The 114,072-nt window shown below is 61.2% G+C and carries 104 protein-coding genes, 1 tRNA gene, 1 pseudogene and 1 riboswitch (1 of these 107 cut by a window edge); of the genes and pseudogenes, 45 read left to right on the top strand and 61 right to left on the bottom strand.

Translation table 11 applies throughout. The features are described 5' to 3' along the window. The 9 genes from ftsA to LY631_RS06860 form a co-directional block, all read left to right on the top strand. A protein-coding gene (gene ftsA / locus LY631_RS06900) for a cell division protein FtsA (protein ID WP_274424407.1) crosses the window boundary here: on the top strand, nt 1-1,114 show its 3' portion. 197 nt of this gene lie to the left of the window's left edge; the window shows 1,114 of its 1,311 coding nt (coding positions 198-1,311); the start codon falls outside the window, past its left edge; the stop codon is at nt 1,112-1,114. A gap of 67 nt (nt 1,115-1,181) precedes the next feature. Further along, nucleotides 1,182-2,918: a cell division protein FtsZ gene (ftsZ, locus tag LY631_RS06895; protein WP_274424406.1), complete on the top strand. Its 1,737-nt coding sequence runs from the start codon at nt 1,182-1,184 to the stop codon at nt 2,916-2,918. A 260-nt stretch (nt 2,919-3,178) separates the two neighbouring features. Then, entirely contained in the window at nt 3,179-4,129 is a 951-nt protein-coding gene (gene lpxC / locus LY631_RS06890) for a UDP-3-O-acyl-N-acetylglucosamine deacetylase (RefSeq protein ID WP_274424405.1), read from the top strand. Nucleotides 4,130-4,299: 170 nt separating this feature from the next. After that, the gene (locus LY631_RS06885) at nt 4,300-5,166 is read left to right on the top strand and encodes an outer membrane protein assembly factor BamD (protein WP_274424404.1); all 867 of its coding nucleotides are present in this window, start codon (nt 4,300-4,302) and stop codon (nt 5,164-5,166) included. 10 nt (nt 5,167-5,176) lie between these two features. Then, on the top strand, nt 5,177-6,850 hold the full coding sequence (gene recN, locus LY631_RS06880; protein WP_274424403.1) for a DNA repair protein RecN: 1,674 nt from the start codon (nt 5,177-5,179) through the stop codon (nt 6,848-6,850). 98 nt (nt 6,851-6,948) lie between these two features. Continuing rightward, a complete protein-coding gene (gene ligA / locus LY631_RS06875; RefSeq protein WP_274424402.1) occupies nt 6,949-9,066 on the top strand; it encodes an NAD-dependent DNA ligase LigA in 2,118 nt (705 codons plus the stop codon). A 41-nt stretch (nt 9,067-9,107) separates the two neighbouring features. Then, nucleotides 9,108-9,551 carry a BA14K family protein gene (locus LY631_RS06870; RefSeq protein ID WP_274424401.1) on the top strand — a complete coding sequence of 148 codons (444 nt, stop codon included), beginning with the start codon at nt 9,108-9,110 and terminating at the stop codon, nt 9,549-9,551. Between the two features lie 153 nt (nt 9,552-9,704). Continuing rightward, complete coding sequence (locus tag LY631_RS06865; RefSeq protein ID WP_274424400.1) at nt 9,705-10,433, top strand: AzlC family ABC transporter permease; 729 nt, start codon at nt 9,705-9,707, stop codon at nt 10,431-10,433. Next, the gene (locus tag LY631_RS06860) at nt 10,430-10,729 is read left to right on the top strand and encodes an AzlD family protein (RefSeq protein WP_274424399.1); all 300 of its coding nucleotides are present in this window, start codon (nt 10,430-10,432) and stop codon (nt 10,727-10,729) included. Before LY631_RS06865 ends, LY631_RS06860 begins: the two co-directional genes overlap by 4 nt. Nucleotides 10,730-10,821: 92 nt before the next feature. Here the strand turns inward: LY631_RS06860 and LY631_RS06855 are convergent, their stop codons facing one another. Further along, nucleotides 10,822-12,648, bottom strand: coding sequence for an aminopeptidase P family protein (locus tag LY631_RS06855; RefSeq protein ID WP_274424398.1), 1,827 nt, complete (start codon nt 12,646-12,648; stop codon nt 10,822-10,824). 218 nt (nt 12,649-12,866) lie between these two features. Between LY631_RS06855 and LY631_RS06850 the strand changes: the two genes are divergently transcribed. Then, complete coding sequence (locus LY631_RS06850; RefSeq protein ID WP_274424397.1) at nt 12,867-13,043, top strand: hypothetical protein; 177 nt, start codon at nt 12,867-12,869, stop codon at nt 13,041-13,043. A gap of 58 nt (nt 13,044-13,101) precedes the next feature. Here the strand turns inward: LY631_RS06850 and LY631_RS06845 are convergent, their stop codons facing one another. The 4 genes from LY631_RS06845 to rirA form a co-directional block, all read right to left on the bottom strand. Then, a complete protein-coding gene (locus LY631_RS06845; protein ID WP_274424395.1) occupies nt 13,102-13,974 on the bottom strand; it encodes a 50S ribosomal protein L11 methyltransferase in 873 nt (290 codons plus the stop codon). 25 nt (nt 13,975-13,999) lie between these two features. Then, nucleotides 14,000-14,578, bottom strand: coding sequence for an SCO family protein (locus LY631_RS06840; protein ID WP_274424394.1), 579 nt, complete (start codon nt 14,576-14,578; stop codon nt 14,000-14,002). A gap of 11 nt (nt 14,579-14,589) precedes the next feature. Beyond that, nucleotides 14,590-14,742, bottom strand: coding sequence for a hypothetical protein (locus LY631_RS06835; RefSeq protein WP_274424392.1), 153 nt, complete (start codon nt 14,740-14,742; stop codon nt 14,590-14,592). A gap of 77 nt (nt 14,743-14,819) precedes the next feature. Next, nucleotides 14,820-15,284 carry an iron-responsive transcriptional regulator RirA gene (gene rirA, locus LY631_RS06830; RefSeq protein ID WP_274424391.1) on the bottom strand — a complete coding sequence of 155 codons (465 nt, stop codon included), beginning with the start codon at nt 15,282-15,284 and terminating at the stop codon, nt 14,820-14,822. A 197-nt stretch (nt 15,285-15,481) separates the two neighbouring features. Between rirA and LY631_RS06825 the strand changes: the two genes are divergently transcribed. Then, nucleotides 15,482-15,949, top strand: coding sequence for a MaoC family dehydratase (locus LY631_RS06825; RefSeq protein ID WP_274424390.1), 468 nt, complete (start codon nt 15,482-15,484; stop codon nt 15,947-15,949). 68 nt (nt 15,950-16,017) lie between these two features. Here LY631_RS06825 and maiA read toward each other — a convergent pair whose 3' ends face one another. From maiA to ehuB, 11 genes are all read right to left on the bottom strand, one after another. After that, nucleotides 16,018-16,668 (bottom strand): maleylacetoacetate isomerase, encoded by a 651-nt coding sequence (gene maiA, locus LY631_RS06820; RefSeq protein WP_274424389.1) that lies wholly within the window; start codon nt 16,666-16,668, stop codon nt 16,018-16,020. A gap of 144 nt (nt 16,669-16,812) precedes the next feature. Next, nucleotides 16,813-18,186, bottom strand: coding sequence for an aspartate aminotransferase family protein (locus LY631_RS06815; RefSeq protein WP_274424473.1), 1,374 nt, complete (start codon nt 18,184-18,186; stop codon nt 16,813-16,815). A gap of 12 nt (nt 18,187-18,198) precedes the next feature. Beyond that, on the bottom strand, nt 18,199-19,413 hold the full coding sequence (locus tag LY631_RS06810; protein WP_274424387.1) for a M24 family metallopeptidase: 1,215 nt from the start codon (nt 19,411-19,413) through the stop codon (nt 18,199-18,201). A 17-nt stretch (nt 19,414-19,430) separates the two neighbouring features. Next, nucleotides 19,431-20,915, bottom strand: a complete 1,485-nt coding sequence (locus tag LY631_RS06805) for an NAD-dependent succinate-semialdehyde dehydrogenase (protein ID WP_274424385.1) — start codon at nt 20,913-20,915, stop codon at nt 19,431-19,433. A gap of 116 nt (nt 20,916-21,031) precedes the next feature. After that, nucleotides 21,032-21,532 carry an Lrp/AsnC family transcriptional regulator gene (locus tag LY631_RS06800; protein ID WP_274424384.1) on the bottom strand — a complete coding sequence of 167 codons (501 nt, stop codon included), beginning with the start codon at nt 21,530-21,532 and terminating at the stop codon, nt 21,032-21,034. Between the two features lie 200 nt (nt 21,533-21,732). Beyond that, nucleotides 21,733-22,722 carry a cyclodeaminase gene (locus LY631_RS06795; RefSeq protein ID WP_274424383.1) on the bottom strand — a complete coding sequence of 330 codons (990 nt, stop codon included), beginning with the start codon at nt 22,720-22,722 and terminating at the stop codon, nt 21,733-21,735. Beyond that, nucleotides 22,712-23,731 carry a hydroxyectoine utilization dehydratase EutB gene (gene eutB / locus LY631_RS06790; RefSeq protein ID WP_274424382.1) on the bottom strand — a complete coding sequence of 340 codons (1,020 nt, stop codon included), beginning with the start codon at nt 23,729-23,731 and terminating at the stop codon, nt 22,712-22,714. Before eutB ends, LY631_RS06795 begins: the two co-directional genes overlap by 11 nt. Further along, complete coding sequence (gene ehuA, locus LY631_RS06785) at nt 23,731-24,507, bottom strand: ectoine/hydroxyectoine ABC transporter ATP-binding protein EhuA (protein WP_274424381.1); 777 nt, start codon at nt 24,505-24,507, stop codon at nt 23,731-23,733. The genes eutB and ehuA overlap by 1 nt, the downstream gene beginning before the upstream one ends. Continuing rightward, nucleotides 24,504-25,181 carry an ectoine/hydroxyectoine ABC transporter permease subunit EhuD gene (gene ehuD / locus LY631_RS06780; protein WP_274424379.1) on the bottom strand — a complete coding sequence of 226 codons (678 nt, stop codon included), beginning with the start codon at nt 25,179-25,181 and terminating at the stop codon, nt 24,504-24,506. Before ehuD ends, ehuA begins: the two co-directional genes overlap by 4 nt. 1 nt (nt 25,182) lies before the next feature. Then, nucleotides 25,183-25,905, bottom strand: a complete 723-nt coding sequence (gene ehuC / locus LY631_RS06775) for an ectoine/hydroxyectoine ABC transporter permease subunit EhuC (protein WP_274424378.1) — start codon at nt 25,903-25,905, stop codon at nt 25,183-25,185. Nucleotides 25,906-26,034: 129 nt separating this feature from the next. After that, nucleotides 26,035-26,892, bottom strand: a complete 858-nt coding sequence (ehuB, locus tag LY631_RS06770) for an ectoine/hydroxyectoine ABC transporter substrate-binding protein EhuB (protein ID WP_274424377.1) — start codon at nt 26,890-26,892, stop codon at nt 26,035-26,037. Nucleotides 26,893-27,108: 216 nt separating this feature from the next. Between ehuB and LY631_RS06765 the strand changes: the two genes are divergently transcribed. Both LY631_RS06765 and argE read left to right on the top strand, forming a co-directional pair. After that, complete coding sequence (locus tag LY631_RS06765) at nt 27,109-28,299, top strand: M24 family metallopeptidase (RefSeq protein WP_274424376.1); 1,191 nt, start codon at nt 27,109-27,111, stop codon at nt 28,297-28,299. A gap of 5 nt (nt 28,300-28,304) precedes the next feature. Continuing rightward, complete coding sequence (gene argE / locus LY631_RS06760) at nt 28,305-29,462, top strand: acetylornithine deacetylase (RefSeq protein ID WP_274424375.1); 1,158 nt, start codon at nt 28,305-28,307, stop codon at nt 29,460-29,462. A gap of 85 nt (nt 29,463-29,547) precedes the next feature. Here argE and LY631_RS06755 read toward each other — a convergent pair whose 3' ends face one another. Both LY631_RS06755 and deoC read right to left on the bottom strand, forming a co-directional pair. Further along, nucleotides 29,548-31,914, bottom strand: coding sequence for an aldehyde dehydrogenase family protein (locus LY631_RS06755; protein WP_274424374.1), 2,367 nt, complete (start codon nt 31,912-31,914; stop codon nt 29,548-29,550). Between the two features lie 12 nt (nt 31,915-31,926). Continuing rightward, entirely contained in the window at nt 31,927-32,991 is a 1,065-nt protein-coding gene (gene deoC / locus LY631_RS06750; RefSeq protein WP_445082847.1) for a deoxyribose-phosphate aldolase, read from the bottom strand. A gap of 212 nt (nt 32,992-33,203) precedes the next feature. Between deoC and LY631_RS06745 the strand changes: the two genes are divergently transcribed. After that, on the top strand, nt 33,204-35,690 hold the full coding sequence (locus LY631_RS06745) for a heavy metal translocating P-type ATPase (protein WP_274424373.1): 2,487 nt from the start codon (nt 33,204-33,206) through the stop codon (nt 35,688-35,690). Nucleotides 35,691-35,875: 185 nt separating this feature from the next. Beyond that, a complete protein-coding gene (locus LY631_RS06740; protein ID WP_274424372.1) occupies nt 35,876-36,454 on the top strand; it encodes a sigma-70 family RNA polymerase sigma factor in 579 nt (192 codons plus the stop codon). A 364-nt stretch (nt 36,455-36,818) separates the two neighbouring features. Here LY631_RS06740 and radC read toward each other — a convergent pair whose 3' ends face one another. From radC to phaC, 7 genes are all read right to left on the bottom strand, one after another. Beyond that, a complete protein-coding gene (gene radC, locus LY631_RS06735; RefSeq protein ID WP_274424371.1) occupies nt 36,819-37,589 on the bottom strand; it encodes a RadC family protein in 771 nt (256 codons plus the stop codon). A 32-nt stretch (nt 37,590-37,621) separates the two neighbouring features. After that, the gene (gene map, locus LY631_RS06730) at nt 37,622-38,449 is read right to left on the bottom strand and encodes a type I methionyl aminopeptidase (RefSeq protein WP_274424370.1); all 828 of its coding nucleotides are present in this window, start codon (nt 38,447-38,449) and stop codon (nt 37,622-37,624) included. Between the two features lie 4 nt (nt 38,450-38,453). After that, a complete protein-coding gene (gene sfsA / locus LY631_RS06725; RefSeq protein WP_274424369.1) occupies nt 38,454-39,155 on the bottom strand; it encodes a DNA/RNA nuclease SfsA in 702 nt (233 codons plus the stop codon). 177 nt (nt 39,156-39,332) lie between these two features. Beyond that, nucleotides 39,333-41,093, bottom strand: coding sequence for a gamma-glutamyltransferase (ggt, locus tag LY631_RS06720; RefSeq protein WP_274424368.1), 1,761 nt, complete (start codon nt 41,091-41,093; stop codon nt 39,333-39,335). A 241-nt stretch (nt 41,094-41,334) separates the two neighbouring features. Continuing rightward, nucleotides 41,335-41,410: transfer RNA gene (locus tag LY631_RS06715), tRNA-Glu, on the bottom strand. Nucleotides 41,411-41,496: 86 nt separating this feature from the next. Further along, a complete protein-coding gene (locus tag LY631_RS06710) occupies nt 41,497-42,711 on the bottom strand; it encodes a YcbK family protein (protein ID WP_274424367.1) in 1,215 nt (404 codons plus the stop codon). 148 nt (nt 42,712-42,859) lie between these two features. Then, complete coding sequence (gene phaC, locus LY631_RS06705; protein WP_274424366.1) at nt 42,860-44,677, bottom strand: class I poly(R)-hydroxyalkanoic acid synthase; 1,818 nt, start codon at nt 44,675-44,677, stop codon at nt 42,860-42,862. A 75-nt stretch (nt 44,678-44,752) separates the two neighbouring features. On the opposite strand from phaC, the gene LY631_RS06700 reads away from it, so the two are divergent. The 6 genes from LY631_RS06700 (at nt 44,753) to LY631_RS06675 (ending at nt 51,098) form a co-directional block, all read left to right on the top strand. Continuing rightward, nucleotides 44,753-45,133 carry a hypothetical protein gene (locus LY631_RS06700; RefSeq protein WP_274424364.1) on the top strand — a complete coding sequence of 127 codons (381 nt, stop codon included), beginning with the start codon at nt 44,753-44,755 and terminating at the stop codon, nt 45,131-45,133. A gap of 82 nt (nt 45,134-45,215) precedes the next feature. Then, nucleotides 45,216-46,433, top strand: a complete 1,218-nt coding sequence (locus LY631_RS06695; RefSeq protein ID WP_274424363.1) for an LL-diaminopimelate aminotransferase — start codon at nt 45,216-45,218, stop codon at nt 46,431-46,433. A 40-nt stretch (nt 46,434-46,473) separates the two neighbouring features. Further along, nucleotides 46,474-47,784: a homoserine dehydrogenase gene (locus LY631_RS06690; RefSeq protein ID WP_274424362.1), complete on the top strand. Its 1,311-nt coding sequence runs from the start codon at nt 46,474-46,476 to the stop codon at nt 47,782-47,784. Nucleotides 47,785-48,112: 328 nt separating this feature from the next. Then, nucleotides 48,113-49,297, top strand: a complete 1,185-nt coding sequence (locus tag LY631_RS06685) for a sensor histidine kinase (protein WP_274424361.1) — start codon at nt 48,113-48,115, stop codon at nt 49,295-49,297. A gap of 307 nt (nt 49,298-49,604) precedes the next feature. Then, complete coding sequence (locus tag LY631_RS06680; RefSeq protein ID WP_274424360.1) at nt 49,605-49,835, top strand: hypothetical protein; 231 nt, start codon at nt 49,605-49,607, stop codon at nt 49,833-49,835. Between the two features lie 471 nt (nt 49,836-50,306). After that, on the top strand, nt 50,307-51,098 hold the full coding sequence (locus LY631_RS06675) for a phytanoyl-CoA dioxygenase family protein (RefSeq protein WP_274424359.1): 792 nt from the start codon (nt 50,307-50,309) through the stop codon (nt 51,096-51,098). Nucleotides 51,099-51,376: 278 nt separating this feature from the next. Here the strand turns inward: LY631_RS06675 and LY631_RS06670 are convergent, their stop codons facing one another. Then, on the bottom strand, nt 51,377-51,844 hold the full coding sequence (locus LY631_RS06670; RefSeq protein ID WP_274424358.1) for a MarR family winged helix-turn-helix transcriptional regulator: 468 nt from the start codon (nt 51,842-51,844) through the stop codon (nt 51,377-51,379). 80 nt (nt 51,845-51,924) lie between these two features. Between LY631_RS06670 and LY631_RS06665 the strand changes: the two genes are divergently transcribed. Then, nucleotides 51,925-52,380, top strand: coding sequence for a hypothetical protein (locus LY631_RS06665; protein WP_274424357.1), 456 nt, complete (start codon nt 51,925-51,927; stop codon nt 52,378-52,380). 17 nt (nt 52,381-52,397) lie between these two features. Next, nucleotides 52,398-52,764, top strand: a pseudogene (locus LY631_RS06660) (antibiotic biosynthesis monooxygenase family protein). A gap of 62 nt (nt 52,765-52,826) precedes the next feature. On the opposite strand, the gene LY631_RS06655 reads toward LY631_RS06660, so the two are convergent. Continuing rightward, nucleotides 52,827-53,039 carry a hypothetical protein gene (locus LY631_RS06655; RefSeq protein ID WP_274424356.1) on the bottom strand — a complete coding sequence of 71 codons (213 nt, stop codon included), beginning with the start codon at nt 53,037-53,039 and terminating at the stop codon, nt 52,827-52,829. 581 nt (nt 53,040-53,620) lie between these two features. Here LY631_RS06655 and glpX point away from each other — a divergent pair. Then, the gene (gene glpX / locus LY631_RS06650; protein ID WP_274424355.1) at nt 53,621-54,598 is read left to right on the top strand and encodes a class II fructose-bisphosphatase; all 978 of its coding nucleotides are present in this window, start codon (nt 53,621-53,623) and stop codon (nt 54,596-54,598) included. A 59-nt stretch (nt 54,599-54,657) separates the two neighbouring features. Further along, complete coding sequence (recJ, locus tag LY631_RS06645; RefSeq protein WP_274424354.1) at nt 54,658-56,499, top strand: single-stranded-DNA-specific exonuclease RecJ; 1,842 nt, start codon at nt 54,658-54,660, stop codon at nt 56,497-56,499. On the opposite strand, the gene hisI is transcribed toward recJ, so the two are convergent. Both hisI and folE read right to left on the bottom strand, forming a co-directional pair. Next, complete coding sequence (gene hisI / locus LY631_RS06640) at nt 56,456-56,869, bottom strand: phosphoribosyl-AMP cyclohydrolase (protein ID WP_274424353.1); 414 nt, start codon at nt 56,867-56,869, stop codon at nt 56,456-56,458. The two genes, recJ and hisI, sit on opposite strands and share 44 nt — an antisense overlap. A gap of 14 nt (nt 56,870-56,883) precedes the next feature. Beyond that, the gene (gene folE, locus LY631_RS06635) at nt 56,884-57,552 is read right to left on the bottom strand and encodes a GTP cyclohydrolase I FolE (RefSeq protein WP_274424351.1); all 669 of its coding nucleotides are present in this window, start codon (nt 57,550-57,552) and stop codon (nt 56,884-56,886) included. A gap of 242 nt (nt 57,553-57,794) precedes the next feature. Here folE and LY631_RS06630 point away from each other — a divergent pair, with 242 nt between their 5' ends. The 3 genes from LY631_RS06630 to thrS all read left to right on the top strand — a co-directional run bounded on the left by LY631_RS06630 (nt 57,795) and on the right by thrS (nt 60,647). Continuing rightward, nucleotides 57,795-58,241, top strand: a complete 447-nt coding sequence (locus LY631_RS06630; RefSeq protein WP_274424350.1) for an iron-sulfur cluster assembly scaffold protein — start codon at nt 57,795-57,797, stop codon at nt 58,239-58,241. Between the two features lie 3 nt (nt 58,242-58,244). Then, entirely contained in the window at nt 58,245-58,568 is a 324-nt protein-coding gene (gene yidD, locus LY631_RS06625; RefSeq protein ID WP_274424349.1) for a membrane protein insertion efficiency factor YidD, read from the top strand. 108 nt (nt 58,569-58,676) lie between these two features. Then, a complete protein-coding gene (gene thrS / locus LY631_RS06620) occupies nt 58,677-60,647 on the top strand; it encodes a threonine--tRNA ligase (protein ID WP_274424348.1) in 1,971 nt (656 codons plus the stop codon). Between the two features lie 61 nt (nt 60,648-60,708). On the opposite strand, the gene LY631_RS06615 is transcribed toward thrS, so the two are convergent. Then, complete coding sequence (locus tag LY631_RS06615) at nt 60,709-61,686, bottom strand: hypothetical protein (RefSeq protein WP_274424347.1); 978 nt, start codon at nt 61,684-61,686, stop codon at nt 60,709-60,711. 88 nt (nt 61,687-61,774) lie between these two features. Here LY631_RS06615 and LY631_RS06610 point away from each other — a divergent pair, with 88 nt between their 5' ends. Beyond that, nucleotides 61,775-62,359, top strand: coding sequence for a nitroreductase family protein (locus LY631_RS06610; RefSeq protein WP_274424346.1), 585 nt, complete (start codon nt 61,775-61,777; stop codon nt 62,357-62,359). 5 nt (nt 62,360-62,364) lie between these two features. Continuing rightward, nucleotides 62,365-62,979, top strand: coding sequence for a flavin reductase family protein (locus tag LY631_RS06605; protein WP_274424345.1), 615 nt, complete (start codon nt 62,365-62,367; stop codon nt 62,977-62,979). A gap of 8 nt (nt 62,980-62,987) precedes the next feature. On the opposite strand, the gene LY631_RS06600 is transcribed toward LY631_RS06605, so the two are convergent. Both LY631_RS06600 and LY631_RS06595 read right to left on the bottom strand, forming a co-directional pair. Further along, nucleotides 62,988-63,866, bottom strand: coding sequence for an HpcH/HpaI aldolase/citrate lyase family protein (locus LY631_RS06600; RefSeq protein ID WP_274424344.1), 879 nt, complete (start codon nt 63,864-63,866; stop codon nt 62,988-62,990). Continuing rightward, on the bottom strand, nt 63,866-64,318 hold the full coding sequence (locus LY631_RS06595) for a MaoC family dehydratase (RefSeq protein ID WP_274424343.1): 453 nt from the start codon (nt 64,316-64,318) through the stop codon (nt 63,866-63,868). The genes LY631_RS06600 and LY631_RS06595 overlap by 1 nt, the downstream gene beginning before the upstream one ends. 117 nt (nt 64,319-64,435) lie before the next feature. On the opposite strand from LY631_RS06595, the gene LY631_RS06590 reads away from it, so the two are divergent. After that, nucleotides 64,436-65,572: a DUF2336 domain-containing protein gene (locus tag LY631_RS06590; protein ID WP_274424342.1), complete on the top strand. Its 1,137-nt coding sequence runs from the start codon at nt 64,436-64,438 to the stop codon at nt 65,570-65,572. 57 nt (nt 65,573-65,629) lie between these two features. On the opposite strand, the gene parE is transcribed toward LY631_RS06590, so the two are convergent. The 10 genes from parE to LY631_RS06540 form a co-directional block, all read right to left on the bottom strand. Then, complete coding sequence (gene parE, locus LY631_RS06585; RefSeq protein ID WP_274424341.1) at nt 65,630-67,696, bottom strand: DNA topoisomerase IV subunit B; 2,067 nt, start codon at nt 67,694-67,696, stop codon at nt 65,630-65,632. A 192-nt stretch (nt 67,697-67,888) separates the two neighbouring features. After that, the gene (gene gcvP / locus LY631_RS06580; RefSeq protein ID WP_274424340.1) at nt 67,889-70,690 is read right to left on the bottom strand and encodes an aminomethyl-transferring glycine dehydrogenase; all 2,802 of its coding nucleotides are present in this window, start codon (nt 70,688-70,690) and stop codon (nt 67,889-67,891) included. A gap of 8 nt (nt 70,691-70,698) precedes the next feature. After that, nucleotides 70,699-71,067, bottom strand: coding sequence for a glycine cleavage system protein GcvH (gcvH, locus tag LY631_RS06575; RefSeq protein WP_274424339.1), 369 nt, complete (start codon nt 71,065-71,067; stop codon nt 70,699-70,701). 5 nt (nt 71,068-71,072) lie between these two features. After that, nucleotides 71,073-72,176: a glycine cleavage system aminomethyltransferase GcvT gene (gene gcvT, locus LY631_RS06570; RefSeq protein ID WP_274424338.1), complete on the bottom strand. Its 1,104-nt coding sequence runs from the start codon at nt 72,174-72,176 to the stop codon at nt 71,073-71,075. Between the two features lie 146 nt (nt 72,177-72,322). Continuing rightward, nucleotides 72,323-72,408, bottom strand: a riboswitch (glycine riboswitch). 99 nt (nt 72,409-72,507) lie between these two features. Beyond that, nucleotides 72,508-72,891 carry a helix-turn-helix domain-containing protein gene (locus tag LY631_RS06565; protein WP_274424337.1) on the bottom strand — a complete coding sequence of 128 codons (384 nt, stop codon included), beginning with the start codon at nt 72,889-72,891 and terminating at the stop codon, nt 72,508-72,510. A 155-nt stretch (nt 72,892-73,046) separates the two neighbouring features. After that, on the bottom strand, nt 73,047-73,883 hold the full coding sequence (gene fghA / locus LY631_RS06560; protein ID WP_274424336.1) for an S-formylglutathione hydrolase: 837 nt from the start codon (nt 73,881-73,883) through the stop codon (nt 73,047-73,049). A 36-nt stretch (nt 73,884-73,919) separates the two neighbouring features. Then, nucleotides 73,920-74,189, bottom strand: coding sequence for a type II toxin-antitoxin system RelE family toxin (locus tag LY631_RS06555; protein WP_274424335.1), 270 nt, complete (start codon nt 74,187-74,189; stop codon nt 73,920-73,922). Next, on the bottom strand, nt 74,173-74,400 hold the full coding sequence (gene relB, locus LY631_RS06550) for a type II toxin-antitoxin system RelB family antitoxin (RefSeq protein WP_274424334.1): 228 nt from the start codon (nt 74,398-74,400) through the stop codon (nt 74,173-74,175). Before relB ends, LY631_RS06555 begins: the two co-directional genes overlap by 17 nt. A 54-nt stretch (nt 74,401-74,454) precedes the next feature. Next, the gene (locus tag LY631_RS06545; RefSeq protein ID WP_274424333.1) at nt 74,455-74,913 is read right to left on the bottom strand and encodes a YaiI/YqxD family protein; all 459 of its coding nucleotides are present in this window, start codon (nt 74,911-74,913) and stop codon (nt 74,455-74,457) included. Between the two features lie 12 nt (nt 74,914-74,925). Beyond that, nucleotides 74,926-76,053 carry an S-(hydroxymethyl)glutathione dehydrogenase/class III alcohol dehydrogenase gene (locus tag LY631_RS06540; RefSeq protein WP_274424332.1) on the bottom strand — a complete coding sequence of 376 codons (1,128 nt, stop codon included), beginning with the start codon at nt 76,051-76,053 and terminating at the stop codon, nt 74,926-74,928. A 155-nt stretch (nt 76,054-76,208) separates the two neighbouring features. Between LY631_RS06540 and LY631_RS06535 the strand changes: the two genes are divergently transcribed. The 3 genes from LY631_RS06535 (at nt 76,209) to dnaE (ending at nt 82,520) form a co-directional block, all read left to right on the top strand. Then, nucleotides 76,209-78,218 carry an acetyl-CoA carboxylase biotin carboxylase subunit gene (locus tag LY631_RS06535; protein WP_274424331.1) on the top strand — a complete coding sequence of 670 codons (2,010 nt, stop codon included), beginning with the start codon at nt 76,209-76,211 and terminating at the stop codon, nt 78,216-78,218. Further along, nucleotides 78,215-78,916 carry an HAD hydrolase-like protein gene (locus LY631_RS06530; protein ID WP_274424330.1) on the top strand — a complete coding sequence of 234 codons (702 nt, stop codon included), beginning with the start codon at nt 78,215-78,217 and terminating at the stop codon, nt 78,914-78,916. The genes LY631_RS06535 and LY631_RS06530 overlap by 4 nt, the downstream gene beginning before the upstream one ends. Before the next feature lie 76 nt (nt 78,917-78,992). After that, nucleotides 78,993-82,520, top strand: a complete 3,528-nt coding sequence (dnaE, locus tag LY631_RS06525) for a DNA polymerase III subunit alpha (protein WP_274424329.1) — start codon at nt 78,993-78,995, stop codon at nt 82,518-82,520. A gap of 35 nt (nt 82,521-82,555) precedes the next feature. On the opposite strand, the gene LY631_RS06520 is transcribed toward dnaE, so the two are convergent. Then, nucleotides 82,556-83,032: a DUF305 domain-containing protein gene (locus LY631_RS06520; protein ID WP_338000418.1), complete on the bottom strand. Its 477-nt coding sequence runs from the start codon at nt 83,030-83,032 to the stop codon at nt 82,556-82,558. Between the two features lie 139 nt (nt 83,033-83,171). Between LY631_RS06520 and LY631_RS06515 the strand changes: the two genes are divergently transcribed. The 3 genes from LY631_RS06515 to LY631_RS06505 all read left to right on the top strand — a co-directional run bounded on the left by LY631_RS06515 (nt 83,172) and on the right by LY631_RS06505 (nt 86,305). Then, nucleotides 83,172-84,407 carry a putative DNA modification/repair radical SAM protein gene (locus LY631_RS06515; RefSeq protein ID WP_274424328.1) on the top strand — a complete coding sequence of 412 codons (1,236 nt, stop codon included), beginning with the start codon at nt 83,172-83,174 and terminating at the stop codon, nt 84,405-84,407. After that, nucleotides 84,407-85,840 (top strand): UdgX family uracil-DNA binding protein, encoded by a 1,434-nt coding sequence (locus tag LY631_RS06510; RefSeq protein WP_274424327.1) that lies wholly within the window; start codon nt 84,407-84,409, stop codon nt 85,838-85,840. The genes LY631_RS06515 and LY631_RS06510 overlap by 1 nt, the downstream gene beginning before the upstream one ends. Nucleotides 85,841-85,918: 78 nt before the next feature. Then, the gene (locus LY631_RS06505; protein ID WP_274424326.1) at nt 85,919-86,305 is read left to right on the top strand and encodes a MerR family transcriptional regulator; all 387 of its coding nucleotides are present in this window, start codon (nt 85,919-85,921) and stop codon (nt 86,303-86,305) included. Here LY631_RS06505 and LY631_RS06500 read toward each other — a convergent pair whose 3' ends face one another. Beyond that, nucleotides 86,306-86,785 (bottom strand): methyltransferase family protein, encoded by a 480-nt coding sequence (locus LY631_RS06500; protein ID WP_274424325.1) that lies wholly within the window; start codon nt 86,783-86,785, stop codon nt 86,306-86,308. A 22-nt stretch (nt 86,786-86,807) separates the two neighbouring features. After that, nucleotides 86,808-87,779: a heparan-alpha-glucosaminide N-acetyltransferase gene (locus tag LY631_RS06495; protein ID WP_274424323.1), complete on the bottom strand. Its 972-nt coding sequence runs from the start codon at nt 87,777-87,779 to the stop codon at nt 86,808-86,810. A 150-nt stretch (nt 87,780-87,929) separates the two neighbouring features. Between LY631_RS06495 and LY631_RS06490 the strand changes: the two genes are divergently transcribed. Together LY631_RS06490 and LY631_RS06485 are read left to right on the top strand one after the other, a co-directional pair. Beyond that, on the top strand, nt 87,930-88,763 hold the full coding sequence (locus LY631_RS06490; RefSeq protein WP_274424321.1) for an aldo/keto reductase: 834 nt from the start codon (nt 87,930-87,932) through the stop codon (nt 88,761-88,763). A gap of 201 nt (nt 88,764-88,964) precedes the next feature. Continuing rightward, a complete protein-coding gene (locus tag LY631_RS06485; protein WP_274424320.1) occupies nt 88,965-89,624 on the top strand; it encodes an OmpA family protein in 660 nt (219 codons plus the stop codon). A 50-nt stretch (nt 89,625-89,674) separates the two neighbouring features. Here the strand turns inward: LY631_RS06485 and LY631_RS06480 are convergent, their stop codons facing one another. From LY631_RS06480 to LY631_RS06465, 4 genes are all read right to left on the bottom strand, one after another. Next, nucleotides 89,675-90,613, bottom strand: coding sequence for a pseudouridine-5'-phosphate glycosidase (locus LY631_RS06480; protein WP_445082846.1), 939 nt, complete (start codon nt 90,611-90,613; stop codon nt 89,675-89,677). After that, nucleotides 90,614-91,555: a carbohydrate kinase family protein gene (locus LY631_RS06475; protein ID WP_274424318.1), complete on the bottom strand. Its 942-nt coding sequence runs from the start codon at nt 91,553-91,555 to the stop codon at nt 90,614-90,616. A gap of 79 nt (nt 91,556-91,634) precedes the next feature. Beyond that, nucleotides 91,635-92,264 (bottom strand): exopolysaccharide biosynthesis protein, encoded by a 630-nt coding sequence (locus LY631_RS06470; protein ID WP_274424317.1) that lies wholly within the window; start codon nt 92,262-92,264, stop codon nt 91,635-91,637. Nucleotides 92,265-92,325: 61 nt separating this feature from the next. Next, complete coding sequence (locus tag LY631_RS06465) at nt 92,326-92,970, bottom strand: DUF1638 domain-containing protein (protein WP_274424316.1); 645 nt, start codon at nt 92,968-92,970, stop codon at nt 92,326-92,328. A gap of 47 nt (nt 92,971-93,017) precedes the next feature. On the opposite strand from LY631_RS06465, the gene LY631_RS06460 reads away from it, so the two are divergent. After that, nucleotides 93,018-93,182, top strand: coding sequence for an entericidin (locus LY631_RS06460; RefSeq protein ID WP_445082845.1), 165 nt, complete (start codon nt 93,018-93,020; stop codon nt 93,180-93,182). Nucleotides 93,183-93,216: 34 nt separating this feature from the next. Here LY631_RS06460 and LY631_RS06455 read toward each other — a convergent pair whose 3' ends face one another. Then, complete coding sequence (locus LY631_RS06455) at nt 93,217-93,918, bottom strand: corrinoid protein (RefSeq protein WP_274424314.1); 702 nt, start codon at nt 93,916-93,918, stop codon at nt 93,217-93,219. 287 nt (nt 93,919-94,205) lie between these two features. On the opposite strand from LY631_RS06455, the gene LY631_RS06450 reads away from it, so the two are divergent. Next, entirely contained in the window at nt 94,206-95,834 is a 1,629-nt protein-coding gene (locus tag LY631_RS06450) for a trimethylamine methyltransferase family protein (protein ID WP_274424313.1), read from the top strand. Between the two features lie 35 nt (nt 95,835-95,869). On the opposite strand, the gene bmt is transcribed toward LY631_RS06450, so the two are convergent. Further along, on the bottom strand, nt 95,870-96,889 hold the full coding sequence (bmt, locus tag LY631_RS06445; protein WP_274424312.1) for a betaine--homocysteine S-methyltransferase: 1,020 nt from the start codon (nt 96,887-96,889) through the stop codon (nt 95,870-95,872). Nucleotides 96,890-96,974: 85 nt separating this feature from the next. Continuing rightward, a complete protein-coding gene (locus LY631_RS06440; RefSeq protein WP_274424310.1) occupies nt 96,975-97,835 on the bottom strand; it encodes a helix-turn-helix domain-containing protein in 861 nt (286 codons plus the stop codon). Nucleotides 97,836-98,001: 166 nt separating this feature from the next. Here LY631_RS06440 and LY631_RS06435 point away from each other — a divergent pair, with 166 nt between their 5' ends. Together LY631_RS06435 and LY631_RS06430 are read left to right on the top strand one after the other, a co-directional pair. Next, complete coding sequence (locus tag LY631_RS06435) at nt 98,002-99,012, top strand: fatty acid desaturase (protein ID WP_445082855.1); 1,011 nt, start codon at nt 98,002-98,004, stop codon at nt 99,010-99,012. A gap of 45 nt (nt 99,013-99,057) precedes the next feature. Then, the gene (locus LY631_RS06430; protein WP_274424307.1) at nt 99,058-99,861 is read left to right on the top strand and encodes a phosphate/phosphite/phosphonate ABC transporter substrate-binding protein; all 804 of its coding nucleotides are present in this window, start codon (nt 99,058-99,060) and stop codon (nt 99,859-99,861) included. Nucleotides 99,862-99,878: 17 nt separating this feature from the next. On the opposite strand, the gene LY631_RS06425 is transcribed toward LY631_RS06430, so the two are convergent. After that, nucleotides 99,879-102,470: a GcvT family protein gene (locus tag LY631_RS06425; RefSeq protein ID WP_274424306.1), complete on the bottom strand. Its 2,592-nt coding sequence runs from the start codon at nt 102,468-102,470 to the stop codon at nt 99,879-99,881. 102 nt (nt 102,471-102,572) lie between these two features. Then, nucleotides 102,573-104,150 (bottom strand): trimethylamine methyltransferase family protein, encoded by a 1,578-nt coding sequence (locus tag LY631_RS06420; RefSeq protein WP_274424305.1) that lies wholly within the window; start codon nt 104,148-104,150, stop codon nt 102,573-102,575. A 341-nt stretch (nt 104,151-104,491) separates the two neighbouring features. Between LY631_RS06420 and LY631_RS06415 the strand changes: the two genes are divergently transcribed. Continuing rightward, a complete protein-coding gene (locus LY631_RS06415) occupies nt 104,492-105,877 on the top strand; it encodes an aspartate aminotransferase family protein (RefSeq protein WP_274424303.1) in 1,386 nt (461 codons plus the stop codon). 238 nt (nt 105,878-106,115) lie between these two features. On the opposite strand, the gene mmsB is transcribed toward LY631_RS06415, so the two are convergent. From mmsB to LY631_RS06395, 4 genes are all read right to left on the bottom strand, one after another. Next, on the bottom strand, nt 106,116-107,003 hold the full coding sequence (gene mmsB, locus LY631_RS06410) for a 3-hydroxyisobutyrate dehydrogenase (protein WP_274424302.1): 888 nt from the start codon (nt 107,001-107,003) through the stop codon (nt 106,116-106,118). A 111-nt stretch (nt 107,004-107,114) separates the two neighbouring features. Further along, nucleotides 107,115-108,284, bottom strand: coding sequence for an isobutyryl-CoA dehydrogenase (locus LY631_RS06405; protein WP_274424301.1), 1,170 nt, complete (start codon nt 108,282-108,284; stop codon nt 107,115-107,117). 101 nt (nt 108,285-108,385) lie between these two features. After that, nucleotides 108,386-108,817 (bottom strand): VOC family protein, encoded by a 432-nt coding sequence (locus LY631_RS06400; protein WP_274424300.1) that lies wholly within the window; start codon nt 108,815-108,817, stop codon nt 108,386-108,388. 253 nt (nt 108,818-109,070) lie between these two features. Beyond that, nucleotides 109,071-109,856, bottom strand: a complete 786-nt coding sequence (locus LY631_RS06395; protein WP_274424299.1) for a TSUP family transporter — start codon at nt 109,854-109,856, stop codon at nt 109,071-109,073. Between the two features lie 272 nt (nt 109,857-110,128). On the opposite strand from LY631_RS06395, the gene LY631_RS06390 reads away from it, so the two are divergent. Further along, on the top strand, nt 110,129-110,506 hold the full coding sequence (locus LY631_RS06390; RefSeq protein ID WP_274424298.1) for a hypothetical protein: 378 nt from the start codon (nt 110,129-110,131) through the stop codon (nt 110,504-110,506). A gap of 28 nt (nt 110,507-110,534) precedes the next feature. Here LY631_RS06390 and LY631_RS06385 read toward each other — a convergent pair whose 3' ends face one another. The 3 genes from LY631_RS06385 to LY631_RS06375 are packed head-to-tail and all read right to left on the bottom strand — an operon-like array spanning nt 110,535 to nt 113,973. Further along, nucleotides 110,535-112,166: an ABC transporter ATP-binding protein gene (locus LY631_RS06385; RefSeq protein WP_274424297.1), complete on the bottom strand. Its 1,632-nt coding sequence runs from the start codon at nt 112,164-112,166 to the stop codon at nt 110,535-110,537. Further along, nucleotides 112,163-113,032, bottom strand: coding sequence for an ABC transporter permease (locus LY631_RS06380; protein ID WP_274424296.1), 870 nt, complete (start codon nt 113,030-113,032; stop codon nt 112,163-112,165). The genes LY631_RS06385 and LY631_RS06380 overlap by 4 nt, the downstream gene beginning before the upstream one ends. Beyond that, nucleotides 113,029-113,973, bottom strand: coding sequence for an ABC transporter permease (locus LY631_RS06375; RefSeq protein ID WP_274424295.1), 945 nt, complete (start codon nt 113,971-113,973; stop codon nt 113,029-113,031). Before LY631_RS06375 ends, LY631_RS06380 begins: the two co-directional genes overlap by 4 nt. Between the last annotated feature and the right edge of the window lie 99 nt (nt 113,974-114,072).

The following is a 114,072-nucleotide window of genomic DNA, read 5'->3' as shown; positions in this document are numbered from 1 at the left end:
GGGTGTGATCGTTGATCTCGACAGGGCCGAACAGGCGATTCGCCTTGCCGTGGATGCCGCGGAGCGTATGGCCGGGCTCACCATCGATTCCCTGATCGTGAATGTCTCGGCCGGCCGGCTGAAGAGCGAGCAGGCATCCGCCACGGTCAAGCTGGGCGGGCACGAAGTGGCCAAATCGGATGTGAACCGGGTTCTCTCCGCAGGAGCGCGGCAGGCGCTCCGGGTAGAGCGTGAGGTGGTCCATTCGCTGCCCGTTGCCTTCTCGCTGGATTTGGAGGGCGGTATTCGCGATCCGCGCGGAATGGTGGGTGACATGCTGGGGGTCGACATGCATGTCGTGACCGCCGACGCTGTGCCGCTGCGCAATCTGGAGCTTTGCATAAACCGGGCTCACCTCGCCGTCGAACGGATGGTGGTCACGCCCTATGCCAGCGGGCTTGCGGCGCTAGTGGATGACGAGGCGGAGATGGGCGCGGCCTGTATCGACATGGGCGGCGGCACAACGACGATTTCGGTTTTTGTCGATGGCAAGTTCGTGCACGCGGACGCGCTGCCTATAGGCGGCAATCATGTGACGATGGATATCGCGCGCGGCCTGTCCACCCGGCTCGAGGACGCCGAGCGGCTGAAAGTGATGCACGGTTCGGCGCTGCCAGCTGGAGATGCGGATCGCGATACGGTGACCATTCAGCCCATGGGCAGCGACGAGGACGAGCAGCCCTTGCAGGTACCGCGTGCGGCCATGACGCGCATCGTGCGCGCCCGTGTAGAGGAGACGCTGGAACTCGTGCGCGACAGGCTCAATCGCTCGGGCTATGGCAGCCTCATCGGCCGCCGAGTTGTGCTGACCGGCGGGGCGAGTCTGCTGACCGGCCTTCCGGAAGCGGGGCGCCGTCTGCTGGGGCGCAATGTCCGCCTGGGCCGGCCGCTCGGCGTGGCCGGTCTTCCGGAAGCGGCGAAGGGAGCCGCCTTTGCGGCGCCAATCGGCCTCTTGATCTATCCGCAGGTGGCGGAGTTCGAGAGTCGCGGAACAAAGGGGGGCATTTTCATGCGCGCCACGGGAACGGCCGGCCCAATCCACCGGGTCGGCCAATGGTTACGGGACAGTTTCTGATGGGAAATGACGTAGAGTTATCAGCCGCAGCGGCGAGGCGGCAGGAAAGGCGAAAAGGACGAGGACAATGACAATCAATCTTCAGAAGCCGGATATCACTGAGCTAAAGCCGCGGATCACCGTTTTCGGTGTTGGCGGCGGCGGCGGTAACGCTGTCAATAACATGATCACGGCCGGGTTGGACGGCGTTGAATTCGTCGTGGCGAACACGGATGCCCAGGCGCTGACCACATCCAAGGCCGAGCGACTGGTCCAGCTTGGCGCGGCAGTAACGGAGGGGCTCGGGGCCGGTTCGCAGCCGGAAGTCGGCCAGGCGGCCGCAGAGGAATGCATCGACGAGATCATGGACCACCTCTCGAACACGCATATGTGCTTCGTGACGGCCGGCATGGGCGGCGGCACGGGCACGGGCGGCGCGCCGGTTGTAGCGCGCGCGGCGCGTGAGAAGGGCATCCTGACTGTCGGCGTGGTGACGAAGCCTTTCCACTTCGAAGGGCAGCGGCGCATGAAGATCGCCGACTCCGGCATCGAAGAGCTCCAGAAGTGCGTCGATACGCTGATCGTCATTCCGAACCAGAATCTCTTCCGGATCGCCAATGACAAGACCACCTTCGCCGACGCCTTCGCGATGGCGGACCAGGTGCTCTATTCGGGCGTTGCCTGCATCACCGACCTGATGGTGAAGGAAGGCCTCATCAATCTCGACTTCGCCGATGTCCGCTCGGTGATGCGCGAGATGGGCAAGGCCATGATGGGTACGGGCGAGGCCTCCGGAGAAGGGCGTGCGATGGCAGCGGCCGAGGCGGCGATTGCCAATCCTCTGCTCGACGAGACGTCCATGCGAGGCGCCAGAGGCCTGCTCATCTCGATCACCGGCGGGCGCGACCTCACCCTGTTTGAAGTCGACGAGGCGGCAACCCGTATTCGCGAGGAAGTGGACCCCGAGGCCAACATCATTCTTGGTGCCACCTTCGACGAGGATCTGGAAGGTGTCATCCGCGTCTCGGTAGTGGCTACCGGGATCGACAAGGCCGCGACGGAGATTTCCGCGCCGCCTTCCGCCGTGCGACAGCAGCCTCGCGCCGAGCAGATGCAGGAAACCCAGCGTCCGAGGCCGGCAACTGGTACGGAGACGGAAATTCCGGCGTCGCAACCCGCTCCGAACAGGGCCGCGCCGGCACAGGAGCCGGCGGCGAATACCGCGCGTGCGGCCAATTCAAGCGGTGGTCAGGAGTTTCAGCCGCAGAGCAAGCTATTCCGGCAAAGCGTTCCGCAGCCCGTTGAGGCCCAGCCCAGGCAGGCCGCGCCTCAGCCGTCCACACCGAGCCTTCAGCCGGTCGCGGCCCAGGGTGGCGGTGCCGCGCAAGCTGTGCGAGCGGAACCGGTTCAGCAAAACGAACGCGGTTATTCCGAACCTGCACCGCAGCAGCAGCAGCAGGAGCAGTCTTCCGCGCAGCCGCGGATGCCCCGGGTGGAAGACTTTCCGCCCATGGTGCAGGCCGAGATGAATGCGGGTGCGGAACGCCAGGTCGTTCAGGAGCACGAGGAGCGCGGTCCCATGGGCCTGCTCAAGCGGCTGACCAACGGACTGTCCCGGCGTGAGGACGAAGGCTATTCCGCGCCGCAGCCGCCTCAGCCGAAGCTACGTGAGCCGGAGCAGCGGCGCTCGAATAATGAGAGCCAGCTCTATGCACCGCGGCGTGGCCAGCTTGATGAACATGGCCGCGTGAGCGAATCGCCCCGTGCTTCAAAGGAAGAGGATCATCTTGAAATTCCCGCCTTCCTGCGTCGCCAGGCTAATTGAAGGCGGTAACGGAATGTAACGGAATATTAAAGGCGGGCGTTAAGGTGCCCGCCTATTTTCGTGAAAACGAAAATATTACAACGTTTTATCCCGGATGAAGAGGACCTCGCACCCATAACTGGGTTTAAGAAAGCGTGATTTGGAGCGACCGCGCCGGAGCACTATGTTCCAAAAACCTTTGCGGGGTGTGGGCGCGCAGGTATTCTGCTGAACGAAGAGTCGTCCATGAGAAAAGAAAACAGATATCATGGACGAAGTTGATGGGGGCTAATTTGCTCGAATATCAAACGACGCTCGAATCGTGTGTGTCCTTGTCCGGCGTCGGCGTTCACACGGGCAAATCCGTGTCGATCCAGTTCAATCCGGCTGAAGCCGACACTGGTGTTGTCTTCCAGAGGACGGACGCGCAGGCCACAGGGCAGACGATTCGCGCTTTGGCGGCCGAAGTGGTGGAGACCGATCTTTGCACAGCTCTGGGTGATCCCGCTGGCGATAATATCGCCACGGTCGAGCACCTGATGGCGGCCCTTTCGGCCATGGGGATCGATAATGTTTCGATTGAGATCGATGGCCCCGAAGTGCCGATCATGGATGGAAGCGCGAAGGCTTTTGTGGACGCATTCCAGCAGGCCGGCATCCGAATGCTTTCCGAAAAGCGCCGTTACATAAGGGTTCTCAAGCCCGTGCGCATCGACAGTGGAAGTTCCTGGGCGGAATTCCGTCCACATAACGGCACGCGCTTCGAAGTCGAGATCGATTTTGAGAGCCCGGCCATCGGCCGTCAGGCGCTCTCCGTAGACCTGAACGCAGACACCTTTGCGCGAGAGGTCGCGTTGGCGCGGACCTTCGGGTTTATCAAGGACGTTGAGTGGCTCTGGTCTGCCGGTTTTGCGCTCGGTTCATCGCTGGAGAATTCCGTCGTGATCGGTGAGAATCACCGCGTCATCAATATGGAAGGGCTGCGCTATCCGGACGAGTTTGTGCGGCACAAGATGCTGGACGCTGTCGGGGATCTGGCGCTGGCCGGTGCGCGCTTCATCGGGTGCTTCCGGTCCTATCGCGGCGGGCACAGGTTGAATGCTGCGGCTTTGCGTCACCTGCTGACGGATTCCACGGCTTTCGAGATTGTCGAGACGACGCGCCGCAAGAGTGGTCGTGCAGCGGAACTGATTGCCGTGAATGCGCCCGTCCATGCGCCCTGGGCGCTGTGATCCGCGGACACGCTTTCATTAGCAAGGTTCGATCCTTCCTCTGCCCACAGGATATGCTGACTGCGCCATAAAATTGTTCCATTACGGCCCGATAGCGTTGCCGCACCTCGCTCTTATGCATTAAGACTGCTTGCACATTAACCAGATCAGGCCAGGGGAACGGGTTAAGAATGTTTTCATTAAGCGCTGCCAGCAGATTTCGCCGGCCACGGCCCCGTTTCCTGGCCATTGCAGCATTGACCCTCCCTTTGATGGCTGCCGGATGCAATTCGAACGAGGAGATCGACGTCACCGCCCTGGTTGCGGAAACCGAGCCTGCGGACGTGTTGTTCAATCAAGGTCTGGCTAATCTGGAATCAGGACGGCTTGATGAGGCAATAGCGAAATTCGAAGCGATCGACGAACAGCATCCCTATTCTGAGTTTGCGCGCAGGGCGTTGCTGCTGAGGACATTCGCCAACTACCGCAAGGGCGATTACACAGAAGCCATCAATAATGGCCGGCGGTATGTGACGCTGTATGCTACCGACGATGATGCAGCCTATGCGCAATATCTCGTAGGGCTTAGCCACTTCAGGCAGATCCCGGAGACCACGCAGGACCAGCAGGAGGCGCGCCGGACTATCGAGGCGATGGGGCAGGTGGTGCAGCGCTGGCCCGATTCCGAATATGTCACCGACGCCGAGGACAAGATCCTGTTTGCGCGCGACCAGCTCGCCGGCAAGGAGATGCAGATCGGTCGATACTATCTGGAGCGGCATGAATATACCGCCGCTATTCGGCGTTTCCGCGGGGTTGTGGAGGAATATCCAGATACTCGCCATGTCGAGGAGGCGCTGGCGCGCCTTGTGGAAGCCTATTACGCAATGGGAATCCAGTCGGAAGCGCAAACCGCAGCCGCGGTGCTGGGCCATAACTTCCCGGAAAGCGAATGGTATGAAGATTCCTACGCGCTTCTGCAATCGGGCGGTCTCGAGCCGAGGGAAAACAACCAATCGTGGATTTCCAGGGCTGCGTCCGTGATCACGGGAGGCTGACCCACGGGCCATGCTCTCTCACCTGTCAATCCGCGATATCGTTCTGATCGATCGGCTTGACATCGATTTTTCGGCGGGGCTCTCGGTGCTGACCGGCGAAACCGGTGCCGGCAAATCCATTTTGCTTGATGCCCTATCATTGGCGCTCGGTGCGCGGGGTGATGCTTCGCTGGTGCGGCATAGCGCGAACCAGGGGCAGGTGACCGCCGTCTTCGACGTGCCGGCCGTTCATCCCGCGAGAGAAATCCTCCGTGAGAACGCATTCGACGATGATGGTGATATCATCCTGCGCCGGGTACAGACCGGCGACGGGCGCACGCGCGTTTTCATCAACGATCAGCCGGCAAGCGTCGCTCTGACGCGCCAATTGGGCCGTACATTGGTGGAAATCCACGGACAGCACGACGAGCGTGCGCTGGTCGATACCACCGTTCATAGAGACCTTCTCGACGCCTTTGGCGGACTTGGGGAGAACGCCAAGGCTGTGCGTATGGCGTGGCGCGCCTGGCGGGAGGCCGAGCAGACGCTTTCACGCCATCGAGCCAAGGTTGAAGCCGCCGCGCGTGAGGCGGATTTCCTCAGGGCGTCGGTCGAAGAGCTCGCCAAGCTCGATCCCCAGGCCGGCGAGGAGACGGAACTGGCGGATGAGCGCGCGCGCATGATGCGCGCCGAGAAGACAGCAGCCGATATAGCGGATGCGCAGGAGGTGCTTTCTGGAAGCAACTCGCCGGTGCCCACCCTGGCAAGCCTGCTGCGGCGGCTCGAGCGCAAGGCGCAGGAGGTGCCTGGGCTGCTGGACGAAATCATCGAATCGCTGGATGCCGCGCTACTGTCTCTCGACGGTGCGCAGAGCGCGGTGGATGCAGCCATGCGCGCCACCGAGTTCGATCCCGAACGGCTGGAGCAGGCGGAGGAACGGCTCTTTGCACTGCGTGCGGCGGCTCGCAAGCACAACGTCGCGGTCGACGATCTGGCCGAGCTTCGTGACCGGATGGATGCCGACCTCGCCGATCTGGATGCCGGCGAGGAACGACTAGGCCAGCTTGAAGCGGAAGCAGCGGAACGCCGCGTCGCCTATGACGAAGCGGCTGCCCGGCTTTCCGAGGCGCGGCGGCAGATCGCCGGCAGTCTGGCGGAAACGGTCATGGCCGAGCTTCCCGCGCTGAAGCTGGAGCGCGCGCGCTTCATTGTGAACATCGACAGCGAGCCCGACGAGCGCATGGAAGAGGGGATAGACCGGGTCGAGTTCTGGGTTCAGACCAATCCCGGCACGCGGCCGGGGCCGATGATGAAAGTCGCTTCCGGCGGTGAGCTTTCGCGTTTTCTCCTGGCGCTCAAGGTGGCGCTTGCCGATCGCGGCTCAGCTCCGACGCTCGTCTTCGACGAAATTGACACCGGCGTCGGCGGTGCCGTTGCGGATGCGATCGGGCAGCGCCTGGCACGCCTTGCGCAGGGTATTCAGGTGCTTTCGGTGACGCACGCGCCGCAGGTTGCCGCCCGCGCAAATGCGCATTACCTCATCTCCAAATCGGGGGACGAGCAGGTCACCACCAACATCATCCAGATGGACAACGCGTCGCGGCAGGAGGAAATCGCGCGCATGCTGGCCGGCGCTACGGTGACCGAGGAGGCCAGGGCTGCTGCCGAGCGCCTGTTGCAGGAGAACGCTGCGCTTGCGCAGTAGTGCTTCGTCAGCAGCCGCAATTCGGCATGCTATGCGCGCTTGAGACTGACGCCCGAAACGCAATATGTTGTCGGCGCTACCTGAGTCCGGGACCGACTATGACTATTGCAGATATCCCTGCCGACGAACTGACCGAAGAACAGGCCAAAGAAGAACTCGCGCGCTTGGCTCGGGAGATCGACAAGCATGACCGGCTTTATCACACCGAAGACAAGCCGATCGTCAGCGATGCGGAATACGATCTTCTGCGCCGGCGCAATCTCGCGGTAGAGCAGTGCTTTCCAAACCTGATCCGGGAGGATTCGCCGTCGCGGCGCGTCGGCGCCCCGGTCTCTGAGAAGTTCGAGAAGGTGCGGCACAAGGTGCCGATGCTATCGCTCGACAATGCTTTTTCCGATGACGACGTGGTGGATTTCGTCGCCCGCATCCGCCGTTTCCTGAAGCTCGAGCCGCATTCACCGATCGCGATGACGGCCGAGCCCAAGATCGATGGTCTTTCGCTCTCTTTACGTTACGAAAACGGTCGGCTGGTTTCCGCCGCGACGCGCGGTGATGGGCAGGTGGGTGAGAATGTGACGGCCAATGCGCGGGCCGTCGCCGACATTCCCAATGTGCTCTCCGGCGACTGTCCGGATATCATCGAGGTGCGCGGTGAGGTCTACATGACCCACCGCGACTTTCTGGCCCTTAATCAGCGCCAGGAGGCGGAAGGCAAACAGACCTACGTCAACCCGCGCAACACGGCGGCCGGCTCTCTGCGCCAGCTCGATCCGGCGATCACGGCGGCCCGCCCGCTCAAGTTCTACGCCTATGCCTGGGGGGAGGTGAGCGAGATGCCGTCCGAGACCCAGATGGGCATGGTCGAGGTGCTGAAGAGCTGCGGCTTTCGCACGAACGACCTCATGTGCCTCTGCGAGACGGCCCGCGAGCTGCTCGAGCACCATCACAAGATTGAGGAGCAACGGGCGACGCTAAGTTATGATATCGATGGTGTCGTGTACAAGGTCAACGATCTTGCTCTGCAGCAACGATTGGGCTTCGTCTCACGCAGCCCGCGTTGGGCCATCGCGCATAAGTTTCCTGCCGAGAAAGCATCCACCATCCTGCGAGGTATTGATATCCAGGTGGGTCGGACGGGCGCACTGACGCCGGTGGCGCGGCTGGAGCCGGTCACGGTCGGCGGTGTGGTCGTCACCAATGCCACGCTGCACAATGCCGAGGAGATCGAGCGGCTGGGCATCAAGATCGGTGATACAGTGACGGTGCAGCGGGCGGGTGATGTGATCCCGCAGATTCTAGGCTATGTCGAGGAACGCCGGCCCCCGGATGCGGTGGGGTTCGAATTTCCAAAAGTTTGCCCGTGCGAGCTCAAGACGCCCGTGGTGCGCGATTCCACCGTCGGAGGCGGTGAAGGCGTGGTACGGCGTTGCTCGGGCGAATTTGCCTGTCCGTACCAGCGGATTGAGCATCTGCGCCACTTCGTCTCCCGCCGTGCCTTTGATATCGAAGGGCTCGGCGAAAAGCAGATCGAGTTCTTCTTTCGCGATCCCGACCTGCCGGTCAAAAGCCCGGCCGACATCTTCACCCTCGCCGAGCGTGACGAGAAAAACCTCAAGAAGCTCAAGGATAAGGAAGGCTGGGGTGCGGTTTCGGCCGGCAACCTCTTCGAGGCCATCGAGGTACGACGCACGATCCCGCTCGACAGGATGATCTACGGTCTCGGCATCCGCCATGTGGGCGACAGGACGGCGATGACCTTGGCGCGGGCCTATGGCACGTGGCAGGATTTCCACGAGGCCGCCTTGGCGATCGCAAATGGGGATCTGTCCGCGCGTGAGGAAATGGACGCGCTGGAGGATATCGGCGATGCGGTGATCGATGCTGTCGCCAATTATTTTGCCGAAGAGCACAATTGTAAGCTGGTCAGCGATCTTGCGGCACAGGTGAACGTGCAGGAAACTGAGCGGCCGACGAGCGATTCACCCTTTGCCGGTAAGACGATCGTCTTTACCGGCGCGCTCGAACGCATGTCGCGCGACGAGGCAAAGGGAATGGCCGAGCGGCTTGGCGCGAAGGTGGCGGGTTCCGTTTCCAAGAAGACCGATCTCGTGGTGGCCGGACCGGGGGCCGGGTCGAAACTGAAGAAAGCGGCTGAACTCGGTGTCGAGGTCATCGACGAGGACGCCTGGTTTGCGCAGGTGGACGGATCAGGATAGAGTCCTAAATGAAGGGCTATTGACAGACCGAGGAGGTCGAGATGAAAAAGTATGTCGCAACGCTGTGCGCGGCGGCCATGTCGCTTTCCGTCGTAGGTACTTACACCGCGCCTGCGATATCTGCTCCGATGTATCAGGTGCCTCAGACGGCTCCCGTGAACAGTAACCTGGTCGAGGAGGTGAACCACCGCTCCAGACATCGTGGTCACAATCACCGCGGTTCTAGGCATCGCGGCTATAGGCATCGTGGTCATAGACACCGCCGCAGCCGGCGTGACAATACGGGCGCGCTTCTCGGCGGGCTTGCGGCGGGTGCCATCCTTGGCGGACTGCTGTCCAATCAGCCTTCGCGCGCAGCGCCCGTCTATCGTAGCGATCCGCATGTGCAGTGGTGTATGCAGCGTTACCGCTCGTACGATGTGCGCACGGATACCTTCCAGCCATACAACGGCCCGCGCAGGTACTGTAACTCGCCGTATCGGTGACGGAGTCACACAAGGCGGATTTCGCCCCGGCGCGGACAGGTTCCGCGCCGGGATTGCGATTCTACCGGTCATTTGTCCTTATGGCTGGTTCAATGGAATTGATGTGACTGGTCAGCCTTCCTGACCTATGCTGCCCAGGCAGGAGGTTTCCCCATGACGGCTGACAGTTATGCCGCGCCACGCCAGCGGAGCGATTTCCTGCGCGGCCTTCTCGCGAGCCCGCCCGTTGTTGTCGCTGCGGCTCCATTTGGCGTGCTGTTTGGCGCGCTGGCTGTTGAGAACGGCTTCACCACCTACGAAGCGATTCTGATGAGCGCCACGATCTATGCCGGCGCCAGCCAGATGGTCGGGATCGATCTCTTCGGGACCAAAGTGGCGCCTTGGCTGATTGTTCTGTCTATTTTTGCGGTTAATTTTCGCCATGTACTCTACTCGGCGACGATCGGCCGTCAACTTTCCGGTTGGACAGTGTTCCAGCGCTATTTTGGCTTCTTCTTTCTGGTCGACCCACAATTTGCCGAGGCCGAGCAACGTGTGGAGCAGGGCAGGGGCATCAGCTTTTCCTGGTATATGGGAATGGCCCTACCAATCTATATTTTCTGGGTCGTGAACAGTTGGCTCGGTGCGCTGTTCGGCAGCCTTATTCCAGATCCGCATGCGCTGGGCATCGATTTTCTGCTACCGATCTATTTCCTTGGGCTCGTTATGGGTTTCCGGAAGCGCCCGCTCTGGCTGCCCGTCGTTGGCTTGAGCGCGATTGTCTCAATCATTGCATACCGGACGGTGGGCTCACCCTGGCATGTCTCTATCGGTGCGCTCGCCGGTATTCTTGTCGGTGCGCTTTTTCCCTCCCCCCTGCCGCTTCAGGAGGACGATGAATGAGCACCACTTTCTGGGTTATTATCGCCGGTGCCGTACTCACCTACGCCACGCGGGCCGGTGGGCATCTGGTCCTATCTCGGTTCGAGCGTATCCATCCGCGCGTGGAAGCGGGCCTGAATGCCGTTCCTGCTGCTGTTTTGACAACGCTTGTCGCTCCGGCGGCCGTTAATGGTGGCACGCCGGAATTGGTTGCCCTTGCCGTCGGCGCGGCAATTTCTCTCGCGGGTTGGGGTATGCTGCCCATGTTCATGACGGCGGCGGCCGTTCTCATCCTCCTCCGGCATTTGCTAGGGTAAAGAACGGTTCGCGAAGCGGACGAGAAGCCAACGGTTTGGCTTCAAGCAGCGAACGCCCGAGGCTAACGCGAATTTGGCGCGGGCTGCTGTGACTACAGCGGTGCAGTCGCCTCCTTCAGCCAGTCTGCCGTCTTGCCATCCACCAACGGGCTGATCTCGTCGAAAACACGTTGGTGATAATCGTTCAGCCAGGTGCGTTCGTCGTCACTCAGGAGCGCGGTTTCGATCAGGCGGCGGTCGATCGGTACAAGCGTCAGTGTCTCGAAACCGTGCATCTCCTTTTCGCCGCCCGGAATGGCTTCCGGAGGCGAGACGACGATCAGGTTCTCGATCCGTATGCCATAGTGGCCTTCGCGGTAAATGCCCGGTTCGTTGGACAGAATCATGCCCGTGCGCAGCTTCTCCTTACCGGTCTTTGCAATACGCTGCGGGCCTTCATGCACCGACAGGTAGGAGCCGACGCCGTGGCCCGTGCCGTGGCCGTAATCCAGGCCGGCCTTCCACAGCGCGACGCGTGCGAATGCATCAATGTCCATCCCGCGTGTGCCTTCCGGAAAGCGCAGCATCGAAAGCGCGATCATGCCCTTGAGCACGAGCGTAAAGCGATGGCGCATCTCCTCTGTCGGTTCGCCGAGCGCAACCGTCCGCGTCACATCCGTCGTGCCGTCTTCATACTGCCCGCCGGAATCGATTAGAAAAAGCTCTCCCGCCGCCGCACGGCGGTTCGTCTTTTCGGTTACGCGATAATGGATGATAGCGCCGTTCGGCCCGGCGCCCGAAATCGTGTCGAAGGAGATGTCTCGCAGCGGCATCTGCATCTCTTCGCCGGCGCGACGGCGAAAGCCCTCAAGCTCCTTGACGACGGTGATTTCGTCCAGTTCCTCCGGCTTTCGCGAATCCAGCCAGGCGAGAAAACGGGCAAGCGCTGCGCCATCGCGCAGATGTGCGTCGCGCGCGCCTTGGAGTTCCGTTTCGTTCTTCGTCGCGCGGGGCAGGGCGGCCGGATCGGACACGCTCACAACTGAGCCGCCGTTGTCCTCCACCACAAGGCGTAATTGCTCCGCCGCAATGCCGCTGTCGAGACCGATCTTCGCGCCGTTTTCCGAAAAGCCTGCAAGCGTTGACTCCAGTTCGGCGGGCGGATGCAGTTCGGCAAAGTCGCGAAGATAGCGCTCCGTCTCACCGGAGAGCTTCTTCGGGTCCAGAAAAAGGCGTGGTTTGCCTTCCGCCGAGAGAATGGCGAACCCGAGGGCAAGCGGTGTATGCGGGACATCGCTGCCGCGGATATTGAAGCTCCAGGCTATAGAGGACGGATCGGTGAGGACCATGTGGTCCGCTCCTCCCTCCTTCAGCGTCTCGGCAAGCCGCGAAAGCTTGTCGGCAGCGGCCTCTCCAGCACGCTCCAGCGGGTGAATGCGCACGGGCTCGGCAGGTGGTGCCGGCCGATCATCCCAAATGGCGTCGACAGGATTGCGTTCGAGCGGCATTAACTCCGTGCCCGCTTCCTCCAATGCCTCTCGCAGTGCCTTGATCTCGCCGATCGTATGCAGCCACGGGTCGAAGCCGACGCGCGAGCGCTTCGGCAGGTTTGCCTTCATCCACTCCCGCGGCGGATTGTCGATCAGGCTTTCGATTGTGAACAGCTCCGGATCGGTCTGCTCCTTCGCTTGCAGCGTATAGCGACCGTCGACGAACAGGATGGCTTTATCGCGCAGGATAAGCGCCGCGCCGGCGGAACCGGTGAAGCCTGTCAGCCATGCCAAACGCTCGGAGCACACCGCCACATATTCGCCCTGATGCTCATCGCTGCGCGGCACGAGCACACCGTCAAGGTCGTGCTCCGCCATCAGCTTGCGCAGGCGTTCTATGCGCGGCTTGGCGTGGGTGGGGTCGGCAGTGCTGTTGAAAATCTGGAACATAAAAAATCCGATTTAGGGGCTGACGATAAGCGGAAACTAAACTGCTGAGCCGATGCGGGCAATGTACCATTCAGTCTTGTTGATGCTGCAGTGCAGTATCTTCCTTCGCATATGCGAAGAGTGAATGGCAGACATGCATAAACCGCGCTGGTTATTCGGACAGTAATGCTTACCTTTCCGGGTGTGGAGGATGACCTCTATAAGGAAAGGGATTTCAAGTGAGCGCGAAAAGAGGATTTTTCCGTAACGCAATGGATGCTCTGATGGACGCGCGCCAGCGGCAGGTGCGGCGTTACGTCAACGGCGCACTCCTGATGCTTGACGATGAGACGCTGCGGGCGCACGGCTATACCCGTGAAGAGCTGCGCCGCAATGGCGCGTCCACGATATACTAATTTACCGCCGATCACTTGTGCCGGGCGGCTGTTTGCACAGCCGCCTTTTTCTTTGCCGTCAGCGCTTCAGGTGGAGGGTCGCCCAGCCGTCCCGATGCAGCGTTTGCATATGCCGGAAGCCCTGATTGACATAGGCGGCGATGACCGCGCGGCGCTGACGGTCGAGAATGCCCGATAAAATGAGAGAGCCTTGCGGCGCCAAGTGGCGTGCCATTCCGGGCGCCAGCTTCATCAACGGGTTAGCCAGAATGTTCGCCACGATGAGATCGAAAGGGCCTTTGGTGGCAAAGGCCGGGTGATGAAAACCGGACGCGGTCGCCGCGCTGATCAAGCGGCCGACCTCGTTCACACGCGCGTTTCCCTCTGCAATGCTCGTGGCGACGGGATCAATATCCGTCGCGAGGGTCGGGGTGCGCGCGAGCTTCGCCATGGCGATGGCAAGCACTGCGCTGCCGGTCCCCAGGTCCAGCGCGTTGCGCGGCCGTTCACGGCGCACCACCTGCTCTAGCATTTCCAGGCAGCCCGCCGTGGTGCCATGATGGCCGGTGCCGAACGCGAGTCCCGCCTCGATTTCGATGCCAATTTCACCGGGGCGCCGCCGGTTACGCTCATGCGCGCCGTGCACTAGAAAACGTCCTGCGCGCACCGCGTGCAGTCCTTCAAGCGAAAGCGCCACCCAATCGACGTCCGGTAGTTCTTCGGCCATGATTTCCGCCTGCTCGGGCAGGGCGGCAAGGGCGTTGGCGATGCGTTCGCGGATCGTCTCCGAGTTCTCGATCGCATAGGCCGAGATCTCGTGAACATCGTTTTCTTCGTCGACCTCGAAGGTGGCTATAGCGAGTCCATCGTCCTCGAATTCGGACTCGAGAATCTCATAGGCACGACGGGCGAGAGCGCCCTGATACTGGAAATAAAAGCGGATCTGAGGCATGGGTCCGGAACTAGCGAAGGGACGGTCAGCCCTCGTTTACCAGCCGGTGCAGCTTGGCGATAGCCGTGTCCGGATTTTCTTCATAGGCGATCGTGCCGAAGAAATCCCCCTGCCGGTCGAACAGCATGATCGATGCGGTGTGGTCCATGGTGTAGTCACCGTTTTCCAATTCCACCTTGCGGGCGAAAACATGAAAATCCTTGATCATGGCGGCGACACTCTCCGGATCACCGGTGATGCCGGTAATCCGATCTGAAACATTCTCCAGATAGGTCTTCATCACCTCCGCCGTGTCCCGCTCAGGATCGACGGAAACGAAGAATGCATCCACCTCCTCGCCGCTCTCTCCCATCTGGTCCAGCCAGCCGTCGAGCTCAAAAAGCGTCGTCGGGCACACTTCGGGGCAGTGGGTGAACCCGAAAAACACTGCCGTCGGGCTGCCCTGGAAGGCCGCCTCGGTGATCGTTTCGCCATTATGATCGACGAGCTCGAAGGGAGCGCCAAAGGCGACCGCTGAATTCTGATTACGGTACCACTCGAAAGTCAGTACCCCAACCGCGACGACTACGAGGACAAGGATACCGGCGAGAATGTAACGCATCATGGGTGATTATCCTAGAAACACCAGGCAAGCCCTGTCTGGGCAAGCGAAAGAAGAAGCGCTGGCCCGTTCTCGAGCCACATCGCCAATCCAAGCCCGGCCGTGGCCGACAGCGCGAGCGCTATGGCGACCGGCGCGAAGAATGCCTGGACGGTGCGCATATTCATGACAAAAGAATAACCCTCGTGAACGAGGAAGCAAACATGCAAACTGTCGCAAGCGCTCGTTGGGTTGTGACGGGCTGCTAACTGGCCGCTATCGTGCGCTCTTCCGGTGTTTCGATGCCCAGCAGGTCGCGCATATTCGGCCGCGCATCGACGAGGTCGCGGATCGAATAGGAAGCGAGCACTTCAAAGAAGGCGCCCAGGGCGTTGCGCAAAGCCTCGTTCAGGCCGCAGCTATCGACGAGCGGGCACTCCGCCGAATCGTTCTCAAAACATTCGGCCATCGCAAAGCTGTCTTCCGTTGCCCGCACGACCTCGAACAGATTGATTTCCTCGGCGGGCTTGGCCAGGCGCACCCCGCCATTGCGACCGCGCACGGTTTGAACGAACCCGTTCTCGACCAATGGCTGGAGAATCTTGAACAGGAAGAGGTCGGAAAGCGAATAGGCCCGTGCGATATCCGGAATCCGGCTCAGTTGTCCCTCGTTGGCGGCACAATACATGAGAATACGGATAGCGTAGTTGGTCTGCCGGGTGAGACGCATGGAATCCCTTTCGATCGCGATCGTAGGCCCAATATGGCGTATAGTTTAGAACGTTTCCAGAGATGAAATGAAAAACGTGATGTTATTGCTCAGGAATAACCGCTCTGCATGGGCGGAGACGTGACTTGACGCAGCTTACCCCCTCCGTCACCACGTCTCCAGGTTCTAAGGGCTTAGTTGAAAACGTGGAGGTTAGCATGACGGACAAGCGGGAAAGCGTCGAGACACTACGAGCGCTAGTCGGGGAGGAACTGGGCGTCTCGAGCTGGATAACGATCGATCAGGCCATGATCGATCGCTTTGCCGAAACCACCAACGATCATCAATGGATCCATGTGGACCAGGAGAGAGCCCGCCGTGAAAGCCCTCTCGGCGCAACCATTGCGCATGGCTATCTCACGCTCTCCCTGATCTCTTCTCTGTCATACGAGATCGGCGCGTGGCCTCGGGAAATCGGAACCATAATCAATTACGGTCTCGACCGGGTTCGCTTTATCACGCCGGTCAAGGCTGGAGCCCGCGTTCGCTTGCGCTCGCGCTTAATGTCCATCGACGAGCGCTCCGAGGCGCAGTTTCTGGTCAAAACCGAATCCACAATGGAGGTGGAAGGTGAGGACAAGCCGGCGATGATCGCCGAAACCCTCGTCCTTTTCATGCCCGACTAGAACGAAATTCGCAGCCTCGCGCCCACGGTCTGTTTGGACCGGCGTCTGTGCTCATCTGAGGCGCCAGTCTACTCTGCATCCGGTTGGTTCTTGGGCGCGGCCTCGGTGAAGGCGGGCAGCGCCATGCAGGCTTCATGAATGCGTCGGATTGTCGGGTAAGGCGACATATCGACATTGAAGCGGGCATTATTGGCGACCTGCGCTACCAGGCAGATATCAGCCATGCCCGGCTGCTCTCCGTGGCAAAAGGTTCCGGTTTCGGGGGCTGAGGTCAGCATCTGCTCCATGGGCCGAAAGGTTTCATCGACCCAGTGGCGAAACCATTCCGCCACTGCTTCGTCATCCGCACCGAAACGGCTGCGCAAGCTGTTCAGCACGCGCAGATTGTTCACTGGGTGAATTTCGCACGCGATCATCTGCGAGAGCATGCGCACACGCGCCCGCCCGTGTGGATTGCCTGGCAGAAGCGGCGGCTCCGGCACCATCTCGTTTAGAAACTCCATGATCGCCAGCGATTGCGTCACCACCGTCTCGTCGTTCCAGACGAGAGCGGGCACGAGGCCCTGCGGATTGACGGATAGGTAGTTCTCGCCGCGATGTTCGCCATGGCGCAGATGATGCGCGACGTATTTGTAGTCGACACCCTTCATGGCGAGCGCGATCCGCACCCGATAGGACGTCGAAGAGCGGAAGTAGTTATGCAGGACAATTTCGCTCATGGCGCTCTGCTTTCGGCATGATCTCTTGAATTTGGAAAGAGAAGCAATGACCGAACAGGCGGCACGAGGCAAGGGCTGCGCGTAACGGCCCCCCGCCGTAGCGGTAGGGGGCCGCAATTACTCGCCGCACGAGTGTACGTCTATTCAGTCCTTGAAGACCGTCTTGACAGCCTTGGCGGTCGCTTCAACGACCTTGTCCGCCTCTTCGCGCGACAGGCAGAGCGGCGGAGCGAAGCCGAGAATGTCGCCCTGCGGCATGGCGCGGCCGATGACGCCCTCGCTCAACAAAGCGGCGGCCATCTGCGGGCCGATCTTCTGCGAGGGATCAAAGGCGCGGCGGCTTTCCTTGTCCTCGGTGAATTCAACCGCGCAGAGCATGCCTTCACCGCGCACCTCGCCCACATGGGCGTGATCACCGAGGGCATCCTTCATCGCCTGGACGAAATAGGCACCAGTCTCGCCGGCGTTCTCCACCAGCCCGAGGCTGTCGACCAGCTTCAGATTGGCGATACCGGCGGCCGCGCCGATGGGGTGGGCGGAGTAGGTCCAACCGTGACCGATAGGGCCGTTCTCGTCCGTGCCGCGCTCCAGCACGTCCCACATCTTCTTGCCGACGACGGAGCCGGAAAGCGGTGCATATGCCGAGGTGAGTCCCTTTGCGATGGTGATGAGGTCGGGCTCGATGTCGTAGTGCTTGGAGCCGGTCATGGAGCCGAGGCGGCCGAAACCGGTTACGACCTCGTCTGCAACCAACAGGATGTCGTGCTTCTTCAGCACCTTTTGGATTTCCTGCCAGTAACCGGCCGGGGGAGGCACGATGCCGCCGGTGCCCAGTACAGGCTCACCGATAAAGGCCGCAATGGTGTCGGCGCCCTCACGCTCGATCAGTGCTTCAAGCTCAGCCACGAGATGGGCCGTGAAGGCTTCCTCGCTCATACCGGGGTCCGGGCGGCGATAATAGTACGGCGCTTCCGTGTGCAAAACCTGCGCCAGCGGCAGGTCGAACTTCTTGTGGAACAGCTCAAGCCCGGTGAGCGAGCCGGTCATCAGGCCGGAACCGTGATAGCCGCGCCAGCGCGAGATGATCTTCTTCTTCTCGGGACGGCCGAGAATGTTGTTGTAGTACCAGATCAGCTTGACGTTGGTCTCGTTCGCGTCCGAGCCGCCGAGGCCGAAATAGACCTTCGACATCGATTCGGGCGTCCGGTCGAGGATCATCTTGGCCAGGGTGATGGACGCCTCGGTGCCGTGGCCGACATAGGCGTGATAGTAGGCAAGTTCCTTTGCCTGCTCGGCGATGGCATCGGCGATTTCCGTGCGGCCATAGCCGACATTGACGCAGTAGAGCCCGGCAAAGGCATCGAGCAGGCGCTTGCCGTCGCGATCCTCAATATAGACGCCTTTACCGCCGGTTACGATCCGGTTCTGGCTTTCGCCGCGGGCATGCTGGGCGAGATGGGTGGAGGGGTGGAAGAAAGTCTCCCGGTCCCATTGATCGAGTTGGTCATTTTTCAGCAGCATGGCGGTCTCCTATTTTATTGTTGGTCCGAGAGGTGTCTTCGTCAGCACCTCTACCCCGTTTGGCCCCAGCAGGACGATATTCGAGACAAAAAAGTCTCCCATCCCCGTGCCCATGAGCCAGGAAAGAATGTGGAAGGACATGCCTTCGTTGATTTCGAGATCGGAATCATGCCGCAGCCCCGTCACCCGGTTTCCACCGGTCCAGGAAGGCGGAAAGCCGATGCCGACACAATAGCCGCAATGGTGGCGGCGGTGGTGTTCAAGGCCGGCCCGGTCAACGACGGCTTGCCAGGCGGCATAAACATCTCGGGCAAAAACACCGGGGCGCAGCGCCGCCAGCACTGCGTTAAAGGCGTCGCTTGCCACCTCAGCCATGCGGGCGTCCTCGTCCCGGATCGAGCCGACATGAACCAGGCGGCCAAGCGGTGAGTGATAGCGGCCCACGCAACCAGACAATTCGATGAAGACCGGTTCACCCGCACGGTAGGTACCGTTGCCCCAGGTCGCGTGCTCCTCGCCAAGCCTTGCGCCGGGCCGAATGAACGGGCCGAAACCGGGCGTGTCGCCACCGGCGCGGATCATGGCCGCATGGCACTCGGCTACAACGGCTCGCTCGCTGGCGCCATCCTCGATCGCGTCAATCGCGGCTTTCGCGGCAATATCCGAAACACCGGCCGCCTTTCGCATCAGTCTCTGTTCGGCGGGTGATTTGACGAGCCTCAGCTTGTCCACGAGCCCGGTGATATCGACCCAGTGAACGTCGGACAGGCTTGCGCGCAGAGCGTAGCCGAAACCATATGGGTGGCCGGAAGACCAGGTTTCCACGCCGATGCGCATAGAGCCGTCGCTTTGCTCCTCGATCTCGGCAACCACCTGTTCCAGGGCAGCGCGAGAACGGTCTTTTGCTTTGCGCGTGTCCTTCAGAAGCCGCACCGCCAGGTCCGCGGCCGTTTCGTTGTCTGTATGGCCTTCGAAAAGGGCATTGCGCACTTGCCGCTCAATGGAGACGCGCTCCATCGAACGGGTGATGAGCACCATCTCGCCCTCCATGGGGACGACGAGCAGATGCGGCGCAAAATAGCCCCAGTGGTCGAGCCCGGTCAGATAGAAGATGTTCTCCGGCGTGGACAACAGCAGCATGTCCAGCCCGCGCTCTTCCATTGCGCGGCGCACCGCCTCAAGCCTTCGGCCGAGTTCCTCATCGGTGAACGGGTTCGCGAACATTTCCGCTCGTCTCCGGCCTAGCGCGTGTCGGCGCAGACATACTTGACGTTGGTGAACTCTTCCATTCCGAGGCGGGAGCCTTCGCGCCCAAGTCCGGCCTGCTTGATTCCGCCGAAGGGTATGGGCGCGCCGGTGATCTTGGTGCGGTTGACAGCCACCATGCCGAATTCCAGCTCCCTGGAGAAGCGGGCGATACGTGTGGGGCTTTGCGTGTGGACATAGGCCACGAGACCGGTTTCGGTGTCGTTCGCGCGGGCGAGCACATCGTCCTCGTCATCGAACGGTGTGAAGCCGGCCACCGGGCCGAAGGTCTCCTCGCGGAAGATCTGCGCATCTTCCGGAACATCTGCCAGGACCGTGGGCTGGAAGAAATTCTCGCCTGCTTCGGCGCGTTTCCCGCCGACGACCAGACGTGCGCCTTTCTCCAGTGCGTCGGTCACATGTTCTTCCTGCTTACCAACCGCCCGGCCATGGATCAGCGGGCCGATATCGGGATCGGAAAGCCCGGGACCGACGGTGAGCTCACGCACTTTGTTGGCGAACGCCTCCACAAAGTCGTCATAGATCGCCCGCTCGATATAAAAGCGGTTCGCTGCCAGGCAGTCCTGGCCGGAGGTCGCAAATTTTGCGATCATGGCGCTCTCCACCGCGCGGTCCAGGTCGCAGTCGGCGAAGGCGATGAATGGGGCATGCCCGCCGAGCTCCATCACCAACTTTTTGACGGTGGGGGCGGACTGACCATAAAGCAGGCGGCCGATCTCGGTCGAGCCGGTGAATGAGAGAGCGCGAACCTTGGCCGATGCGGTCATGGCCCCGACGACCTCGGATGCCTTGCCGGTCAGCACGTTGAACCCGCCGGCGGGAATGCCCGCGCGTTCGGCGAGTTCGGCCAGGGCCAGCGCCGAGAACGGCGTTTCGGAGGAAGGGTGTGCAACCACGGTGCAGCCGGCGGCAAGCGCGGCGGCCGCCTTGCGGGTCAGCATGGCGGAAGGAAAGTTCCAGGGCGTAACCAGCCCCGCCACGCCGATGGGCTCGCGTGAAATGCGCATCTCCGCATCCGGCAGGTGCGAGGTCACGCTTTCCACGTTCATGCGCTTGGCTTCCTCGGCATAGAAATCGATGAAGGACGCCGCATAGTCGATCTCGCCACGGGCTTCGGAAAGAGGCTTGCCTTGTTCGAGGACCATGAGATGGGCAAGATCCTCCTTCGCATCAACGATCAGCTCGTACCAGCGGCGTAAAAAGGCGGCGCGTTCCTGGGGCAGAAGCCTGGACCAGTCGGCAAACGCCTTGTGTGCGGCGTCGATGGCCTCGTCCATCTCCGCTGCGCCAAGCGCGGGCACGCTGCCGATGCGCGCGCCGTCGGCTGGATTGATCACGTCGAGACTTGCGTCGAAGGTCGCGGCGACCCAACGCCCGTCGACATAGGCGTATTCGCGAAAGAGCCGCGGATCCTGAAGGTCGGAAAGGGCTGTTTTTTCTAGGGCTGCAAGGGCAGACATCAGCTCACTCCATGGCTGAGAATTCTGCCCATAAAATAAGGCTTCCGAAGAAAAAAATTCGCTGGAAATCCCCAGCGTGCAGCCTGCGTTTTTTCTTAGATCGCGGCCTTTGCCGCTTATTCTTTCTGCGCTTCGTCGGTCGTCCATAAAAACGGCTCAAGCGGAACTCCGGAGGGCTTCTTCACCGGCTTGGTCACGATGTAGGTGAAATAGCGCACGAGTCCGAGCCGGGTTTCCAGGAGCTGATCCACCAGGCGCTGGTAGGCGTCTATATCGCGTGCGACGACCTGGAGAATGTAATCGAAGCCGCCGCCCACGGCCCAGCAGCCGACGATCTCGTCAATCTTCTGCACCGAGCGTTCGAAGAGCTGGAAGTTTTCCGCCCGGTGCCCTTCCAGCTCCGCCGCCATGAAGATAACGACGTGCGGCACGATCCTGTTCAGCGCGATGTCGGCGTGATAACCCCTGATGATACCAGCCTCTTCCAGCCTCTTGAGACGTTCCCAGCAGGGAGCCGGCGTAAGGTTTACCCGCTCGGCGAGTGCGGTTTTGGATATGCGGCCTTCCTTCTGAAGAATGGAAAGAATTTTCAGGTCGCGATCGTCGAGCTTGAGCATTCACATTCCTGTATTTCCCTGCGGTGGATATCCTGCCCCAGGTTGGTTTATTGGACCTTTTCCCAGAACGTGAAGAATTGTCCCTTCGCCAAGGGAATCGTCCGCTGGCACGGCAGGAATATGCCGTGCTTTTTGCGTCCGCCAACCACCTCCGTTGTGGGGAATTCCGTGCTGAAGGGGGCGCGGCAGCGCTGCCAATATCAACTTTTCGTGATCGAGCCGGCGCCCGCTTCCCTAGCCGTAGAAAGCGCGAAGGTGGCGATTGCCGTATCCTGGGCGCCGGTGCCCGTCAAGTCGCATAGGGTGACCTGATCGGCGTCGACGCGGCCTTGCTTGCCCTGGACAATCTCGCCAAGCTCGGTCGGCTTTGCCCCGGTCCATACCCCCGCGTGAACGGCAGAGCGCAACTCCCCAAGCTTTTCGCACTGGCTCACACGGTCAGCCACATAGAGATCGGCATCGACCAGTGCTCGCGGCTCGATCTCGTTCTTTCCCTCCTGGTCGGAGCCCATGGCCGTCACATGCAGGCCGGGATGTAGCCATTCTGCCTTGAAGATCGGCTCTTCCGCGGGTGTCGTGGTAACAACGAGCTGGCTTTCCGCCACAAGCCGGGCCGGATCGCTCTCTGCGCTCGCTTCGATGCCGAGCTTCACAGCAATATCATTGGCGCAAGCCTGTGCTTTTTCCGGATTACGGCCCCAGACGAGGACCCGCTCGAACGGGCGTACCAGATGGGCAGCCTCAATCTGAAGGCGCGCCTGCACGCCGGTTCCCATAACGCCGGCCGTCTCCACCTTCTGGGGCGCCAGATGTTTGGCGGCGACGGCGCCCGCAGCGGCCGTGCGCACGTCCGTAAGGTATCCGTTGTCGAGCAGCACGGCCTGGACCAGCCCGGTTTTTGCCGAGAAGAGGATCATCAGGCCATTGAGGCTCGGCAGTCCGATCTTCGGATTGTCGAAAAACCCCGGGCTGACCTTTATCGCAAAGCCTTCGAAACCGGGAATATAGGCCGTCTTCACGTCCACCTCGCCATTCGCTTCGGCAATGGCCATCGAAAGAATAGGCGGCATGATGACCTTCCCGGTGCCGAGCGCGGCAAATGCCTGCTCGACCGTTTCAACCACCTGAGTGTCGAGATGAACGGCCTTGCGCAATTCGGTTTCGGTCAGGATAAGAATATCATGCGACATAGGCGGCGCCTTTGAGCAGGTAATCTCCAAGTTGAACGTCACGCCCGTTCACGATGTCGGTGTAGACGGCCATATCCACATTGCGTCCGGTGATGATGGTGGCAAGCGGACCTTTGACCACCCCCAGCTTTCCGGCCATCAGGGCCGCGGCACCGACAGCGCTCGCGCCCTCGCAGACGATGCGGTCCTCGTAATAATGGGCCTGCATGGCGCGGTAGATCTCCTCCTCGGTCACGAGTACCACGTCGTCCAGGCAGTCGCGACACAACGAGAAGGAATAGCGGTTGTCAACGCCGATGCCGCCTCCCAGAGAGTCGGCCAGACTTTCCACCTCGGTCACTTCCGCCGGCCGGCCGGCCTGCAGCGCGGCATGCATGGCGGCCCCCCGATCCATGGTGATGCCGATGACGCGGATAGATGGTTTGATGCGTTTCAGCGCAAACGCGACGCCGCCGGCCAGTCCACCGCCCGACAGCGGAATGAGGACTGTTTCCAAATCCGGCCTCTGCTCCATCAGTTCCAGTCCGATAGTTCCCTGGCCGGCGATAACGGGCAGGGCATCGAAAGGCGCGATCTCCGTCAGGCCTTCCTCCCGCACCAGCCTCTCGCTTTCCGCCTGCGCCTCGTCCTGGCTCTTGCCGGCGATGCACACTTCCGCGCCGAGCGCGCGGATGCCCTCCACCTTTGCCTTCGGTACCAGCGTGGACATGCAGATGACGGCACGTAGGCCTCGCTTTGCCGCGGCATACGCCACTCCGCGTCCGTGATTGCCGGTGGAGCAGCAGGTTACTCCCTCCGTCTCCGGCGGCAGCAGCGCAACTGCATTTGCCGCGCCACGCAGCTTGAAGGCGCCGGTGGCCTGGGCAATCTCCAGCTTCAGGAAAACATCCCTGCCGGCGACCTCGCTCAGAAAGGGGGAGGGGACGAGCGGTGTGTCAAGGGTGGCTACACCTTCCATCCTTCGGCGAGCGTCCAGGATATCGGCTAGCGCCAGCGCGGTCGTCGCCATCAGCTTGCCTCCAGAACGGCGCTCAGGAACTGCCGTGTGCGTTCCTCTTTGGGATTGCTGAAGATTTCACTCGGCTTGCCCGACTCGGCGATTTTACCACCATAGAAAAAGCAGACGCGGTCGGCAAATTCGCGCGCGAAACCCATTTGGTGCGTGACCATCAACATGGTCAGGTTGTGTTCCGTGCCCAACTTGCGGATGACGTTCAAAACTTCGCCGACAAGCTCCGGGTCGAGCGCGGAGGTCACCTCGTCGAACAACATTACCTTGGGACGCATGGCAAGGGCCCGCGCGATCGCCACGCGTTGCTGCTGGCCGCCGGAAAGCTGGCTGGGATACTGGTCCTTCTTGTCGCCGAGCCCCACCATGTCGAGAAGCTCCGCCGCGCGGTCGGCCGCCTCCTGCTTGGAAAGGCCCAGGACGTGGATCGGCGCCTCCATGCAGTTCTTCATTGCCGACATGTGGGGGAAAAGATTGAAGTGCTGAAACACCATGCCGACATTGCCGCGCACACGGCGCAGATGGCGTTCGTTGGCGGGGACCAGCTTGCCGTTCCGCTCCATATGCGTCATGGGCTCGCCGTCGACATAGATAATGCCTTCGTTAATGCGCTCGAGCGTCATCAGCATACGCAGCACGGTCGTCTTGCCGGAGCCCGAGGGGCCGATAATGGCGACCTTCTCGTTCGACGCTATGTCGAGATTAAGCGAATCGAGAACGGTCAGCGATCCATAGCGCTTGGTGACGTTGTCGAACTTGACCATCGGAGTGGTCATCGCGCGCCTCCGGGGTTTCGCAGGGTGCGGTTCAGGTAGGCTTCTACCTGGCGGATGCCGGCGGCCGCCACGATGCTCATAACAAGGAAGAATCCGCCCACGAGCGTCATCGGCTCAACATAGCGAAAATTCTCCGAGCCGAGAATTTTCGCAGTTTGCATCAATTCCAGGACTGCAATGGCCGAAAGCAGCGGCGTCTCCTTGAACAGCGCCACGAGATAATTGCCCAGCGCAGGAATAACCGGCGGGATCGCCTGGGGAATGATAATGTCACGGAACGTGATGTAGGGGCTCAGATTGAGGGCGATCGAAGCCTCCCACTGGCCTCTTGGAATGTTTTCCAGCCCGGCGCGATAAACCTCCGAGCAATAGGTGCCATAGTGCAGCCCGAGGGCGATCACGCCTGCCACCATGGCCGGCAGTACGATGCCGAATTCGGGAAAGACGAAGAAGACAAAGAAAATCTGGATCAGCACCGGTGTGGAGCGGATGAACTCCACAAACCCCGCCGTTGGAATGGAAATCCAGTTTGACCGCGACATGCGTAGGATGGCGAAGATCAGCCCGAGAACAGCAGCGAGGACGAAGCCCAATAGTGTTGCCTGAACGGTCACAATGGAGGCGCGCAGGAGCGCCGGCATGATCTCCCAGACGTAGTTCCAGTCCCAGAGCATATTACCTCCCCCGCGCGATGCCACGGGCGGCAAAGGTTTCCAGCGTGCGCATGCCCACCGTGATCAAAACTGAAAGAGCGAGGTAGACGATCAGCACGATGGTGAAGATTTCAACCGTGCGGAAGGTGATCTGGTTCATCTGCTGCGCCCTGAAGGTGAGATCGGAAATCGTAATCAGTGAAACCAGAGCCGTTGCCTTGAGGAGCTCGATAAACAGATTGCCCCAGGGCGGGATCATGGCGACAAAGGCCTGCGGCAGGATGATCCGCCGCAGAGACAGCGCCCGCGGCATGTTCAGGGCGACGGAGGCCTCCCACTGACCGCGCGGCACGGAATTGACCGCGCCGCGGATAACCTCCGCGCCATAAGCACCGATGTTCAGACCAAGGGCAACGATTGCCACCGTCATCGGGTCGAGAACTATGCCGAAGTGGGGGAGAACGAAAAACAACCAGAAGAGCTGCACGAGCGCCGACGTGCCGCGAAAGACCTCGATGTAAGCGACCGCGATCCAGCGGATCGGCCCGATGCCGTACATCTTCGCCATGGCCCCGAGAAGCGCCATGACGATCGCAACCACCGCGCCTCCTAGCGTGATCTGAATTGTGATCAAGCCACCTTCAAGGAGTCCGGGGATGAATTCGCGGAAGCCTGCGAAACTGGAAATGGCCAGTCCCGCTGTGAAGAAGATGATTGCACAGACCGCGAGCGGGCGAAGCTGCATCGCGTCTCCCCTCATTCATCGATGCGCTGAGCGTAAGCGCCGACCACCGCATCGTTCCCCATTCTCTGCAGGTGGCATCATTGCGGTATTAAAGCGCCGGCGCCGTTTGTCGGCGCCGGCCAGGCCGGTTCATTCGCCGGCGCAAAGCTCTTCCGTGGTTGCCGTCGGCAGGTAACCTTCGCCAAATCCGAACTCGGAGACGAGTTCGATGTGCTCCTCCGTGCCTATGAACTCCTGCAACTGCTCGTTAAAGGCTTCATAAAGCTCGGTGTCGTCGGGCCGGAAAGCGAAGCCGCCATGGCCCATGACCGATTGACCGGCGACCTCGGAGAAGGGTTCGGTGGATTCGACGCCGTCATTGTTCTCGGCCATGCGCTGAATGGAAAGCGCGGTCAATGCTGCAGCGTCGGCGCGTCCCGACCCAACCGCACTGACGAGGCTCGCCTGATCCGGAAGAATGATGATTTGATCATCGGGAATCCCGGCGTCCTCGGCATAGCCGCCCTCGACGGCGCCAGCCATGACGGCGAGCGTCAGATCGCTGTTGTCGGCGATGCTGCCGTAGTCGACGATGTTTTCCGGATTGCCTTCCTGAACGAGCAGGGCCTGGCCAATACCATAGGAGGGTTCTGAGAACTGCACCTGCTCGCAACGCTCTGGCGTAATGAACATGCCGGCGGCGATGATGTCGAAGCGTCCGGCCATGAGCCCGGGGATAAGCGAGCCGAACTCGGTCAATACGCCATCGACCTCCTCAATACCCATTCGCCCGAGAACGGCCTTGGCCACTTCGGGCGATTCCCCGGTCAGCGTGCCATCCGGTGTGGCGAAGCCGAAGGGGGCTTCATTGGCAAAACCCACGCGGATGTAGCCCTCTTCCTGGGCACGCTCCAGAGTGCTCTGGGCGTTGGCAGCCGTCGTAGTGGTGCCGAAGGATGCCGCGATAGCTGCGACCGCCACCATTCCTTTCAGAACCAGTTGCTTCATGGTTTCCTCCCAAGTTGGAGCTGAAAATTCGAATTGCTGGCTAAGAGCGCCTGATATATACAACATCACGTGCTTCATTCGGTTGTCAACGGCATTGCTAGCCCGTTCAATCGGAGGAAGTTCCCGAGTATTCTCGAAAATCAAGCAACTGTGCACAGATCGGTCGCTGTTTCGTGTGTCGAGGCGCCCGGGACTCAGCACGGTTCCGGAGGAAAGATGCCAGCATCTCAGTCTCAATTGCCTTTTACTGTCCAAGAGTATGCGAACCGGCTGGAAAAGACCCGCCAGGCCATGGAAGCCCAGGGGATGGATATTCTGTTCGTAGAAGACCCTTCCAGCATGGCTTGGCTCACCGGATATGACGGGTGGTCGTTCTACGTCCATCAGGGCGTGCTCGTCTTCAAGGATGACGATCCTATCTGGTGGGGGCGCTCCATGGACGGGAACGGCGCGATCCGCACCTGCTACATGGATGATGAGCGGGTCCTTCGCTATCCGGATCACTATATCCAGGCGAATGCCTTTCACCCCATGCAGAATCTTGCCGAGATCATCCGCGCGCACGGTTACGGCAACCAGCGGATCGGCGTGGAACTGGAGAATTATTACTTCTCGGCCAAGGCTTACCTGGTCCTCAAAGAAGAGCTTCCGGACGCCAAATTCATCGATGCAACGGGCCTGGTGAACTGGCAGCGCGCCGTGAAGTCCGACGAGGAACTGGCCTTCATGCGCCGGGCGGCACGCATCTCGGAAAAGATCATAGACGGCATTGTTGAGCGTATCGAACCGGGCGTGAAGAAGAACGACCTTGTGGCCGAAATCTATGCCGATGCCATTCGCGGCGTCGACGACGATTGGGGTGAGTACCCGGCCATCGTGCCGCTTCTGCCGACAGGTTCGGATGCGGCCGCGCCGCATCTGACCTGGGATGGGCGCCGCTTTGAAGAGGGCCATGCTACCTTCTTCGAAATCGCCGGCTGCTACCGCCGTTATCATGCACCTTTCTGCCGCACCATCTTTCTCGGTACGCCGCCGCAGTACATGCTGGAAGCGGAGAAAGCTTTGGTCGAAGGAATCGAGGCCGGTCTGGAAGCCGCACGGCCGGGCAATCGCGCCGGCGATGTGGCCGATGCGCTTTACTGTGCTTTGGAGAGGGCCGGCATCAAGCGCGATGGGCGCTGCGGCTATTCCATCGGTATCTCCTACCCGCCGGACTGGGGCGAGCGCACCATTTCCTTGCGCCGGGAAGATGAAACCGTACTGGAGCCGGGCATGACCTTTCACTTCATGCCGGGTCTGTGGATGGCCGATTGGGGGCTGGAAATCACCGAGAGCATCCTGATCAAGGAAGAAGGGCCGGCCGAGACCTTGTGCAAGCGCCCGCGCGAACTGATCGTGAAGGATTAAGGTCAGTGTCCAACATCCTCCGAGCCCGGAATATTCTCTCCGATTTGGTGGCGTTCCCCACGGTCTCGGCAGAGAGCAACCTAGAACTCATCGCCTATGCCGGCGAGATCCTGAGCGGGGCTGGTGCCCGTCTCTCCATGCATCATGACGAGACGGGCACGAAGGCCAATCTGTTCGCCACACTGGGACCGGAGGGGGACGGCGGTATTGTGCTTTCCGGCCACACTGACGTCGTCCCCGCCGAGGAGCAGGATTGGACGAGCGATCCGTTCATCCTGCGCGAGGCGGAAGGACGACTCTACGGGCGCGGGACGTGCGATATGAAAGGTTATATCGCCTGCTGTCTCGCCATGGCCGAGCAATTCGCCGAGCAACCGCTGAAACGGCCGCTTCATTTCGCCTTCACCTACGACGAGGAGGTGGGTTGCTTCGGGGCGCGTGCGTTAGTGGAGTATCTGGCGCGGGCGGAAATCCGCCCCGCTGCTGCCATCATCGGGGAGCCGACGCTGATGCGCATCATTGAGGGCCACAAAGGTTGCTATGAGTACACGACCGAGTTTCGCGGGCTGGAGGGGCACGGGTCCGACCCAGACCGTGGCGTGAACGCGATTCAATATGCGGTGCGCTATATAGGCCGCCTCATGGCACTCGCCGAGGATTTGAAGGAGCGTGCACCCGCGAGCAGTCCGTTTCAGCCGCCCTGGACGACGCTTCAAGTCGGTCGGATTGAAGGGGGCGCTGCGCGCAATGTCATCGCCAACCACTGCTCCGTGGAGTGGGAAATGCGCCCGGTTCAGGCAAGCGATGCGGATTTCGTGAAGGAAAACATCCTGGCCTATATCGACGAGGTGCTCAAACCCGCGATGCGAGCGGTTTGGGGGGAGGCCGATGTCGTCACCCATACGGTCGGAGAGGTCGAGGGTCTGGAGCCGGTTGCCGAATCCGAAGCCGGGCGCATCGTCTCGGAACTGACGGGCCTCTCAGAGGCCGAAGTCGTCGCCTTCGGCACGGAAGCCGGGCTGTTCCAGAGCGCCGGCATTTCCGCCGTCATCTGCGGGCCCGGTTCGATTGAGCAGGCCCACAAGGTGGACGAATTCGTCTCCATCGAGCAGCTTTCCGCCTGCCTCGGCATGCTGGAGCGGCTGGTTCCCAAGCTGAGGTGAGGGTTCCGGGCCCGAGCTTAAAGCGTTGGTACGCGCCCGGCGTTTATGGATGGCCGCCCGGCGCCCACCCAAAGGTTTTGTCGCCTCAGTCCCCGTACGGTATCCAGACGTTTTTGATCTCCACTGCGCGGCGCAAGAAATCGTCCACCAGTTTATCATTCCCGGTCCAATCCACCGCCCGGCCGGCGTTGGTCCACACGCGCTTCAGATTGCCAGCGGATTCGCGCTCGACCGTCGCAGAAAGCTCGGCCTCGCCAATGCACCAGAGACCATCCACGTCGTCGTGTTTAGCCAGCACGGCGCCAAGCTCGGCACTATCGCCGGTGACGATGTTGACGCTGCCGGCCGGCAAGTCCGAGGTCTCGATCACTTGATAGAGGTCCGTCGCAATCAGCGGATAGCGCTGCGATGGCACGGCAACGACCGCATTGCCCATGGCGAGGGCAGGGGCCAACATGGTGATGAGCGCCAGCAATGGGGCTTCGTCCGGCGCAACCACACCCATGACGCCGACCGGGTCGTTGAGCGCCAGCGTGACAGTTCGCATGGGCGGCTGGTGGACGCGACCTTCATATTTATCTGCCATGCCGGCCGCAGCAAACAGACGCTCTATGGAAAGCTCGACTTCCGCCTGTGCGGCCTTCGGTTTGGCCCCGGTGAGGCTTGCGAGGCGTCCAGCGAACTCCTCCGCGCGAACGGAAAGGTTCTCGCCGAAATAATAGAGCACCTGCGCCCGATTATAGGCCGTGGCCTGCGCCCATTTGCTGGCGCGGGCAGAACTCACCGCGTTGCGGATGTCCTTGCGGTTGCCCGCGCCCACTTCGCCCAGAACCTTTCCCTTGGGATCAGTAACGGCGAGTGCATAGTTGCCGTCGGGCCGCGTCTGCTTGCCGCTGATGAAGAGCTTCGGCGTGCGGTCGATAACGCCGCTTCCGCCTGCTTCGCTGTCGGCCTCCGGCATCGGCAGCGATTTATAGGCGGCCTTCTTCTCCGGCTTCTTCAGATACTCGTAGAGCCCCTCATGTCCGCCTTCGCGGCCGAACCCACTCTCACGGTAGCCGCCGAAGCCGGCGGACGCGTCAAACATATTCGTGCCGTTGATCCAGATCACGCCAGCTTTAAGTTGCGGCGCTACATGGAGCGTGCGGTTGACGTTTTCGCTCCAGACCGAGGCGGCGAGGCCATAGCGCGTGTTGTTGGCAAGCGCGATTCCTTCTTCCTGCGTGCGGAAGGTCATGGTCGCCAGAACCGGGCCGAATACTTCTTCCTGAGCGAGTATGTTGGCGGGCGAAACATCCGTGGCGAGTGTGGGCAGGTGAAAGTAGCCTTCCTGTGGCAGGTCGCTGGCCGGCTGCCAGCATTCAGCGCCCTGGCGCGCGCCTTCGGCTATCATGCTCTCCACGCGCTCAAGCTGGCTTGGCGCAATCAGCGGGCCGATATCGGTGTTCTTGTCGAGAGGATCGCCCAGACGCAGATGGCCCATGCGCGCCTTCACCTTGGCGATGAAGGTTTCGGCCACGCTTTCCTGCACCAGAAGGCGAGAGCCGGCGCAGCAGACCTGGCCCTGGTTGAACCAGATGCCGTCCACCAGCCCTTCCACGGCGCTGTCGAGATCGGCATCCTCGAACACCATGAAAGCCGATTTGCCGCCGAGTTCCAGCGAAAGTTTCTTGCCCGTGCCGGCGGTCGCGCTGCGAATGATCTTGCCCACGTCGGACGAGCCGGTGAAGGCGATCTTATCTATGTCCGGGTGCTCGACAATGGCGGCGCCCGTTTCGCCGCCGCCTTGGACGATGTTGACGACGCCCTTCGGCACGCCTGCGCGGCCACATATCTCGGCGAAGAGAATGGCCGTCAACGGCGTGAACTCCGCCGGTTTCAGCACCACCGTGCAGCCGGTTGCCAGCGCGGGCGCGATCTTCCAGGCTAGCATCAGAAGCGGGAAATTCCACGGGATGATCTGCCCGGCGACACCCGCCGCTTCATAGCCCGGGTAGGCCTTTTCCAGGGTCTGCGCCCAGCCGGCGTGATGGATAAAATGGCGTGCGGCGAGGGGCACGTCGATATCGCGGCTCTCGCGGATCGGCTTGCCGTTATCGATGGATTCCAGCACCGCAAAGAGACGGGCGTGGCGCTGCATGGCCCGGCCGATCGCGTAGAGAATGCGAGCACGCTCATAGCCGGAAGCCTTTTGCCAGGCGGGCAGGGCCTTGCGCGCGGCCTTGACGGCGGCTCCGATGTCCTCTGCGCCGGCATCCGACACATCCGCCAAAGGCTTGCCCGTGGCCGGCTCTACGACGGAGAAGGTTGCTCCGGAGGCTGCTGACCGCCACTCGCCGCCGATGAAAAGCGCTTTCGAAAAGTTATGGGATTTCAGCCAGGCATCGGCTTCGGCACGCGATTCCGGTGCAGGGCCGTAATCCATGGCCGCATATCGTTCTAGGATGTTCACGGTCTTCTCCGACTATGCCATGGCGTGGCGGTGGGCGGCGGAATAGCGCCCGGTCAGGTGATGCTCGAGCTGGCGCTCTATATCGGTCAGCAGGCTGGACGCGCCGAAGCGGAAGAGGTCGGGTTCCAGCCAGCGCCGGCCCAACTCCTCGCGCATGAGGATCAGCCATTCGAGCGCTGTCTTGGCCGTCGAGATGCCGCCGGCCGGCTTGAAGCCGATATGGATGCCGGTGCGCTCGTGATAGGCGCGGATGGTGCGCACCATGGCGAGACCCACGGGCAGGGTGGCGTTCACACTTTCCTTGCCGGTCGAGGTCTTGATGAAGTCGGCTCCCGCCATCATGGCCACCATTGAGGCAAGCGTGACATTGCGCAGCGTCGAGAGATCGCCCGTACCCAGAATGACCTTCAGATGCGCCTTGCCACAGGCTTCGCGGAAGCGTGTGATCTCGTCATAGAGACGTTCCCACTGTGCGCCGAGCACCAGACCGCGCGGGATGACCACGTCGATCTCGTCTGCGCCGTCAGCGACTGATGCCTCTATTTCACTGATACGCGTTTCCAGCGGCGCAAGGCCGTGCGGAAAAGCGGTCGAGACCGCGGCTACGTGGATATCCGTGCCCTTCAGCGCCTTCACGGCTGTCGCGACAAAAGGTTGGTAGACGCAGACGGCGGCAGGGCGAATGTCTGCCTCCTCGATGTTGAGCCCCACGACAAGATCGGCCCGCAACGGATCGCGCGCCTTCGCGCAGAGCCGGCGCACACGCTCTTGTGTGTCGTCGCTTGAAAGCGTGGTCAGGTCCATGACGGCAATGGCCCGCAAAAGCCAGGCTGCCTGATGATCCTTCTTGATCGAGCGGCGTTTGGTGAGGGTCGCGGCACGGCGTTCCAGCGCACTGCGGTTGACGTGGCGCATGGCTTCCAGCCAGCCGAGGTCGAGCGGCATGCCTGGATTGCGCGCAAGGGATCCGTTTGCCGAGCTCGGAGACTCCCGCGTATGCACCGGGCCGGCTTTGCCCGGCCAGGGGTGTACGCTGGCACCACCAGCCGAATAGGGTTCCGTCGTCTCGCCGCTCATAGGCATCGCTCAGGTCTTGGACCGTATCAAATGAAGTTCGGGAATGCCACCGTGCTCCGTCTGGTCGGTCATCGCATCAGGAACCAATATTTCACCACACGGCCTTTCATACAAGCGTGCGATGACCAATTGTCGAGAGCAATGGAGACTTGACCTTCCAGTAACTGGAACCTCTATCTCAGATGGCGACACGACTCTCTGGAGACACACGAATGAAACATGATGCGCACAGCCATCGCAGCCAGTCGGAGCCCCCAGCGGGCCAGGAGAAGGTCGTCCGGGATCCCGTCTGCGGCATGACGGTCGATCCGGCCAGCGATAAGCCGAGCATGGATTATGGCGACCACACTTATCACTTCTGCAGCCAGTCCTGCCGGGATCGCTTCGCCAAAGAGCCCGAGGTCTTTCTTACGGCCAAGGATCCGGTCTGCGGGATGAATGTGGATCGTGCCACGGCGCGGTATTTTTCCCGCCATGAAGGGCAGGGCTACTATTTCTGCTCTGAAGGATGCGAGAACAAGTTCGACGCCGATCCCGATGCGTATCTCGGTGACCAGCCGCCGCCAGCGGCCATGCCCGAGGGAACGCAGTACACTTGCCCAATGCATCCCGAGATCGTTGCCGACGAGCCGGGAAGCTGCCCCATTTGCGGCATGGCGCTGGAGCCGATGGGCGTGCCGACAGGCGATGAAGGGCCCAATCCGGAATTGATCGACTTCACGCGCCGGCTCTGGGTTAGCGCGGTCCTGGCGATCCCGATTTTGATAGTATCGATGGGATCGATGCTCGGCCTGCCGGTGCGCGGCTGGCTTGGCGAGCGTCTGGCCAACTGGGTGGAACTTGTTCTGGCCACGCCCGTGGTGCTTTGGGCCGCCGCACCTTTCTTCCAACGCGGATGGCAGTCGATCGTCAACCGCAGTCCCAATATGTGGACGCTGATCGCGATTGGTGTCGGGGCGGCGTTTGGTTATAGCGTCGTCGCGACATTCGTGCCGGAAGCCTTTCCGTCGGCTTTCCGCACCCATGGCGGTGCTGTGCCGGTTTATTTCGAGGCAGCGGCAGTCATCGTCGCGCTCGTTTTCCTGGGGCAGGTGCTGGAACTCAGGGCGCGCGCCCGCACGGGCTCCGCGATCCGCGCTCTTCTCGACCTTTCGCCCAAGACCGCGCGGCGGATCAGTGCCGACGGCTCGGAAGCCGACGTTCCGCTGGAAGAGGTGCAGGTTGGCGATCGTTTGCGGGTGCGACCGGGCGACTCCATTCCGGTCGATGGTGTTGTGGAGGAGGGGAGTTCGCTACTCGATGAATCCATGATTTCGGGCGAGGCCGTACCAGTCGAAAAGCAGGGAGGGGACGGTCTTACCGGCGGGACACTCAACAAGAACGGCACCCTCATCATGCGGGCGGAGAAGGTCGGCAGCGACACGATGCTGTCGCGCATCGTCGAGATGGTTGCGGCAGCCCAGCGCTCCCGCGCGCCGATCCAGGGGCTGGCCGATAAGGTTGCCTCCTATTTCGTGCCAACCGTGGTGCTGGTCGCCGTTGTCGCGTTCATTGTCTGGGCGATCTTCGGCCCGGCACCCAGTATGATTTTCGCTATCGTCTCGGCGGTATCGGTTCTCATCATCGCCTGTCCCTGCGCCCTGGGCCTGGCGACACCAATGTCGATCATGACAGCGACCGGGCGCGGCGCGCAGGCGGGCGTGCTGATCCGCGACGCGGAGGCGCTGGAGCGCTTTGCCCGAGTCGATACGCTGGTGGTCGACAAGACTGGCACGCTGACCGAAGGACGTCCTAAGCTGACCGATGTGGTCGTTGCTCAGGGCCTCGACCGCGCAGAGCTTTTGTCGCTTACGGCAAGCCTGGAGCGCGGCTCGGAGCATCCGCTGGCCGAAGCCATCGTCGAAGGCGCGGAGGCAGAAGGCGTCAAGCTTTCGTCGGCGAGCGATTTCGAGGCCGTAACCGGCAAGGGTGTCTCCGGCACGGTTTCCGGCAAGCGCGTGGCACTCGGCAACGCGGCCATGATGAAGGAGCTCGGCATCAAGGAAGGCGAACTCGGCAGTGAGGCCGAAAAGCTTCAGGCCGAAGGCAAGACCGCCATCTTCGTCGCGCTCGAAGGCAAGCTCGCCGGTGTTGTCGCCGTAGCCGATCCGATCAAGGAGACGACGGCGGATGCCATCCGGGCGCTGCATGCGCTGGACCTCACCATCATCATGGCAACGGGCGACAATGAGCGCACCGCGCGCGCCGTTGCCGAGAAGCTGGGGATCGATGATGTGCGGGCCGACGTCCTGCCGGAAGACAAGAAGACACTGGTGGACGAACTGCACGGCAAGGGGGCCAAAGTGGCCATGGCGGGCGACGGTATTAACGACGCGCCTGCATTGGCCGCTGCCGATGTCGGCATTGCCATGGGTACGGGGGCCGATGTGGCTGTGGAAAGCGCCGGGATCACGCTCGTGAAAGGTGATCTGACGGGCATTGTCCGGGCGCGGAAGCTCGCGAAGGCGTCGATCCGCAACATCAAGCAGAACCTCTTCTTCGCCTTCGTCTACAACGCGCTAGGCGTGCCGATCGCCGCGGGCGTCCTTTATCCGGTCTTCGGCGTGCTGCTTTCGCCAATGGTCGCTGCAGCCGCCATGAGCTTGTCTTCGGTGTCCGTCATCGGCAATTCGCTGCGCTTGCGGAACATCAAGCTGTAAATTTCCTGCACAGCGCAGCATAAAAGCCGGGAGCGGCAAGTGTCGCTCCCGGCTATCCCAATTCTTGCGGCGGTTCGCGCCCCTTTCTCTGCAACACACGATGCGGCTTTGGAACTCACCGCGCCATCGCGCATTAATCCACGCAAGCAGCCGAAACGTCTGGTCGCATGAGAAGGGATTTCGGAATGGCACCGTCCGCCCAATTGAGAGACAGCGCTCCGAGGCACCCCGGCTCCGAGATCGTCGACCTTATCCCCGCGCTACGTGCCTTTGCGAGGACCTTCTACCGGGACGCCAACGATGCTGACGACCTGGTACAGGAGACGCTCACAAAAGGCCTTTCTCACTTACACCAATTCGAAGTCGGGACGAGCATGAAGTCCTGGCTTTTTACTATCATGCGCAACACCTTCTACACGAAAATCAAGGTTTCGAAGCGCGAGGCGCCGGGGTCTGCCGACTGCGTATCGGCAAAACCCGTTGTCGGGGCCACCCAGGAATGGTCAGCGCGGGGTCTGGAGATCCACAGCGCCATCCAGCGCCTGCCCGAGCAGCAGAGGGAAGTCATGATGCTGATCGGGGTTCTGGGGATGAGCTACGAGGAGGCTGCCACGATCTGCAATTGCGCGATCGGCACGATCAAGAGCCGGCTCAACAGAGCCCGGCTACGGCTGTTGATGGAGCTCGGCGAGCAATCCAGCGTTTCCGCCGTTCAACGCGAAGAGGCGAGCCCCGGAAGCGACAGCGGCATTTCCTACGCCTGAGCAACCGACATAGCTGCGTGGCCTGCTTCACGTGTCGCGCTTTGGCACGTCACGTCCGGATATGACTATCCGTCTGTTTCCCTGCGGGACTCTGGTTCTTTGGCGATCTTGCCAATTTGATTCAGGGTTTCCACCCAAGCATCTGGTTTTTCGATGATCTTTCTGCTTCCGCCGGGAGCTGGCATGGTTCCTGCTTGTATCTGGCAGGGGCGGGGGGACACTAGCGCGCCCGGCAGAGGCGCGATAAAAACGGCCGGTCAGCCTTCCAATCATAATTAACGAGAGGCTGGCCGGTCTCCCACACGTCTTGCGTCAGCTTTACAGTTAGGTTTTGCCGCTGGTTATCCTGAATGCCGGTTTGCAGCTAAATCAGCTGCAGGCCCTTCATGCTCGCATGGCCGTTCTTGCCGATAATGATATGGTCATGGATCGTGATGCCCATCGGCTCGGCGGTGGAGATGATGGTCTTGGTCATTTCGATGTCGGCACGTGAGGGCGTGGGGTCGCCCGAAGGGTGGTTGTGCACCAGAATTATGGCGCTTGCCGAAAGCTCCAGCGCGCGGCGCACGATCTCGCGAGGGTAAACCGGCGTGTGGTCGACGGTGCCGACCTGCTGGCGTTCGTCGGTGATGAGGGCGTTCTTTTTATCAAGGAAGAGAATGCGGAACTGTTCGCGGTCCTCATAGGCCATGGTCGCGCGGCAATATTCCAGCACCTGCGACCACGAGGAGAGCACTTGTCGTCCGCGCACCTCCGCCTTCAGCATGCGCTGGGTGAGGGCGGCGATGAGCTTCAGGTCGCGCGCGGCGGCCTCGCCGATGCCGGGCACCTCGCGCAGCCTGCTTTCCGGCGCGCCAAGAACCTCGCCGATGGAGCCGAATTTCTCCAAAAGCGCCTTGGCAGGTGCCTTGGTATCGGCGCGCGGCACGGAGCGGAAAAGGAGCATCTCCAGAAGCTCATAATCGGAAAGAGCGTCGCTGCCGGCCTCGTCGAAGCGCTGGCGCAGCCGCTCCCGGTGACCTTCATAATGCTTTTTGCCGCCTTTGCTTGCTTTCTTCCCTATTTTCCGGCCGGGTTCCACCGCCGGCTGGACTGCGCCCTCGCCGAAAAAGCCGCGCTCGTCGTCTTCGGTCATGAACCGCCCCCCCGCCGGCCGCTGCCGAAAGTCTATGAACTCAGGCCCGGCCGATCCAGCCCAGCCGGCGACTGGGTGAATATCTCGCAGCCATTCTCCGTTACGCCGATTGAGTGCTCGTACTGCGCCGAGAGCGAGCGGTCGCGCGTCACTGCCGTCCAGCCGTCGGAAAGCACCTTCACGTGCGGGCGGCCCAGATTGATCATCGGCTCAATGGTGAAGATCATGCCCGGCCGCATCTCCACGCCTTCGTTGGGGCTGCCATAGTGGAGAATATTGGGCGCATCATGGAAAAGACGGCCCACCCCGTGGCCGCAGAAGTCACGCACCACCGAGCAGCGCTGGCCTTCAGCATAGTCCTGGATCGCCGCGCCGATTGCCCCGGTTCGTGCGCCGGGCTTGACGGCTGCAATGCCGAACATCAGGCACTCGTGCGTGACCTCCAGAAGCCGCTCGGCGGCGCGTTTGATCTGGCCAACCGGGTACATGCGACTGGAATCGCCATGCCAGCCGTCAATCACATAAGTCACATCGATGTTGACGATATCGCCGTTCTTCAACGGCTTCTCATCGGGTATCCCGTGGCAGACCACATGGTTGATAGATGTGCAGGTGGAGTGCGTATAGCCACGATAGTTCAGCGTGGCGGGAATGGCGCCGTTGTCCTGCCCGAACTCGAAAACGAAGCGGTCGATCTCTGCGGTCGTCACCCCGGGTTTTACGATCGAGGCCAGTTCGTCCAGGCAGCGCGCGGTAAGCTGCGATGCCTTGCGCATGCCTTCGAAATCTTGCTCGCTATAAAGGCGGATCTGGCCAGTGTTGCGCAGCGGCGCGGTATCGGCGTCAAGGTATGTAACCATTTCCTCAGAATTCCATTTCGATCAGGCGATCGGGGATGATTGCTTCAGCACTGATTTGGCACCCTAGCACGAAAGCTTCAACCCCGGCAGCCCGCGCTCGCGCGAATGTTTCCGCATAAACGGGATCGAGATCGGCGCAAAGACGAAAGCGGGCGCAATCGCCGCGCTGCACCACATAGACCATGACCGCCCGCGCGCCGGCCGCGCGCATGGCCACCAGTTCTTCTAGATGGCGCGCGCCGCGGTTCGTCACCGTGTCTGGAAATTCCGCCAGTCCCGTCTCGCGCATGTAATGCACGTTCTTCACCTCCACATAGGCTGGCGGACGCTCGGGGTGCTCCAGCAGGAAATCGATGCGCGAGCGCTCGCCGTAGCGCTGCTCCGGCTTCACGACCGGATAGGAGGCAAGATCGCTGACCAGGCCGCTGCGGATCGCCTCTGCCGCCAGCCGGTTAGGCAGGCCGGTGTTGATGCCGACCAGCGTGCCGTCCGCCTCGACCAGCTCCAGCGTGTGGGCGTATTTGCGCTTGGGGTTGGCCGATTTCGAAAGGAAGATGCGCGAGCCCGGCGCCGTCAGGCCGAGCATGGACCCGGTGTTGGGGACGGCGACAGTCAGCGCCGTGCCGTCGCCCAACGTCACATCGGCGAGAAAGCGCTTATAGCGGCGAACCAGTCGGGCTTCGATCAAGGGGGAGGGGAATTTCATGGGGCGCCAGATACCCGTCGGAGAACATGCAACAAGCTCGCGCGGTGCAAACGGACGCACGGCGAGCGTGCCTTCCTAGCGGGCCAGCATCTCCCGCGTCAAATCCCGGCGCCGCCCAGATGCTCCACAACGAGCCGCGCGGTCTGGCCCGCACGGCATCGTCTTCGAGCGCACCTGTCAGTCGCCGACAGCCACGCCCTCGCGGCGGGGATCGGCGGCGCCTTCCAGCCCGTCGGGTGTGAATGCCACGCCGTGCAAGCCCGAATTGAGATCGGTGATCTCGGTCTCGAAACCAAGTGCCTGAAGGTCGTCGGCGAAATCTTCGGCGGACGTGCCGGCTTCCAGATGGTAGGTGCCGAAGCGATTCGTCAGGTGGGGAAGCGAGATCGCCTCCTGAATGTTCATGTCCCAGTCGATCAGGGCAATGATGGTGTTTGCGACGTAGGGAATGATGTTGCTCCCGCCCGGTGAGCCGAGCGCGTATTCGGGTGCACCGTCATTCAGGATGATCGTCGGCGACATGGATGAGCGGGGGCGCTTCCCCGGTTCCACCCGGTTGGCAACCGCTTCTCCATCGCTTTCCGGCGAGAAGGAAAAATCGGTGAGCTCGTTGTTGAGCAGGAAACCGGCGGCCATCTGCCGCGAGCCGAAGCCGTTTTCTATCGTGGTCGTTATGGATGCGATGTTCCCTGCCTCGTCGACGATGACGAAATGGCTTGTGGAGGGCTGCTCGAGCTCTATGCCCGGCACTCGCAGTTCGGCCTTGTCCCAGGGCGGGGTGCCGGCTTTTACCTCCTCGTCCGGAAGAGCGGTCTGCCGGCGAATGAGCGCGGCACGGGTTTCCAGATAATCCTGGTTCAAAAGCCCCTTGGGCATGGAGACGAAGTCGCTATCGGCCATGTAGAGCCCGCGATCGGCAAAGGCCAGCCGCGTGGCGTCGCCGATAACGCGCCAACTCTCCGGATCGTCGGGCCCAAGGGTGGCGAGATCGAAATGGGAGACCATGCCGAGAATCTGGCCAACCGTCAGCGCGCCGGAGGAGGGCGGTCCCATCCCGCAAACATCCCGGTCCCGATAGGGCGCGCATACTGCCGGCCGCTCCTTTACCTCATAGGCGGCCAGATCTTCGAGGCTGAGAAGTCCTGGATTCTCCTCGTGGCCCTGGACGGCAGCCACGATCTTCTCGGCAACTTCACCGGTATAGAAAGCGTCGGCGCCACCCTGAGCGATCGCTTGCAGGGTATCGGCATACTCCGGATTTTTTAGCAGTGTACCGGTTGCAAGCGGCTCACCGGATTCGTCGTAGAAATACTCCCGCGCGGCAGCTTCCTGATCGAGCCTGCCGCGGTCCTCCTCGATGAGCATGTGCAGCCGCGGTGAGACTTCGAAGCCGTCAGTGGCCAGGTCGATGGCCGGCTGAAAGAGGCTCTCCCAGTCGAGATTGCCATGTCGCTCATGAAATTCTTCCATCAGCCGCACAACGCCGGGTGTACCAACCGAGCGGCCACCCACGACTGCCTCGAAAAAGCCCATCGGTTCGCCGCTTTCGTCCAGAAAGAGCTCCGGCGATGCTGCCATCGGGGCGGTTTCACGACCGTCGAACGTAGTGATTTCACCGCTCTCGGCATCGTACCAGACGAGAAAAGCGCCGCCGCCGAGGCCGGAGGATTGCGGTTCGACGAGGCCCAGAACGGTCTGGACGGTGACCAGAGCGTCAGCCGCGCTTCCGCCTTCGCGCAGGACTTCCAGCCCAGCTTCGGCCGCCAGCGGATTGGCCGCGGCCACCATCTGGCGCTCGGCCTCGACCAATGCATTTTCTTGCGTGCGGCTGGCCGCCTCCGGGGCCAGCGCGTCTGCGGCCTGCTGTGCCGCAGCGGGTGCCGAAAGCGCAGTCCCCGCGACGAGCGCTACCGCGCCGATCAGCTTCCATCTCGTCATGGCTTCACTCCTTGCTGCTGCCCGCCCGGATTGCCTCTGCCGGTCCGAAGAACCCTCGAGGAGCGTCACTTCGACATTCTCCACCGCGATCTTTCGATTCCCATGGAGCCACTATGCCACGGAGTTCCGAATCGGCAAACGAAAGGCGACCGAATGAAAGGCGGTGAATGATGCGGATTCTACGGAGAAATGGAGGAATTGCCCCCAGCATGAAAACCATTGCATAAGCATCTGATTTTCTTGGCACGCCCAACGGGACTCGAACCCGTGTTTCCGCCGTGAAAGGGCGGCGTCCTAGACCGCTAGACGATGGGCGCGTGCAAGACGAGGCGCCTTATAGTGACGTTCGGCCTCGGGGGCAAGTCGTTCCGGCGATTCGTCGCTGATTTTTCGCCTGCTAAGGTCAACAACTCCAGTTCCAGTCGCGTTCGGGGCCGACGTCCACATGCACCGAGCGCGTGTGGCAGTAGGTGCCGACGCCACCGCGACCGGGAATGGAGCGGGCGAAGCGGGCCAATTCCCACTTGCCGACACCCTTGATGTGAATGTCTGCCGCCGAGCAGGACATATGGAGGGAGTTGCGCGCGCCACGGACGCGCTTGTTATGCGCGGGACTGCGGTAGCCGGAGGTAACGACGACACGTTTGCCGAAGTGGCGCTCGATTCTCTTGAGCTTTTGCACCAGCTTAGGTTTGAAACAGGAGACATCGACACTGTCGCGCTGTTTCAATAGACCGTTGGGCGCCAAGCGCGCGAGGCCGGCAGCCGAAGCCACCTCATAGGAACCGCTCTGCTCATAGAGGTCGACATCACTGTTGTCGCCGCTGCCGGAACTGCGCACGATATTGAAAAGTTCGTCATTGTCCCGCACGCCGGGCAGGGCAGCGCTGCCGACAATCGGCTCAGTGATTTCCCTCGTACCACCGAACGAACGTGCTGCTACCTGTTTCGGTCCAGCCTCCATGGCAGTGACTGCTTCGTCCCGTTCCGCGACGGGATTGGACGTGCTTGCAGGCTGTTCTGCCGGCGCGAAAAAAGCCGAAAGCAGGTTTTTCCGTTCCGGTGCATCGTTCTGGTTGACGCCGTCACCTGATTTTGTGCGCGTCAATTCTGCGGCAAGCGCAATATGGGCGTCATCGGATTCCGGCTGTTCTGCAGGCTGGCCATCGCCGGCCGCGGTTTCGGGACGGCCCTGCCGGTCCTCCTGTGCTGCGTTCGAATCACGCGCGGAGAGCAACGAGGCGAAGATATTGGTCCTCTGCGGCCGGGCAAATTCCGTACTCTCCGAGGTCTCGACAGTGCCGCTTGCTTGTTCCGGGTCTTGTGAAAGCTCGGCCTGCTCTCTGATCTCCCCGGACGGACTCCGGTCTTCACCTGCCGCCGCAGGCTGTTCGGCAGCTTCAGGTGCAGTGGCACTTTCCACTTCGCCGCGGTCATCGGACCTGGACGTTTCCGCTTGGGCGTTTTGCAGTGCGGTCGGCGTAAGGCCAAGCTGGCCAAGCGCATCGGGGGATGACGAACAGGAGGCAGTCAGAAAGACGGCAATCACGCCGGCAAAAACACTGCTGACGCGGCAGGGATTCCCTCTCGTCGTCGTATTCCGTCTAATACGGATCAAAATATTCCCTCTCCGGCAAAACGGATTAGTTCAAATCCACCCCGTTGCTCCGAAGCAGCATAAAATCTAACCGTTTGGTAAAGAGACTAACCGCAAATCGCAATGTGTTTAAGTGTTATATTAGTTGAACAGATTGGAGCGTCAAAAATCAAAATCGCGTAAGAACATACTCGCCCGGAGCGTCTTTCAGAGACTTGTCTCGCGCCCCGAGCTTTCGTGCCGCCACACGGCGATCGTCCTGTTCTTCTATCCATGCCTGCCAGCGTGGCCACCACGAGCCCGTGGTTTTTTCGGCCCCGGCGATCCACTCCTCCAGATCGCCCGGTGACGTGCTGCCGGTCCAGTGATGATATTTGTCGAGATGCGGCGGGTTGATCACACCGGCAATATGCCCGGAGCCCGACAGCACGAACTCCACGGGGCCGCCGAAGAGCTTGGAACCGAGGTAGACCGACTTCGCCGGCGCGATATGGTCATCCACCGTGGCCAGGTTGAAGACGGGAATGTTGACGTCCGAAAGTGAAAGGCGCTGGCCGCGCAGCTCTGCCCGGCCATGGGCCAGGTTGTTCTCCAGATAGCAGTTGCGAAGATAGTAGAGCTGGTTGGCGGCGGCCAGCCGCGTGGAATCTGCGTTCCAGTACAGAACATCGAAGGGCAAGGGCTCCCGGCCGCGCATATAGTTGTTGACCACATAGGGCCACAGCAGATCCCGCGCGCGCAGCATGTTGAAGACGGTCGCCACCCGGTTGCCCTCCAGATAGCCGCGGTCCCCCATTTCCTTTTCCAGGATCTTTAGCCAATCCTCGTCCACGAAAACCTTCAGATCGCCCGCGTGGGTGAAGTCGACCTGGGTGGCGAAGAACGTGGCGGAGGCGATGCGATCGTCTTTCTCCCGCGCCATCAGCGCGAGTGCTGCGGCCAGCATCGTGCCGCCGACGCAATAGCCGACCGCGTTCACCTTGTTTTCGCCGGTGCGGGCCGTGGCCTCGTTTACGGCAAGCTCAATGCCGTCGCGGATGTAATCATCCCAGTTCTTGGACGAATGGCGCTCATCCGGATTCACCCAGGAAATCACGAAGACCGTATGTCCCTGGTCCACCGCCCAGCGAATGAAGGAGCGCTCGTGGGTGAGGTCGAGCACGTAGTACTTGTTGATCCAGGGCGGCACGATGACGAGCGGCCGGCGCAGGACCGTCTCGGTTGTCGGCGCATACTGGATGATTTCGGCCAGGTCGCTGCGGGCGACGACCTTGCCGGGCGTGGTGGCGAGATTGCGTCCAAGCTCGAACTTCGCATGGTCCGTCTGTCGCAGCCTGAGATGCCCTCCGCCGGCGGTGATGTCCTCGGCCAGCATGCGCATGCCGCGCACCAGGTTCTCGCCGCTCGATTCCATCGTCTCGCGCAGCAGCTCGGGATTGGTCATCACGAAATTGGAAGGCGAGAGCGCTTCCGTCACCTGTTTGACGTAAAAGCGCGCCTTCTGCCGCGTTCCCTCGTCGAGCCCCTCCGTATTCTCCACCAGCTCCACCGCCCAGTCGGCGGTGACGAGATAGGTCTGTTTGAGAAAATCGAAAAAGGCGTTGCGCGCCCAGTCGGGATCCTTGAAGCGCCGGTCGCCCGCCTTCGGCTCAAGCGGCTCGGTCGCCGGCGCCTCTCCGCTCAGGCGGCGGATGGAGTTCGCCCAGATGCCCATATAGCCGGAAAAGAGCCGCGTCTGCGCTTCCAACGCCCGCGTGGGGTCCGACAGCCAGTATTCGGCAAGTTTGGAAAACGTGTTCGCCATATCGCCGAAGGGCTCGACGGCGGCGCGGTTTTCGCCTTCTTCGCGCGGGCGCGCCCAGGCGCCGGCCGCCTTGCCGGCCTCTTCGAGCGCGCGCGCAAGATTGAGCGCAAACCGCTCGGGATCGCCAACGCGGTAAGCCTCGGCCTCGTCCGATTCTGATTTCCGATCCTTGCCGCTGCTCATTTCCTGCGGGGGACCTCCCAAAGACAGTCAGTTTCGCGTATCATTGTGTTAGAAACACGTGTTCGAGAAAAGAATATGAGATTTACCGGCCGCTTACGATGGTTTTTGCCGAGCTGGTGTGCGGCTGCATGTCTCACGCTGATGATCCTGCCGTTGACGGCCTGTTCGAGCCTCTCCCTCACGGATGCCGCACCCGCGAGCGCACAGTCGGCGGTGCGCGCGACGACGCAGCCGGACGGCTATCCCAATCTCAACATTCCCCTGCCGGCGGCGACCAGCCAGATCACCGAAAGCGAGCGTGAGCAGTTGATCGAAGAGCTTGCCAGATCGCGGCAGCGGCAGCAAAACGGGGTCGACCGCGCGGAGGCGGCGGCGCAGGCCGAGGCGCTGCGCCGCCTCAGCCGGTCCCATGCCGGCGAGCGGCTCCGGGCCATCGAGGCGACGCAGGAGCAGTAATGAACGGTTCAGTGTCTCGGCGCTCGACCGATCATGCGATACGGTGTATGAGAGCAGCAGTGACGAGGCCCGGTGCAGCGCGATGGAAGAGTTTCACAAGGTTCGGCGGCTTCCGCCCTATGTTTTCGAGCAGGTCAACAGGCTGAAGGCCAGCGCCCGCTCACATGGAGCCGACATCGTCGACCTTGGCATGGGCAACCCGGATTTGCCGACGCCGCAGGGCATCGTCGACAAGTTGTGCGAGGTGGTGCGCGATCCGCGCACGCACCGCTATTCCGCATCACGAGGCATTCCGGGTCTCCGCCGCGCGCAGGCGACCTATTATGCGCGCCGCTTCGGCGTGAAGCTCGATCCGGAAACCCAGGTCGTCGCTACGCTGGGCTCCAAGGAAGGCTTCGCCAACATGGCGCAGGCGATCACCGCACCTGGCGATGTGGTGCTGTGCCCGAATCCCACCTATCCGATCCACGCCTTTGGCTTCATCATGTCGGGCGGTGTCATCCGCTCCATGCAGGCCGAGCCGGACGACGGCTTCATTCCTGCACTCGAGCGGGCCGTGCGCCACTCGATTCCCAAGCCGCTGGCGCTCATCCTCAACTATCCCTCGAATCCCACCGCCTGTGTGGCCTCGCTGGATTTCTATAAGGACGTGGTCGCTTTCGCCCGCAAGCACGACATCATTATTCTCTCCGATCTTGCCTATTCGGAGATCTATTTCGACGGCAACCCGCCGCCCTCAGTGCTGCAGGTGCCGGGCGCGATGGACGTGGCGGTAGAGTTCACCTCAATGTCCAAGACCTTCTCCATGCCGGGCTGGCGCATGGGCTTCGCCGTCGGCAACGAGCGGCTGATCGCGGCACTCGCACGCGTCAAATCCTATCTTGACTATGGCGCCTTTACGCCGATCCAGGTAGCCGCAGCCGCCGCGCTCAACTCCGACGGCGCGGAAATCGAGGAGGTGCGCGGCGTCTATCATCGCCGGCGCGACGTTCTGGTGGAAGCCTTCGGCCGCGCCGGCTGGCAGGTTCCGCCGCCGCCGGCCAGCATGTTTGCCTGGGCGCCGATTCCGGAGGCTTTCCGTCACATCGGCTCCCTGGAGTTTTCCAAGCTGCTAGTGGAAAAGGCCGAGATCGCCGTAGCCCCCGGCGTCGGTTTCGGCGAGCATGGCGACGACTATGTGCGCATCGCGCTTGTGGAAAATGAACACCGCATCCGTCAGGCGGCACGAAATCTGAAGCGTTTCCTTGCATCCGGCACCGAAACGCCCGACAACGTCGTCGCGCTTGCCGCCCGGCGCTGAACGACATTCATCAAACACAAATTGGAAGGAAGCTCCAGACATGGCTGAAGCCTTGCGCGTTGGAATTGCCGGCCTCGGAACCGTGGGGTCCAGTCTGCTCAAGATGCTGGACAACAAAGGCACCGAGCTCACGCGCCAATGCGGACGCGAGATCATGCCGGTGGCCGTCTCCGCGCGCGACCGCAACCGAAATCGCGGTGTGGATCTCACCAGCGCGAAGTGGTTCGACGATCCGGTGGAGCTGGCCCAATCCAGTGATATCGAGGTTTTCGTGGAGCTGATCGGTGGTCAGGATGGTGCCGCACTTGCATCCGTCCGCGCCGCGCTGGAGGCTGGCCGCCACGTGGTCACCGCCAACAAGGCGCTGCTTTCCAAGCACGGGGTCGAGCTTGCCGCGATCGCCGAAGAGAAGGGCGTGCTGCTCAATTACGAGGCGGCGGTGGCCGGCGGCATTCCCGTTATCAAGACGATGCGCGAGGCCATGGCCGGCAACCACGTCAGCCGCGTCTTCGGAATCATGAACGGCACTGCCAACTACATCCTCACGCGCATGGAGGCCGAAGGCATCGGTTTCGAGGAATGCCTGAAGGATGCGCAGCGGCTGGGGTATGCCGAGGCCGATCCCACCTTCGACATCGAAGGACACGACACGGCACACAAGCTTTCCATCCTGACGAGCCTCGCCTTCGGCTGCGAGATCTCGGCAGACAACATCTATATGGAAGGCATTTCCAACATCACCCAGGCCGATATCCGCGCCGCAAGCGAGCTCGGTTTCCGCATCAAGCTCCTGGGCGTGGCGCAGAAGACCGAAAGCGGCATCGAACAGCGCGTGCACCCGACCATGGTGCCGGTCAGCTCCGTCATAGCGCAGGTCCATGGGGTCACCAACGCTGTCGCCATCGAGACGGATATGCTGGGCGAGTTGCTCCTTTCCGGGCCCGGGGCAGGGGGCGACGCGACTGCCTCGGCCGTCATCGGCGATATTGCCGATATCGCCAAGAGCCGCCCCGGCTTCCAGCACGGTCCGGTCTTCGGCTGGCCGGCGAAGGAGCTGGCGCCTTACAAACGCGCCCGCATGCGTGCTCATGCCGGCGGCTACTTCATCCGTCTCACCGTGCACGACCGCACCGGCGTCTTCGCCGCGATCGCCACGCGCATGGCCGACAGTGATATCTCGCTGGAATCCATCGTCCAGCATGGCGAGGCCACCGTGGAAGCGCACAAGACCGTCATCCTCGTCACGCACGAAACGACCGAAGCCGCCGTACGCAAGGCAGTGGACGGCATCACCGAGGACGGCCATCTGACGACCAAGCCTCAGGTCATCCGCATCGAGCGGGCGGAGTGAATTGGAGATCCTGAGGAGGCGAACGTCGTATTTTTGACCCCATGTCGGTCAAAGATGTCGTCTCTGCGTTTCCAAGCAGGCCTACGATCTCGTCGCGTGATGCTCCGATCATACCGGGTGACGATGCTTTAATGCGTCGCATCGCCACAATCCCTGTCTCCGGTGCCCTGTACCGCAACGGACGGTAGACTGGCAGCGCGCCCTTTTTTTCGTTAGGCTTCCCCGCGAAACGCCAGGCCAGTACTCGCCCTCGCTGCACTGGCTCCGCAATAACCGCAGGGAATATGACAACTGCGGAAGTGCGCATCTGTTTAGGAAGTGAGTTACCGTGCCTGACCCAGACACTGCGAAGCACCAGACCGGGCCTATACGGCTCGCGGATTTTATCCGCGCAAACGTCGACCCGATCGTTGCGGAGTGGGTAAACTTTGCGCAAACGCGCACGCCAGCCAGCGAGAGCATGACGAAGTTAGCCCTGAAGGACCACATCGTCGAGCTTCTCGAATTCATCGCCGACGATCTTGAATCCCCCCAATCCAAAAATGAGCAGGTTCGAAAGTCTCGTGGCCTCGGTGTAGAAGGCGGCGAGTTTGCCCGGAGTGCGGCAGAAATTCATGCTTCGCTCAGACAGTCAGATGGCTTCAGCATCGACCAGATGGTCTCGGAATATCGTGCGTTGCGGGCAAGTGTCGTGAAGCTGTGGGCTGCCTCCAGCCAGGTCATCTCCGCGACTGATCTTGAAGATATGACCCGTTTCAATGAGGCAATCGACCAGGCCATGACGGAGTCGGTCGCCGAGTATACGAAAATGGTCAATCAGTCCCGGGACCTGTTCCTTGGCATGCTGGGGCACGATCTGCGAAATCCGATCGGGGCCGCCTTGATGGCCGCGAGATTGATTGTCAAGCGCGGCGTGGCCGACAGCAAGGAGAGCAGGCTGTCGAGCCAGATCGCGTTATCAATGGAACGGGCGATTTTCATTCTCGACGACCTTCTTGAAGTCACGCGCTCTGCCTTTGGTGCCGAATTGCCACTTGTCCGAACGCCCCTGAAAATGGGGGAGCTTGGCACGCAGCTCGTTGAAGAGATGCGTACGCTTTCTGGGGGCAAGCGGATCGAGATCGAAATCGAGGGCGATACACAAGGCGAGTGGGACAGGTCCAAAATGGGACAGGTGTTTTCCAATCTTATTGGAAACGCTCTCCAATACAGTCCCAGAGACAGCGCCATAACTGTCAAGATCACCGGCCAAGGGGACCGGGTCCTGATCTCCGTTCACAACGAGGGTGACCCAATTCCTCTCGACAGGCAGAAGACGATTTTCGAGTCCCTCACGCGTGGCAAGGATAGTGGCTCCGAAGGCGCGGGATCGGCCCACCTCGGCCTGGGACTTTTTATCGCGCACAAGATCGTAGTCGCGCACGGTGGAAAGATTTCCGTGGATTCAGCACAGGAAGGGGGGACGACCTTTTCCGCAGTTTTGCCGAAGCGCTGCGCCGACGACAGCGATTGAAATCAGGGTCCCGCGCGCCGATGCGAGTTCAGTCCAGCGAAACATCCGCACATTACTCGATTGTCCGCTATATAAAGCTTGCTTCCCCTAAGCCGTTTGTCCGCGTTCGACCAATCCGGGACGTTTTCCGAGAATAGCGGCACGCTGAAGGCGGAAATCGATTTCCGGCTATGCGGGACCGAAAGCAGAGCGACGACGATCGAGGCATTGCGGTGCGTATATGCTGATGATCACTTGCGGCCCTGCGGTAGGTCAATCCGCCGATTTGTGGTAGCCGGTCAGTTTAATAGGCGAAGGAGTACAAACCGTGAGCGAGCCGACCGTGGCCGAAGCAATCGACAAGATTTATGCATCGCTCCAATCGGACAATGCTGACATCGATGAACACATAGCGACCCTCAAGCTAGCACTGGCCCGGGAGGGCGCCAAAGAAGCAGTTTTTGATCCGACCAAGCTGGCACAAAACAACCGTTCGGGACGCAAGATGATGCAGGCCTATTTTCGGCAGCGCGGTGTGAGCGTGAAGTTCTCAACCTAGTAGACCACGCACCGTGTTTGAGCGTTTTGCTGCGGATCCGGTGCTGGCTTTGCGCGTGTGCTAGCGCTGTGGTTCTGGCGGAAGCGGAATCCCAAACCGACGCTCCGACGTTGCACTACTTCAGCCGCGGGATGCAAACCGGACCCCGACTTCCGTCTGATCGGAAACGAAACCGGACGGCCCACTATCGGGCGGACGTAGCAGCAAGCGGTCGTTCAGCTTCCGACCTCATCTCGGTCCTTGGAGTCCTTTGTCAGACTTCTGAAAAGCGGACATTGGCTTTCTGGCTCGCGATAATTCGTGTAGAGGTCCTTGCTCGCAAAAAGTTCAGCTGCTAGCCTCAGACCATGATGATGTTCAAGTCCACATTCTTCCCGCTGATCTGACGACCGAGAGTCGTCGCGGCACGCAGGTGCCTTTCAGATCACAGACGGCCTGTCCCGCGTGGAGGCCGTGAGGAGATTTTATTGAATGTCGGAAGCTTCTCATTCCGGTTTGAGCCTGGCTCAGACCGCGCACTTCATTGAACATGGATATATCAAGCTAGAGGGTGCCTTCGGTGGTGACCTGGCTCGACAAGGGCGGGACCAGCTTTGGAGCGCCATGGGTCTTTCCCCTGACGCGCCGGAGACATGGAAACAGCCGGTTGTCCGGTTGGGCTTCATGACGGGCAAGCCTTTCGTCGCCGCCGCCAACACCCCGCTTTTGCACGGGGCGTACGATGCCCTGGTCGGCGAGGGGCGGTGGTTGAAACCCAACGGTCTCGGCACTTTCCCGGTCCGTTTCCCGTCGCCCAACGATCCAGGCGATGCGGGATGGCACGTCGATGCCAGCTTTGGCACCGACAATCCCGACTTCATGCAGTGGCGGGTGAACGTGAAAAGCAGCGGCCGCGCCCTGCTTATGTTGTTCCTTTTCTCCGATGTCGGGGAAGTGGATGCGCCGACCAAAATCCGGAAAGGCTCGCACGGCGCGATCGCCAAGCAATTGCTGCCCCATGGAGAGGATGGCCTTACGCTCGGCGAACTCGCAGCTGACGGCTTCGCATCGACTGCCGACTGCGAAGAAGTGTTGGCCACCGGACAAGCCGGGACGGTCTATCTCTGCCATCCCTTTCTGGTCCACTCTGCGCAACCGCATCGTGGAGCCAAGCCGCGTTTCATAGCCCAACCCCCGCTGCTGCCGAAGGGTGAATTTGACCCATCGCTGCCACCTTCTCCGGTGCAGATAGCCATCCGCGAGGCCATTGGGATGGAGGTCTGAACTCCCTGGGCTCGGGACATAACGTTCCGGGCCTACTCTGACATGCGGGCAATGTCCGCTGACGCAGGTCGATTTGCCGAAAGCCGCCAGTCCGCAAACCATCCCACGCCGGCCATCTTATGGCATCGCGGACAGACCTTCAGAACGGCCCAGCGGTAACCGACCCCTTTTCCGACGCTCGCAAGACTCTCCACCCCGCTTCAAAGCAGACGGTGCCATCGATGCAGCTCGCAGCGCCGAGATCGCGTAAGAAGCCATTCTGGAACAACCGCACGGCACTAGTCGTCAGCGGCGAATGTTTCGAGCTTGGTACGTAGTGCGGACAGGACCCGCTGCGCGGCCCCAATGTCCTCCGCAGGCAAGCCCTCCGCCAATGTCTCCACAAGCGGATTATAAAGGTTGATAGCGGCCTCATAGGTCTGCTGCCCCTTGGGGGTCAGAACGACAAGCTGCGCCCGCTTGTGGTGCGGATTTGGCTCAAAGGAAACCAGCTCATCATTTTTTAGGTCGTTGATGATCCGCTGTACGTTCTGCCGGTTCGCTCCAAGGTCGCGCGCCAACCACGCCACCGGCTGAGGCCGGTCGGCCTGAACGATTGCCCCTAAAATCTGCCAACGGGCGCTCGTGAGGCCGAGCGGCGACACAAGGCGGTCGCCCCATGCGAGCGTCAAATTATTCGCTCGAAACATGGTCAGGAGCAATTCGGTCAACGCTTCGGCTTTTGCCTTTCCGGTCGGTCTTGCCATATGACACCTTACATTTTTATTGACATCATGATGTCAAATGTGGTTCTTGGTGACAATACCGCAGCTAAGGACCCCTGACCATGAAAAAGCTGATCCATCCCATAGCGGGCGCGGTCGCGATCCTGACGATAGCGACGTTCTGGCTCTCAACCGCTTTCAGCGAGTTGAGCGGCTCTCATGAAGTGGTCGTCGCCGTCAAAACGGCGATCCCGTGGGGGTTCCTGCTGCTCATTCCCGCTCTCGCCGTCACGGGCGGCACAGGCTTTTCACTGGCAAAGGGCCGGAAAGCGGGACTGATCGGCGCCAAGCTAAAGCGCATGCCTCTCATCGCTGCCAACGGATTGTTGGTTTTAATCCCTTCCGCTCTGTTCCTCGCCTCCAAGGCCAAGGCGGGGGAGTTCGATCCAGCGTTCTATGTGGTGCAGGCGCTCGAACTGATCGCAGGGGCGGCAAACCTCGTCCTTCTCGGCCGCAATATGCGGGATGGCCTCAGAATCACTGGCCGATTTAGGCGTAGGCATGCCTCTACTCGGTAAGCAGAAAGGACTCTCACTTGCCAAAGTTCGTAGAAATGGACCCGACCGTAACGCTTGGCGCTCAATTGGGCGAGGAAGGCGGCGAGCCTGTAATCTTGATAAATACGTTCGTCGTTCCACCAGAGGATGCCGACAAGCTGCTTGAGGGCCAGTGATGCCGCCGTGATGAAGCGCCAGCCTGGCTTTATCTCGACCCAGCTTCACAGGGGGATTGCTGGGAGCGGTGTGTTTCTGAATTATGCCGTCTGGCAGTCGGTCGCACACTTTCGCGCGGCGTTCAGCAATCCCGAGTTCCAGGCGCAGCTTGGGGCCTATCCAGATAGCGCGACGGCAAGCCCCCATCTGTTCCGCAAGGTTGAGGTAGAGGGCATTTGCGCTGCCTAGGTGTAGAAGTCAGGTGCGTAACGACGGTGAGCTGATCGCTGAAGGGAGAAGCTATGTCAGCTTTAATCGTGGTCGGCATCAAAGCGGACCGGAAGCTTACCACCAAGCTGCAGACCATCAGTTTGTTCTCCTAGGGCTTTACCTGGAAAATGCGTCTCTCCGCGCCGCAAACGCGTGTTTTCATTCACTTCCTCCCGCAGTTCGTCAGCTTTTTCGGCATTCAAAATTTTTTTACGAATTTTATCCCCGCCCTCTCGGCCACCCTTATTCTGCATGCATCGCCCTCGCGGGAACCGGGTCCGGACCGGGGATCAGGGAGGGCGGCGGCAGCCTCCCCCTCCAGGGGTCCGGTACCTGGAGGCATGGGAGGGCCCGCAACAGGCCGGCGGCGCCGGGGTGCTGGGTGACATACAGCATATCAGGAAAAACCGGTCACCGGGTGAGATACGGTTTCGGTCAGCTGCGGAGAAGCCGCTAGGAATTCTAATTCGGCCCGGCCAAGACCACCCCCCAACTCGGTGCCGCCGGCCCGGAGACGGAAGCCCGAGAGACCGGCCACCCCAGCGCCAGCGGCCGGCTGGGCGCGTGGAACGCGCCACCGAAACTAACAGAGAGGCTCGGACCACGCGCCCCGTTTCCCGATCACCAAGCAAACCCCGGTGGACCACCGCGCGGGAACGAATATGCATGGAACGAGATGATGCCTTGGCCTGTCACAATTATTCAATCGATTCATGTTTGTAGGGGAGCTTGGCGGCTCTTGCCGTCCACCTTTCTCTTTGCCACAAGAGTTCCATGAAACGCTCGCGGGGCATTCGATTGCCGCGCCTACTTCCGGAGAACAGGGATGACTTTCATGCCAAAGAGCCCCCAAGCCGGCCTGGACCGCATTCTCACGCTTGAGCTTGTTCGCGTGACGGAACGCGCGGCGGTCGCAGCCGCGCGGCTGCGTGGACGCGGCGATGAAAAAGACGCCGATCAGGCGGCCGTCGATGCCATGCGTACGGAGTTGAATTGCTTGCCCATCCAGGGCACCGTCGTCATCGGCGAGGGCGAGCGTGACGAGGCGCCGATGCTCTACATTGGCGAAGAGGTCGGCGTCGGCGACGGGCCGGAGGTGGATATCGCGCTCGATCCGCTGGAAGGTACGACAATCTGCGCAAAAAACCTGCCAAACGCGCTGGCGGTCATCGCGATCGCGGAGCGCGGCAGCCTGCTTTACGCGCCGGACGTCTACATGGAAAAGATCGCGGTCGGACCCGGCTATCCTGAAGGTATCGTCGATCTCGATGCGCCGGCGGCAGAGAACATCGAGAATCTGGCCAAGGCCAAGGGCGTGCAGCCTTCCGATATCACCGCCTGTATTCTCGATCGCCCGCGTCATGCGCGTCTGGTGGAGGAAGTGCGCGCGACGGGCGCGGCCATCCGCCTGATCGGGGACGGCGACGTGGCCGGTGTCATCCACACCACGGATCCGGAGGAGACCGGGATCGACATTTATATGGGCATCGGCGGGGCCCCGGAAGGTGTGCTCGCCGCAGCCGCGCTGCGCTGCATTGGCGGGCAGATGCAGGGCCGGCTCCAACTCAACACCGACGAGAAGGTGGCGCGCGCGGAGAATATGGGCATCACCGACCCCGCCAAGGTTTACCGCATGGATGAGATGGCGCGCGGCGACGTGCTGTTCGCCGCAACCGGCGTGACCGACGGAAATCTTCTTGCGGGCGTCAAATTCGCGCGCGAGTCTGTCCAGACGCACACCATCGTCATGCGTTCGTCCTCGCGCACGGTTCGTGAAATCAAGGCGCGGCATCAGGATTTGGATAAGTTCTGAATTCTTTGCAAACCCTGCCATCAAACGTCTATCGTTCCGGGGCGGAACGGGAGTACGGGTTGAGCGGAGAACAGCAAAGATATTTCCTCGACGTCAGAAAGTCGGCGCGTGGGGTGGCCTGGCGGCACAGGCTGGACCTGCGCGGCGAAAACCTGGCGCTCGGCATGGCGCAAAGTCATGGAATCCCGGAGATCGTTGCCCGCGTTCTGGCCGGCCGCGGGGTGGGCCAGGACGATGCTGCGCGGTTCCTGACGCCGTCCATTCGTGATCTGCTGCCCGATCCCGCCAGCCTGACCGATATGGACAAGGCCGCCTCGCGAATCGCGGATGCAGTCGTGCGTGGCGAGCGCGTGGCGATCTTCGGCGACTATGACGTCGACGGCGCCGTTTCCTCGGCCATGATGAAGCGCTTTTTCGCCCATTACGGCGTGGTCTCGGAAATCTACATCCCCGACCGCATCTTCGAAGGCTATGGCCCCAATCCGGATGCCATGCGGGAGCTCGCCCGGCAGGCGGGTCTGATCGTGACCGTCGATTGCGGCACCAACAGCGCGGAAGCCATCGCGGCCGCCAGAGAGGCTGGGGCGGATGTTGTCGTGCTCGATCACCATCAGGTCAGTGGTGAGCTGCCGGAAGGCGTTGCGGTCGTCAATCCCAACCGGGAAGACGATTTGTCAGGGCAGGGGCATCTGTGTGCCGCAGGCGTGGTTTTTTTGGCGCTGGTGCGCGCGGCGCGGCTCTTGAAAGACAGAAAGCCGGCCACACCCGCCTTCGATCTTCTGTCGCTGCTCGATCTCGTGGCGCTCGCCACCGTTTGTGATGTCGTGCCACTCGTCGGCGTCAACCGCGCCTTCGTGGTCAAGGGTTTGTTGGCGGCGCGCCAGATGAACACGCCAGGGCTTGCCGCGTTGGCGCGTGTTTCGCGCATCGGGGAGCCGCTCAACCCGTATCATTTGGGCTTTATGATCGGGCCGCGCATCAATGCCGGCGGCCGGATCGGCAATGCTGCGCTCGGCAGCAACCTCCTTGCCGCCGTCGAGGCCGGTGAGGCTGACGAAATCGCCGCCACGCTCGACCGCCTCAACCGCGAGCGCCAGGACATGGAAACCACGATGCTTGCCGAAGCGCGCGCGGAGGCCGATGCGGAGCTTATGACGGGCGAGGGGCCTGCCGTGCTGGTCACAGCGAGCGAGACTTGGCATCCGGGCATTGTCGGCCTCATCGCTTCGCGGCTAAAAGATTATGCCCGCCGGCCCACTTTCGCTATCGCTTTTGATGGAAATGGTAAGGGAACAGGCTCCGGCCGATCCATTGCCGGCTTCGATCTCGGACGCCTGGTGCGCGACGCGGTCTCGGAAGGCCTATTGGTTAAAGGCGGCGGCCATGCCATGGCGGCCGGTATTACCGTGGAGCGAAAGAACCTTGGCGCATTGCGCGCATTCTTCGAGGAGAAGGCCGCGGGCGTCGTGGCGGCGCTGCGTGAGGCGGAAAACCTGAAGATCGATGCCGCGCTGTCGGCCGACGGTGCCACGTTGGATCTGCTCGAAACCCTTGAAGCCGCCGGGCCTTACGGCTCCGGGCATCCGGCTCCGATTCTCGCCCTGCCGCGCCATCGCTTGGCCGACGCTCGCGTCGTGGGAAACGGTCATGTTCGCGCCGAATTGAAAACCCATTCCGGGGGCAAGCTTCAATGCATCGCATTCCGGGCCGCGGAGACCGACTTGGGTCAGTTCCTGTTCGCCCATCGCGGCGCGCAGATACACGTCGCCGGAACGCTCGCCGTAAACCATTGGAACGGCTCGCGCACCGTGCAATTTCGCATCACCGACGCGGCAAAGGACTGTTTCGAGTGCGCGCCTACCGGCGCTCGACGAGAACCGGGCGGCCGTCTTCCAGCCTGACTTCCCGGTAAAAGCAGGAGCGTCGGCCCGTATGGCAGGTTACGCCGTCGCCCGCGACGTTCACGCGCAGATGCACAGCGTCCTGGTCGCAATCGATCGCGATTTGCTTCACGTGCTGAACGTTGCCGGAAGTCTCGCCCTTCTTCCAAAGCGTTTCGCGTGAGCGGGACCAGTAATGCGCAATGCCGGTTTCCAGCGTCTTCGCCAGCGCCTCCGCATTCATATGCGCAAGCATGAGAAGCGCGCCGTCATCCGCGTCGGTCACGACAGCGGTCACCAGTCCGTTTGCATCGAAGCGCGGCATGAATTCAGAGCCTTCCTCCAGGACATGCTTGTCGGAGGAAGGCGCTTCAAAACTGATTGTTGACACGGTGTTTTCCGATTTTAGCCGGCGCGGTGGTCGCGTACCATCGACATGAAGCGCGCCTGCTCCTCCGGGTGCTCCTTGAACGCGCCGGTGAAGGTGCTCGTCAATGTCGTGGAGCCCTGTTTGCGGATGCCGCGCATGGCCATGCACATATGCTCCGCTTCGATCAGCACGGCGACACCACGCGGCCGCAGGATTTCCTGAATGGAGCCGGCGATCTGGGCCGTCATCGTCTCCTGGGTCTGAAGACGATAAGCGAACATATCCACCACGCGAGCGATCTTCGAAAGGCCAACAACGCGGCCTTCCGGCAGATAGCCGACGTGAGCCTTACCGATGATCGGCACCATGTGGTGTTCGCAATGGGAGTGGAAGGTAATGTCCTTGACCAATACAAGCTCATCGTATCCGGCCACTTCCTCAAAGGTCCGGCCAAGGACTTCGGCCGGGTGCTGTTCGTAGCCGGCGAACATCTCCTGGTAAGCCTTCGCCACGCGCGCAGGCGTTTCCTTCAGGCCCTCGCGGTCCGGATCGTCGCCGGCCCAGCGCAAAAGCGTACGTACGGCCGCCTCAGCCTCCTCACGGCTCGGACGTTCGACAACCGGCTTGTCCAGATAGGCGGGCTTGTCGGCGGATTCTGCACCCTTTTCCGGGCGGTTCGGAAAGCTTTTGACGATTGCATCCATAATCAGGCATCTCCCGTAGTCCCTGTCTCAGCAGGGACGAGTTGAACGGTACACAGCCTAGCGGGCCCTTCGGGAACTGCAGTCCCACCCGAAAGCAGCGTGCGGCGCCGGCAGAGCAGGCCCTATGTTGCCCCCTTCTTGCCCTCAACCGGGTACCGTTCTTATATAGCTTGTGTAACCGGGGAATGAAAGTGATTGGGGTAACACGCTTTACCCTGAGGGTGCTCCAAGGCGGAAAATTCATGATCGATGACGTCTATAATGAAAAAATTCTTGGCTTTGCCGGTAATATTGCGCGCATCGGCCGTCTGGAGGATGCGGATGCGACGGCCAAGGCGCATTCCCGACTTTGTGGATCGACCGTCATCGTCGATCTTAAAATGGCAGACGGCGTCGTGACCGATTTCGCGCACGACGTTCGCGCTTGCGCACTCGGTCAGGCTTCCTCCTCGATAATGGCACAGAATGTGATCGGTGCATCGGCCGAGGATTTGCGGGCTGTGCGTCAAGCCATGCTGGGCATGCTGAAGGAAAACGGGCCACCGCCGAATGGACGCTTTGCCGATCTTAAATATCTGGAGCCTGTTCGCGATTACAAGGCACGGCACGCCTCCACAATGCTGACCTTCGACGCGGTCGTCGACTGCATCGACCAGATCGAAAAGAAGAAGGCGGGGCAGGTCGCCTGAGATATGCCGGGACTGTCAGCGCAATATTCCCGCAACTGGCAAGGGCGTTGGTCGAAAACGCCCGGAAGGCTTTTCGGGACGGCTTTCGTAAGGTTTTATCAGCTCACGCTTTCTGCCTTCATCGGCAATTCCTGCCGGCATTTCCCAACCTGCTCAGAATATGCCTATGAGGCGATCGCCCGGCACGGTTTGTGGGCCGGAGGCTGGATGGCTTTGTTCCGTGTCGCGCGCTGCGGCCCCTGCGGCAGCCACGGTGTCGATCCAGTTCCGGAGATGTTGGCTCCGCGTCACCAATGGTGGGCGCCATGGCGTTTCTGGCGGCTGTAAGGGCTCGGGGACTTTACCTTCCAGCCTAATACGGCTAGATGCGGGCCGCTCACATTGACGTTCACCACCCGCGCTCGTTGGCGGGACTGGATAAAGGAGAATTGCCTGATGGCTGAAACCGTTTCCCTAACATTTCCAGATGGCTCCGTTCGCGAGGTCGACAACGCGACGAGCGGAGCGGATATCGCCGCCTCCATTTCCAAGTCGCTGTCCAAGAAAGCCGTTGCATACGCAATGGACGGCGTTCTGCGCGACCTGTCCGATCCAGTGAAGCGCGACGGAAGCATCGAACTCATCACGCGGGACGATCCTCGCGCCCTTGAACTGATCCGGCACGACTGCGCCCACGTGCTGGCCGAGGCCGTGCAGGAATTGTGGCCTGGAACCCAGGTAACCATCGGCCCGGTGATCGAGAACGGGTTTTACTACGATTTTGCGCGCAATGAGCCTTTCACGCCGGAGGATTTCCCGGGGATCGAGAAGAAGATGCGCGAGATCATCGACCGGAATAAGCCCTTCACCAAGGACGTGTGGTCGCGCGAGAAGGCCAAGCAGGTCTTCGCGGAGAAGGGCGAGCGGTACAAGGTCGAATTGATCGACGCCATTCCCGAAGGCGACGACGTCAAAATTTACGCGCAGGGCGATTGGTTCGATCTCTGCCGGGGCCCGCACATGGTCTCCACGGGGCAGATCGGAAAAGCCTTCAAGCTGATGAAGGTGGCGGGCGCGTATTGGCGGGGTGATGCCAACAACCCGATGCTGACCCGAATCTACGGCACTGCCTGGGCCAATCAGGAGCAGCTCGAAGCCTACCTCCACATGCTGGAGGAAGCGGAGAAACGCGACCACCGTCGGCTTGGCCGGGAAATGGATCTTTTCCATTTTCAGGAAGAAGGTCCGGGTGTCGTCTTCTGGCATTCCAAGGGCTGGCGCATGTTCCAGAACCTTGTTTCCTACATGCGCCGCAGGCTCCAGGGTGAATACGAAGAGGTAAATGCACCGCAGGTCCTGGACCATTCGCTTTGGCAGACCTCCGGACACTGGGGCTGGTACAAGGAGAACATGTTCAAGGTCGAGTGCGCTGACGAAGAGGCGGAGGATAAACGCACTTTTGCCTTGAAGCCCATGAACTGTCCGGGCCACGTCCAGATATTCAAGCACGGCCTGAAGTCATACCGCGATCTTCCTATCCGGCTTGCAGAGTTCGGCGCCGTGCACCGCTACGAACCTTCGGGCGCATTGCACGGGTTGATGCGCGTGCGCGGCTTCACTCAAGACGACGCGCACATCTTCTGTGTCGAGGATCAGTTGGCCGAGGAGTGCCTCAAGATCAACGACCTGATCCTGTCCGCGTATGCCGATTTCGGCTTTGACCAGATCACCGTGTGTCTTTCCACCCGGCCGGAAAAGCGAGTGGGTGACGAGGCGCTCTGGGATCACGCCGAGAAAATCATGCACCGGGTGCTGGAACAGATTGCCGAACGTTCCGGCGGGCGCATCAAGACGGCGATCAACCCGGGTGACGGCGCCTTCTACGGCCCGAAGTTCGATTATTATCTCAGGGATGCTATCGGTCGCGAGTGGCAGTGCGGCACGACGCAGCTCGACTTCAACATGCCGGAGCGCTTCGGCGCCTTCTACATCGATAAGGACTCGGAGAAGAAGCAGCCGGTGATGATCCATCGGGCGATCTGCGGCTCAATGGAGCGGTTCCTGGGCATCCTGATCGAGAACTATGCGGGCCAATTTCCGCTCTGGTTCGCGCCGACGCAGGTGGTCGTGACCACGATCACCTCGGATGCCGACGAGTATGCCGCGAAGGTGGCAGATCGCTTGAAAGCTGCTGGTCTTGTCGCCGAGTTGGATCTGCGCAACGAAAAGATCAATTACAAGGTGCGCGAGCACAGCCATGCGAAGGTTCCGGTCATTCTCGTTTGCGGCAAGCGCGAGGCGGAGGAAGGTACAGTGAATATCCGCCGGCTCGGCAGCCGTGAGCAGAACTCGCTTTCGCTCGAGGAAGCGGTTACCAGCCTGGCCGAAGAGGCGACCCCGCCGGACCTTCGTCGCCGGCGCGGCTGAGATTGGGCGGGCATGTCACTTCGCCCGCCTTTTTTCATTGGATGCGGAGAGGAACGACTGTTCAGTCGAGGCTTGCCTGGTGGTTCGCCAACTCGTCTTCGCCCGGCATCAGGAGATCCTCCGGCAGGATCTCGACAACCTGGTTGAGCCCGGGAGCCACGATGAAATCGCGCTGATAAATCCGGTCGCGGTTCTTGGCGACCACGGTGTATTGGCCTTCCGCCAGAACCATGGAGGCAAAGGCGCCGACAGTCTCGCGGACGATCTCGCCCGTTTCGGTTAGAACCGACCATGCCGTATCGGCGATAGCCTCGCCGCCGGGTTCGCGCACCAGCTTAAGCGTAAGTTGAGCTGCGCGATGCTCAACTGTTGCTTCGGTCAGTTCGCCGGATTCGACACGGATGTCGGAACGGATCACCGCGTTGACCGAGCCATAGGTGGAAACGACGTGATACGTTCCGGCGTTGAGTCGCACCACAGTGTCGGGGCGCACGTCGGGGATGATCAACGCTCGCCCGCCCCTCTCGTCGGCTTTGTCCTCGTAGATCGAGAAGCGAAGGCGTTCGGCGGGGATCGGCACACCGTCGGGCAATACGGCATTAAGCTTCAGCCCGCCCGCGTCGAGGACAAGCTGTTCGACCTGGGGACCACCGTTCACTGTTATGCGCTTTGTCGCGCCTGCGCGGCCGAACGCTGCGTGAACAAGATAGCTTCCGGGAGGCAGTGAAAGGCCGCTGGTTCCGCCCTCGGCGGTCGCCACCAGCGGCAACTTACCGTCCGCGTCAGGCTCCGGCGCAAAAACCCGCCAGACGATCCCATCCTGGATTGTGTCCGACTCGTTCGTCAGGCGTGCAGAAAGGGTGATGTCGGTGACTTCGCCAAGAGCGAGCGGACGGCGGTTTTCGGGGCTGGCATACTCGGTCAATCCCGGCAGGCGCAAATCTTCCAAGCCGATCATCGTATCCTGTGCGGCGGACGGAAAAAGCGCCAGAAGAAAAAGGACAGTGATCGTCGAGAATGATTTGACTATAAATCTCATGCCTTGCGTTGAACCCGAAGCTGGTGGCAATTTCAAGGCCAAGCTTCTTTTAAGGTCGGTTCGGCCGCCAATCCCACAGGAGTTTCCGTTGAGTTCACCCGTCATCGACCTTTTGCTTGCCCGCCGATCGGCTCCGATCCACGAATTGACCGGCCCGGAGCCGTCCCAAAGCGAGTTGGAGACGATGCTTCGGACGGCGATCCGTGTTCCCGATCATGGCATGCTTACGCCTTGGCGTTTCATCCTTTATCGCGGTGAGACGCGCGAGCGGGTCGGACAACTGCTCGCTGATCTTCTGGAACAGCGTGAAGGGCCATTGAACGAAGCGCAGCGGACGAAGGAATTAACCCGCTTTTCGCGCGCGCCGTTGGTGGTCGGCGTTGTTTCCAGTCCCAAGGAAAGTGCGAAGATTCCGCAATGGGAGATGTTTCTTTCTGGCGGGATGGCTGCCATGAATTTCATGATCGCCGCGAATGCTCTTGGATACCAAACGAACATTATCACGAATTGGTACTCCGACATGGAAGAGGGGCGGCGCATTCTCGGTATCGCGCCGCATGAGCGGGTAATAGGCTTTATCCATATCGGCAGGCATCCCGGCGGCACGCCGGACCGGCCCCGGCCGGAAGTCGAACCGCTGGTAAGCGATTACAGCGGACCGTGGGAAGGCTGAAGCGCATGTTTTACGAGCCTCGACAGGGCCACGGCTTGCCGCATGATCCATTCAAGGCCATTGTCGCGCCGCGGCCGATCGGATGGATCTCGACGCGCGGTGCCGATGGTAGGTTCAACCTTGCACCTTATTCCTTCTTCAACGCGATCTCTTCGCGTCCGCCGCTTGTGTGGTTCTCCTCCGAGGGTGAAAAGGACAGCGCCTCGATCGCACGGGAGACCGGCGAGTTTACCGTCAATCTGGTCGGGCACGACCTTGCCGAACAGATGAATGAAAGCGCCATCGATGCGCCGCCAGGCGTCAACGAATTCGAACTGGCGGGGCTCACGCCGGCTGCCTGCCGGCATGTTTCCTGTCCGCGGGTCGCAGAGGCGCCGGCAGCGCTTGAATGCAAGGTCACGGAGGTGCAGGAGCCGCGCGATCTTGCGGGCAATCGCACCGGCGTCTTCGTGGTCCTGGGCGAAGTCGTGGGCGTTCACATTGACGACGCCATGTTGGTCGACGGCCTGTTCGATATTCGCAAGGCACGAAATCTCGCCCGGCTCGGCTACATGGATTACACCTCAGTGATGGAAACCTTCGCCATGCGCCGCCCGCGCTGGAAGGACCGGCAGGGCTAAACAGGTCGTTAATCGAGTCCCGCCAATCTGGCGCGTGCGAGTATGCGCTCCGCGCGGCGCAGATGCGGTCGGTCCACCATCTGCCCATCCACACTGGCCACGCCTGTCTCACCCGCTTCCTGGAACGCGGCGATAACCCGGTGCGATTCCTCCACCGCTTCCTTGGATGGGGTGAAGGCGGCATTGATGATCGGCACTTGAGCGGGATGGATGGCCATTTTTGCCGTAAAACCGTCGCGCTCGGCCTCGATGCATTCCTTCTCGAAGCCGGGCTCGTCGCGGAAATTCGGAAATACCGTGTCGACGGCCGGCACGTGGGCATGGCTGGCAGCGAAGAGAGTGATCGAGCGGGCAAGACGGAAGGGCTCAGTCAAGTTGCCCACCTCGTCCCGCGTCGTGCGCGCGCCGATTTCGGCTGACAGATCCTCCGCGCCCCAGGTGAGGCCTGAAAGCCGTTCGCTCGCGCCGGCATAGGTGCCGGTGGCGAAGACCGCGCCTGCCGTTTCCGTGATGATCGGCAGGATGCGTGTCCCCCCATCCTCCAGGCCGTTTTCGGCTTCGTGCACCCGCAGTTTTACCGAGAGCAGGGTTACATCCTGACCGCCGGATGATTTGGGTATCATTATGCCGTCCGGACTGGCGGGCATGACGGCTTCCAGGTCGTCGTCGGTGAGACTTGTGGAAAGCGCGTTTACGCGCACATAGAGCAGGGTGGGGGAGCTTCCCTTATGTTCGGCTATGAAATCGGCTGCGATGCGGCGGGCCTCTTCCTTTCGGCCTGGTGCCACCGAATCTTCGAGGTCGAGCAGCAGAATGTCGGCTCCCGAGGAGAGCGCCTTCTCCAGTTTTCGTTCGGAATCGGCCGGGACGAACAGAAGAGAACGCATCAGGCCGGCCTCTTCAGTATCATTGCCTGCCGGAGGCAGCGGGCGACCAGAACATCGTCCTGATTATAGGCACGATGCTCGAATTCCACGATCCCGCGATCCGGCTTGGAGCGGGACTCGCGAGCGCTTTTGACCTCCGTTTCCACGCGGATCGTATCACCGTGGAAGAGCGGATGCGGGAAACTGGTTTCGGTCATCCCAAGATTGGCGAGGGTGGTGCCGAGCGTCGTGTCGTGCACGGATATGCCGATCATCAATCCGAGTGTGAACAGGGAATTGACAAGCGGCTTGCCCCACTCGGACTTTTCCGCGAAATCAAAGTCAATGTGAAGCGGCTGCGGGTTCAGCGTCATTGTGGAAAAGAGCACATTGTCGCTCTCGGTGACAGTCTTGCGCAGCGTGTGCTGGACGACTAGTCCCGGCTTCAGATCCTCCAGATAAAGCCCAGGCATGGCTCCCCTCCTCGTTGCCTTGTGATAGGCGCACGCAGGCCGGTAGGCAAGCGGTTATGGTAAACCATTTCTATACGAGTTGCTGCTAGCCTCGCGTCGATAACCGGGGGGCGGCAGGTGAGTGCGATCCAAGATTTCTTGCAGTGGAGCGAGACGGCGAGCGTACGCGAGCGGGCCGCTGCAGCCTCTGGACTGGCGCGGGCTTACATCCAGGAGGAGTTGGCCTTTGACGATCGGTTAGCGGCAGAGGCAGCGTTGGCGCTGCTCCTGGACGATCCGTCGCCGAAGGTACGGCTTGCCTTGTCGGAGACGCTCTCGCTGAGCGACCGGGCGCCCATGCAGGTGGTCGCGGCGCTGGCGGACGACCAGCCGCAGGTTGCCGCGCCCGTCATCGTTCGCTCGCCGCTTTTGAGCGATAGTGATCTCGTTGATCGGGTGGCGACCGGCGCGCCGGAAATTCAGCTTCTGATCGCGTCCCGGCCGCGCGTTTCCGCGGGCTTGTCGGCTTCCATTGCGGAAGTGGCCTGTGCGGAAGCCTGCATGGCGCTGATCCGCAACGACGGTGCAAAGATCGCGCCGATCAGCTTCCGCCGCATAATTGAGCGCCATGGTGACGAGGCGAGGGTGCGTGGGGCGCTTACGGGCGATCCACACCTTCCGGCTGACTGCCGTCACGCGCTGGCGGCTTCCGTTGCCACGGCACTTTCGCAGGCTCCGCTTGTCCGAGCGGCCATGGGGTCAACGAGGGCGGAAAAGATCGCGCGTGAGACCTGTACGCGGGCATCCATCACGCTCATCAGGAAAATGGAAAAAGGCGAGTATCCCGCGCTCGTCGAGCACCTGCGCCTGCGCGGCGAACTGACGTCCGGTTTCCTCGTTCGGGTGCTCGCCTATGGTCACGTCGACTTCTTTGCCGCCGCGCTCGCAGCGTTGACCGGGCAGAGTTCAGAGCGCGTCCACACCCTGATTTCGGGCGGTAGGAGGGCAACTCCGGCTGTGTTGCTTACAAAGGCCGGGTTGGCCGGATGCACACACAAGCCGATCCTCATGGCACTGGAGACGTGGCGCAAGGTGAATGCCGGTCGCGAAATAGCCGGGCCGCAGGAGGTTTCCTGGCGCATGCTGCAGACGATCGATAATGACGGCGCGGACACCTCCGGCGAGGCGCGGCTGGCCAATCTTCTGAAGCGCATTCATCTGGAGATGCGGCGTGAAAACGCGCGTGCGCACGCGCTCGCGCTGGCTGCTGCCTAATTTACACTGCGACCTGGCATTCAAGATGGCTGGCACCGCACAGGCGCGCTAGGCCGACTAGATATCCAGCTCCTCAACGAACTCCGCGTTCTCCTGGATAAAGCGGAAGCGCGCTTCGGGCTTGGTGCCCATCAGCGCTTCGACGGCCAGCTTCGTGGCCTCGGCCTCTTCCTCCAGCACATCGACCCGCAGAAGGGTCCTGTGCTCGGGATCCATGGTCGTTTCCTTGAGCTGCGCCGGCATCATCTCGCCCAAGCCTTTGAAGCGGCTGACCTCGACTTTTCCGCGGCCAGTGAACTCCGTGCTCAGAAGCTCCTCCTTGTGCGCGTCGTCGCGGGCGTACATCGTCTTGCCGCCCTGGGTGAGGCGGTAGAGCGGAGGCACGGCAAGAAAAAGATGCCCGCCGGAAATGAGTTGCGGCATTTCCTGATAGAAAAAGGTGATGAGCAGGGAAGCGATGTGCGCGCCGTCGACGTCGGCGTCGGTCATGATGATGATGCGCTCATAGCGCAGATCCTGCTCGCGGTATTTCGAGCGCGTGCCACAACCCAATGCCTGGATGATGTCGGCAATCTGCTGGTTGGATGCGAGCTTGCCGGAGGCAGCGCTCGCGACGTTGAGGATTTTACCGCGCAGGGGGAGCACGGCCTGTGAAGCGCGACTGCGGGCCTGCTTGGCCGAGCCGCCGGCCGAGTCACCCTCGACGATAAAGATTTCGGCGCCGGCTGCCGCGGTCATGGTACAGTCGGCGAGCTTGCCGGGCAGGCGCAATTTGCGAACCGCGCTCTTGCGGTTCACTTCCCGTTCCTTGCGGCGGCGCAGGCGCTCGTCGGCGCGCGCGATCACCCATTCCAGCAGCTTGGAAGCTTCGGCCGGATTGTCGGCAAGCCAGTGATCGAACGGATCACGCACCGCGTTTTCCACCATCCGGCTTGCGGCAGCCGTTGCGAGCCTGTCCTTCGTCTGACCGACGAACTCGGGCTCACGCACAAAGACGGAGAGCATGCCCGCAGCCGAAATCATAACGTCCTCGGCGGTGATAACGGAGGCGCGCTTGTTATTGCCCGTCAGATCCGCATAGCCGCGCAGGCCCTTTAACAGCGCGCTGCGAAAACCGGCCTCGTGCGTGCCGCCTTCGGGGGTGGGCACCGTGTTACAATAAGAATCGAGGAATGCGTCACCGCCATACCAAGTGACGGCCCATTCGACCGCGCCGTGGCCGCCGCGCTTTTCGCTGCGCCCGGCAAAGAGGCCACTGGTGACCTGGAACTCACCATCCAGAGAGGCTTCGAGGAAATCCTTCAGGCCGCCAGGGAAATGGAAAGAGGCCTTTTCCGGCGTCTCATCCTTCTCCTTCAGTAGGGCAGGGGCGCAGGACCAGCGAATTTCAACGCCGCCAAAGAGATAGGCTTTTGAGCGCGCCATCTTGTAAAGGCGAGCGGGATCGAACTTCGCATTTGCGCCGAAAATCTCCGCATCCGGCTTGAAGCGCACGCGTGTCCCGCGGCGGTTGTGGATGTCGCCCAGGGATTCAACTCCGCCTTGAGGCTTGCCGCGCACGAAGCGCTGGCGGTAAAGCTGGCGGTTGCGCGCGACCTCCACCTCGAGATTTTCCGACAGGGCGTTGACCACGGACACGCCGACGCCGTGCAGGCCGCCGGAGGTCTCATAGGCCTTCGAATCGAACTTGCCGCCCGCATGCAGTGTGGTCATGATGATTTCGAGGGCTGACCTGTTCTTGAACTTGGGATGCGGGTCGACAGGAATGCCTCGGCCATTGTCCGTGACGGTCAGAAACCCATCCTCGCTGAGTTCGACCTCGATGAAGCTTGCATGGCCGGCCACCGCCTCGTCCATGGAGTTATCGATGACCTCGGCGAAAAGGTGGTGCAGCGCCTTGCTGTCGGTGCCGCCGATATACATGCCAGGGCGCCGCCGCACGGGCTCAAGCCCCTCCAGAACCTCGATATCGGCCGCGCTATACCCGCCGCCGGTATCATCTGCTTCCGTCGGGCGCTTCTGAGCCGGCCGCGGTGCTTTTCGCTCGGGCGCGGAAGGCGCTTCCGGCTGCTTTACGCGCTCGGTCGGGGGCAGTCCGGAGAAAAGGTCGTTGGTGTCGTCCATTCAGAGTGTACTTTCTAGCCCCACGAATCAGTGGTGAGTTTGCCATGAATTTCATGGTGAAGCGAAGGCCGTTCCGGTTCCGTTCGGCAGTTGCGAACCGGCTTACAAGAAGAGCGGTCTTTCGCCAACGGCATTATGCCGGCGTACTCCTTAACAGGAGCACACCGGCTTGGTTAACAATTTCTGATCCAGCTAACTCGCCAACGCTTCCATGGGCGGGCAGGAGCAGACGAGATTGCGGTCGCCGGTGACGTTGTCCACGCGGGAAACGGGCGGCCAGAATTTCGAAGCTGCCTCCATACTGCCGGACGGGAAGGCGGCTTCCGCGCGCGAGTAGGGGTGGGACCATTCCTCGGCCATCAGTTCCATCGCCGTGTGGGGCGCGTTGACAAGCGGATTGTCGTCCTTGGGCCACTCGCCTTTTTCCACACGCGCGGTTTCCTCAGCAATCGAGATCATCGCGTCGCAAAAGCGGTCGAGCTCGGCTTTCGGCTCGGATTCGGTCGGCTCCACCATGAGCGTTCCCGCCACGGGCCAGGACATGGTAGGCGCGTGGAAGCCGTAGTCGATGAGACGTTTTGCGACATCCTCTACGGTGATGCCGGCGCGCTCCTTCAACACGCGGGTGTCGAGGATGCATTCATGCGCCACGCGGTCGTTGCGGCCCCTGTAGAGCACGGGATAATGCTCCTTCAGGCGCTCGGCGATATAGTTTGCGTTGAGGATCGCCATTTCGGTCGCCCGGGTGAGCCCGTCGGGGCCCATCATACGGATATACATCCAGGTGATGGGCAGGATGGAGGCGCTGCCGAACGGAGCGGCCGCGACCGCATGACTGCCGCCCTGCGCGACGTGGCCGGGCAGGAAAGGCTCGAGATGCTTTTTAACGCCAATCGGGCCGATTCCGGGTCCGCCGCCGCCATGGGGAATGCAGAAGGTCTTGTGCAGATTCATATGGCAGACGTCCGCGCCCAGATCGCCCGGCCGCGCAAGGCCGACCAGCGCATTGAGGTTCGCGCCGTCAAGATAGACCTGCCCCCCGTGCTCGTGGATGACGGCACACATATCTCGCACGCCTTCTTCGAAGACGCCATGGGTTGAGGGATAGGTGAGCATCAGGGCAGCAAGCCGATCTGAATGATCCGACGCCTTGGCTTTCAGATCTTCCACGTCGATGTCCCCGCTTTCCGTGCAGCGCACGACCACGACTCGCATCCCGGCCATCGAAGCGGAAGCCGGATTGGTGCCGTGAGCGGAGGAGGGGATAAGGCAGACATCGCGCTCACTCTCGCCGCGCTCTCGATGATAACGGCGGATGGCGATCAGCCCGGCATATTCACCCTGGCTACCGGCGTTGGGCTGAAGGGAAACGGAATCAAAGCCGGTGATCTCCGAAAGCCAACGGTCCAGATCTTCGATCATGCGGCGGTAACCCGCCGTATGTACCTCCGGCGCGAAGGGGTGAAGCCCGTTCACCTCCTGCCAGCTTACCGGCATCATCTCCGCCGCAGCATTCAGCTTCATCGTGCAGGAGCCGAGCGGGATCATAGCGCGGTCGAGCGCCAGGTCCTTATCACCCAACTTGCGCAGAAAGCGCATCATCTCGGTCTCGGACCGGTTTTCATGAAAAACCGGCTGGGTGAGGAACGTGGAGCCGCGCGGCGCTGCCGGGGCAATCGGCTTGGCGCTTTCCGGAATAGAAGCGTCGAAGAGCGCCGCAAGCGCGTTCAGGTCCGCTTCCGTCGAGGTCTCGTCGAAGGCGACGCTGACGCGGTCGGCGTCAATGACGCGCAGCAGGCGGCCCTCCTTCTCGGCCCTGGCAGCGATCTCTTCGGCCTTGCCCGGCACCGAGACGGTGACCGTGTCGAAGATCGAGTCGCCGGCCATTTCAAGCCCGGTGGATTTCAGCCCCGCATGAAGGCGCGCGGCCAGGCCATGCACATGATCTGCGATGGCGCGAAGCCCTTCCGGGCCATGCCAGACCGCATAGGCGGCCGCCATGTTGGCGAGTAGCGCCTGGGCGGTGCAGATGTTCGAAGTCGCCTTGTCGCGGCGGATGTGCTGCTCGCGCGTTTGCAGCGCAAGACGGTAGCCGGGGCGGCCGTGAGCATCGGTTGACTGGCCGACAAGGCGGCCGGGCATAAGCCGCGTCAGCCGGTCCGAAACCGCGCAATAGGCCGCATGCGGCCCGCCGAAGCCCATTGGTACGCCAAAGCGCTGCATGGAGCCGACAGCGATCTCCGCGCCGAGCGCCGCCGGCGTCTCGCTGACAAGCAGGCCCAGAGGATCGGCAACAAATACGACGATCGCGTCCTTCGCCTGTGCCCTGGCAATGATGTCCGCATGGACGCCGTAGACACCACGTGTATCCGGCCAGGGAACGATGAGCGCGAAGGTGTCGTCATCGACCGTTGTGCCGTCGATCTCCATGCCCAGCGGTTCGGCGCGCGTTTCCACCACGTCTTGCGTCTGCGGGTGAAGGGGGGCGGCGATGGCGAGCCGATTGCGCTTGCCGCGATGGTGACGCCACGCGATGCCGACAGCTTCGGCAACCGCCGAGGCCTCGTCGAGCAGCGAAGCGGAGGCAATGGGCAGGCCGGTAAGCTCTGTCACCAGCGTCTGGAAATGAAAGAGCATTTCCAGCCGGCCTTGGCTGATTTCCGACTGGTAGGGCGTGTAAGCGGTGTACCATGCCGGGTTCTCGAACATGTTGCGCTGGATGACCGGCGGCACATGGCATCCATGATAGCCAGCGCCGATGAAGCTCTTCAGCACCTTGTTCTCGCGCATTCGGCTTTGAAGCTCGCCCAGCGCCTCGGCCTCGCTTGCGGCCTTCGGCAGGTCGAGCGGGTGGTCAAGCCGTATCGAGTTCGGTACCGCCTGGCTGATCAGCGTCTCGAGCGAGGTTACGCCGAGTGCTGTCAGCATAGCTTTCGTTGCATCCGCCCCCAGGCCGATGTGGCGGGTGGCAAAAGTGTCGTTTTTATCGGGCATGCAAACTCCTAGGCGATCTTCGCCTTGTAGGCTTCTTCGTCCATGAGACCTTCGAGCTGGGATTCCTCGGACAGCTTCATCTTCCAAAGCCAGCCGTCGCCCGTGGGTGCGGTGTTGACGAGGGAAGGATCGCTGCTCAGCGCATCGTTCACCTCCGTTACCTCGCCGTCGGCCGGCGCATAGACATCCGAGGCAGCCTTCACGGATTCGACGACGACGGCGGTGTCACCCTTGGTCAAGCTGCCACCCTTTTCGGGAAGCTCCACGAAAACCAGATCGCCGAGCTGCTCCTGCGCATAGTTGGTGATGCCGACCGTCGCCATTCCGTTCTCGACGTGGATCCACTCGTGGTCCTCGGTAAAGTAAGTCGTGCTCATGCTGATTATCCTTTGCGATAACGGTGTGGCGTGAAGGGGAGCGGATGAACGCGCAGGGGGAGGCGGTTTCCGCGGACCTCCGCGAACAGCGGTGTATCCGGGTCGGAAAGGTTCCTTGCGACATAACCCATGGCGACCGGGTGACCGACCGAGGGGCCAAACCCGCCGGAGGTTACGCGGCCGACAGCATTCCCGGTCTCATCGACGAGGGGAGTACCGGTGCGTACGGGCTGGCGTCCTTCCGGCTTTAGCCCGACGCGCTTTTCCTTGATGCCTTCGGCACGGATGCGCCGCAGCGCCTCGGCGCCGACGAACGCGCCTTCCTCCCGCAATTGCTTGGGGATGGCCCAAAGAAGCGTCGCGCTGGCGGGGTCGGTCTTCTCGGTCAGATCCTGTCCGTGCAGGCAGAGGCCGGCTTCCAGCCGCAAGCTGTCCCGCGCTGCAAGGCCAATCCACTGGACGCGGTCGTCCGCCAGGATCTTCTCTGCCAATCCCGGCGCTTCGTCAGGGGGCAGCGCGATCTCGAATCCGTCTTCGCCCGTATAGCCCGACCGTGAGACAAACCACCTTTCGTGCGGCTCTACGGCCGTCATGAATGTAAGGTCGCTCAAGTCCAGACCGGCACCGATGAGAACGCTTTCTGCTTCCGGCCCCTGCAGGGCCAGCAAAGCGAGCTCCAATGGTTCGATCTGCACGTCGAGGCCTTGGGCAATGGCGCTAAGGTGGGCTTCGTCCCTTGCCGCATTGCCGGCATTTGCCACGATCATGAAGCGGTCGTTGCCCAAGCGCGTGATAATCAGGTCATCGATAATACCGGCGTCTTCGTCCAGCAGCACCGTGTATTTGGACTTGCCTGACCCAAGGCCCGCCGCTTCGATCGGGCAGGCACGCTCGAGGAAAGAGGCAGCACCTGGGCCTTCCACCGCAAAAAGCTGCATGTGCGAGATGTCGAACAGGCCGGCCTTTTCTCGCGTATGGAGGTGCTCCTTCATCACGCCGGCAGGATAGGTCAACGGCATGCGCCAGCCGGCAAAGGCGCCGAAACGCGCCCCGGCTTCCTCATGCATCGCCTCCAGCGGCAGATGTCTCAGGGTTTTCTCGTCGCTCATCATTCCTCCAAAGCTGCACGCACGCTGCCCATGCAACGTGTCCGTGCCCCTCTGTCGGAAGCCTGAGAGACTCGCGCGACCGGAACCCTGTCGGCAGCGCTTACACCTTCGGCGCGGGGCGCAAGCCCCGACTTTCCAGAGTGTCTAACCCGTTTGCGGTTCATTTGCCTGAGAGATTTCGGGCGATTTCCCCTTCGGCGGCAGCGAGGCTGCTCTCTCCCACAAACAGGCGGGCAATTTGACCCACGACAATTTTGAACCTAGCGCAGGCGAAGTGTGTTGTCACCTCCACACCCTGCATTGAGGCTCACCATTCACAACCGAATGGTCGTTACTCCAAATTTGCTGCGCGCGCCAGATCCCGCTCGATCTGAGCGATAATGCTTGCCGTTTCCTCGTGAAGGCGCTGCAGGCGCTGCAGATTGGTGGAAACGGCCTGGACGAGATCGGAGCGGCTTTCGTCCGCTGGCGATGCGCCAACGCCATGGAGCAGCCAGGACAGACTGACGTTCAAGACGCCGGCCAGCATGGCAAGCCGATTGGCGCGCGGCTGAGAGCGGTCGCTTTCCCAGGCTTGAATGGTGGAGGCCTTTACGCCGAGGCGGCGTGCCAACTCTGCAATGGTCAACCCCGCGGAATCGCGGGCACGAGAGAGCCGCCCGCCCATTGTATCACGGTCGGGAAGCTCGGAATAAATGTGCGCGGTGTTCTGCACCGGGATACATCTCCTGTCTGAAGCTTTTTAAGTGTTAGACATGAAGAATGCAGGACACGCCGCAGGATAACAAGCTCCGGCGGCAGGTTTGTTTTCTATTGGGAGGGAAAAGGAAAATTTGAGCAGTACTTTATCCTGGTTTCTTAAACGTCTTATCAGCGGCTCATGCGGGCGGCGTGCCAGGCAAGATGGTCTTCCATGAAGGTAGAAATGAAAAAATAGGAGTGGTCATAGCCTTCGCGCATATTGAGCGTCAGCGGAATACCGGCCTCTTTGCACGCTTCTTCGAACAGCCATGGCCGCAAGCCTTCATCGAGAAACCCGTCGGCTGTGCCCTGATCAATGAGGAATTCATCGAAGCGCTGCCCGTCTTTCACGAGCGCACATGCGTCGTAAGCGCGCCAGCCGGCAGGATTGCTGCCGAGATAACGCTCGAATGCCGTCTTTGACCAGCCGGCCGTCGATGGTTCGACGATGGGCGCGAAAGCCGAGCAGCTTTTGAAACGCTCGGGGTTTTTGAGAGCAATGGTCAGAGCCCCGTGGCCGCCCATGGAATGACCGAAAATGCTCTGCCGGCTCATATCGGCCGGAAATTCCCTTTCGATCAGCGCTGGCAGTTCCTTCGTGAGATAGGAGTACATGCGGTAGTTTTCGGAATAGGGCGCTTCGGTTGCGTCGAGATAGAACCCGGCCCCGGATCCGAACTGCCAGTTGTCCGGCTCGTCCGGCACTTTTTCGCCGCGCGGGCTGGTGTCCGGGCAGACAACGATCAGCCCAAGCTCCGCGGCCTTGCGGCGATATTCGCCTTTGTCCATCACGTTCGCATGGGTGCAGGTCAGGCCCGAGAGATACCAGAGAACGGGGCAGGGGCCGTCCGTCGCCTGCGGCGGCACGAAGACGGCGAAGGTCATCTCGCAATTGCAGGTTTCGGAGGCGTGGGAATAAACGCCCTGAACGCCGCCATGGGATCTTGCGGTGGAAATGGTTTTCATCGTGAACTCACTGGCTGATTGAAAGTCTGAACCCGGCTACCGGTAGATTTCCCTCCGATGGCCGATTTCCAGGACGAGAACGACAAGCTTGTGGTCCTGAATAACGCAGATGATGCGGTAATCGCCGACCCGATAACGCCAGAAGTCACCGAATTTTGAGCCTTTGAGCGCAGCGCCCAGTTGGCGGGGATCATCAAGAGAAGCAAGGCGCTCGCTGAGAAACTGACGGATTCGGTGACGGGTTTGCGGGTCCAGCTTACGGATGCTTTTTCGAACCGCGGTGTTGTACTCAATCGTCCAGTTCACGCCAGAATTCCTCGGCGCTTACAACTTTCGATTCACCGCGTTGGATTCGTTCCATCGCTTTTTCGGCCAGATAAATATCCTCGAGATCATCCAGCCGCTCTTCGATGGCTTCGCGAATGTAATAGGAGGCCGTGCGGCCGGTTCGCTTTGCCAAAGCCTGCAGGCGTGCGTAGGTCTCGTCGGAAAGGCGGATCGCCGTTTGCTTGCTCATTGTGGTGACCTTTCGGGATACATGCATCCCATATAGCATTTGCCGCGCTTGGTTTCACCCGCGATTTTCACGCAGGGCACGCCGCACGGCGAGATCCAGCGCCTGGAGAAACGCCGACCGATCCCGGGCGGTGAAGCCGGCATTGTAGCCCTTGATCTCGCCGGATTCGCGCAGATCCTGCTTCAGGTTGCGCATTGCGACGTCCATTCCGATGCTTTCGCGCGTGAAAGCTCGGCCGGTCGGGGCCAGCACTTGCAATCCCTTTTCGACAAGGCGGGATGCAAGCGGCACGTCTGCCGTAATGCCGATATCGCCTTCCGCCGCATTCTCGGCAATCCAGTCATCCGCGGCGTCGGCTTTTCCCGGCACGACGACATGGCGCACCATCGGATCGCGCGAAGGGCGGAGCCCACCATTGGAGACGAACACGACGGGAACGTCGTGACGCTCGGCAACGCGGGTCACCTCCGCCTTCACGGGGCAAGCATCAGCATCGACATAGATCGTGGGCAAGATGCCGGGGCCTCAATACACTACCACGCTGCGGATGGATTCGCCGCCGTGCATGAGATCGAAGCCCTTGTTGATCTCGTCGAGCGACAGCGTGTGCGTGATCATCGGATCGATGTCGATCTTGCCTTCCATGTACCAGTCGACGATCTTCGGCACGTCGGTGCGCCCGCGTGCGCCGCCGAAGGCCGTGCCTTTCCACGTGCGGCCGGTGACGAGCTGGAAAGGACGCGTGGAGATTTCCTGCCCCGCACCGGCAACGCCGATGACGATCGATTCGCCCCAGCCGCGATGAGCCGATTCGAGCGCCTGACGCATGACGGTAACATTCCCCGTGCAATCGAAGGTGTAGTCTGCCCCGCCAATCTGGTCCGCGCCGCGCTTGGTCATGTCGACGAGATAGAGCACGAGATCGCCCTCGACCTCCTTCGGATTGACGAAATGCGTCATTCCGAACTTCTCGCCCCATTCCTTCTTGGCATTGTTGATATCGACGCCGATGATCATGTCCGCGCCGGCAAGCCGCAGACCCTGAATGACATTGAGGCCGATGCCGCCGAGTCCGAAGACGATGGCCGTGGAGCCGATCTCTACCTTGGCGGTGTTGATGACGGCACCGATGCCGGTCGTCACGCCGCAGCCGATGTAGCAGATTTTGTCGAAGGGCGCCTCGGGATTGACCTTCGCCACCGCGATCTCCGGCAGGACCGTGTGATTGGAGAAGGTCGAGCAGCCCATATAGTGATGCAGTTTCTCCCCGCCGATAGAGAAACGCGAGGTGCCGTCGGGCATGAGGCCCTGCCCCTGCGTCGCCCGAATGGCCGTGCAGAGGTTCGTCTTCTGCGACAGGCAGGAGGGGCACTGACGGCATTCCGGGGTATAGAGCGGAATGACATGATCGCCCTTCTTCAGGCTTGTCACGCCGGGGCCGACATCGACCACCACACCGGCACCCTCATGGCCGAGAATGGTGGGAAAAAGCCCTTCCGGATCGGCGCCCGACAAGGTGAAATCATCCGTGTGGCAAATGCCTGTGGCCTTGACTTCGAGCAGCACTTCGCCGTCGCGCGGGCCCTCCAGATCGACCTCCATGATCTCCAGTGGTTTTCCGGCGGCGGTGGCGACGGCGGCACGCGTTTTCATCGGCTGTTCTCCTCGTGTAACTGCGTTCGAAAGTAGTCGGGAAATGCCGCCGCGCGCAAGAACGATTGTCCAGCCATACGGCTTCGCGCTTACTCGATCTTGAGCGCTTTGGCACAAGCCCGTAGAACTGTATGGCCGTTGGGGGAATCGCCTGCATGTTCAAAAAGATCTTGATTGCCAATCGGGGGGAGATCGCCTGCCGCGTCATAAAGACGGCGCGCCGAATGGGGATCGCGACCGTCGCCGTTTACTCGGATGTTGATGTCGATGCCGTCCATGTCGAGATGGCCGACGAAGCCGTGGAGATCGGGCCGGCGCCGGCGAATCAAAGCTATCTGTCCATCGACCGGATCATCGCGGCCTGTAAGGAGAGCGGGGCAGAGGCCGTGCACCCGGGCTATGGTTTTCTCTCCGAAAATCCGGACTTCTGCGAGCGCCTGGAAGCGGAAGGCATCGCCTTCATCGGGCCGAAGCCCAAGGCGATCCGCGCCATGGGCGACAAGATCACCTCGAAGAAGATCGCGGGGGAAGCCGGCGTATCAACCGTTCCGGGCTTCGTCGGGCTGATCGAGAATGCCGATCATGCGGCGGCCATTGCCACGGAGATCGGCTATCCGGTGATGATCAAGGCGTCCGCCGGGGGCGGGGGCAAGGGTATGCGGGTCGCCTGGGACGATGATGAGGCCCGGGAGGGCTTTGCGCGCTCCAAATCCGAGGCCGCATCCTCCTTCGGCGATGACCGGATCTTCATCGAGAAGTTCGTCGAGGAGCCGCGCCACATCGAGATTCAGGTGCTGGCCGACGGTTTCGGCCACGCCATTCACCTTGGCGAGCGCGAGTGCTCCATTCAGCGGCGCAACCAGAAAATCGTTGAGGAGGCGCCGTCGCCTTTTCTCGACGAGGAGACACGCCAAGCCATGGGTGCGCAGGCCGTGGCGCTGGCCAAGGCCGTAGACTATCAGAGCGCCGGTACGGTTGAGTTTATCGCGGACAAGGACAAGAATTTCTACTTTCTCGAGATGAACACTCGGTTGCAGGTTGAGCACCCGGTGACGGAGCTTGTGGCGGGCATAGATCTTGTCGAGCAAATGATCCGCATCGCCGCGGGTGAAAAGCTGAAGATCGCGCAGAAAGACGTGAGGCGGGACGGCTGGGCTATCGAAAGCCGGATCTATGCGGAAGACCCGACACGCAGTTTCCTGCCGTCCATCGGACGGCTGACCCGCTACCGCCCACCTGAAGAGGGGGAGCATGGCGCCGTTGCCGTGCGCAACGATACAGGTGTCGCGGAAGGGTCTGAAATTTCCATGTTCTACGATCCGATGATCGCCAAGCTGTGTACCCATGCGCCGGATCGTCTTCAGGCCATCGATGCCATGTCGGATGCGCTCGACCGATTTGTTGTGGACGGCATCGAGCACAACATCCCGTTTCTTGCCGCGCTTATGCGCCATCCGCGCTGGCGTGAAGGACAGCTTTCCACGAGTTTCATCGCCGAAGAGTATCCGGAAGGCTTTTCCATATCTGAGCCGGACAAGAAGGCGCGGGCGATCTTCTGTGCGGTCGCGCTTGCCGTCGAGCTATTGCGGCGGGACCGGCTAGATCGCCTGCCGGGACGGCTCGCGCCGCATTCAGGCGACATCAAGCGGGATTGGGTGGTGAAGCTTGGCAAGGACTATGTGCCGGTTTCGCTGGTGGAAGGCATGGCGTCCATTCCCACCGAGGTGGACATTCAGCTCGATGGCGAGACCTTGAACCTCGTCTCCTCCTGGCGGCCGGGCGAGCCTGTTTGGGAGGGGCGGATAGATGGGCGGGAGGTGGCTGTGCAGATCCGCCCCGTACTCAACGGTGTCAGGCTCTCCTGGAAGGGTTTTGCCGCGACCGCACACGTGATGCTCCCGCGCATCGCCGAGTTCGACCGGCTGATGCCGGCGCGCAAGGCGCCGGACACATCGAGAATGCTCCTTTGCCCGATGCCGGGGCTGGTCGTCTCCATCGCCGTAGACGAAGGTCAGCAGGTGAAGGCGGGCGAGGTGCTGGCGGTGGTCGAGGCCATGAAGATGGAAAACGTCCTCCGCGCCGAGCGCGATTGTACGGTCTCCGCCATCAAGGCCGCTCCCGGCGATAGCCTCGCGGTCGATGCGGTGATTATGGAGTTTGCATGAACGATAGCCTCCAACCCCGCCCGGCGCTTCTCTTCGATCTCGACGGGACTATGACCGACCCCTTCGTCGGCATCACACGCTCTCTGCAATACGCTTTGGAAAGGCTGGGCCGTTTGGCGCCGGCAGCGGAGGATTTGCGCTGGTGTATCGGGCCGCCGATACAGTCGAATCTTGCCAAGTTGCTCGAAACGGATGATGAAGCGCTCATATGGGAGGGCGTGAGGCTCTACCGTGAGCGTTATGGCGATGTCGGCAAATTCGAAAACCGTCTCATTCCGGGTGTCTCGGAGGTGCTGGCCGGGTTTGCCAGAGATGGATACATTCTTTCGGTGGCGACCTCGAAAGTGAAGTCCTATACGGCTGACATTCTCGAACATTTCGGGCTGCATATCTACTTCGATGCAGTCCATGGCTCCGAACCCGATGGCCGGAACTCTGACAAAACGGACTTGATACGGCACATTCTTGCCAGCGAACCGATCGATGCGGGGCAAACGGTGATGATCGGCGACCGCATGCACGATATTATCGGCGCGCGCGCCAACGGGGTGCGGAGCATCGGTGTTCTGTGGGGTTACGGCGATCGCGGCGAGCTTGAGGGCGCTGGTGCAGACCGCATTGCGGAACATCCGGACGAACTGGGACCGATGGTGCGAGAAATGTTTCGGGAACCACTGGCCGAAGATAATCCGGGGTAACCAACGGTCGGCCTTTACCATGCCGGGGCGATCCCCGACAATTATCTGACGAATCTCGATGGCGCAGTGAGAAAAAATGGCAAGTGACAGGCGAACGCGTGACCCATTGCTGGCGGAAGCCGCTCGTACTGCGGCACGCCCGGAACGGCCGGAGCGGTCGTTCATTCATCTGCGCGTGCACTCTGCCTATTCTCTTCTGGAGGGTGCGCTGCCGCTCGGCAAGATTATCGGCCATGCGGTCAAGGACGAAGCTCCCGCCATTGCCATCGCCGACACGAACGACCTGTTCGGTGCGCTGGAATTCGCGCAGAAAGCGGTGAAGGAAGGTGTTCAGCCAATAATAGGCTGCCAGCTCGATGTTGCCTTCGATGACTCTTTCGCCGAAGCGCGACGGAGCAACAATCGCAAGGGTGCAAGCCTCTATGAGCCGCTGGTGCTGATCGCGGCTACGGAGGATGGTTACGGCAATCTCGTGCGCCTGGTGAGCCGTGCCTATCTGGAAAACGAGGCCGGGGCGGACCCGCACGTGTCTACCGACTGGCTCAAGGACTATGCCGAAGGCATCATCTGCTTGTCCGGTGGTCCGCGCGGGCCGATCGGCACGCCACTGAAAGCCGACCGCGCGGAGGCGGCGGAAGGCCGGCTCCTGTTCCTCAAGGAGATTTTCGGCGACCGCCTTTATGTGGAGTTGGAGCGCCTCCAGGGCTATGACCGGTCCGTCGAGGCGGCAACCGTCGACCTGGCTTATCGTCACGATCTGCCGCTGGTGGCGACGAATGAGGCCTTCTTTCCGACGCGCGAGGATTTCGAGGCGCATGACGCGCTGATCGCCATTGCCGAGGGCGTAGTCATCGCCATGGATGACCGGCGCCAGCTCACGCCCGACAATTACCTGAAAAGCCAGGCCGAAATGGCGAAGCTCTTCGCCGATTTGCCGGAGGCCTTGGACAATACAGTCGAAATCGCGCTGCGCTGCTCGTTTTATCCAAAGACGCGCGCGCCCATTCTGCCGCGCTTTACCGGTGGTGAAACCGATGATCCGGAGGCCGTGCTCAAGGCCGAGGCAGACGAGCTTCGCCGACAAGCGCGCGAGGGCCTCGAGATGCGGCTTGAAATGCAAGGGCTGGCGGACGGCTATACTCGCGACAATTATGTCGAGCGGCTGGAACACGAACTGGGCATTATCGAGCGGATGAAGTTTCCAGGTTACTTCCTGATCGTTGCGGATTTCATCAAGTGGGCGAAGGCGCAGGACATCCCCGTCGGGCCGGGGCGCGGGTCCGGTGCGGGCTCGCTCGTGGCCTATGCGCTGACGATTACCGATGTGGATCCGCTGCGCTTTTCGCTGCTGTTCGAGCGCTTTCTCAATCCCGACCGCGTGTCGATGCCGGATTTCGATATCGACTTCTGCCAGGACCGCCGCGACGAGGTGATCCGCTACGTGCAGGAGAAGTACGGCCAGGAACAGGTGGCACAGATCATCACTTTCGGAACGCTGCAGGCGCGCGCCGTACTGCGCGACGTGGGGCGCGTTCTGCAAATGCCTTACGGGCAGGTGGACCGGCTGTGCAAGATGGTGCCGTCCAACCCGGCCAATCCGACGCCGCTGCCCAAGGCCATCGAGGACGAGCCGCGCTTTGCCGAGGAGGTGGAGAAGGAGCCAATCGTCGGCAAACTCCTGGAGATCGCCCAGAAGCTGGAAGGGCTCTACCGCCACGCCTCCACCCATGCAGCGGGCATCGTCATCGGTGACCGGCCGCTCTCCGAACTGGTGCCGATGTATCGCGACCCGCGCTCGGACATGCCGGTTACCCAGTTCAACATGAAATGGGTTGAGCAGGCGGGGCTGGTGAAGTTCGATTTCCTCGGTCTGAAGACGCTGACGGTTCTGGAAAAGGCAGTCAAGCTCATCCGCCGTCGCGGCATTGAGATCGACGTGACCAAGATCCCGTACAACGATCCTGACACCTATGCCATGATGTCGCGCGGCGAGACGGTGGGCATCTTTCAGGTGGAAAGTGCCGGCATGCGCAAGGCGCTGATCGGCATGAAGCCGGACCGCATCGAGGATATCATCGCGCTGGTGGCGCTTTACCGCCCCGGCCCGATGGAGAATATTCCCACATACAACGCGCGCAAGCACGGCGAGGAGGAGATCGCCTCCATCCACCCCAAAATCGACCACCTGATCAAGGAGACGCAAGGCGTCATCGTCTACCAGGAGCAGGTGATGCAGATCGCCCAAGAGCTTGCCGGCTATTCGCTCGGTGAAGCGGATCTTCTGCGCCGCGCCATGGGCAAGAAGATCCGCTCCGAGATGGACAAGCAGCGCGTGCGCTTCGTCGAGGGCGCGGTCGAGCGCGGGCTTCAGAAGGCGCAGGCCGACTTCATCTTCGACCTTTTGGCCAAGTTTGCCGACTACGGCTTCAACAAATCGCACGCAGCCGCTTATGGCATCGTTTCCTACCAGACCGCCTATCTGAAGGCGCACTATCCGGTCGAGTTCCTGGCCGCGTCCATGACCTACGACATGGCCAACACGGACAAGCTGAACGATTTCCGCCGGGATGCCATTCGGTTGGGGATCGAGGTCGTCTCGCCCTCGGTCCAGACCAGCTATCGCGATTTCGAAGTGGGAGAGAACTGCATCTACTACTCGCTTGCCGCGATCAAGGGCGTGGGCGATGCGGCGGTGGAGCATATTGTCGAAAAGCGTAAGGAGAAGCAGTTCGACAGTCTGGAGGATTTCTGTGCGCGCGTCGATCCGAAGATCGTCGGCAAGCGTGTGCTGGAAAGCCTGATCTGTGCCGGCGCATTCGATTGCTTCGGCCATGACCGGGCCGCACTCTTTGCCGGTATCGACCGGCTGATGGGCATGGCCGCGCGCGCCGCCGAGGACGCGGCCATGGGGCAGGGGGACATCTTTGGGTCAGCCGCACTGGAGCCGCAGAAAATCCATCTTCCGGCATGCGATCCATGGCTGCCCGCCGATAAGCTGCAGCGCGAGTTTCAGGCGGTGGGCTGCTATCTCTCCGCGCATCCACTGGACGATTACGCTGCAACGCTGGAGAAAATGCGAGTGCAAAGCTGGGCGGATTTCCAGGCGGCGGTGAAACATGGCGCGACGGCAGGGCGGCTGGCTGGTACCGTCACGGCCAAGCAGGAGCGCAAGACACGCACCGGCAACAAGATGGGCATCGTCCAGTTCTCCGATGCCAGCGGACAGTTTGAGGCCGTGCTTTTCTCCGAGAGCCTCCTTCAGTATCGCGAGCTGCTCGAGCCCGGCCGCTCGGTCGTTGTAACGGTGCAGGCGGAGGACCGGCCGGAGGGCGTCAACCTGCGCATCCAGACCGTTCAGTCGCTGGAAGAAGAGGCCAGCCGCATGCAGAAGGCGCTGCGGATCTATCTGCGCGATGCCGCACCGGTTTCGACCATCTCCTCACAGCTTGGCGTGCGTGGCGAGGGGCAGGTCAGCCTGATCGTCATCAAGGAAGGCGGGCAGGGCGAGATCGAGATTGGCCTGCCCGACCGCTATCGCATCTCCCCGCAAATCGCCGCCGCCATGCGCGCCGTGTCCGGGGTGGTGGATGTGGAGCTGGTTTAGTTCTATCGTGCTTCCGTTCAAGCTATGGCGCCTGACTAAGGGTTCTCGTTCAGGTCCTCTATAAGCGCCTTCATTTCGGCGATTTCTTCCCGCTGAGCTTCGATAATCTGCTGCGCAAGATCGCGGACCCGCGGATCGGAGATGCGAGCGCGCTCGCTCCTCGTAATAGCTATCGAATGATGAGGGATCATCGAACTCATGAAGCCTACGTCCTCAACCAGAAACTGGCTTCTGTCGAGGGCCACTGCGGCAGTCAATACGACCAGCGCTGTTGCGAAGATGCCCAGTTTCGCACCCGTGCCGGCATACATTCCCCACATGTAAGCCAGCATGACGATGGACATCGTGGCACCCATCGCCAAAGCCATATAGACACGCGACTCGCTGAAAGTTGCGTGACTGAACTCATAAGTGGCCATGTACATAATCCCGTACATTACGACCGTCCCCGTGGCGATCATGGCCGCAAATCTCCAGTAGGACATGGGTACGATCCCTTCGCGCTTGTTCACTCCGCGCCGAACGTCCAGAGCGGCGTCTCGTTCCTTGCGTGGCGGGATCACCCCGCGACGATTTGGCAAATGCATAGTCGATTGCAGGGAATGACACCGTCTTGTATAAGAACAAAAAAGGAACAGAATCGAGGTTCGCATGCCTCTCAACCTGCTTCAAAAACTGGAAATTCTCGCCGAAGCCGCTAAATATGACGCCTCTTGCGTTTCCTCCGGCGGTGATAAGCGCAAGGCGGGAAAGGGGCTCGGCTCCGTAACGGGCCAGAGCATTTGTCACGCCTTTACGCCGGACGGGCGTTGCGTGTCGCTTCTGAAAATTCTGCTGACCAACTTCTGTAAGTACGACTGCATCTATTGTGTCAGCCGGCGGTCGAGCAATGTCCGGCGCGCACGGTTTAAGGTCGATGAGGTGGTGCAACTTACGCTGGATCTGTATCGGCGCAACTGCATCGAGGGTCTGTTTCTTTCATCCGGCATCGCGCGCTCGGCCGACGAGACCATGGCCGACCTCGTGCGAGTGGCCAGAACACTGCGGCAGGAGCACGCTTTTCGTGGTTATATCCACCTCAAAACCATACCCGGGGCGAGTTCCGAATTGCTTGACGAAGCGGGGCTTTATGCCGACCGGCTCTCGATGAACGTTGAAATGCCGGCCGAGGCCGCGCTTGAAGAACTCGCGCCTGAGAAATCCGCCACCGAGATCAAGCAGGGTCTCGCGAGGACACGTGTGAAGATTGAGGCTTCTTCGGAACGGACGCGTGCGGGCAGGGCGCGGCCGCCGCGCTTTGCGCCGGCGGGCCAGAGCACACAGATGGTCGTAGGGGCGGACTCGTCTTCGGATCGCGATATATTGCGGGCTAGCGCCGGACTTTATGCTTCATACGCTCTGGAACGGGTCTATTACTCCGCCTTCAGCCCGACAGGCCATGCATCAGCCAGCTTGCCGGCCAGACCGACGCCGCTCATGCGCGAACACCGGCTCTATCAGGCCGATTGGCTTTTGCGCTTTTACGGTTTTACGCTGCCGGAAATAGAAGAGGCGCTGCCCGGCGGCATGCTTGATCTTTCGATCGATCCGAAGCTTGCCTGGGCGCTGACGCATCGGGACCTATTTCCGGTCGATATCAACCGGGCAAGCCGCGAGATGCTGTTGCGGGTTCCGGGGCTGGGCACGCGGGCGGTGGACGGCATCATCGCCGCGCGCAAGCACGCTAGCCTTCGCCTTGCCGAGCTTAAGCGGCTGACCAACTCGGTGGCGCGCGTGCGGCCCTTTATCACCACGCCGGACTGGCGGCCGCGCGCGCTCCTGGACGATGCGCATCTGAAAGACCGGCTTGCGCCCAAGCCTCAGCAACTTTCCCTGGCGCTCTCCTGATGCTTATGGTTTCGCTGCCGGCGGATTGTGATGAGGAGGGTTTTCGGGCCGCGGCCCGGCAATGCCTCGCACGCAATCTGCCACCTGAACAGATAGCCTTCACGGATGAGCAAACCGGCTCACTGTTCGATACGCTCGAAACCAACGTACCGGAGAGCGGTGTGCAGGTTCACGTCCCCCGCCGCTTTTTGACACTGCTTTCGAAAGTACTCTGCCATCGCGCGCCGGATCGGTTTTCGCTCCTTTATCGCCTCCTGTGGCGTATTCGAAAAGGTGAGCACAATGTCCTGAACCGGATTGCCGATGCCGATGTCCAGCAGGCTGAACGCTATGCCAAGGCGGTTGATAAAGACGTTTATCGCATGCATGCCTATGTTCGGTTTTCTGAGCGCGAGATCGATGGCGCTAGAGTCTTCGTCGCCTGGCATGAGCCGCAGCACTTTATATTGAATCGCGCGGCGTCCTTCTTCGTCGACCGGTTCAGCAACATGGACTGGCTCATCTGTACGCCCATCGGCACGATAGCCTGGCGTGACCAGAAACTGGATTTCGGCCCGGCGGAAGCGCGTCCGGCCTCGGCAGGGGACGCTGTCTTGGATGAGCTTTGGACCGCTTATTACCGCACAACCTTCAATCCCGCGCGTCTGCGCGTGAACGCCATGACAGCGCAGATGCCGAAGCGTCACTGGCCCACCATGCCGGAAACTGCCTTTATCCCGGAAATGGTGCATCAGGCGCAAAACCGTATCAAAGCAATGGAAGAGCGCGCGCCCGATGCGCGGCCCCGTTTCGCCGACGTGCTTGCCGAACGCATGCGCCGTGCCGAGCCGGTCGTCTCGCATCCGGATTCCTTCGAAGCCATGCGCAACGAGATACATTCCTGCCGGGAATGCCCGCTGCATGGCCCGGCTACGCAGGCGGTATCCGGTGAAGGACCGCTGGATGCGTCCGTCATGTTCGTGGGAGAGCAGCCGGGTGATCAGGAGGACCTTTCAGGTCGGCCTTTCGTTGGGCCGGCGGGCCAACTGTTCGACCGGGCGCTGGCCGAAATCGGCATTGAACGCAAGAAGACCTATGTCACCAATGCGGTGAAGCATTTCAAGTTCGAGCCGCGCGGCAAGAGGCGCGTGCACAGCAAGCCGTCCGCCGGCGAGGTTTCCGCCTGCCGGTTTTGGCTTGATCGGGAAATCCGGACCGTGTCGCCCAAGCTGATCGTTGCGTTGGGAGCGACGGCCATACTTGGCCTCACGGGCCGCTCCATGGCGGTGACCAAGGAGAGGGGGCGCATTCTTGATCTGAACGGGTGTTCGCTTCTCGTGACCGTTCATCCTTCCTATCTGCTGCGGCTGCCGAACCCGGACGCCGCGGAGGCGGAGTATCAGCGTTTCCTTCAGGATCTGAGCCTTGCAAAGCGTTGGTACGAAGCCGCATGAAAAATTACGAAAAAGCATGAATTGACTTCTACGTAAATCAAGTGAAGGGTCCGGCTACAGCTTCAAGGTGGTAGGTGCATGCGGGACTATTATACGATTACTGAATTAACCCGCGAGTTCGGCATCTCGACGCGTACGCTCCGTTTTTATGAGGATGAAGGGCTCATTCATCCGGTGCGGCGCGGGCGGACGCGGCTGTACCGCCCGTCTGATCGCCATCTTTTACGCCAGATTTTGCGAGGACGGCGGCTCGGCTTTTCCGTTTCCGAGATCCGCGAGATCATACAGATTTACAAGGAACCGCCAGGCGAAGTGGGGCAATTGCATCTGCTCGTCGAAAAGATTGAGGAAAAGCGGCAGGCCTTGCGGCAGAAGCGGCGCGATCTCGAAGAAGCGCTGCAGGAACTGGATGAAGCCGAGGAAGCTTGTGTGGAGCGGCTGGCCGAACTCGGCGTCAAGACCTGATCAGAACCAGCGCCGGGCTTTTTTCTGATAGTCGCGAAAACGCTTCCCGAAACGCAGCTCCAGATGGCGTTCTTCGGGCTCGATTGCGAGTTTCTGCGTGGCGAACGCGGCTGCAAGGCCAAGCACGAAGAACCAGACACTTCCGGAAATCATGCCGATCGCGAACATCAAGACCGTATTGCCGAGGTAAATCGGATTGCGGCTGATGGCGAATGGTCCCGTCGTCACCAGATGATTGGCGCCTTTGGTGGGATGGATCGTCGTGTTGCCGCGCTGCAAGGCACGAAAGGCGCCGATATAGAGATACGCTGCGGCGAGCACGAGTAAGCAACCGATTGCGAAGAGAATATCGGATAGGGGCGGGAGCAGCCACGGCAGCGGCACGGCATAATTGAGCAGAACGCTGATCGCGATGGCAGCCAGATACAGGACGGGCGGCCAAGGGAAGCGGCTTGGCGCGTGTTCAAGCGAATCGCTCATCAATCCCCTCCCATACGCTTCATTATCTTGCCGACGATTGGCCATTGTTCTCAACGGTGCACTGGAAGGCAAGATCGTTCAACCAGTTTCTGGTCTCCTCATCCGGCTGGGTGGCGTAAAGGTCGTCGAGGCGATTCTGCGCCTCCGCGTTGTCGAATACACAAGAGCAGTAGGCGCGGCAGAACGCTTCGTCCCGCTCCGCGGCGCATTGGGTCGTGCAGGCATCACGGTTGAACGTAGCGGTGGCGGTAGCGGGTGGTGGCACGACTTGCACAAACAACCAGACTGCCGAAATCAATACCGGCTGGTGAAGCAGGTAAAAGGCCAGGCTGTGCTGGCCGATAGCGGGTAGAAGCGGCAGTTTTCGCGCGGGCCGGATAGCAGCCATCGGCTGAAGGAGATTGGCCAAGGCGGCGAATTTTGTCGCTGCAATTCCAAGGATCACGGCAGAGAACCACGGGAAAATCGGGAAGAAATCATTTGACGGGCGCACATTGTTCGAAAGGCCGGTCCACCAGAAGGCAGGCTGGTTGAGGAAATCGGCGTGAATGTAGTGCGGTGCGGTTATCACTGCGGCAGCAAGTGGGAGCAAAATGACCACCGGCAGTCTCAGAATCAGGAGACCAAGGACGCTGGCGACCGCGATGTGATGGAGAATGCCAAAGTAAATGAAGCCATTCGGGGTCGCAAAATATGTGACGAGAGTGATAGCGCCCGCAGCCAAAATAATCACACCCAAACGTTTCGCGAAGGAGTGCAATCGAATGCCCTGACCGTGGGCGAGATAGAGGCTGACGCCGACCAGAAAGAGGAAAGAACTGGCAATCGACCGGGCGAAGATTTTCCAGCCGCCGGTCACGGAGGTCCCGGGCTCCAAATAGCCGAAAGCATCGAGGTCCCAGGTGAAGTGATAGACGGCCATGGCGACCAGCGCCCCGCCGCGGGCAATATCAATAAGCTCGATCCGAGGAAGTTTTACCTGGTCCGATTGCATTGCCTTCTCCCGGATAAATCCAATGTCTTTGGCCCTTGATGCGCAGGCAGTCGTTATGTTCATACGGAGCGCATATATTGAGATGGGTCAACGGGGCTGGATGCTTGCGCGCAGATATCGTGTCGAATGGAAGAGAGGAGCAGGCGTGCCATGAGGAAGCTGGTTGCGAATGGAGCCGAAATTCCGGTGATAGGGCTTGGGACCTGGACCTTGTCGGGGCGTGCCTGCTCCGAACTCGTGGAGCACGCGATCGAACATGGATACCGCCACGTCGATACCGCCGCCATGTATGACAATGAGCGTGAAGTGGGCGAGGGGATCCGGGCCTCCGGCCTGTCGCGCGAAGAACTTTTTCTGACCACGAAAGTATGGTGGACGGATCTTTCGGCCGACGATCTTCGGCGCTCGGCTGCGCGCAGCCTGGAACGGCTCGGCACGGATTATGTGGACCTGCTGCTGATCCATTGGCCGAACCCGGATATTCCGCTTGCCGAAACCATGGAAGCGCTCAACCGGGTTCGCGATGAGGGACTTACCCGTCACATCGGTGTATCCAATTTTCCCACCCGCACTCTTGCCGAGGCCGTGAAGCGTTCGGCGGCACCTCTGGTTGCCAATCAGGTCGAATATCATCCTTATCTCAACCAGGATAAGGTGCTCGCGGCCTGCCGCCAGCATGGAATGGCCATGGTTTCCTTTGCGCCGCTTTACAGGGGTGGGCCGCTACTGAACGAGCCGGCGGTGAAAGCGGCGGCAGGACGTCATGGCAAGACGCCGGGACAAGTGATCCTGCGCTGGCACCTGCAGCAGGAGGATGTGGCCGTTATCCCCCGTACCAGCCGCAAGGAGCGCCTGGCCGAGAACGCCGACGTTTTCGACTTCGCACTGGAGCCGGAGGAGATGGAGGCGATCAGCGCGTTGCGCGCAGCGGGGGCGCGGATTTGCGATTACGAGTTCTCCCCGGAATGGGACGCGCAATCATAGCTATACTGGAAGCGTCGGGCGGGACCGGGCCACTAGTGTCTTAAAGGCTGCCGGAGGGCAAGTTCTCCATTGGCTCCTGCATCGCGGTGAGTAGGTGCTGTTGATGCTGCTTTTGCCGCATTTATGCTAGAAGGGCGCGAGGGACGTGATTCTCGCGGCGTTCCCGCGGGCTGAAGTTGTGCTGACAGGAGAGGATGCTTGATGTTCAAGAAGATAATTGCCGTTGCCATGGTCTGCGGTTTCGCGGCGGGGTGCGTGACGTCCACCGATCCCTATACGGGACAGCAAAAAATTTCTAACACTGCTGGCGGCGCGGCACTGGGCGCACTTGCTGGCGCGGGACTGGGGCTTCTCGCTGGTGGTGACGATCGGCGCAACGCGCTTATCGGCGCCGGCGTTGGTGCGCTGGCCGGTGGTACGATCGGCAACTACATGGACCGGCAGGAAGCGCAATTGCGTGACCAGCTTCAGGGGACCGGCGTCAGCGTGACGCGCATGGGAGACCATATCGTCCTGAACATGCCGTCGAACATCACCTTCTCAACCGATTCGTCCGACATCCAGTCCGGTTTCTACCCGACACTGAATTCGGTGGCCCTCGTGCTGAGACGCTATGATCAGACGCTGGTCGACGTGTATGGCTATACGGATTCCACGGGTTCGGAGAGTCACAATCTCGACCTGTCCCAGCGCCGTGCAGGATCTGTTGCCAACTACCTGGTTTCGCAGGGCACGGATGGCCGCCGCTTCGCCGTCATCGGCCGCGGCGAGGCAGACCCGGTCGCTTCGAATGCCACGCCGGAGGGCAGGGCGCAGAACCGGCGCGTGGAAATCCGCCTTTCGCCGCTCACTGCCGGCTAGCAAACCGGTATCGGCGCTCGCGCCATTGCGGGCGCAGCGCCATTCCCTCGCTAGCCAGCGAGAGCTGTTGCAATGCGCGCCGCAAGGCGCGCATTGTTTTTTACGAGTGCGATGTTGGTTTCCAGACTGCGGCCGTGGGTGATCTTTAAAATTCGGTCGAGCAGGTATGGCGTGACCGCCTTTCCGCGAATCCCCTCCACGCGCGCGTCTGACTGGGCCCGCGTTATGTACTGGATCATTTCATCCGCGGGAATTTCCGCTTCGGCCGGGACGGGATTTCCGATCAGCATTCCGCCGGCAAGACCGAGCGTGGCTCTGGTCTGGTGAAAGCGGGCGATTGCCTCGGGCGTGTCGAGCTGAAGAGGTGCGCGGCAATTTGATTCGCGCGACCAGAAGGCCGGCATCATCCTGGCTTTGTAGCCCACGACCGGCACGCCGCGCGTTTCCAGAACTTCCAGCGTCTTCGGAATGTCGAGAATCGCCTTCGGTCCGGCCGAAACGACGATGACCGGCGTGCGCGCCAGCTCCTCGAGATCGGAGGATATGTCGAAGCTTGCTTCCGCTCCTTTGTGAACGCCGCCGATGCCCCCGGTTGCGAAGACAGGGATCCCGGCGAAATGGGCTCCGATCATCGTGGCTGCAACCGTCGTGCCGCCGCTTCGGCCCTCGGCAATGGCAAAGGCAAGGTCGGCCCGCGAGAGCTTCATGGCGTCCCTGCGCTGCGCCAGATCCTTGCGCTCCTCCGCCGATAACCCGATCTTCAGGCGGCCGTCTATCACCGCGATGGTGGCCGGCACGGCACCTTCTTCGGCAATAATTGTTTCGACGTCTGCCGCCATTTCATTATTCTGCGGCCAGGGCATGCCGTGAGTGATGATCGTGCTTTCCAACGCCACGACCGCCCGTTTTGCAGCCAGCGCTTCGGCTACCGGCGGGTGAATATCGACCTTTTCGAGCGAAGACATCGGAACTCCTGTTTCGGCTGCCATTCAGGGGTGGTTGTTTATGGGCGGGACGGAGGCAAGCGCGTCGCCAAAGGTGCGGCTGCCCACGCGCGGGGCAGCTCGGTCGCTTTCCACGACCAGTTTTGCGGCCGCCATGCCCTCGCGAACTGCTTCGGCCAGGGTAAAACCGCGCATCAAGGCTGCAACTGACGCGCCTGCGAGTGCATCTCCGGCGCCAGTCACGTCGGCAACGTTGTGCACCTTCGGTGGTGCGATCTCCGTGTATCCCTCGTTATCAAACATAAGCGCAGGTGCATCTCCCGCGGTGATTACACCCGCGCGAAGGCCCTTTTCACGAAGAATTCGCACTGCCTCTTCGATGGGCCTTTCCGCCTCCAGGCCAGCCAGTCTCCGGGCTTCCCGGCGGTTCATGAACAGGACCGCGAGCGACCCGAGAACCAGTTCGAGCCTCACGACCTTCGCCGGAGAGATCGCGATGGCGTAGACCGGCTTGTTTTCGGCAAGAACCGCGAGCTGCTGTAATGCCTCGGCCGGCATATTGGCGTCGCACAACACTGCGTCCGAATTCGCAAATGCCTCGCGCAGCTTTCGGCGCTGAAGTTGTTTTGCAAACCCCAACTCGTAAAGGTGCATGTCCGCCAGGCCGGTAACGAGATCGCCGTTCTGGCTGAGGATGGCGGTATAGCTGGGTGTCGTGCGGTCGAGGAAAGTTGCCGAAAGGTCGTCTATGCCGGTTTCCTCTATCGTTTCCGCGACCTTCTGGCCGGCTGCATCCCCGCCGCGCAATGAGAATAGCGAAACAGATAGCCCCCGCTGAACGGCCATGCGGGCCGCATTCAGCACGGCTCCGCCCACTTCCTCACTCATGCTACCGGGATTGGATGCCTCGGCAACGTACGGGCCATGGACCCGGCCTCGACGGTCAATATGTGCGCCGCCGACAGCAAGGAGGTGCGGCTCGGCCATTCATGATTCCTCAGGTGAAGAATATTATTGTGACGAGCGTCGCTTAAATCCAACCGGTGCCGGTCTGCAAGAGATATTCCTATCCGGCAAGGAAATTGGCCAGCAGCGAGGCTGCGCTGATCAGGGCTGCAAACAGAGTGAGGGCAAGCATGCTGACGATGACTGCGATCGCGAAAAGCAAGCCGTCGCGCTCGGAAAGCGCGAGGCCCGTCAGTGCGCAGGCGAGCGCAGGGAACCAGTTGCCGAAGGGGACTGGTAACGTAGTTGCGATGGCGAGCACGAGCACCAGCAAACCGACGATCCGGTCGGTCCGCCTGTGAGAGGGCCACATGCGCGGTCGGATGAAGCGCTCGATCCACTCCAGTCTAGGGGCGAAGCGGTCGCTCATACGCCGAAACGTTTCTGCCGTTACGGATCGCCGAAGCAGGAAGCGCGGGAGCCATACCGTGCGGCGGCCGACGATCATTTGCACCGCGAGCAACAGCAGAGGTGCACCTAGGATCAACGTACTGCCGGGAGGAAACGGAAGAAGATTGAGGCAGGAGAAGAGCACAAGCAGTGTAGCAAAGCTCCGGTCGCCCAGTGCTTGGCGAATCTGCTCAAAGGTTATGGTGCCTTCAGCTTCGCGGGCCAGATCGTTGAGGATTCGGGATATCCGCCGCGGCGGCAGCTGAAACTGCGCGTCCAAACCGGTCCCTTCAGCCCGCATGCCCGTTTTCCTTTGCTGAATGCGAATGCCCGCTGCATTTTCGGACATCGCGGTTAAACATTCATAAGGAATCAGGCAAGTTTACGGTTCCAGCGGCGCTCTTCAGGACTTTTTGAAGGTCGCCATAGCCCGTGAAGCGGCGCTCATACTCCAGGTCAAGCAGGCGCGCGGCGTCCTTCGCCACCTTTTCGAGCTCGGGATCTTCGGTCTGGGCCAGGTAAATGAGCTTTTGGTAATTGCCGAAAAAGTCCGGGATAAGCTCCGGATGCCGATCCAGCCCGAGGGGTTTTAGGAAAAACGTCTCGAAGTGGCGGCAGAGGAAATCGGTCATGTAGAAGGACATCATGTCCTGCTCTTCCATCCGGGCGAAGGCGTCGAGGCCCTGGTAAAATGCAAAGCAGTGCGGTCCCGCAATACGTTCGACGCCGTGCCGCTCGCACACGCGATCCAGGTCTCCGCCCGTGCCGCAATCGGCATATCCGACAAAGATGTGGCGGTAGCCCCGATTCTTCGCTTGCGAGATTGCCTGGTCGAGCGCCGGCGGAATGCGGTCCGGGTAGTAGTGATACTCGGCAGGCAGGCAGGTGATCTCCAGGTGATCGAAGCCAAGCTTCTCACGAACCGCGAGAACCTCACGTGCGATCATCCCACAGGCAATCACCAGAACATTTTTGCTCTCAGCACGTTTGGAAGCTGTCCTATTCATTTCGTTTTCCCGCGCCAAAGGCGCGTTACCAGACGGAGAAGCACATCATGACACAGCGCATCTTTTCAAGGCTTGCCATTCTAATCGCCGTTGCCGGCCTCGCGGGTGGCTGTGCCAATACGATCCGCGGTGCGGGCCAGGACACGGCCAATGTCGTCGATGCCACGCAGGATGCGGGGCGCAACATCGCGACTGAGACGCAGACCTACTAAACTCTTCGCGAGCTCTTTTCGCGCTCCGCGGCGCTCAGTTCGCCGCCGCGAGGTTGTGTTTGCGTTTCATGAATTCCTTGGCGGTTTCGACCGCCACGGCAGCATCTCGGCAGTAGGCATCCGCGCCGACGGCCCTTCCGAACTCCTCGTTGAGCGGCGCACCGCCGACGAGAACTATGTAGTCGTCGCGGATGCCTTTTTCCTTCATCGTGTCGATAACCACCTTCATGTAAGGCATGGTGGTCGTCAGGAGGGCGGACATGCCGATAATATCCGGCTGGTGCTCCTCGATCGCCTCCAGGTAATTTTCGACCGGGTTGTTGATGCCAAGGTCGATGACGTCGAAGCCAGCTCCCTCCATCATCATGCCGACGAGATTCTTACCGATATCGTGGATGTCGCCCTTCACGGTGCCGATCACCATTTTGCCCTGCTTTGGCGCGCCGGTCTCGGCCAGGAGTGGGCGCAGTATGTTCATACCCGATTTCATGGCGTTGGCCGACAACAGCACTTCCGGCACGAAGAGGATGCCGTCGCGGAAATCCTCGCCGACGACACGCATCGCCTCGACAAGAGCCTCGGTGAGAACCCTATATGGTTGCCAGCCGCGGTCGAGCAGGATACGCGTGCCTTCCTCGACTTCTTCCTTCAGCCCGTCATAAAGATCATCGTGCATCTGCTGCACAAGTTCATCGTCGGGAAGCTCGGAAAGGATAATCTCGTCGTTGTCGGACATTCCAGGCTCCTGCCGTTTCCTGTCAGGCCTTTGGCCACGGACATTTACGTCGCAAGTTAAGCCTCGTGCGGGGTGTTTCCATAGCTGATTTGCGACGTCTTGCACAAAGAAAGCGACTGAATGTTACACGGAAGCGATTTTTACGGAGCCTTACAAGCAGTCGCTCCCCGGGCCTTAACGGCCTCTATGCGACACGGTCTGGCGTTTGCGGAACGTTCGCCTGTACGCGTTTGATTACCATGTCGATATTTAAGCTTCGCCCTATTTCAGGGAAGCAGAGGCGCGCCATGTCGAAGGATGTAAAGATGGACCAGGATCCGGCGACGAACCAGGAATTGACCACTGAAGCCGGCGAGAGCAGGAAAGGCCGTTCCGGCCGGGAACGTGGCGGCCGTGGAGAACGCGGAGGTGCAGCCGCCCGCCGCGCGGCACGGGGCGGTAGCGGGCCGGGACAGCAACTCGGTTACATACGTCGTCCCCTGCGGCCTTATGAGGTTTTGGACGAAGAAGGGTTGGGCATTGTCGAGGCGAACGCCGATACGATCCTCGAAGAAATCGGTATCGAGTTTCGCGACGATCCGGAAGCGCTTCAGCTTTGGAAGGAAGCCGGAGCGGAGGTAAAGGGCGAGCGTGTGCACTTTCCCAGGGGACTGTGCCGTGAGCTCCTGAAAACCGCCCCGTCAACCTTCACTCAACACGCGCGCAACCCGGAGCGCTCCGTCGAAATCGGCGGCAACACGACCATTTTCGCCCCCGTCTACGGGCCGCCCTTCATTCGCGACCTCGACGGCAACCGCCGTTATGCAACGCTGGAGGATTTCCGCAATCTGGTGAAGCTGGCCTATATGGCGCCGCCGATTCACCATTCGGGCGGGACAGTGTGCGAGCCGGTGGACGTGCCGGTGAACAAGCGCCATCTCGACATGATCTATTCGCACATGCGCTTGTCCGACAAGCCGTTCATGGGCTCGGTGACGGCACCCGAGCGCGCCGAGGACACGGTGGCCATGGCGCGCATCCTGTTCGGCGAGGAATTCGTCGATCAGAACACGGTCGTCATCAACCTTATCAACGCGAACTCGCCCATGGTGTTCGATGAGACGATGCTGGGTGCTGCGAAGGTCTATGCCCGGGCCAACCAGGCCTGCATCATCACACCATTCATCCTGGCAGGTGCCATGAGCCCGGTGACCGTAGCCGGCACGCTGACCCAGGTCTTGGCGGAAGTGATGGCAGGTGCCGCCTTCACGCAGCTTGTGCGTCCGGGCGCGCCGGTGGTTTTCGGCACGTTTGCCTCTTCCATTTCCATGCAGTCCGGTGCTCCGACCTTCGGCACGCCCGAGCCTTCGCTCGTCTCCTACGGAGCGGCACAACTCGCCCGCAGGCTGGGCCTTCCCTTCCGCACGGGCGGATCGCTGACCGCATCGAAGATTCCGGATGCGCAATCGGCTTATGAAAGCGCGAACACGTTGAACGCGACAGTGCTCGCCGGCACCAATTTCGTGCTCCACGCGGCCGGGTGGCTGGAGGGTGGGCTGGTTTCGTCCTTCGAGAAATTTATGATGGACATTGATCAACTCGGTATGCAGCAGCGCCTGTGCGAGCCGCTCGACCTCTCGGAGAACGGGCAGGCAATGGATGCCATCCGAGAGGTCGGGCCGGGCAACCATTATCTAGGCTGCAGCCATACCCAAGCCAACTTCCAGAACGCCTTCTATCGCTCTTCTATTGCGGATAACAATTCCTATGAGCAGTGGGCGAGCGACGGCGAGAAGACCGCGCAGCAGCGCGCCAACGAACTCGCCCGCCAGTGGCTCGATGCCTATCAGGCGCCAACTCTGGACGAGGGCATCGACGAGGCGTTGCAGGACTATGTTGCGCGGCGCAAGGACTCCATGCCCGACGCCTTCTCGTGAGAGGTGCGGACGGCAGCCTATCCCGTCGGTTTAAATCAAGCGCGTGCCCGCCGCCGCTGCCGGCGGTTTGGTCCGGCGCTATCGGCGCCGCTCTGGGCGGCAGCCTTGTTTCGCATCGGCCCGACGCGTGACTCGATGTCCTGCACGCTGGGTCGGGCGCCTTTCCGATGCTCGTCGAGCGCCTTGCGCATGGCGGCAAGATGCTCGAAGGACGTGCCGCAGCAGCCGCCGATGATCCTGGCGCCGCCATCAACCGCCAGGCGCACATAATCGGCCATGAGCTCCGGCGTGCCTGAATAATGGATTTCCGAGCCGTGGAACTCCGGGATGCCGCAATTGCCCTTAACGACGATCTTGGCGTCGGGCTGGGCTTCCGACATGTCCAGCAATGCGGCAAGGATGTCTGGCGCGCCGACGCCGCAATTGGCGCCCACGGCGACAGGCCTTTCGGAGAGTTCATCGACCACACCGTGGATATCCTTTGGCGCCAGGCCCATCATGGTGCGTCCGGCCGTGTCGAAAGAGCCCGTATATGTGTAGGGGAGCCCGACCCGGATTGCCGCCTCCGCCGCCGCACGGATCTCGTCGGGCGCCGACATGGTCTCGATCCAGGCGACCTCCGCGCCGCCGGCCTTCAGCCCCTCGATCTGCTCGGCAAATGCGTTCACCGCATCCTCGTAAGCCATCGCCCCGAGCGGCACCAGAAGCTCACCGGTGGGGCCCACAGAGCCGGCGACGATGACGCGCCGACCTGCACTTGCCGCCACGCGGCAGGCGATTTCCGCAGCTTTCTTGTTGATCTCGAAAACGCGATCCTGCGCGCCGTGCAGTTTCAGCCGCTGACGGGTTCCGCCGAAGGAGTTGGTGAGAATGATATCGGAGCCCGCCTCGACGAATCCGCTGTGCAGGGCCTCCACCTTTTCCGGTGCATCTTCATTCCACAATTCGGGCGCTTCACCCGATTGCAGGCCCATATCGAAAAGGTTAGTGCCGGTCGCGCCGTCGGCAAGAAGCACGCCTTTCTCTGCGATCAGAGCGTCGATCGGGTTCTGCATGGCAGCCGCCTTTCCAGTCGGAAACGCCATTCTGATAGCTGTATAAAGATATAAAGAAGTCTTTATATAACGTCAAGTAAAGCATTCAATCAAACGAAAGTGATTGAACGAAATCCGCTGTCTCATGGGCGTTTACTTCGGCAGCGCGGATCAGATTATCGAAATGGCGGGTGAGGGTGGCCACGGACTGTGTTGCGTTCAGCACGAGGTACATGCCGCCGATATAGAGCGCGGCGCGATAGGGACCGAACACCGTGTAGGGCGCGGAATAGCGCCTCCGCCCGTCATAGAGAAAAAGGCGGAACGTCGGGTAGAGGTCCTTCAGCAGTTGCGTCATATGGGCGATTTGCTCGACCCGCACATCCAGCGGAAGATTTTGCCAGATCCCTTCGCCCCTTGCGAAAACCTCGAGGGTTTGCCTGGACATGCAGACTTCCATGTCTGTCTCGGGGCGGCGGTTATAGTCTACCCGATACCGGGCTTCGCCGATCTGTGCTTCGCGGCTTTGGAGGGCTGTTTCCGCCTCGTAGAGGATGACGTGCTCCGTGCGCAGCAGATCGGGGATGGTCGAGGGCACATAGCGGATCTTGGTGCCGATGGCTTCGGCATGCCACCGGGCGAGCAGGGTCTGCCCGAAGCCGCCTTCGGCTTCCGCGATCTCCAGATTTTCGCGTAGTTCGCCCGTGATGCCTTCATCATGGCTGAGGCCCAGCAGCCAGTCGAGCGAGACCTGATGCCGGGCGGCAATGTTCATGAGCGTTTCGGCGCGCGGCAAGCGTGCAGAACTGCCGGCCAGAAGCTGCGACAGCGCCGAGCGGTCGATCCCGACCGCAGCAGCAAATGCCGACTGGTTCAGCCCAGAGCGCTGGAGCAGCGTTCTCAACCGCTGGCGGAAGACCTCAGAAAGGTCGCGCTTGTCGGGTGGGTTCTTCGTTGTGTCGTCCATGGACGATACTCCGCATTTGTTTTCTTTCGTAAACATTTGCAGGATTTGCTTTCAAGACGCAACGCATTGTGCGCATTCTCTCGTTGCCGGTCCGCGGGCCTCCTGTCAAAAAGTGTCAGTAGCCTTTCGCGACGCATTCAGCGTGTTGTGGCACCGCAGGAAAATGATGGAAACGAGAGACAAGAGCCGGCACGGCCGCCCGGCGATTGAGTGGCCGACATTTGTGCTGATTTTTCTATGTTATTCAGCTTGGGGCGCGGCCGGCTTTGCTCTTTGGCCGGATTGGCCGATTGCTGCGCTTGTGGTTCTGACCTTTACGATTGCCCTTCAATCATCGCTCATGCACGAGTGTCTGCACGGGCATCCCACGCGCAGCGCAGCGGTCAATGAGATCCTTGTCGGATTGCCGATCGGCCTTGTCTATCCTTATCGCCGCTTCAAGGCCTTGCATCTGCGACACCATGCGGATGAGCGGCTGACCGACCCGTTCGAGGATCCCGAGAGCTACTACCGCGCCCTTTGGCATTATAAAGAGTTGCCGCGCGCGGTTCGGTTGCTCCTGCAGATCAACAACACGATGGCTGGCCGTTTCATCCTCGGGCCGCTGATCATGAACGTCGCGTTTTTCGCCTCCGAGACGAAGCTGATCGCCGCGGGCGACCGCGATGTTCGAAAAGCGTGGAGCTTGCACGTCCTCGGGTTGGCAGTCGTTGTGCCGATCATCTCCTATGGCTTCGGTATGCCGCTGTGGATGTATGTACTGGTGCCTGCTTGGCTTGGACAGTCGTTGATCGCCATTCGCACCTTTGCCGAGCATCAGTGGTCCGAGCGGCCGGACGGCCGCACCATCATCGTGGAGCGTTCGCTGCTTTCCCTGCTGTTCCTCAACAACAATCTGCATCTGGTACATCACAAACTTCCGGCAGCACCCTGGTATGCGCTACCGCGGCTTTATCGGGAACGCCAGGAGGAATGGTTGCGCCGCAACGGCGGCTATGCCTATCCGGGTTATTTTGCGCTTCTCAAGGATTTTGCCTTTCGCGCGAAGGAGCCGGTGGTGCATCCGGTGCTTCATCGCGATCCGTATGCGCCACGCGCTTTCCGTCCGCGTGCACAAGGCCGCTCGTTGGCCGGCGCGGGAACCATACCCATCCCGGCAAGACCGGCGAAGGAATGAGAGTGAAGCCTTGCGTTCCTTCGCTCTTGCGGTCGATATGATCCCATGAGCACCTTCGTTACCGCCTTTCCGATGTATGACTGGCCTGAGACGCTTGCCGAGACCGACGCCGAATGGTCGCAGCTTTGCCATGCGTTGAGGGCGGAAGATTTTGACGCGCCGGCGTGGCTTACACGCCGCAATGCCGATATGCCGGCGGTGCCGGGCGGCATCCGCGACGCCGAAGGTCGGTTGATCGCGCCGGATCCGGCTACCCTTCCGCCGGATGAACTCGACCTCGGTGTGTTGTGGCGGCATCCGGCCCTTCTGCTTGCGCAGACCTGCTGGGGGCCGATGGAAGCCGGGCTCGATAAGTATGTGCAAGTCGTTGGCCAGCCGGATTATTCGGCCCATGAGGGCGGAGAGGGGCAGCTTTATTCGAGCGCGATCCTGATGCGGCGCGGCGAGGCGCCGGCGATCACCGCTTCCGCCGATGCGGGTGCCCGCATCCCTTTAGAGAAGCTGCGCGGCAAGCGCTTGGCCTACAACGAACCCAATTCCATGTCCGGTTTCATTGCCCTGCGGCGCGATCTGGAGATTATGGGCGAAGGCTTTTCACTGTTTCCGGAGCAATTCGAGACGGGCTCCCACCGTGCCTCCGCGCTCGCCGTTGCCGAAGGCAGGGCGGACGTCTGTGCTGTCGACTGCCGCACCTGGACGCTCATCCTGCGTTTCGAGCCTGCATCCGCCGGTCTGGTGGTCGCCGGCTGGACGGGGCGGCGAAAAGGCCTGCCGTTCATCACCAGCTGGACGACACCACCAGAGCACTTGGCGCTCCTCCGCCGCGCGCTCGGTCCCTTCCCTCCTTAACATTGTAGTTGGAGGGGCTATCCCCGCATCCGCTCTCCATTCGGATCGAAGGGCGGCTCGACCGTAATACGGGCACGACGGCGCTGACCAAGAATTTCAATCTCGAACAGGTCTTCGCTTTCGTCCTCTGCCAATCCCGCCGGGACGTAGCCCTGGGCGAGGGATTGTTTGACGAAATGGCCGTAGCCACCTGAGGTGATCCAGCCCACGACGCGCCACTCTCCGTCGGTGATGCCGAGGATCGCGGAGGCGTCTCTCTCCTCATGAGAGAGAGATGTTCGCTCAGCGGACAGAGGGGATCGGTCGGCGCCAAACCTTGATGCTCCGTAGCCATGCGGCTTTTCGACCGTGCCGAAATCCCGATCACCGACCTTTGCCCAGATCGGCTCGTCACCCATTACGTCGGCATCCAGTGCGTCCACGACGAAGGAGACGCGGCAGATCTTTGGGCCTTCAGTTCGTTCCTTGAGCGCCGCATCGCGCCCTATGAAATCATTCTTCTCAAGGCGGACGAAGCGCTCCATAGCCCCTTCGAACGGGCCGTAGATCGGACGCAGTTCGCGGAACCAGGTGGGGAAATTTTTCTCCAGCCGCATGGCAAGCAGCGCGCGCATGCCGAAGTCGACGATGCCGAACTCTGCGCCCGCGTCCTTGATGTTCTCGTAGACCCGGCGCTGATAGGCCGGCGGCATCCAGATCTCGTAACCGAGATCGCCGGTATAACTGAGGCGATTGACCATACACGGCGCGCCCGCCACATCCAACTCGCGGAAGTCCATGAAGCGGAAAGCTTCCTTCGAAACATCGGCATCGGTGAGCTTTTCAAGCACCGCGCGAGATTTCGGCCCGGCGATGGAAAGGCCGACGAGCGTCTGGTCGAAACGGTGGATGCGTATGGAGCCGTCAGCCGGCATGTGTGTTTCAAACCAGCGCATATGATAGATTTGCGCCGCGGAAGAGCCCCACATCATAAAGCGGTCGTTGCCGGCCTTCGCTATTGTGAAGTCGCCGATCAGCTTGCCGAACTGGTTGAGCATGGGCGACAGAACAATGCGCCCGGCCTTCGGCATGCGGTTGGTCATGAGGCGATTGAGAAAGGCTTCCGCGCCTGTGCCGGTGACTTCGTATTTGGCGAAGTTGGCGATTTCGGTCACGCCAACACCATTCCTGACGGCACGCACCTCGTTCCCGACATGCTCAAAATCGTTCGAGCGGTGGAAGGAGACGACGTCCTGGGCCTCGGTGCCTTTGGGCGCGAACCAGAGAGGTGTTTCCAAGCCCCAGCTGTCACCCATCACGGCATTGTTGTCGCGCACCATCACGTCGTAGAGCGGCGTCGTCTGTGCTGGCCGGGCGGCGGGGAGCTCCTCGTTGGGGAAGCGGATGGAGAAGCGTCGCGAGTAGTTTTCGCGGACCTTGGCGTTGGTGTAACGCAGGGTCGCCCATTCGCCGAAGCGGGCCACATCCATGCCCCAGATGTCGAAGCCCGGATCGCCATCTACCATCCAGTTCGCCAGCGCCAGCCCCACGCCGCCGCCCTGGCTGAAGCCGGCCATGACCGCGCAGGCACACCAGAAATTGGTCAGGCCCTGGACGGGACCGACCAGCGGATTGCCGTCCGGGGCGAAGGTGAAGGGGCCGTTGATGACCTGCTTGATCCCGGCGTTTTCCAGCGCGGGGAAGTGGCGGAAGCCGACCTCCAGCGAAGGGGCGATACGGTCGATGTCGGGCTGGAGCAGTTCGTGGCCGAAATCCCAGGGCGTGTCGACCGGCGACCAGGGTTTGCAGGCTTTTTCGTAGGTGCCGAGCAGGACGCCGTTACGCTCCTGGCGCGTGTAAATCTCGCCCTTGAAGTCGATCACGCCTATCAGCTCGCGGCCGGTTGAGCGGTTGAACTCCTCCACTTCCGGCATGGGCTCCGTGAGCAGATACATGTGCTCCATGGCCAGAAGCGGCAGTTCAAGCCCCACCATGCGGCCTACCTCGCGGCCCCACAGACCACCGCAATTGACCACGTGCTCCGCTTTCACTGTGCCTTTTTCGGTCACCACATTCCAGGTGCCGTCCGGTTTTTGCGTGATTTCGATCACTCTGTTGCGAAGCTCGATCTCGGCGCCCAGCTTGCGCGCCGCCCTGGCGTAGGCATGGGTAGTACCAGAGGGGTCGAGATGGCCTTCCACCGGATCCCATAGGGCGCCGACGAAGTGGCTCTCGTCCATGAGCGGGAACATGGACTTGGCCTCGGATGGAGTGATCAGCTCGGTCTCCATGCCGAGATAGCGCCCTTTGGCGTGGACGAGGCGCAGGAAGTCCATGCGCTCCGGGCTGTCGGCCATCATCACGCCGCCCGTCAAGTGCAGTCCGCAGGACTGACCTGACAACTCCTCGATCTCCTTGTAGAGCTGCACCGTATAGGCCTGCAGTTTGGCCACGTTCGGATCGCCGTTCAGCGTGTGAAACCCGCCGGCTGCATGCCACGACGAACCGGAGGTCAGCTCCGAGCGCTCGATGAGAAGCACATCTGTCCAGCCGGCGCGGGCCAAATGATAAAGCACCGAGCATCCAACTACGCCGCCGCCGATGACCACCGCTTTTGCTTGGGTTCTCATGGGGTTATTTCCGCTTCTGAAGATTTTGATTCCGGAGATAAACGAAGCGCAAGTCAGGCGCTGAACCATCTTCGGCCAAACGGCCGTCCCACATCACCATCTTTAAAAATCCGTCGGCGCCCCGCCTTCGCGGGTGCGGCGTTCGACGAATTCGTTAAGTTCATCGCGGATAGCCTCTTCCATGGGCGGTTCCTCGTAGAGGGCCAGCCGCTCCTTCCAGAGGCGGTTCGCATGTTCTATGGAGGTCGGGGCACCAGCTTGTGCCCAGCTCTCATAATTGCGCCAATCGGAGATCATGGGGGAGTAAAACGCCGTTTTGTAGCGCGCCTGCGTGTGCTGCGAGCCGAAGAAGTGGCTGCCCGGCCCGACCTCGCGTATGGCCTCGACCCCAAGCGCGTCTTCCGAAAGGTCGAGGGGCGTCAGGAACTCGGCGACCATCTGTAGAAGTTCGAAATCGAGCATCATTTTTTCATAGGAACAGCACAGTCCGCCCTCTAGCCAGCCAGCGGCATGCTTCATCAAGTTTGTGTGGCCCTGAATGCAGCCCCAGAGCGAGAACACGCTCTCATAGGCGGCTTGAGCATCCACCGTGTTGGCCGCGCAGACGTTGGAGCTGCGGTAGGGGATCTTATAGCGGCGGGCGAGTTGTCCGCCGATAAGCTGCGCCTTCATATATTCCGGTGTGCCGAAAGCGGGAGCACCGGAGCGCATATCTACGTTCGATGTGAAGCCGCCATAGCCAACGGGTGCGCCTTTCCGCACCATTTGCGAGAAGGCAAGTGCGGCGAGCGCCTCGGCGTTTTGCTCGACCAGGGCGCCGGCAATGGTAACAGGCGCCATTGCGCCGGCGAGTGTGAAGGGCGTGACGATCACCACCTGGCCTTGGGTGGCCATCTGGATGATGCCTTCCATCATCGGAATATCGAGCCTGAGCGGCGAGTTTGTATTGATGACCGTGAAGCAGGAGGGCTCGTCGATGAACTGCTCGCGGCTCACCCCGCGGGCAATGCGGGCGATCTCAATGCCATCCAGATTGCGCTCGCGCCCCAGCGAATAGATGTGGAAGGTCTTGTCCGTGAGGGTGGTGATGTCGCGCAGACACTCCAGATGCCGGATGCTGGGATGGACGTCGATCGGCTCCACCGGATAGCCGCCCAGGCAATGGACGATGTTGTGCATCTGCCCGAGCTTCACGAAATTGCGAAAATCGGCCTGATTGCCAGGCCGCCGCCCGCCGTCCATATCGGAGCAGTTCGGCGCGGAGGCCATCTGCGCCAGGATGATGTTATCGCCACCCACGCGCAGATCATGCGCGGGATTGCGCGCGTGCACTGTGTATTCAGCGGGACAGTGGGAAATGAACTCGAGCACCATATCGGGGTCGAAGCGCACACGCTGCGTATCCTCGTCCACATCGGCGCCATGGCGGCGCATGATGGCGCGCGCTTCGTCATGCAGTACGTCGACGCCGATTTCCTTCAGCACGCGCAAGGAGGCGAGGTGAATGGATTCGAGTTCGTCCTCGGAGACGATCTGCGTCGGAGGGAAGGGTATGCGAAGCTGGCGGAAGGGCGGTTGCTCGAAACTTCCCGCGCCCGCGCCCCGTTTGCCCGCGCGTCCGCCCCGGCGCGGGCGGCTGGTCGCAGTCTGCGCATTCTCAGGCGTGCCGGAAACGTTCATGTTTTTCCTCGTGCCTGTTATAGAATGGAGACATGATGAACCCCTCTGCCGCTGCCCAACACGGGCAAGGCGACGGAAAGCGCAAGAGAAGCGACATTCTCGTGACGCTTTCGGATAATCAGTAACGGTCGTGCTTGAAGGGAGGATCGGTATCCGGTTTAATCGACGCATGATGAGTCTGCCGGGCAAAAGCTTCCCGCTCTACCCGAGCTTGAAGGTGTCGCGACGCACGCGGCACACAGAGCTTTTGCGGCTGTGCGCGCGGATCGGATATTCGCCGCCAGCCGTCGTTTGATTCTCTTGGCACTTGCGAGATCGATTCAAACGGAGACTCTAATTCCATGGCTTACCAAAACTTTTCCCTGGCGCAGCTTCAGGGCTTCGATGCCGCGCACCACCTGCATCCTTTTACCGATCACAGGGATCTGCGCGCCGCAGGCTCACGCATTATCACCCGCGCCGACGGGGCCTTCGTCTATGACACGGAAGGCAAGGAGATCCTCGACGGCATGGCGGGGCTCTGGTGCGTGAATGTCGGCTATGGCCGCGAAGAGCTGGCGGAGGTCGCTTACGAGCAGATGAAGGAGTTGCCCTATTACAATTCTTTCTTCCGCTGCTCCACGCCGTCGCCCGTTCTCTTGGCAAAGAAGCTGGCGGAGATCGCGCCGGCAAATATCAGTCAGGTATTCTACGGCTCGTCGGGCTCGGAGACAAACGACACGGCCTTGAGGCTGGTGCGGCATTACTGGGCGCTGGAGGGCAAGCCGGAGAAAAACCGCATCATCTCACGCCAGTGGGCCTATCACGGCTCGACTATCGCAGGCACGTCGCTGGGTGGAATGGCGGCCATGCACGGCCAGCTCAACGGGGCAGTGCCAAATATTTCGCATGTCATGCCGCCTTACGCTTTCGAACTGAAGGAGCCGGGTGAGAGCGAGCATGATTTCGGCCTGCGTGCGGCAAAGGCCGTGGAAGACGCAATTCTGGAGGCCGGGCCGGAGAATGTCGCTGCCTTCATCGGCGAGCCCGTCATGGGTGCGGGGGGCGTGAAAATCCCGCCGGAAAGTTACTGGCCGGAAATCCAGCGAATCTGCCGTAAATACGACGTCCTGCTGATGCTCGACGAGGTAATCACCGGCTATGGCCGGACGGGCGAATGGTTTGCCGCGCAGAGGATCGGTATTGAGGCCGACACGATCAGCACCGCCAAGGCGCTGACTTCGGGCTATCAGCCGCTTTCAGCACTTCTGGTAGGCGATCGCATTGCCTCGACGCTGGTGGAGAAGGGCGGTGAGTTCTTCCACGGATACACCTATTCCGGTCATCCCGTGGCTTGTGCCGTGGCGCTGAAAAACCTCGAAATCATCGAGCGGGAGGGGCTGATCAAGCGCGTTCGCGAGGAGACTGGACCATATTTCGCCGACTCGCTGAAGGAGCGCATTGCCAATCATCCGATCGTGGGCGAGGTACGCAGCTTCGGGCTGATGGGGGCAATCGAGATCGTGGCGGATAAGGAAACACGCGAGCGTTTTCCCGGGGAAGGTGCGGCCGCAACGAGCGTGCGGGACCATGCCATCGAGGACGGGCTGATGATGCGGGCTGTCGGCGACACAATGATCCTCTCCCCACCGCTGATCTGGACGTGCGAGACGATCGATCTGGCGTGCGACCGGATTGTCGCAGCTCTGGACCGGGCGGAGCAGGATCAGCATAAATCGAGGGGCTGAATGCTGAAAACCGCGCTCTCCGGGGAGAAACGCGGTGATCAAAACGCCGTCACTGTCGCCCTCGCGGGAATACGCAACGCTTGCGAGGGCGGCCACTCCGGTACGCGAGACCTGATCCGGAGCCTGGAGGCCGTGACATCCGCCTCGTTTTCCGTTTTACCCGGACATGGTTACCGGGAGGTTAGCAAGATCTTGAACAAAGCTTAACTTCGGGATTTTTTTGTGGCGGCGCTTCTGGTTATTTTCCGGCCGCTCCCCGGAGGAAATTGATGATGGCGGAGAAATCCTTGTCGCCGTTGCCCATTGTCTCGAACAGCGCATAGAGTTGTGCTGCTTCCGCGCCCAGCGGGGTTGCCGCGCCGTTGTTCTGGGCCGCTTCCTGGGCAAGGCGCAAATCCTTTAGCATCAGGGCGGCGGCAAAGCCCGGCTGGTAATCCCGATTGGCAGGGGAGGTGGGCACCGGCCCCGGAACCGGGCAGTAGGTGGTGAGCGACCAGCACTGCCCGGAGGACGTGGAGGCGACATCGAAGAGCGCCTGATGCGAAAGGCCGAGCTTTTCGGCCAGGACGAAGGCTTCTCCCACGCCGATCATTGAGATGCCGAGAATCATATTGTTGCAGATCTTGGCCGCCTGACCGGCCCCGCCATCGCCGCAATGGACGACGCGGCCCGCCATGGGCTGAAGGATCGGTTCGGCCTTGACGAAGGCCGCCTCGGAACCGCCGGCCATAAAGGTCAGCGTACCGGCCTCCGCGCCGCCGACACCGCCGGACACAGGAGCATCTATCGACAGCAGGCCGTGTTCGGCGGCAATATCGTGGGCTTTGCGCGACGAATCCACGTCGATGGTTGAGGAGTCGATGAAGAGCGTGCCCCTGGTTGCCTTCGGCGCGATATCTTCATAGACCGACAGGACGTGCTTACCCGCCGGAAGCATGGTGATAACCACCTCCGCGCGTTCGATAGCCGCGGCCGCGCTTGCGGCCGGCTTGACGCCGCTTGCTTCAGCCTTCTCCAGATTGGTGGCGACGAGATCGAAGCCGTGCACCTCATGCCCGGCCTTGATCAGATTGGCCGCCATGGGAATTCCCATATTGCCGAGGCCGATGAAGGCGGTGGTGGTCATTTTGGTTCTCCTCCCGATGAATGGCAGTATGGCAATTGGGCGTTAGGGGGAATAAAGGGTGAGGGACGACCCCATCGCTGAGCGTATCAAAACCACTGCTGCCCTATCGCCTTACTGTTTTCCCACCAAATGCCGCGCGATGATCAGGCGCATGATCTCGTTCGTGCCTTCCAGTATCTGATGTACGCGCAGGTCGCGCACCAGCTTCTCCAGCCCGTAATCCTGCAGATATCCGTAGCCGCCATGAAGCTGGAGCGCGTCGTTGGCGACATCGAAGCAGGTGTCCGTGACGAAGCGCTTGGCCATGGCCGACCATTTGGAGGCATCGGGTGACTTGGCGTCCAGCTTGGAAGCGGCGGTGTAAAGAAGCACACGCGAGGCGTTCAGGTTCGTTTCCATGTCGGCCAGCTTGAATTGCAGGGCCTGGAAGCGATTGACCGGCTGGCCGAAGGCTTGCCGCTCGGCCGTGTAGGCTAGGGCTTTCTCATGCGCGGCCTGTGCCCCGCCGAGCGAGCAGGCGGCAATGTTCAAGCGGCCACCGTCGAGGCCGGCCATCGCGATTCGGAAGCCTTCACCCTCACTGCTGAGAAGGTTTTCGGCGGGCACACGGCAATCCTCGAAGACGACCTGGCGGGTGGGCTGCATGTGCCAGCCCATTTTCTTCTCCAGAGGTCCGAAGGAGAGGCCGGGCGCATCCTTCGGGACGAGCAGTGTCGAGACGCCGCGCGGCCCATCCTCGCCCGTGCGCACCATGACGAGGTAGATATCCGTTTCGCCGGCGCCGGAGATGAACTGTTTTGTTCCGTTCAAGACGTAATGATCGCCATTTTTCACGGCTTTGGTTTTGAGGGCGGCGGCGTCCGAGCCGGATCCGGGCTCGGTAAGGCAATAGCTGGAGAGCCACTCCATCGAGGTCAGCTTCGGCAGGAAACGCTGGCGCTGGTCCTCGCTACCGAAACTGTCGATCATCCAGGCGACCATATTATGGATGGAAATGTAGGAGGAAAAGCCAGGGCAAGCGGCTGCTAGAGCCTCGAAGATAAGCACAGCATCCAGCCGTCCGAGAGCCGAGCCCCCGACGTCTTCCCCGCAATAAATGCCACCAAAGCCGAGCGGACCCGTCTCGCGGATGACATTGACCGGGAAATGTTTTTTCTCATCCCATTCCAGCGCTAACGGGGCTACATGATCGGCCGCGAAACTCCGCGTCATGTCCTGGATCGCGCGCTGGTCCGGATTCAACTCGAACTGAGCGCTGTCGCTCTCGATGAGGGCATCCATGGCATCCTCCCAAACTTCCTCCGCATATCAGTTTAGTGCATTGGAGAGCGCGCGCAATGCGTGCTTGGACAAAGCCGGTGTGCGCAAGGCGGCACGGCGGTCTATTCCTCCGGCGCCTCATGCGCTTTCGGCCAGTAGGTGCCGATTGTCCAGATATTGCCCTCGGGATCGCGGCAGATGAATTCGCGGCTGCCATAGTCGCGGTCGACCGGTTCCTCCAGGATTTCGGCTCCGGCCTTGACCGCCTGGTCGTATGTGACGTCGAACCGCTCGACGGCGATATAGATGGACTTTCCACCGTTCTGGCCGGGCTCGCCGACCATTGCACCAAAACTGTCCTCCGATGCCTGCCCGAGTATGATGATGGAAGAGCCAAGCGCAAGTTCCGCGTGAGCGACCTTACCGCCCTCGCCATATCGCGCATGGACCGAGAAGCCGAACGCGCGAACAAGCCAGTCGATCATCGCTGCCGGATCGCGGTATCGAAACGTGGGGAATACGCGTGGGAACTGGATGGTTACGGACTTGGACATGGTGGCTCCTCCTGTGAACCGACGGATAGCCTACCATTCTATGAGGGATCATCAAGCAGACTGACCCGTCCTATTGTTCCCGCGCGGCTGATTAGCCGAAGCTCCCTATGATGTCGTCATCCCTGGCGGAGCGAAGCAGAGACCCGAGATCCATGCCGGAGCCTTCGTGTCGGAACTCCACCATCAGAGATCTGGACACGCCCTTGCTTTGCGCGGGCGTTCAGGGATGAAGACGCGGAGAAATGATCTCCGCTTAAAACCCAAGAAATGTCAGCAGGGGATTGTCTTCCTGCGTCAGCAGGCGGAGGGCAAGGGCGAGGCAGACGACGATCAGAAGCGGCTTGATGACCGCTGCTCCTTTTTTCATCGCAAGGGCGGCGCCGAGCCGGGCACCGGCGAACTGGGCAACGCCCATCAACAGGCCGATCTTCCAGTAGACCACCCCGAGGAAGGCAAAGGCGACGAAGCCGCCGAAATTGGACGCAAAGTTGAGGAGTTTGGTGTGGGCGGTAGCCTTCAGAATGCCGAAGCCGGCAAGCGCCACAAAGGCCAGCATGAAAAATGAACCCGCGCCGGGACCGAAGGCACCGTCATAAAACCCGATGACGGGCACGATGGCTATGCCGAAAAGAAAGGGAGAGATGCGCCGGGCACGGTCGATGTCGTCCACGCGGGGCCTGACGGCAAAAAAGATGGCAACGCCGATGAGAAGCACCGGGAGGATGGCTTCCAGAAATTCACCGGGCAGGAAGCTCGCCATCAAGGCACCCCCGACACCCGCGATAAAGGACAGGCAGGCCCACGGAATCTGCGCCTTGAGGTCAACATGGCCCTTTGCCGAATAAGCTATTACGGACGAGGCTGTTCCGAAGATGCTTTGCAGCTTGTTCGTGGCGATTGATTCGACCGGGCCGAACCCGGCAAGCAGGAGCGCAGGAACGGTTACCAGACCGCCGCCGCCCGCGATGGCGTCCATAAAACCAGCGAAAAACGCCGCGAGAGCGAGCAGAAGCGCGGTTTCGACCGCGATGTCAAACATTTGGCAATAATGACCTGCGAGGCAAGGAAGAGGCGCCTTTCCACCACAAAGGCGCGAACGGCACAAGTCAATTTCGCTTTTCAAGCCTTGTGCAATACAAAGGGAGATTACTATTGATCGGACTGACCGGAGGTGTCGCGTGTTGTGGCAAGGCGCGCCGAGAGCCGTGATGCGGTTGCAACATAAGCGCGGCGCAAGGTCGCCATGGCGCGCGAGGGTCCGGTCAGGCCGGCCAATAGTTATCTCCCTTGGTATAAGCGGAGGAGGGGAGTATGCCGGAAAGCATGCCCATCGATTTCGACAGGCCCGAGGCAGATCAGGCGGCCGAGATTCTCCTACTCCTGCGGCTCGTGCTGAACGACGGTGCTGCGAATGAGCAAACGCTCGCGGTTATCCGGCGTGTCGGGTTGCGCGCCTTCGGCATAAGCGCCCCCTCCATGGCCAGACTGGAAGCGCTGATTGCCAGCTATGGGATCGAGCAGGCAGAGGCGGGAGCGGAGTTCCGCTCACGTCCGCGAGCGGAGCGGCGGCGGTTGGCCGCTGCGTTGCTTACCATCGGCCGCTGTGACGAGGCGCTCAAGGGGCGGGAGGGCCGCCTGCGCGGGCGGCTTGCCGCGCTTCTGGACCTGGAGGAAGCGGAACTGAAGTGAGAGTGTTTTAGCTTTACAGCTGCGTGCCCTAAGCTCTCTCGACCTTCTCCAACCGCCGTTCCAATGCCCGTTGCAGATCGGGGGCGGCGGCGACAAGGGCCTTGGCCGGCTCCGTTGCTGGGCGATTGAGAACATCGTTTGTTATGCCGTGCTCAACGATCTCGCCATCATGCATGACCATGACTGTGTCGGTGATCGCGCGTGCGACCGTCAGGTCATGCGTGATGAAGAGATAGGCCACGCCCAACCGCTCGTTGAGATCTGCGAAAAGATCAAGGATCTGTGCGCGGATCGACACATCGAGGGCGGAGACGGGCTCGTCGGCGACGACTAGTTTCGGCTTGGTGATGATGGCGCGGGCGATGGAAATCCGCTGGCGCTGTCCGCCGGAGAATTCGTGCGGATACTTGTCGAGGTCGGAGGTCTGAAGCCCCACCTGTTCCAGTGCCTCGGCCACCAATTCGCGCCTGCGCGCCTGACCCGGCTTCTCATCGAGCAGGTGAAGGGGCTCCGCCACGAGACGCTCCACCTTGTGGCGCGGGTCGAAGGAGCCATATGGATCCTGAAAGACCACCTGCATATTGCGGCGGGCCGGGCGAAGGGCGGCTTCGCTTTTGGCGCTGATGTCCTCGCCCAAGAAGGCGATGGCGCCGCTCGTCGGGCGGTCGAGCGCAAGAATCATGCGGGCGAGGGTGGATTTGCCGCAGCCGGAGCGGCCGACAAGTGCCGTCGTCTGGCCGGCATCCAGCGAAAACGAGACATTGTTCACCGCGCGGAACGGCTTTGCCGGCCTGAAAAGGGATTCCCGGCGCACGGGATAGTCGCGCGTGACGTTCTGCACGGAAAGGAGCGGCTCCGTCGTCCCCTTCTGCACCGGGGTTTTGGCGCGCGCGGGCACGTGGGTGGAGGCTTCCGCCAACTGCCGCGTGTAAGGGTGGCGCTGTTCGGTCAGCGTGCGGGCGGTCTCGCCTTCCTCCATCACTTCGCCGTGCCGCATGATGGTGATGCGGTCGGACATGTCCGTTACGACGGCGAGATCATGCGAGATGAGCAGCAGGCTCATGCGGTTCTCGTCCACCAGGTCGCGCAGGAGATCGAGAATCTGCGCCTGGAGCACGACGTCGAGGGCGGTGGTGGGTTCGTCGGCAATGAGCAGCTTCGGCTTCAGCGCACAGGCGATGGCAATGACGACGCGCTGGCGCTGACCGCCGGAAAGTTCGTGCGGATAACGGGTGAGCGGAAACTGCTTTTCAGGCAGCCCGACGCGTTCGAGCATAGCGCGGGCGCGCGCTTCCGCATCGGCGCGGTTCGCTCCGGTGTGCCAGCGGATACCTTCGGCCACCTGCTCGCCGATGGTCTTGACCGGATTGAGAGCGGTCATTGGTTCTTGGAAAACCATCCCGATATCGTCGCCACGCAGCCGGCACATGGCGGATTCCGGCGCGGAAAGAATGTCGATCCCGTCGAAGGTAACGCGGCCGCTCGCGCGTGCTCCCTGGGGCAGGAGCTGCATCAATGTCAGCGCCGTCATCGACTTGCCGGAGCCGGATTCGCCGACGAGACCCATCACCTCGCCGGAGGCGACGGAGATATCGACCTCCCTGAGGATCGGCGCTCCGTGGATGGAGAGCGACAGCTTTTCGATTTCCAGCAGGCTCATCGCTCGCGCCTCAGTTTCGGATCGAGGATGTCTCGCAAGCCGTCGCCCAGGAGATTGAGGCCAAGCACGGTGATGACGATGGCAAGACCGGGGAATAGCGCCAGATGCGGCGCGACGGCGATGCGCGTCTGCGCGTCGAAAAGCATGCGGCCCCAGGAGGGCATAGGCGGCTGCGCGCCGAGTCCCAGATAGGAAAGGCCTGCTTCGGCCAGAATGCCCAGTGCGAACTGGATCGTGCCTTGAACGAGCAGCAGATTGGTGATGTTGGGCAGGATGTGCTCGATAGTGATAAGCGTCTTGCCCTTGCCGGAAGCGCGTGCCGCCAGGATGAACTCGCGGGGCCACAGGGCCAGCGCGCCGGCGCGCGCGACACGGGCGAAGACCGGTACGTTGAAGATGCCGATGGCTATGATCGCGTTGACGGCGCCGGGGCCGAAGATGGCGGTGATCATCACGGCCGAAAGCAGGGCAGGAAAGGCGAAGACGACGTCGTTTACCCGCATCAGCATCTCGTCCACCCAGCCGCCGCGGGCGGCGGCCCAAGTACCGAGCGGCACGCCGACACCCATGCCGATACCGACGGCGACGATGGCGACCGCGATGGAGTTGCGTGCGCCGATCATGATCATGGAGAGGATATCGCGGCCCATGTGATCGGTGCCGAAGGGATGTGCGAGCGAGAGGCCCTGCATGCGGTCGGACACCTGCAGGCGTGTGATGTCGTAAGGCGTCCAGAAGAAGGAGGTGAGCGCCATCAGGGCGATGAAGGCCGTGATGATGAGGCCGATCAGGAACGAGCGATTGGTGAGCGCCTTCATAAGAAAATGGCGCTCCGGCGGCGGGGCGAATGCGGACTCGGCGCTCATCGGCGGACCCTCAGGCGCGGGTCGACAACCGCGTAGCAGATGTCGACGACAAGATTGATCAGGACGACGCTCGCCACCAGCAGCATGACGACGCCTTCGACCACGATCAGGTCACGCTGGCTGATCGCCTGGAAGATGAGGCGGCCGAGACCGGGAAGGTAGAAGACGTTCTCGATGATGATCGTGCCGGCCAGCAGAAACGCGAATTGCAGGCCGAGGATCGTGAGAACCGGAATGAGCGCGTTACGCAGCGCATGACGCCAGAGGACCCGCTTGCGCGGCAGGCCCTTGGCGCGGGCGGTGCGGATATAGTCCTCGCCCATGACCTCCACCATGGCCGAGCGCGTAACGCGGGCGAGGATTGCCGCCTGCGGCAGAGCCAGGGAGACAGCCGGGAGGATCAGTGCCTTCATGGCTGCCCATGGTTCATTCCAGCTGGGAAAGCCACCAGCGGGAACCAGTTGCAGGCCGACGGCGAAGACGTAGACGAGGAGCAGGGCAAACCAGAAATTGGGGATCGCCACGCCGACCTGGGCGGTGCCCATGGTGATCGTATCGGCGACGCCGCCGCGCCGGGACGCGGCGAAAACGCCGACAGGAATGGCGATCAACGTGGACAGGAGAAGCGCGATCATGGCGAGCGGAAGGGAGACCGCAAGTCGCTCACCGATGAGATCGATCACGGGAGAGGAATAGGTGATTGAGGCGCCGAAATCGCCGACGGCCATGCCACCCAGCCAATTCAGGTAGCGGGTGACGAGCGGTTGGTCGAGGCCCATCAGAGCACGAAGCGATTGCAGCGCCTCGGGGCTCGCGTTCATGCCCAACATGATGCGCGCGGGATCGCCCGGCAGCACCTCCAGAACGCCGAACACGACGATGGAGGCGACCAGCAGAGTGACAAGCCCGATTGCCAGGCGCTTGAGGAGGAAGGTTGTCATGCGGGGTGGTCCCGAAGCAGCAGGCAATGTCTGCGCCCCTTTGCGCCCCCCTTTGTCCGGCAGGACAGAGAGGGGCAAGGCAGAGCGCAAACTTTGCCG

Origin of the sequence: Chelativorans sp. YIM 93263, assembly GCF_028767125.1 — a bacterium.
Classification (GTDB): Bacteria; Pseudomonadota; Alphaproteobacteria; order Rhizobiales; family Rhizobiaceae; genus Chelativorans.
Note: the sequence above shows the minus strand (reverse complement) of the source record. Positions and strands in the feature narration are given on the sequence as shown.

What these genes read in the sequence shown, in the direction of transcription:
- folE (WP_274424351.1), bottom strand. Translation starts at nt 57,552, where the DNA reads ATGGATGCAATCGTCAAAAGCTTTCCGAACCGCCCGGAAAAGGGTGCA.
- LY631_RS06700 (WP_274424364.1), top strand. Translation starts at nt 44,753, where the DNA reads ATGAGATTTACCGGCCGCTTACGATGGTTTTTGCCGAGCTGGTGTGCG.
- LY631_RS06495 (WP_274424323.1), bottom strand. Translation starts at nt 87,779, where the DNA reads ATGCAATCGGACCAGGTAAAACTTCCTCGGATCGAGCTTATTGATATT.
- LY631_RS06665 (WP_274424357.1), top strand. Translation starts at nt 51,925, where the DNA reads ATGAAAAAGCTGATCCATCCCATAGCGGGCGCGGTCGCGATCCTGACG.
- LY631_RS06535 (WP_274424331.1), top strand. Translation starts at nt 76,209, where the DNA reads ATGTTCAAAAAGATCTTGATTGCCAATCGGGGGGAGATCGCCTGCCGC.
- LY631_RS06860 (WP_274424399.1), top strand. Translation starts at nt 10,430, where the DNA reads ATGAGCACCACTTTCTGGGTTATTATCGCCGGTGCCGTACTCACCTAC.
- LY631_RS06490 (WP_274424321.1), top strand. Translation starts at nt 87,930, where the DNA reads ATGAGGAAGCTGGTTGCGAATGGAGCCGAAATTCCGGTGATAGGGCTT.
- LY631_RS06845 (WP_274424395.1), bottom strand. Translation starts at nt 13,974, where the DNA reads ATGCCTCAGATCCGCTTTTATTTCCAGTATCAGGGCGCTCTCGCCCGT.
- eutB (WP_274424382.1), bottom strand. Translation starts at nt 23,731, where the DNA reads ATGGCGACGACCGCGCTGGCGCTAGCCGATATCCTGGACGCTCGCCGA.
- LY631_RS06385 (WP_274424297.1), bottom strand. Translation starts at nt 112,166, where the DNA reads ATGAGCCTGCTGGAAATCGAAAAGCTGTCGCTCTCCATCCACGGAGCG.
- LY631_RS06740 (WP_274424372.1), top strand. Translation starts at nt 35,876, where the DNA reads ATGGCACCGTCCGCCCAATTGAGAGACAGCGCTCCGAGGCACCCCGGC.
- LY631_RS06840 (WP_274424394.1), bottom strand. Translation starts at nt 14,578, where the DNA reads ATGATGCGTTACATTCTCGCCGGTATCCTTGTCCTCGTAGTCGTCGCG.
- LY631_RS06745 (WP_274424373.1), top strand. Translation starts at nt 33,204, where the DNA reads ATGAAACATGATGCGCACAGCCATCGCAGCCAGTCGGAGCCCCCAGCG.
- deoC (WP_445082847.1), bottom strand. Translation starts at nt 32,991, where the DNA reads ATGAGCGGCGAGACGACGGAACCCTATTCGGCTGGTGGTGCCAGCGTA.
- parE (WP_274424341.1), bottom strand. Translation starts at nt 67,696, where the DNA reads ATGGACGACACCAACGACCTTTTCTCCGGACTGCCCCCGACCGAGCGC.
- LY631_RS06810 (WP_274424387.1), bottom strand. Translation starts at nt 19,413, where the DNA reads ATGTTCGCGAACCCGTTCACCGATGAGGAACTCGGCCGAAGGCTTGAG.
- recN (WP_274424403.1), top strand. Translation starts at nt 5,177, where the DNA reads ATGCTCTCTCACCTGTCAATCCGCGATATCGTTCTGATCGATCGGCTT.
- map (WP_274424370.1), bottom strand. Translation starts at nt 38,449, where the DNA reads ATGGTTACATACCTTGACGCCGATACCGCGCCGCTGCGCAACACTGGC.
- gcvH (WP_274424339.1), bottom strand. Translation starts at nt 71,067, where the DNA reads ATGAGCACGACTTACTTTACCGAGGACCACGAGTGGATCCACGTCGAG.
- LY631_RS06460 (WP_445082845.1), top strand. Translation starts at nt 93,018, where the DNA reads ATGACACAGCGCATCTTTTCAAGGCTTGCCATTCTAATCGCCGTTGCC.
- LY631_RS06505 (WP_274424326.1), top strand. Translation starts at nt 85,919, where the DNA reads ATGCGGGACTATTATACGATTACTGAATTAACCCGCGAGTTCGGCATC.
- LY631_RS06765 (WP_274424376.1), top strand. Translation starts at nt 27,109, where the DNA reads ATGCCAGCATCTCAGTCTCAATTGCCTTTTACTGTCCAAGAGTATGCG.
- LY631_RS06670 (WP_274424358.1), bottom strand. Translation starts at nt 51,844, where the DNA reads ATGGCAAGACCGACCGGAAAGGCAAAAGCCGAAGCGTTGACCGAATTG.
- LY631_RS06475 (WP_274424318.1), bottom strand. Translation starts at nt 91,555, where the DNA reads ATGGCCGAGCCGCACCTCCTTGCTGTCGGCGGCGCACATATTGACCGT.
- LY631_RS06540 (WP_274424332.1), bottom strand. Translation starts at nt 76,053, where the DNA reads ATGAAAACGCGTGCCGCCGTCGCCACCGCCGCCGGAAAACCACTGGAG.
- LY631_RS06630 (WP_274424350.1), top strand. Translation starts at nt 57,795, where the DNA reads ATGATCGATGACGTCTATAATGAAAAAATTCTTGGCTTTGCCGGTAAT.
- ehuB (WP_274424377.1), bottom strand. Translation starts at nt 26,892, where the DNA reads ATGAAGCAACTGGTTCTGAAAGGAATGGTGGCGGTCGCAGCTATCGCG.
- LY631_RS06430 (WP_274424307.1), top strand. Translation starts at nt 99,058, where the DNA reads ATGAGCACCTTCGTTACCGCCTTTCCGATGTATGACTGGCCTGAGACG.
- LY631_RS06400 (WP_274424300.1), bottom strand. Translation starts at nt 108,817, where the DNA reads ATGTCCAAGTCCGTAACCATCCAGTTCCCACGCGTATTCCCCACGTTT.
- LY631_RS06600 (WP_274424344.1), bottom strand. Translation starts at nt 63,866, where the DNA reads ATGCGTTCTCTTCTGTTCGTCCCGGCCGATTCCGAACGAAAACTGGAG.
- ggt (WP_274424368.1), bottom strand. Translation starts at nt 41,093, where the DNA reads ATGACGAGATGGAAGCTGATCGGCGCGGTAGCGCTCGTCGCGGGGACT.
- maiA (WP_274424389.1), bottom strand. Translation starts at nt 16,668, where the DNA reads ATGAGCGAAATTGTCCTGCATAACTACTTCCGCTCTTCGACGTCCTAT.
- LY631_RS06465 (WP_274424316.1), bottom strand. Translation starts at nt 92,970, where the DNA reads ATGAATAGGACAGCTTCCAAACGTGCTGAGAGCAAAAATGTTCTGGTG.
- thrS (WP_274424348.1), top strand. Translation starts at nt 58,677, where the DNA reads ATGGCTGAAACCGTTTCCCTAACATTTCCAGATGGCTCCGTTCGCGAG.
- LY631_RS06500 (WP_274424325.1), bottom strand. Translation starts at nt 86,785, where the DNA reads ATGAGCGATTCGCTTGAACACGCGCCAAGCCGCTTCCCTTGGCCGCCC.
- LY631_RS06435 (WP_445082855.1), top strand. Translation starts at nt 98,002, where the DNA reads ATGGAAACGAGAGACAAGAGCCGGCACGGCCGCCCGGCGATTGAGTGG.
- LY631_RS06885 (WP_274424404.1), top strand. Translation starts at nt 4,300, where the DNA reads ATGTTTTCATTAAGCGCTGCCAGCAGATTTCGCCGGCCACGGCCCCGT.
- radC (WP_274424371.1), bottom strand. Translation starts at nt 37,589, where the DNA reads ATGACCGAAGACGACGAGCGCGGCTTTTTCGGCGAGGGCGCAGTCCAG.
- LY631_RS06455 (WP_274424314.1), bottom strand. Translation starts at nt 93,918, where the DNA reads ATGTCCGACAACGACGAGATTATCCTTTCCGAGCTTCCCGACGATGAA.
- LY631_RS06390 (WP_274424298.1), top strand. Translation starts at nt 110,129, where the DNA reads ATGCCGGAAAGCATGCCCATCGATTTCGACAGGCCCGAGGCAGATCAG.
- LY631_RS06415 (WP_274424303.1), top strand. Translation starts at nt 104,492, where the DNA reads ATGGCTTACCAAAACTTTTCCCTGGCGCAGCTTCAGGGCTTCGATGCC.
- LY631_RS06675 (WP_274424359.1), top strand. Translation starts at nt 50,307, where the DNA reads ATGTCGGAAGCTTCTCATTCCGGTTTGAGCCTGGCTCAGACCGCGCAC.
- ligA (WP_274424402.1), top strand. Translation starts at nt 6,949, where the DNA reads ATGACTATTGCAGATATCCCTGCCGACGAACTGACCGAAGAACAGGCC.
- LY631_RS06395 (WP_274424299.1), bottom strand. Translation starts at nt 109,856, where the DNA reads ATGTTTGACATCGCGGTCGAAACCGCGCTTCTGCTCGCTCTCGCGGCG.
- LY631_RS06375 (WP_274424295.1), bottom strand. Translation starts at nt 113,973, where the DNA reads ATGACAACCTTCCTCCTCAAGCGCCTGGCAATCGGGCTTGTCACTCTG.
- mmsB (WP_274424302.1), bottom strand. Translation starts at nt 107,003, where the DNA reads ATGACCACCACCGCCTTCATCGGCCTCGGCAATATGGGAATTCCCATG.
- LY631_RS06615 (WP_274424347.1), bottom strand. Translation starts at nt 61,686, where the DNA reads ATGAGATTTATAGTCAAATCATTCTCGACGATCACTGTCCTTTTTCTT.
- LY631_RS06870 (WP_274424401.1), top strand. Translation starts at nt 9,108, where the DNA reads ATGAAAAAGTATGTCGCAACGCTGTGCGCGGCGGCCATGTCGCTTTCC.
- LY631_RS06530 (WP_274424330.1), top strand. Translation starts at nt 78,215, where the DNA reads ATGAACGATAGCCTCCAACCCCGCCCGGCGCTTCTCTTCGATCTCGAC.
- gcvP (WP_274424340.1), bottom strand. Translation starts at nt 70,690, where the DNA reads ATGCCCGATAAAAACGACACTTTTGCCACCCGCCACATCGGCCTGGGG.
- LY631_RS06515 (WP_274424328.1), top strand. Translation starts at nt 83,172, where the DNA reads ATGCCTCTCAACCTGCTTCAAAAACTGGAAATTCTCGCCGAAGCCGCT.
- ehuA (WP_274424381.1), bottom strand. Translation starts at nt 24,507, where the DNA reads ATGACCACTCCGATGGTCAAGTTCGACAACGTCACCAAGCGCTATGGA.
- LY631_RS06825 (WP_274424390.1), top strand. Translation starts at nt 15,482, where the DNA reads ATGACGGACAAGCGGGAAAGCGTCGAGACACTACGAGCGCTAGTCGGG.
- LY631_RS06690 (WP_274424362.1), top strand. Translation starts at nt 46,474, where the DNA reads ATGGCTGAAGCCTTGCGCGTTGGAATTGCCGGCCTCGGAACCGTGGGG.
- glpX (WP_274424355.1), top strand. Translation starts at nt 53,621, where the DNA reads ATGCCAAAGAGCCCCCAAGCCGGCCTGGACCGCATTCTCACGCTTGAG.
- LY631_RS06865 (WP_274424400.1), top strand. Translation starts at nt 9,705, where the DNA reads ATGACGGCTGACAGTTATGCCGCGCCACGCCAGCGGAGCGATTTCCTG.
- LY631_RS06805 (WP_274424385.1), bottom strand. Translation starts at nt 20,915, where the DNA reads ATGTCTGCCCTTGCAGCCCTAGAAAAAACAGCCCTTTCCGACCTTCAG.
- LY631_RS06655 (WP_274424356.1), bottom strand. Translation starts at nt 53,039, where the DNA reads ATGCAGAATAAGGGTGGCCGAGAGGGCGGGGATAAAATTCGTAAAAAA.
- gcvT (WP_274424338.1), bottom strand. Translation starts at nt 72,176, where the DNA reads ATGAGCGACGAGAAAACCCTGAGACATCTGCCGCTGGAGGCGATGCAT.
- ftsZ (WP_274424406.1), top strand. Translation starts at nt 1,182, where the DNA reads ATGACAATCAATCTTCAGAAGCCGGATATCACTGAGCTAAAGCCGCGG.
- LY631_RS06605 (WP_274424345.1), top strand. Translation starts at nt 62,365, where the DNA reads ATGTTTTACGAGCCTCGACAGGGCCACGGCTTGCCGCATGATCCATTC.
- LY631_RS06695 (WP_274424363.1), top strand. Translation starts at nt 45,216, where the DNA reads ATGGAAGAGTTTCACAAGGTTCGGCGGCTTCCGCCCTATGTTTTCGAG.
- LY631_RS06470 (WP_274424317.1), bottom strand. Translation starts at nt 92,264, where the DNA reads ATGCGGGCTGAAGGGACCGGTTTGGACGCGCAGTTTCAGCTGCCGCCG.
- LY631_RS06510 (WP_274424327.1), top strand. Translation starts at nt 84,407, where the DNA reads ATGCTTATGGTTTCGCTGCCGGCGGATTGTGATGAGGAGGGTTTTCGG.
- LY631_RS06480 (WP_445082846.1), bottom strand. Translation starts at nt 90,613, where the DNA reads ATGGCAGCCGAAACAGGAGTTCCGATGTCTTCGCTCGAAAAGGTCGAT.
- LY631_RS06855 (WP_274424398.1), bottom strand. Translation starts at nt 12,648, where the DNA reads ATGTTCCAGATTTTCAACAGCACTGCCGACCCCACCCACGCCAAGCCG.
- ehuC (WP_274424378.1), bottom strand. Translation starts at nt 25,905, where the DNA reads ATGCAGCTTCGCCCGCTCGCGGTCTGTGCAATCATCTTCTTCACAGCG.
- sfsA (WP_274424369.1), bottom strand. Translation starts at nt 39,155, where the DNA reads ATGAAATTCCCCTCCCCCTTGATCGAAGCCCGACTGGTTCGCCGCTAT.
- LY631_RS06405 (WP_274424301.1), bottom strand. Translation starts at nt 108,284, where the DNA reads ATGGATGCCCTCATCGAGAGCGACAGCGCTCAGTTCGAGTTGAATCCG.
- LY631_RS06595 (WP_274424343.1), bottom strand. Translation starts at nt 64,318, where the DNA reads ATGCCTGGGCTTTATCTGGAGGATCTGAAGCCGGGACTAGTCGTCCAG.
- dnaE (WP_274424329.1), top strand. Translation starts at nt 78,993, where the DNA reads ATGGCAAGTGACAGGCGAACGCGTGACCCATTGCTGGCGGAAGCCGCT.
- lpxC (WP_274424405.1), top strand. Translation starts at nt 3,179, where the DNA reads ATGGGGGCTAATTTGCTCGAATATCAAACGACGCTCGAATCGTGTGTG.
- phaC (WP_274424366.1), bottom strand. Translation starts at nt 44,677, where the DNA reads ATGAGCAGCGGCAAGGATCGGAAATCAGAATCGGACGAGGCCGAGGCT.
- LY631_RS06485 (WP_274424320.1), top strand. Translation starts at nt 88,965, where the DNA reads ATGTTCAAGAAGATAATTGCCGTTGCCATGGTCTGCGGTTTCGCGGCG.
- LY631_RS06420 (WP_274424305.1), bottom strand. Translation starts at nt 104,150, where the DNA reads ATGAACGTTTCCGGCACGCCTGAGAATGCGCAGACTGCGACCAGCCGC.
- fghA (WP_274424336.1), bottom strand. Translation starts at nt 73,883, where the DNA reads ATGAAAACCATTTCCACCGCAAGATCCCATGGCGGCGTTCAGGGCGTT.
- bmt (WP_274424312.1), bottom strand. Translation starts at nt 96,889, where the DNA reads ATGCAGAACCCGATCGACGCTCTGATCGCAGAGAAAGGCGTGCTTCTT.
- yidD (WP_274424349.1), top strand. Translation starts at nt 58,245, where the DNA reads ATGCCGGGACTGTCAGCGCAATATTCCCGCAACTGGCAAGGGCGTTGG.
- LY631_RS06440 (WP_274424310.1), bottom strand. Translation starts at nt 97,835, where the DNA reads ATGGACGACACAACGAAGAACCCACCCGACAAGCGCGACCTTTCTGAG.
- LY631_RS06800 (WP_274424384.1), bottom strand. Translation starts at nt 21,532, where the DNA reads ATGCTCAAGCTCGACGATCGCGACCTGAAAATTCTTTCCATTCTTCAG.
- LY631_RS06835 (WP_274424392.1), bottom strand. Translation starts at nt 14,742, where the DNA reads ATGAATATGCGCACCGTCCAGGCATTCTTCGCGCCGGTCGCCATAGCG.
- LY631_RS06795 (WP_274424383.1), bottom strand. Translation starts at nt 22,722, where the DNA reads ATGTCGCATGATATTCTTATCCTGACCGAAACCGAATTGCGCAAGGCC.
- ehuD (WP_274424379.1), bottom strand. Translation starts at nt 25,181, where the DNA reads ATGCTCTGGGACTGGAACTACGTCTGGGAGATCATGCCGGCGCTCCTG.
- LY631_RS06450 (WP_274424313.1), top strand. Translation starts at nt 94,206, where the DNA reads ATGTCGAAGGATGTAAAGATGGACCAGGATCCGGCGACGAACCAGGAA.
- relB (WP_274424334.1), bottom strand. Translation starts at nt 74,400, where the DNA reads ATGAGCAAGCAAACGGCGATCCGCCTTTCCGACGAGACCTACGCACGC.
- rirA (WP_274424391.1), bottom strand. Translation starts at nt 15,284, where the DNA reads ATGCGTCTCACCCGGCAGACCAACTACGCTATCCGTATTCTCATGTAT.
- LY631_RS06425 (WP_274424306.1), bottom strand. Translation starts at nt 102,470, where the DNA reads ATGAGAACCCAAGCAAAAGCGGTGGTCATCGGCGGCGGCGTAGTTGGA.
- LY631_RS06380 (WP_274424296.1), bottom strand. Translation starts at nt 113,032, where the DNA reads ATGAGCGCCGAGTCCGCATTCGCCCCGCCGCCGGAGCGCCATTTTCTT.